The 115,343-nt window shown below is 36.2% G+C and carries 101 protein-coding genes (1 of these 101 running past the window's edge); 61 read left to right on the top strand and 40 right to left on the bottom strand.

Translation table 11 applies throughout. The annotated features are described in order from the left end of the window. A protein-coding gene (locus ACGH47_RS04645; RefSeq protein WP_294826184.1) for a thiamine pyrophosphate-dependent enzyme crosses the window boundary here: on the top strand, positions 1-173 show its end. It extends 1,549 nt beyond the left edge of the window; the window shows 173 of its 1,722 coding nt (coding positions 1,550-1,722); its start codon lies off the left edge, out of view; it ends in the stop codon at positions 171-173. A gap of 93 nt (positions 174-266) precedes the next feature. Here ACGH47_RS04645 and ACGH47_RS04640 read toward each other — a convergent pair whose 3' ends face one another. Further along, positions 267-761: a gluconokinase, GntK/IdnK-type gene (locus ACGH47_RS04640; protein WP_363317348.1), complete on the bottom strand. Its 495-nt coding sequence runs from the start codon at positions 759-761 to the stop codon at positions 267-269. A gap of 317 nt (positions 762-1,078) precedes the next feature. On the opposite strand from ACGH47_RS04640, the gene gatA reads away from it, so the two are divergent. The 7 genes from gatA (at position 1,079) to ACGH47_RS04605 (ending at position 7,217) form a co-directional block, all read left to right on the top strand. Then, entirely contained in the window at positions 1,079-1,528 is a 450-nt protein-coding gene (gatA, locus tag ACGH47_RS04635; protein WP_267358887.1) for a PTS galactitol transporter subunit IIA, read from the top strand. Between the two features lie 20 nt (positions 1,529-1,548). After that, complete coding sequence (gene gatB / locus ACGH47_RS04630) at positions 1,549-1,833, top strand: PTS galactitol transporter subunit IIB (RefSeq protein ID WP_220216354.1); 285 nt, start codon at positions 1,549-1,551, stop codon at positions 1,831-1,833. Between the two features lie 4 nt (positions 1,834-1,837). After that, positions 1,838-3,190, top strand: a complete 1,353-nt coding sequence (locus tag ACGH47_RS04625; protein WP_411622857.1) for a PTS galactitol transporter subunit IIC — start codon at positions 1,838-1,840, stop codon at positions 3,188-3,190. A gap of 122 nt (positions 3,191-3,312) precedes the next feature. Continuing rightward, on the top strand, positions 3,313-4,356 hold the full coding sequence (locus tag ACGH47_RS04620) for an alcohol dehydrogenase catalytic domain-containing protein (protein WP_411596738.1): 1,044 nt from the start codon (positions 3,313-3,315) through the stop codon (positions 4,354-4,356). A 92-nt stretch (positions 4,357-4,448) separates the two neighbouring features. Further along, positions 4,449-5,222 (top strand): DeoR/GlpR family DNA-binding transcription regulator, encoded by a 774-nt coding sequence (locus ACGH47_RS04615; RefSeq protein ID WP_411622856.1) that lies wholly within the window; start codon positions 4,449-4,451, stop codon positions 5,220-5,222. A gap of 174 nt (positions 5,223-5,396) precedes the next feature. Beyond that, positions 5,397-6,335, top strand: a complete 939-nt coding sequence (locus tag ACGH47_RS04610) for a hexose kinase (RefSeq protein WP_411622855.1) — start codon at positions 5,397-5,399, stop codon at positions 6,333-6,335. Between the two features lie 27 nt (positions 6,336-6,362). Next, positions 6,363-7,217 (top strand): tagatose bisphosphate family class II aldolase, encoded by an 855-nt coding sequence (locus ACGH47_RS04605; RefSeq protein WP_220216359.1) that lies wholly within the window; start codon positions 6,363-6,365, stop codon positions 7,215-7,217. Between the two features lie 245 nt (positions 7,218-7,462). Here ACGH47_RS04605 and agp read toward each other — a convergent pair whose 3' ends face one another. From agp to ACGH47_RS04550, 11 genes are all read right to left on the bottom strand, one after another. Then, complete coding sequence (gene agp / locus ACGH47_RS04600) at positions 7,463-8,722, bottom strand: bifunctional glucose-1-phosphatase/inositol phosphatase (RefSeq protein WP_411622854.1); 1,260 nt, start codon at positions 8,720-8,722, stop codon at positions 7,463-7,465. 77 nt (positions 8,723-8,799) lie between these two features. Continuing rightward, entirely contained in the window at positions 8,800-9,975 is a 1,176-nt protein-coding gene (nagA, locus tag ACGH47_RS04595; protein WP_411622853.1) for an N-acetylglucosamine-6-phosphate deacetylase, read from the bottom strand. Further along, positions 9,965-10,402 carry a PTS galactosamine/N-acetylgalactosamine transporter subunit IIA gene (gene agaF, locus ACGH47_RS04590; protein ID WP_220216362.1) on the bottom strand — a complete coding sequence of 146 codons (438 nt, stop codon included), beginning with the start codon at positions 10,400-10,402 and terminating at the stop codon, positions 9,965-9,967. The genes nagA and agaF overlap by 11 nt, the downstream gene beginning before the upstream one ends. A 9-nt stretch (positions 10,403-10,411) precedes the next feature. After that, positions 10,412-11,308, bottom strand: a complete 897-nt coding sequence (locus tag ACGH47_RS04585; protein WP_267350345.1) for a PTS system mannose/fructose/sorbose family transporter subunit IID — start codon at positions 11,306-11,308, stop codon at positions 10,412-10,414. Beyond that, positions 11,298-12,080: a PTS N-acetylgalactosamine transporter subunit IIC gene (gene agaW, locus ACGH47_RS04580; RefSeq protein ID WP_065558605.1), complete on the bottom strand. Its 783-nt coding sequence runs from the start codon at positions 12,078-12,080 to the stop codon at positions 11,298-11,300. Before agaW ends, ACGH47_RS04585 begins: the two co-directional genes overlap by 11 nt. A 15-nt stretch (positions 12,081-12,095) precedes the next feature. After that, positions 12,096-12,587, bottom strand: a complete 492-nt coding sequence (agaV, locus tag ACGH47_RS04575; RefSeq protein ID WP_220216365.1) for a PTS N-acetylgalactosamine transporter subunit IIB — start codon at positions 12,585-12,587, stop codon at positions 12,096-12,098. Positions 12,588-12,630: 43 nt separating this feature from the next. Next, positions 12,631-13,797, bottom strand: coding sequence for an SIS domain-containing protein (locus ACGH47_RS04570; RefSeq protein ID WP_411622852.1), 1,167 nt, complete (start codon positions 13,795-13,797; stop codon positions 12,631-12,633). Positions 13,798-13,845: 48 nt separating this feature from the next. Further along, positions 13,846-14,616 (bottom strand): transcriptional repressor AgaR, encoded by a 771-nt coding sequence (agaR, locus tag ACGH47_RS04565; protein ID WP_363317347.1) that lies wholly within the window; start codon positions 14,614-14,616, stop codon positions 13,846-13,848. Positions 14,617-15,035: 419 nt separating this feature from the next. Then, complete coding sequence (locus tag ACGH47_RS04560) at positions 15,036-16,211, bottom strand: ABC transporter permease (protein ID WP_294826155.1); 1,176 nt, start codon at positions 16,209-16,211, stop codon at positions 15,036-15,038. Further along, the gene (locus ACGH47_RS04555) at positions 16,208-17,320 is read right to left on the bottom strand and encodes an HlyD family secretion protein (protein ID WP_411622851.1); all 1,113 of its coding nucleotides are present in this window, start codon (positions 17,318-17,320) and stop codon (positions 16,208-16,210) included. Before ACGH47_RS04555 ends, ACGH47_RS04560 begins: the two co-directional genes overlap by 4 nt. 78 nt (positions 17,321-17,398) lie before the next feature. Next, on the bottom strand, positions 17,399-17,896 hold the full coding sequence (locus tag ACGH47_RS04550) for a MarR family winged helix-turn-helix transcriptional regulator (RefSeq protein WP_220216370.1): 498 nt from the start codon (positions 17,894-17,896) through the stop codon (positions 17,399-17,401). Positions 17,897-18,183: 287 nt separating this feature from the next. On the opposite strand from ACGH47_RS04550, the gene nirB reads away from it, so the two are divergent. From nirB to cysG, 4 genes are read left to right on the top strand one after another with little or no spacing between them, the layout of a single operon-like run. After that, positions 18,184-20,709, top strand: a complete 2,526-nt coding sequence (gene nirB / locus ACGH47_RS04545; RefSeq protein WP_294826149.1) for a nitrite reductase large subunit NirB — start codon at positions 18,184-18,186, stop codon at positions 20,707-20,709. Position 20,710: 1 nt separating this feature from the next. Next, the gene (nirD, locus tag ACGH47_RS04540) at positions 20,711-21,046 is read left to right on the top strand and encodes a nitrite reductase small subunit NirD (protein WP_267350354.1); all 336 of its coding nucleotides are present in this window, start codon (positions 20,711-20,713) and stop codon (positions 21,044-21,046) included. A gap of 25 nt (positions 21,047-21,071) precedes the next feature. Continuing rightward, a complete protein-coding gene (gene nirC, locus ACGH47_RS04535) occupies positions 21,072-21,839 on the top strand; it encodes a nitrite transporter NirC (protein WP_411622850.1) in 768 nt (255 codons plus the stop codon). 37 nt (positions 21,840-21,876) lie between these two features. Continuing rightward, entirely contained in the window at positions 21,877-23,250 is a 1,374-nt protein-coding gene (gene cysG / locus ACGH47_RS04530; protein WP_411622849.1) for a siroheme synthase CysG, read from the top strand. Positions 23,251-23,398: 148 nt separating this feature from the next. Here the strand turns inward: cysG and narL are convergent, their stop codons facing one another. Then, positions 23,399-24,052: a two-component system response regulator NarL gene (gene narL, locus ACGH47_RS04525; protein ID WP_220216375.1), complete on the bottom strand. Its 654-nt coding sequence runs from the start codon at positions 24,050-24,052 to the stop codon at positions 23,399-23,401. A gap of 3 nt (positions 24,053-24,055) precedes the next feature. Continuing rightward, on the bottom strand, positions 24,056-25,879 hold the full coding sequence (narX, locus tag ACGH47_RS04520) for a nitrate/nitrite two-component system sensor histidine kinase NarX (protein WP_411622848.1): 1,824 nt from the start codon (positions 25,877-25,879) through the stop codon (positions 24,056-24,058). Positions 25,880-26,095: 216 nt separating this feature from the next. On the opposite strand from narX, the gene rplU reads away from it, so the two are divergent. The 4 genes from rplU to cgtA all read left to right on the top strand — a co-directional run bounded on the left by rplU (position 26,096) and on the right by cgtA (position 28,899). Then, the gene (rplU, locus tag ACGH47_RS04515) at positions 26,096-26,404 is read left to right on the top strand and encodes a 50S ribosomal protein L21 (protein ID WP_025314436.1); all 309 of its coding nucleotides are present in this window, start codon (positions 26,096-26,098) and stop codon (positions 26,402-26,404) included. Between the two features lie 15 nt (positions 26,405-26,419). After that, positions 26,420-26,680, top strand: a complete 261-nt coding sequence (gene rpmA, locus ACGH47_RS04510; protein ID WP_025314437.1) for a 50S ribosomal protein L27 — start codon at positions 26,420-26,422, stop codon at positions 26,678-26,680. 84 nt (positions 26,681-26,764) lie between these two features. Next, positions 26,765-27,730 carry a DMT family transporter gene (locus ACGH47_RS04505; RefSeq protein WP_220216377.1) on the top strand — a complete coding sequence of 322 codons (966 nt, stop codon included), beginning with the start codon at positions 26,765-26,767 and terminating at the stop codon, positions 27,728-27,730. Continuing rightward, a complete protein-coding gene (cgtA, locus tag ACGH47_RS04500) occupies positions 27,730-28,899 on the top strand; it encodes an Obg family GTPase CgtA (RefSeq protein ID WP_411599320.1) in 1,170 nt (389 codons plus the stop codon). The genes ACGH47_RS04505 and cgtA overlap by 1 nt, the downstream gene beginning before the upstream one ends. Positions 28,900-29,221: 322 nt before the next feature. On the opposite strand, the gene ACGH47_RS04495 is transcribed toward cgtA, so the two are convergent. The 3 genes from ACGH47_RS04495 to nth are packed head-to-tail and all read right to left on the bottom strand — an operon-like array spanning position 29,222 to position 30,798. After that, positions 29,222-29,590: a hypothetical protein gene (locus ACGH47_RS04495; RefSeq protein ID WP_411599321.1), complete on the bottom strand. Its 369-nt coding sequence runs from the start codon at positions 29,588-29,590 to the stop codon at positions 29,222-29,224. Positions 29,591-29,622: 32 nt separating this feature from the next. Then, positions 29,623-30,153, bottom strand: coding sequence for an endonuclease SmrB (gene smrB, locus ACGH47_RS04490; RefSeq protein WP_411599323.1), 531 nt, complete (start codon positions 30,151-30,153; stop codon positions 29,623-29,625). Positions 30,154-30,159: 6 nt separating this feature from the next. Next, on the bottom strand, positions 30,160-30,798 hold the full coding sequence (nth, locus tag ACGH47_RS04485; RefSeq protein WP_220216381.1) for an endonuclease III: 639 nt from the start codon (positions 30,796-30,798) through the stop codon (positions 30,160-30,162). A 272-nt stretch (positions 30,799-31,070) separates the two neighbouring features. Here nth and putP point away from each other — a divergent pair, with 272 nt between their 5' ends. The 11 genes from putP to adk all read left to right on the top strand — a co-directional run bounded on the left by putP (position 31,071) and on the right by adk (position 42,148). Continuing rightward, complete coding sequence (gene putP / locus ACGH47_RS04480) at positions 31,071-32,558, top strand: sodium/proline symporter PutP (RefSeq protein ID WP_065558621.1); 1,488 nt, start codon at positions 31,071-31,073, stop codon at positions 32,556-32,558. A 68-nt stretch (positions 32,559-32,626) separates the two neighbouring features. Next, on the top strand, positions 32,627-33,898 hold the full coding sequence (gene tyrS / locus ACGH47_RS04475) for a tyrosine--tRNA ligase (RefSeq protein WP_220216382.1): 1,272 nt from the start codon (positions 32,627-32,629) through the stop codon (positions 33,896-33,898). Between the two features lie 3 nt (positions 33,899-33,901). Then, the gene (gene pdxY, locus ACGH47_RS04470) at positions 33,902-34,768 is read left to right on the top strand and encodes a pyridoxal kinase PdxY (protein WP_065558623.1); all 867 of its coding nucleotides are present in this window, start codon (positions 33,902-33,904) and stop codon (positions 34,766-34,768) included. A gap of 64 nt (positions 34,769-34,832) precedes the next feature. After that, positions 34,833-35,279, top strand: a complete 447-nt coding sequence (locus tag ACGH47_RS04465) for a helix-turn-helix domain-containing protein (RefSeq protein WP_081299072.1) — start codon at positions 34,833-34,835, stop codon at positions 35,277-35,279. Positions 35,280-35,365: 86 nt separating this feature from the next. Further along, entirely contained in the window at positions 35,366-36,475 is a 1,110-nt protein-coding gene (gene ispG / locus ACGH47_RS04460) for a flavodoxin-dependent (E)-4-hydroxy-3-methylbut-2-enyl-diphosphate synthase (protein WP_267350370.1), read from the top strand. Positions 36,476-36,499: 24 nt separating this feature from the next. Beyond that, entirely contained in the window at positions 36,500-37,777 is a 1,278-nt protein-coding gene (gene hisS, locus ACGH47_RS04455; RefSeq protein WP_411622847.1) for a histidine--tRNA ligase, read from the top strand. A gap of 24 nt (positions 37,778-37,801) precedes the next feature. Further along, positions 37,802-38,524 carry a YfgM family protein gene (locus ACGH47_RS04450; protein ID WP_267379751.1) on the top strand — a complete coding sequence of 241 codons (723 nt, stop codon included), beginning with the start codon at positions 37,802-37,804 and terminating at the stop codon, positions 38,522-38,524. Positions 38,525-38,550: 26 nt separating this feature from the next. Next, positions 38,551-39,732: an outer membrane protein assembly factor BamB gene (gene bamB, locus ACGH47_RS04445; protein WP_267379753.1), complete on the top strand. Its 1,182-nt coding sequence runs from the start codon at positions 38,551-38,553 to the stop codon at positions 39,730-39,732. A 9-nt stretch (positions 39,733-39,741) separates the two neighbouring features. Continuing rightward, positions 39,742-41,211, top strand: coding sequence for a ribosome biogenesis GTPase Der (gene der / locus ACGH47_RS04440; RefSeq protein ID WP_411599325.1), 1,470 nt, complete (start codon positions 39,742-39,744; stop codon positions 41,209-41,211). A gap of 3 nt (positions 41,212-41,214) precedes the next feature. Further along, positions 41,215-41,466: a zinc-ribbon domain-containing protein gene (locus ACGH47_RS04435; RefSeq protein WP_267350379.1), complete on the top strand. Its 252-nt coding sequence runs from the start codon at positions 41,215-41,217 to the stop codon at positions 41,464-41,466. A 37-nt stretch (positions 41,467-41,503) separates the two neighbouring features. After that, a complete protein-coding gene (adk, locus tag ACGH47_RS04430; RefSeq protein WP_267350381.1) occupies positions 41,504-42,148 on the top strand; it encodes an adenylate kinase in 645 nt (214 codons plus the stop codon). A gap of 57 nt (positions 42,149-42,205) precedes the next feature. On the opposite strand, the gene ACGH47_RS04425 is transcribed toward adk, so the two are convergent. Next, complete coding sequence (locus ACGH47_RS04425) at positions 42,206-43,483, bottom strand: bifunctional O-acetylhomoserine aminocarboxypropyltransferase/cysteine synthase (RefSeq protein WP_411599327.1); 1,278 nt, start codon at positions 43,481-43,483, stop codon at positions 42,206-42,208. A 63-nt stretch (positions 43,484-43,546) separates the two neighbouring features. After that, positions 43,547-43,816 (bottom strand): DUF493 family protein YbeD, encoded by a 270-nt coding sequence (gene ybeD / locus ACGH47_RS04420; protein ID WP_065558632.1) that lies wholly within the window; start codon positions 43,814-43,816, stop codon positions 43,547-43,549. Between the two features lie 198 nt (positions 43,817-44,014). Here ybeD and gss point away from each other — a divergent pair, with 198 nt between their 5' ends. The 13 genes from gss (at position 44,015) to ACGH47_RS04355 (ending at position 63,939) form a co-directional block, all read left to right on the top strand. Continuing rightward, complete coding sequence (gss, locus tag ACGH47_RS04415; RefSeq protein ID WP_411599328.1) at positions 44,015-45,889, top strand: bifunctional glutathionylspermidine amidase/synthase; 1,875 nt, start codon at positions 44,015-44,017, stop codon at positions 45,887-45,889. Between the two features lie 150 nt (positions 45,890-46,039). Further along, positions 46,040-47,512, top strand: coding sequence for an SrfA family protein (locus ACGH47_RS04410; RefSeq protein ID WP_411599330.1), 1,473 nt, complete (start codon positions 46,040-46,042; stop codon positions 47,510-47,512). Positions 47,513-47,520: 8 nt separating this feature from the next. Beyond that, on the top strand, positions 47,521-50,547 hold the full coding sequence (locus tag ACGH47_RS04405) for a virulence factor SrfB (RefSeq protein ID WP_411599332.1): 3,027 nt from the start codon (positions 47,521-47,523) through the stop codon (positions 50,545-50,547). Beyond that, on the top strand, positions 50,544-53,231 hold the full coding sequence (locus tag ACGH47_RS04400; protein ID WP_411596722.1) for a putative virulence factor: 2,688 nt from the start codon (positions 50,544-50,546) through the stop codon (positions 53,229-53,231). The genes ACGH47_RS04405 and ACGH47_RS04400 overlap by 4 nt, the downstream gene beginning before the upstream one ends. 42 nt (positions 53,232-53,273) lie before the next feature. Continuing rightward, positions 53,274-54,314, top strand: a complete 1,041-nt coding sequence (locus ACGH47_RS04395) for a hypothetical protein (protein WP_411599334.1) — start codon at positions 53,274-53,276, stop codon at positions 54,312-54,314. Between the two features lie 12 nt (positions 54,315-54,326). Beyond that, on the top strand, positions 54,327-56,300 hold the full coding sequence (locus ACGH47_RS04390; RefSeq protein ID WP_411599336.1) for a vWA domain-containing protein: 1,974 nt from the start codon (positions 54,327-54,329) through the stop codon (positions 56,298-56,300). A 4-nt stretch (positions 56,301-56,304) separates the two neighbouring features. Further along, entirely contained in the window at positions 56,305-57,021 is a 717-nt protein-coding gene (locus tag ACGH47_RS04385; RefSeq protein ID WP_411599338.1) for an ABC transporter ATP-binding protein, read from the top strand. A 3-nt stretch (positions 57,022-57,024) separates the two neighbouring features. Beyond that, a complete protein-coding gene (locus tag ACGH47_RS04380; RefSeq protein ID WP_411599339.1) occupies positions 57,025-58,248 on the top strand; it encodes an ABC transporter permease in 1,224 nt (407 codons plus the stop codon). Then, positions 58,205-59,812: an SUMF1/EgtB/PvdO family nonheme iron enzyme gene (locus ACGH47_RS04375; RefSeq protein WP_411599341.1), complete on the top strand. Its 1,608-nt coding sequence runs from the start codon at positions 58,205-58,207 to the stop codon at positions 59,810-59,812. Before ACGH47_RS04380 ends, ACGH47_RS04375 begins: the two co-directional genes overlap by 44 nt. Further along, the gene (locus ACGH47_RS04370) at positions 59,812-60,498 is read left to right on the top strand and encodes a hypothetical protein (protein WP_267350403.1); all 687 of its coding nucleotides are present in this window, start codon (positions 59,812-59,814) and stop codon (positions 60,496-60,498) included. The genes ACGH47_RS04375 and ACGH47_RS04370 overlap by 1 nt, the downstream gene beginning before the upstream one ends. Further along, positions 60,498-60,983, top strand: a complete 486-nt coding sequence (locus ACGH47_RS04365; protein WP_411599343.1) for a hypothetical protein — start codon at positions 60,498-60,500, stop codon at positions 60,981-60,983. Before ACGH47_RS04370 ends, ACGH47_RS04365 begins: the two co-directional genes overlap by 1 nt. 65 nt (positions 60,984-61,048) lie before the next feature. Further along, positions 61,049-62,362, top strand: a complete 1,314-nt coding sequence (locus tag ACGH47_RS04360) for a vWA domain-containing protein (RefSeq protein ID WP_411599345.1) — start codon at positions 61,049-61,051, stop codon at positions 62,360-62,362. 104 nt (positions 62,363-62,466) lie between these two features. Continuing rightward, positions 62,467-63,939, top strand: coding sequence for a VWA domain-containing protein (locus tag ACGH47_RS04355; RefSeq protein WP_267379789.1), 1,473 nt, complete (start codon positions 62,467-62,469; stop codon positions 63,937-63,939). 103 nt (positions 63,940-64,042) lie between these two features. On the opposite strand, the gene gyrB is transcribed toward ACGH47_RS04355, so the two are convergent. The 7 genes from gyrB to ACGH47_RS04320 all read right to left on the bottom strand — a co-directional run bounded on the left by gyrB (position 64,043) and on the right by ACGH47_RS04320 (position 73,299). Continuing rightward, positions 64,043-66,454 carry a DNA topoisomerase (ATP-hydrolyzing) subunit B gene (gene gyrB / locus ACGH47_RS04350; protein WP_220216396.1) on the bottom strand — a complete coding sequence of 804 codons (2,412 nt, stop codon included), beginning with the start codon at positions 66,452-66,454 and terminating at the stop codon, positions 64,043-64,045. Positions 66,455-66,497: 43 nt separating this feature from the next. Continuing rightward, entirely contained in the window at positions 66,498-67,571 is a 1,074-nt protein-coding gene (gene recF, locus ACGH47_RS04345; RefSeq protein WP_411622846.1) for a DNA replication/repair protein RecF, read from the bottom strand. 44 nt (positions 67,572-67,615) lie between these two features. After that, positions 67,616-68,719, bottom strand: coding sequence for a DNA polymerase III subunit beta (gene dnaN / locus ACGH47_RS04340; RefSeq protein ID WP_267350413.1), 1,104 nt, complete (start codon positions 68,717-68,719; stop codon positions 67,616-67,618). 16 nt (positions 68,720-68,735) lie between these two features. After that, positions 68,736-70,094, bottom strand: a complete 1,359-nt coding sequence (dnaA, locus tag ACGH47_RS04335) for a chromosomal replication initiator protein DnaA (protein ID WP_267350415.1) — start codon at positions 70,092-70,094, stop codon at positions 68,736-68,738. 152 nt (positions 70,095-70,246) lie between these two features. Continuing rightward, positions 70,247-71,344 (bottom strand): porin OmpA, encoded by a 1,098-nt coding sequence (ompA, locus tag ACGH47_RS04330; RefSeq protein WP_267350416.1) that lies wholly within the window; start codon positions 71,342-71,344, stop codon positions 70,247-70,249. Between the two features lie 191 nt (positions 71,345-71,535). Continuing rightward, positions 71,536-72,444, bottom strand: coding sequence for a recombination-associated protein RdgC (locus ACGH47_RS04325; RefSeq protein ID WP_267350418.1), 909 nt, complete (start codon positions 72,442-72,444; stop codon positions 71,536-71,538). A 105-nt stretch (positions 72,445-72,549) separates the two neighbouring features. Then, entirely contained in the window at positions 72,550-73,299 is a 750-nt protein-coding gene (locus ACGH47_RS04320) for a MipA/OmpV family protein (RefSeq protein ID WP_411596715.1), read from the bottom strand. 171 nt (positions 73,300-73,470) lie between these two features. Here ACGH47_RS04320 and ACGH47_RS04315 point away from each other — a divergent pair, with 171 nt between their 5' ends. The 3 genes from ACGH47_RS04315 to ACGH47_RS04305 are packed head-to-tail and all read left to right on the top strand — an operon-like array spanning position 73,471 to position 76,873. Beyond that, entirely contained in the window at positions 73,471-74,880 is a 1,410-nt protein-coding gene (locus ACGH47_RS04315; protein WP_143425959.1) for an aspartate aminotransferase family protein, read from the top strand. A 47-nt stretch (positions 74,881-74,927) separates the two neighbouring features. After that, complete coding sequence (locus ACGH47_RS04310) at positions 74,928-76,004, top strand: GNAT family N-acetyltransferase (RefSeq protein WP_411596714.1); 1,077 nt, start codon at positions 74,928-74,930, stop codon at positions 76,002-76,004. Beyond that, the gene (locus ACGH47_RS04305) at positions 76,001-76,873 is read left to right on the top strand and encodes an arginase family protein (RefSeq protein ID WP_411622845.1); all 873 of its coding nucleotides are present in this window, start codon (positions 76,001-76,003) and stop codon (positions 76,871-76,873) included. The genes ACGH47_RS04310 and ACGH47_RS04305 overlap by 4 nt, the downstream gene beginning before the upstream one ends. A 60-nt stretch (positions 76,874-76,933) precedes the next feature. On the opposite strand, the gene ACGH47_RS04300 is transcribed toward ACGH47_RS04305, so the two are convergent. The 4 genes from ACGH47_RS04300 to ACGH47_RS04285 are packed head-to-tail and all read right to left on the bottom strand — an operon-like array spanning position 76,934 to position 79,264. Further along, on the bottom strand, positions 76,934-77,332 hold the full coding sequence (locus ACGH47_RS04300) for a DMT family transporter (protein WP_411596712.1): 399 nt from the start codon (positions 77,330-77,332) through the stop codon (positions 76,934-76,936). 1 nt (position 77,333) lies between these two features. Next, entirely contained in the window at positions 77,334-77,690 is a 357-nt protein-coding gene (locus ACGH47_RS04295; protein ID WP_065558652.1) for an EamA family transporter, read from the bottom strand. After that, a complete protein-coding gene (locus tag ACGH47_RS04290; RefSeq protein ID WP_220216405.1) occupies positions 77,690-78,523 on the bottom strand; it encodes an alpha/beta hydrolase in 834 nt (277 codons plus the stop codon). The genes ACGH47_RS04295 and ACGH47_RS04290 overlap by 1 nt, the downstream gene beginning before the upstream one ends. 12 nt (positions 78,524-78,535) lie before the next feature. Next, the gene (locus ACGH47_RS04285) at positions 78,536-79,264 is read right to left on the bottom strand and encodes an MtnX-like HAD-IB family phosphatase (protein ID WP_081299083.1); all 729 of its coding nucleotides are present in this window, start codon (positions 79,262-79,264) and stop codon (positions 78,536-78,538) included. A gap of 159 nt (positions 79,265-79,423) precedes the next feature. Between ACGH47_RS04285 and ACGH47_RS04280 the strand changes: the two genes are divergently transcribed. The 3 genes from ACGH47_RS04280 to glnS all read left to right on the top strand — a co-directional run bounded on the left by ACGH47_RS04280 (position 79,424) and on the right by glnS (position 83,337). Beyond that, positions 79,424-80,152, top strand: coding sequence for a winged helix-turn-helix domain-containing protein (locus tag ACGH47_RS04280; protein WP_411599360.1), 729 nt, complete (start codon positions 79,424-79,426; stop codon positions 80,150-80,152). After that, entirely contained in the window at positions 80,149-81,492 is a 1,344-nt protein-coding gene (locus tag ACGH47_RS04275) for an ATP-binding protein (protein WP_267350429.1), read from the top strand. Before ACGH47_RS04280 ends, ACGH47_RS04275 begins: the two co-directional genes overlap by 4 nt. 168 nt (positions 81,493-81,660) lie before the next feature. Further along, positions 81,661-83,337, top strand: coding sequence for a glutamine--tRNA ligase (gene glnS, locus ACGH47_RS04270; RefSeq protein ID WP_411622844.1), 1,677 nt, complete (start codon positions 81,661-81,663; stop codon positions 83,335-83,337). A gap of 50 nt (positions 83,338-83,387) precedes the next feature. On the opposite strand, the gene ACGH47_RS04265 is transcribed toward glnS, so the two are convergent. Then, on the bottom strand, positions 83,388-83,906 hold the full coding sequence (locus ACGH47_RS04265; protein ID WP_411589682.1) for an endonuclease V: 519 nt from the start codon (positions 83,904-83,906) through the stop codon (positions 83,388-83,390). Between the two features lie 242 nt (positions 83,907-84,148). Further along, entirely contained in the window at positions 84,149-86,830 is a 2,682-nt protein-coding gene (locus tag ACGH47_RS04260; RefSeq protein ID WP_411622843.1) for a DUF2339 domain-containing protein, read from the bottom strand. A gap of 251 nt (positions 86,831-87,081) precedes the next feature. On the opposite strand from ACGH47_RS04260, the gene purL reads away from it, so the two are divergent. After that, positions 87,082-90,984: a phosphoribosylformylglycinamidine synthase gene (gene purL, locus ACGH47_RS04255; protein ID WP_411622842.1), complete on the top strand. Its 3,903-nt coding sequence runs from the start codon at positions 87,082-87,084 to the stop codon at positions 90,982-90,984. Between the two features lie 51 nt (positions 90,985-91,035). Here purL and ACGH47_RS04250 read toward each other — a convergent pair whose 3' ends face one another. Together ACGH47_RS04250 and aroB are read right to left on the bottom strand one after the other, a co-directional pair. Then, on the bottom strand, positions 91,036-92,121 hold the full coding sequence (locus tag ACGH47_RS04250; protein ID WP_220216412.1) for a 3-deoxy-7-phosphoheptulonate synthase: 1,086 nt from the start codon (positions 92,119-92,121) through the stop codon (positions 91,036-91,038). Positions 92,122-92,591: 470 nt separating this feature from the next. Beyond that, a complete protein-coding gene (gene aroB / locus ACGH47_RS04245; protein WP_411622841.1) occupies positions 92,592-93,671 on the bottom strand; it encodes a 3-dehydroquinate synthase in 1,080 nt (359 codons plus the stop codon). Positions 93,672-93,791: 120 nt separating this feature from the next. Between aroB and ACGH47_RS04240 the strand changes: the two genes are divergently transcribed. Both ACGH47_RS04240 and glnB read left to right on the top strand, forming a co-directional pair. After that, a complete protein-coding gene (locus ACGH47_RS04240) occupies positions 93,792-95,393 on the top strand; it encodes an NAD+ synthase (RefSeq protein ID WP_411622840.1) in 1,602 nt (533 codons plus the stop codon). Positions 95,394-95,416: 23 nt separating this feature from the next. Next, complete coding sequence (glnB, locus tag ACGH47_RS04235; protein ID WP_065558663.1) at positions 95,417-95,755, top strand: nitrogen regulatory protein P-II; 339 nt, start codon at positions 95,417-95,419, stop codon at positions 95,753-95,755. A gap of 11 nt (positions 95,756-95,766) precedes the next feature. Here glnB and ACGH47_RS04230 read toward each other — a convergent pair whose 3' ends face one another. Then, positions 95,767-96,390 (bottom strand): hypothetical protein, encoded by a 624-nt coding sequence (locus ACGH47_RS04230; protein ID WP_267350443.1) that lies wholly within the window; start codon positions 96,388-96,390, stop codon positions 95,767-95,769. A 342-nt stretch (positions 96,391-96,732) separates the two neighbouring features. Here ACGH47_RS04230 and ACGH47_RS04225 point away from each other — a divergent pair, with 342 nt between their 5' ends. Next, positions 96,733-97,347 carry a TfoX/Sxy family DNA transformation protein gene (locus tag ACGH47_RS04225; RefSeq protein ID WP_411622839.1) on the top strand — a complete coding sequence of 205 codons (615 nt, stop codon included), beginning with the start codon at positions 96,733-96,735 and terminating at the stop codon, positions 97,345-97,347. Positions 97,348-97,469: 122 nt separating this feature from the next. Here ACGH47_RS04225 and rhlB read toward each other — a convergent pair whose 3' ends face one another. Then, positions 97,470-98,699 carry an ATP-dependent RNA helicase RhlB gene (gene rhlB / locus ACGH47_RS04220; RefSeq protein WP_267350474.1) on the bottom strand — a complete coding sequence of 410 codons (1,230 nt, stop codon included), beginning with the start codon at positions 98,697-98,699 and terminating at the stop codon, positions 97,470-97,472. Between the two features lie 154 nt (positions 98,700-98,853). Between rhlB and trxA the strand changes: the two genes are divergently transcribed. From trxA to nrdG, 5 genes are all read left to right on the top strand, one after another. Beyond that, positions 98,854-99,180 (top strand): thioredoxin TrxA, encoded by a 327-nt coding sequence (gene trxA, locus ACGH47_RS04215; protein WP_267350445.1) that lies wholly within the window; start codon positions 98,854-98,856, stop codon positions 99,178-99,180. A 389-nt stretch (positions 99,181-99,569) separates the two neighbouring features. Next, positions 99,570-100,832 carry a transcription termination factor Rho gene (gene rho, locus ACGH47_RS04210; RefSeq protein ID WP_025314498.1) on the top strand — a complete coding sequence of 421 codons (1,263 nt, stop codon included), beginning with the start codon at positions 99,570-99,572 and terminating at the stop codon, positions 100,830-100,832. A 179-nt stretch (positions 100,833-101,011) separates the two neighbouring features. Beyond that, entirely contained in the window at positions 101,012-102,427 is a 1,416-nt protein-coding gene (gene gndA, locus ACGH47_RS04205; RefSeq protein WP_411622838.1) for an NADP-dependent phosphogluconate dehydrogenase, read from the top strand. A gap of 377 nt (positions 102,428-102,804) precedes the next feature. Beyond that, positions 102,805-104,940, top strand: coding sequence for an anaerobic ribonucleoside-triphosphate reductase (nrdD, locus tag ACGH47_RS04200; RefSeq protein ID WP_411622837.1), 2,136 nt, complete (start codon positions 102,805-102,807; stop codon positions 104,938-104,940). Between the two features lie 17 nt (positions 104,941-104,957). After that, positions 104,958-105,422 carry an anaerobic ribonucleoside-triphosphate reductase-activating protein gene (nrdG, locus tag ACGH47_RS04195; RefSeq protein ID WP_267350452.1) on the top strand — a complete coding sequence of 155 codons (465 nt, stop codon included), beginning with the start codon at positions 104,958-104,960 and terminating at the stop codon, positions 105,420-105,422. Between the two features lie 14 nt (positions 105,423-105,436). Here nrdG and can read toward each other — a convergent pair whose 3' ends face one another. The 4 genes from can to ACGH47_RS04175 form a co-directional block, all read right to left on the bottom strand. Continuing rightward, positions 105,437-106,096 (bottom strand): carbonate dehydratase, encoded by a 660-nt coding sequence (gene can, locus ACGH47_RS04190; RefSeq protein WP_065558670.1) that lies wholly within the window; start codon positions 106,094-106,096, stop codon positions 105,437-105,439. Between the two features lie 80 nt (positions 106,097-106,176). Beyond that, positions 106,177-107,235, bottom strand: a complete 1,059-nt coding sequence (locus ACGH47_RS04185) for an FAD-binding protein (RefSeq protein ID WP_411622836.1) — start codon at positions 107,233-107,235, stop codon at positions 106,177-106,179. Positions 107,236-107,613: 378 nt separating this feature from the next. Next, complete coding sequence (locus tag ACGH47_RS04180) at positions 107,614-108,654, bottom strand: CobW family GTP-binding protein (RefSeq protein ID WP_411622835.1); 1,041 nt, start codon at positions 108,652-108,654, stop codon at positions 107,614-107,616. 16 nt (positions 108,655-108,670) lie between these two features. Continuing rightward, entirely contained in the window at positions 108,671-108,868 is a 198-nt protein-coding gene (locus tag ACGH47_RS04175; RefSeq protein WP_065558673.1) for a YbdD/YjiX family protein, read from the bottom strand. Between the two features lie 297 nt (positions 108,869-109,165). Here ACGH47_RS04175 and murA point away from each other — a divergent pair, with 297 nt between their 5' ends. The 6 genes from murA to ACGH47_RS04145 all read left to right on the top strand — a co-directional run bounded on the left by murA (position 109,166) and on the right by ACGH47_RS04145 (position 114,833). After that, positions 109,166-110,425, top strand: coding sequence for a UDP-N-acetylglucosamine 1-carboxyvinyltransferase (gene murA, locus ACGH47_RS04170; RefSeq protein ID WP_267358790.1), 1,260 nt, complete (start codon positions 109,166-109,168; stop codon positions 110,423-110,425). Between the two features lie 50 nt (positions 110,426-110,475). Further along, positions 110,476-111,051: a DJ-1 family glyoxalase III gene (locus tag ACGH47_RS04165; protein WP_267350457.1), complete on the top strand. Its 576-nt coding sequence runs from the start codon at positions 110,476-110,478 to the stop codon at positions 111,049-111,051. Positions 111,052-111,062: 11 nt separating this feature from the next. Then, positions 111,063-111,968, top strand: a complete 906-nt coding sequence (locus ACGH47_RS04160) for a cation diffusion facilitator family transporter (protein ID WP_267358786.1) — start codon at positions 111,063-111,065, stop codon at positions 111,966-111,968. An 87-nt stretch (positions 111,969-112,055) separates the two neighbouring features. Beyond that, positions 112,056-113,018: a 6-phosphofructokinase gene (pfkA, locus tag ACGH47_RS04155; RefSeq protein ID WP_220216427.1), complete on the top strand. Its 963-nt coding sequence runs from the start codon at positions 112,056-112,058 to the stop codon at positions 113,016-113,018. A gap of 368 nt (positions 113,019-113,386) precedes the next feature. Further along, positions 113,387-113,641: a GNAT family N-acetyltransferase gene (locus ACGH47_RS04150; protein WP_267350462.1), complete on the top strand. Its 255-nt coding sequence runs from the start codon at positions 113,387-113,389 to the stop codon at positions 113,639-113,641. 118 nt (positions 113,642-113,759) lie between these two features. Continuing rightward, positions 113,760-114,833 (top strand): acyltransferase family protein, encoded by a 1,074-nt coding sequence (locus ACGH47_RS04145; protein WP_411622834.1) that lies wholly within the window; start codon positions 113,760-113,762, stop codon positions 114,831-114,833. The last annotated feature ends 510 nt before the right edge of the window (positions 114,834-115,343 follow it).

Here is a 115,343-nt window from a genome sequence, read left to right as displayed (position 1 = left end):
ATTCTGGACCTGCCTTATTAGATGTCAAAACAAGTGCTAATGAGCTGGTTATGCCACCGGAAATTCAAGCGTCTCAAGTGATGGGAATGGCGCTATATAGCGTCAAGGCATCATTGAGTGGCAAAATGGGGGATGTTGTAAATTTATTAGTGGATAATTTTATTAAAAAATAATGTTAAATTATCTCGATTATTCTGCCGATACATCGGCAGAATAGTTGATGATACATTACCAACTGATTAACAATAATTGCAGAAAGTGATTGTTTAGCTGTTACAAATTTTCTGTATGATACATTCGGTATCATTGACTACATCGGCTAAAGGTTGTTCGATATTAACGGTATAAACATCGTTTTCATCTTGTGATGGTTCTTCTAAGGTATCAAATTGGGATTGTAACATTCCCATTTTTTGATAATGACCTTGACGTTCAGCTAAACGGTTTGCAATGACCTCAAACCCACCTTTTAAATAAATAAAATGAATATTTTTATTTTCGCCTCGAATAATATCTCGGTATTGTTTTTTTAACGCTGAGCAGATAATAATTGAAATAGGATTAACATTGCTCATGGCAAATACTGCATCACTAATTAAACGAAGCCACGGCATTCTATCTTCATCATCTAGAGGCATACCACTGCGCATTTTTAAAATATTGGCTTTAGGATGTAAAAAATCACCATCTAAAAAAGCGGCATCAAGATCATAAGCTACATGTTTGGCAACAGCTGATTTACCACTTCCTGATACCCCCATTAATACAAACACCTGTTGAGTTTTTTGTGACACAAAGACCTCTTACCTTTCCGTTTTTTATCAATAATATTCTGAGTATTTTAATGATATTTTCAATATCGAGAACGCGCTTTTGTGATGAAGATCATGAACTATATTATGCCCAATCATAAATTTATCACAATCAATTTCAAATTTTACTTAAAAAATAGATTTCGATCACAAAAATAATAATTGTCATTTGCTTTTAATTTCGAAAGAAAATAATCTTTCATTATAACTTTTGATTTCGAAAGTTTTATTAAAAAAATGAAGAAAGGCAATAAGGGTGATCAAAGATGAACAAATGTCAGCTCTTTATCGAAGATGATCTTCGATTTAACAATGAACAAGAAGCGCTTACTTATATTAGTGAACAACTACAACAAAAAGGGATTGTCAAAAAAAGTCATTTAGAAGCATTGATAGAAAGGGAAAAAACATTTCCAACGGGTATTGCGCTTGATGGTTATGCGGTTGCCATTCCTCATTGTGAAGCAGAGCATGCTATATCGCCGGCTATCTTTATTGTTCGAACACTATCACCTGTTGCGTTTAATCGAGCAGATGAAGACAGTATTGTAGAGGTTTCATTAATCATTTCACTGGTCGTGACTTCACCGGAAGATCAACTCACGCTTTTAAAAGCATTATTTTCAAATTTACAAGATAAAGAGTTCTATCACTTCTTATTAAACGCACAGCAAGATCAGATAGCTGAGCGATTTAATAACGTGATATTTAATTAGAAAGTTGTTTAGGAGGCATTATGAAAAAAAAGATTATTGTTGCGTGTGGTGGTGCAGTTGCAACATCAACTTTGGCTGCAGAAGAGATAAAAGAACTCTGCAAAGAAAATAATATTAAGTTAGATCTTGTTCAGTGTCGTATTAATGAAATTAATACTTTTATTGATGATGTCGATTTGATCTGTACTACAGCCAGAATGGATCAAACTTTTGGTGATATCCCGATTGTACACGGTATGCCTTTTGTTTCGGGGGTAGGGATTGATCAGCTAAAAGATAAAATATTGTCGATTCTAAAAGGATAAGTATATGTTTACCGAAATTATGCAGTACATTTTGGATCTTGGCCCTTCAGTCATGTTGCCGATTGTGATTATTCTCTTTTCATTAGTGTTAAGAATGAAAGTGGGTGATGCCTTAAAAGCTGGTATTCATATAGGCATCGGTTTTGTTGGAATCGGTTTGGTTGTTGGTTTGCTCACAAGTTCAGTTGGACCAGCAGCAAAAGCCATGGCAGAAAGATTTGATATCAGTTTGAATGTTATTGATGTTGGTTGGCCCGGCGCTGCGCCGATGACATGGGCATCACAAATTGCTTTAGTTGCAATTCCTATTGCTATAGCCGTCAATATTGTGATGTTGGTTTCTAAACTCACTCGAGTTGTTAATGTTGATATTTGGAATATTTGGCATATGACCTTTACTGGTGCACTGGTTTATATCGCATCTGGATCCTACTGGTTAGGTATCGCAGGTGTAATTGTCCATGCCATTATTGCTTATAAGCTAGGGGATTGGTTTGCCAAAGATACTAAAGAGTTTTTTGAACTTGAAGGCATTGCTGTTCCGCATGGCACATCTGCTTATTGTGGACCAATTGCGGTATTTGTTGATGCGGTGATTGAGAAAATACCTGTTATTAATAAGATTAACTTTAACGCCGTTGACATGCAAAAAAGATTTGGCGCGTTTGGCGAACCGGTCACTGTTGGATTATTTATGGGGATCTTGTTAGGAATATTAGCCGGATATGGCGTTAAAGAGACATTACAACTTGCTATTCAAACAGCCGCAGTAATGTTATTGATGCCACGCGTAATTAAACCGATTATGGATGGCTTAACACCAATATCTAAACAGGCACGTAAACATTTACAATCTAAATTTGGTGGACAAGATTTTCTTATCGGTTTAGATCCTGCTCTACTATTAGGACATTCAACCGTTGTTTCGGCAAGTTTAATTTTTATTCCTTTAAGTATTTTTATCGCCATTATATTACCGGGTAATGAGGTCTTACCCTTTGGGGATTTAGCAACGATTGGCTTCTTCATTGCGATGGGGGTAGCGATTCACCAAGGTAATCTATTTAGAATTATTCTTTCTGTTTCCATCATCATTGCTATCACACTATGGATTGCTACACAAATGATTCCACTTACGACCCAATTAGCCCTCAATGCAGGTACGATCAATTCCGATACCGGTATTTCAGTCGGTGCTATGGATCAAGGTGGATCGCCTATTACTTATATCATGGTTCAACTAGTCAATTTGAAACAACCTATTGGATTTATCGCTATTGGAATTTTCTATCTTTTCTGCCTATTTTTAACATGGAAACGAGCTCGAAAATATCAAGTTGCAACTGGGCAAAATTAAATAAATAGAGGCGATAAACACAAAGCAATAAGTTATTGAAATGAAGTTGATTTCTATGCTTTCACTGAAATGTCAGTGAAAGCATGCATTAACAAAATTGATTATTTAAAAAGGAACATAAAATGAAAGTGATTCTAGTCAATGAAGGAGGTACGTTATCTATAAAGGATATTCCAGTACCCAAAATAATCTCACCGGATCAGATTTTAGTTAAAGTCGCTTATTCGGGATTGTGTGGCTCGGATATACCTCGAATATTTCATCATGGCGCACATTTTTACCCTATTACACTGGGGCATGAATTTAGTGGTGTTGTGACAGAATTAGGTAGCGGTGTGACCGAATTTGAAATAGGTGATTTAATCTCATGTGCCCCTTTATTGCCATGTTTTGCTTGTGATGAGTGTAAAAAACATTATTACTCACTTTGTAAGCACTATACCTTTGTTGGCTCAAGAATAACGGGGGGATTTGCTGAGTATATTTTATTAAATAAAAAAAATGCCTTTAAATTGCCAAAAGGCGTTACACCACTTCAAGGGGCTTTTTTCGAACCAATGACAGTGGGAATGCATGCCATTTTATTAGCTGGTGGTTGCCAAGATAAAAACGTGGTCATTGTAGGCGGCGGTACAATTGGATTGCTTGCTATGCAATGCGCAAAAGCAATGGGTGCCAACACGGTAACTGTTCTTGATATTAATGACGATCGCCTTCTGCTAGCTAAACGCTTAGGCGCAGATCAGGTCTATAACTCAAAAGACCTTACAGCAGATGAAATTTATCAAGCATTATCAATCAATCGGTTTGATCAGTTGGTATTAGAAACGGCTGGATCACCGATTACCGTTAAACTTGCCATTGAGATTGCTGGCCCACGAGCTCAAATTGGTTTGGTTGGCACTTTACATAATGATCTGACGCTTTCAGAAAAAATATTTAGTTTAATTCTACGAAAAGAACTACAAATTTTAGGTAGTTGGATGAATTATTCTGCGCCATGGCCAGGCAAAGAGTGGCAACTGGTAAGCCAATTTTTTGTAGAAGGTAAAATAAAACTGGATGAACTGGTTGCCGGTATAGGTGATTTTGATTCGTTTATTGAGCAAGTTACCAGTTTAAATGGGCGAGCCATGAATGGAAAAATATTGCTCAACTGCAATTAACTATTGATTAACGTCAATCATTGAAAATGAAAACTTATCTTTTGATTTTGTTTGTTATACACTGCTGAAAAGATTTCGAAAAAGGAAATATTATGAACGCAAGTGAAAGACGCCAACAAATTATAGATATTCTTAATATGAAAGGTACGGTATTGGTCAGTGATCTGTCAGAACAGTATGGTGTTTCTGAAGTGACCATTAGAACAGACCTTAGATTATTAGAAAAACAAGGCGTGCTAAACAGATTTCATGGTGGTGCAACCAAAATTATTGACAATGATGACATCAAATCATTTAAAGAATTGCAGTTAGAAGAACGTTATCAGCGATTTATTGAAGCTAAAAAACGCATTGCAATTGAAGCAGTTAAACATGTTAAAGAAGGCGATATTATTATTTTAGATAGTGGTAGCACCACGATGTTGATAGCTGAAGAACTGGTTAAATTAAAGCATATCACTGTCATTACCAATAGTCTTACTTCTGCTTTTATTCTCTCCGACAATAGTGACATTATGTTATTTATATGTGGTGGAACACTCAGACACAAGACGCGCTCTTTTCATGGAAAAATTGCTGAGCAATCGTTAGACGGCATCTCTGCTGATATTTTATTTGTCGGCGCAGATGGAATCGATGCAAAACGAGGAATAACAACGTTTAATGAAGGTTACACCATTAGTAATATTATGGCAAATGCCGCTAAAAAAGTCGTCGCAGTTTTAGATTCATCTAAATTTGGACGCAATGGAATCAACATCGTGTTACCGCTCAATAAATTAGACACTATCATTACGGATTCGGGTATTGATAATAGGTGTCGACAAGAATTTGAGCAGCAAGGCGTCAATTTAATAGCGGTTTAAGATATTGTTCTGGTCATGGTGTACTTTTTTAAGACAATTGAGTGGATCGAAAAATACTATTTTCATCAATATGGTTTGAATCGTTTTTTTAACCAGTTGAAAATAGGTGTTAGTTTAAAGATTACGGTTGCTCAATGGTTATTTCTCACAAAGCATTAACATGTAGGTGAGAATATGATATTAACGATTACAATGAATCCTTCAGTGGATATCGCATACCCTTTAAATAAATTAATTATTGATGATATTAATCGAGTATCGAATGTAAAAAAGACAGCTGGTGGTAAAGGGCTTAACGTGACCCGAGGTATAAAATTCTCTGGTATACCTGTTTTAGCCTCTGGCATTATTGGAGGAACAACTGGTGAATACATTAAAAAGCAGTTAGACAAAGATAACATTGCTTATTGCTTTTATACAACTAAACAGGAGTCAAGAAACTGCATCGCTATTTTGCATGAAGGCAATCAAACCGAAATTTTAGAGTCAGGCCCAGAGCTGGATAATAATGATGTTGAACAATTTCTGAACCATTATGAAACCATGCTTGAGCAAGCCAAAATCATCACAATATCGGGGTCATTGCCTCAAGGTTTTCCCATCGATTTTTATGTCAAATTGATTGAACAATCTGAAAAACGTCAAATTCCGGTGTTGTTAGATTCATCAGGCAAAATGCTCTATGCAACACTGATTTCAAAACACAAACCTTATTTAATCAAGCCAAATAAAGAAGAATTACAACAAATCATTGAGATGAAGATTGATGCGGATGATACCCATTCATTAATCCAGGCACTCAACCATCCGTTATTAAGTGACATTCCGATTATTGTTATCTCATTAGGGAAAAATGGAGCGTTTGCGCGTTGCCATCATCAATATTATCAAGCCTCAATTCCCCAAATTAAGGTCATTAATCCGGTGGGATCAGGAGATATTACTTTAGCTGGGCTGGCAGTCAGCTTGCATGAAAATGAATCGATTGAAATGATGTTAGCTCGAGCTATGACGATGGGAATGCTCAATGCCATGGAATCACAGACAGGGTTTGTGAATATGCGTCATTACGACCACTATTATCAACAAGTGAAAATTACAAAAATTATCTAAAAATATAAGGTTAATTAGGAGTGACTTATGTATCTTATTTCTAGTCAAGAGATGTTAAAAAAAGCCCAACGTGAAAAATATGCCGTACCTGCGTTTAATATACACAATCTGGAAACCATTCAAGTTGTGGTTGATACAGCTAAAAAAATGGAATCACCGGTTATACTCGCAGCAACACCGTCAACTTATCAATATGCAGGCACACCCTACTTAATTAATATTTGCAAAACTGCAGCACAAATGCTGCGCTTTCCATTTGCGTTACATTTGGATCACCACGAAAACATCAGTGATATTAAAGAAAAAATTGAAGCGGGTATTCGCTCGATTATGATTGATGCGTCACATCATCCCTATGAAGAAAATATTGAAATTGTGAAAAAAATGGTTGAATTTAGTCATCAATATAATGCAAGTGTTGAAGCCGAATTAGGCAGGCTTGGTGGGCAAGAAGATGATTTAATTGTTGAAGATAAAGAGAGTGCATTTACAGATCCGGATGCCGCCAAAGCGTATGTCGAGCGCACAGGTATCGATTCGCTAGCTGTTGCCATTGGTTCAGCTCATGGGCTCTATAAAGGTGAACCTAAACTTGATTTTGAACGATTAGCCAAAATACGCGATAAAGTTGATATTCCACTGGTATTACATGGCGCATCGGGTATTCCTGAAGTGATGGTAAAAAAATCGATTTCCTTAGGCATTTGTAAAGTGAATGTGGCAACGGAATTAAAAATTGCTTTTTCAGATGCGTTAAAGCTAGATTTTAATCATCACCCTGATGCTAACGATCCAAGACATTATATGCAACCAGCTAAATTAGCTATGGCGAAAATTGTGGAAGAAAAAATTCGCATTTGTGGAAGTGCAGGAAAATTATAATAGAAAAGTATGGGTAATTAACTTGAAATGAGCGTTAATTTATTACACTGGCAGTCACTTACTGTCAGTTAATAATGGGGGTATGTATTGTCACTAAAAAGTGATTTTATAGTTATAATGGTGAACTCATTTTATTTTTACGAAATGAGTGAGTCACGGCTAACATCAAAATACCTCGTTAGGTTTTAGGATTTGATAGAGTGTGCTTAAGTGACTTTTTAAGCACACGATCGACAAAATTAATGCTATTGGATGAGATGATTCAGCACTTGTTTAAACGTTGAAAATGAACAAAATCCATTAGCATTAATAGGACAATTTTCCATTTCTAATACGACTTTATGCGGTGGGTTTTGACGGTTTAATTGTACTAAGTCACGGATCTGGTCGGTGGATTGATAAAAATATTCAATTTTCATCAGTGCTTCGCCATTGTGATTATTACGCCATTTTTGAAAGACAATTTTCCCACCAATAGGGGTGGTTTCAAACTGCTCTGGTAACGTGTAATGCTTAATTTTAATTGTTGAAAGTAGGGAGGCTACATTGGAATCATGTCCCACTAACAGCGTAAATTTAGGATGTACTTCATTTTCTGAAAAAGCGTGATTAATATAATTAACTAATTTTGCTGACACTTGTTTTGCCACAACGGGCGATCCAAATAAAACGCTATTGTAGTGCTCTTTGATCGCAACTAACTGTTCGAATTGTTGTTTATCCTTTATCTGCCCCCAAGCAATATCATGTAAAGGCGATCCTTCATAATATTGTAATATAAAAGCATCAGCAATGGATGTTCCCGTGCGAAGTGCGCCTGTTATACCAGGTTCCTTGCCTTTTTCAATAATAAGCTCGGTGGGTAAATGTGCAAAATCACACTGTTTATGTGTAATACAATTGGTTGAATTAGGGTAATTTAGGATAGTCGACATGTCTTGATACGCTTTACCCAGTTTTTCATTCAGCCCTTCAATGCCTTTGGTATCGGCAGTTTGGTTAATTGAATTGATTGCGGCCTGTTTAAAGGCTGAACTATTATCATCAATGACAGGGAAAAATAGCGGATCCATGCTGCCAAGTTTTTCTTTATGGATAATCGGCACAAGACAACCCGGAAAAGCACCAACTGCAAAAAACTGTCCGGTGGCAATTGTGCGTTGCAAACTATTGGTATAAATATAAACATCTTGGTCGTTTGGACAACGATCTCGATTTAATAATTTGTTATCGACTAACCATTCACTGAAATAGTGACCAAAATAGCTTTCTAATGCTCCACCACGAGTCGTTAAATAACTCGCTGGGGTATCCCATTGCGGCCATTGATTGGGCGTGACTTTACCCAACGTACTATTAGGGCTAGCTAATGGTGCTCGCAAACCATGGCGACTAAAAACAACAACTTGTTCTAATGTAAAATCGTTCACTGTTTCGATAGCTGGTACATTGAAAGATAAAACAGTTGTTAATGCTATGATTCCCTTTAATATTATCTTTTTCATCTGATCTCCTAATTTGCTTAAATCAAAACTCAACTGCTATTAATGATGAGTTATTATTCAGGCATTTTCCATATTTATTAAACTTGTTTGGGGTGAGTGATATATTGTTCGTTGAATTGATTAGATTGATAAACGATATTGCCTTTAACTAAAGTTGCAATCAATTGATTTTGTTCGTTAAGAACAACCAAATTAGCGATTTTATCTGGCGCAATGCTACCCAATGTGTTGTCTATGCCTAATGCTTTGGCTGGGTAATAACTACCATGTAGCCAAGCCTTATCAAAAGAAGTATTAGTAAAGTTTGCCAAATTATTAACTGCACAATCAAGAGTTAATGTGCTACCTGCCAAGTTTCCATCATCGGTGCGAACAACATTATCTTTCATATGCACTCGCAACTGACCTAAATAATAGTCACCATTAGGCATACCCGTTGCACGCATAGCATCGGTGATTAAAAGTAAATTTTCTCCACAACACTTATGGGCAATTGCAACTGCGGCAGGGTGTACATGGTGACCATCAACAATGATTTCGGTTTGGCAATGATCTATGCTGAGAGCTGCACCAACAACACCTGGGTTACGATGATGTAATCCTGACATGCCATTATAGCAATGCACTACACCACTTGCGCCTGCTAAAAGTGCGGCTTTTGTTGTTTGATAATCTGCATTAGTATGCCCAATCATGACCCGAATATTTTGATGACGTAACCATTTGATAATGGCTAAAGCATTGGGATACTCGGGCGCTAAAGCGATACACTTTAATGTTCCTTCGGCTAAGGTTAGCCATTTTTCAATTGTAGCGCGATCGGGGGCTTGCAGTAATGCTTCTGGGTGGGCACCTTTATGAATAGCATTAAAAAAAGGGCCTTCCAGATAAGAACCTAACAAGGTTGCGCCTGTTACGCCTTGCTGAATGCTGTTTTTAACTTGTCGTAATGCGGCTTCGATTTTGTCATGGCTTTCTGTCACCGTCGTTGCTAAAAAAGCACCTACCCCATGTTGGGCTAAAAAATTGCTCATGGTATTGAGTGATTCATGGGTCGCATCCATGGTATCGGCGCCCATGACACCATGAATATGCGTATCAATCAGTGCTGGTAATAGTTTGATTTGATTAGGACACTGTTTATCACTCGGTGTGATATCCGTGATGATTCCGTTTTGAATGGTGACAATGACATTATCAAGCCAGCCAACCGGTGTTAACACTTGTTTGGCGTGGATTTGCTTAAATTCCATCAGAACACTCCTCATTTTTAGGTGATTTTTTTTGGTGCTCGTGCCATAAGCTCGTTATCGCTCTTTGCCCATTTTCAATGGTTTCTTGACGAATTGTTGCTAAGTCCAGATCCTCTCGCTGTAATAATATTTCAAGTAATAATGGCAGATTAGTCCCACTTATCACTTCAATATTATTATATTGATAACTCAACATGGCGGCTAGTCGAAAAGGCGAACCACCAACAATATCTGTCAAACATATCACACCTTGACCACGATCACACTGTTTTAATGCCGTATTTAACTGTTCTGCTAATTGTTCGCTACTCATGCCATCAGGAAAATTAACGGCATTAAATTGTGTTTGTTCACCAATGATTTGTGTTGCTGCTTCAAAAAGTCCGGTAGCAAAGCTACCATGACCTGTTAATATTACGCCTAACATAAATTTCCTCTATAAAATTCCCACTAATTTGCCGACCACACCAATAATCACCGTTAACCCAATTAATTTAACGGGTGAAAAATTACGTTTCATCAAGTAATAAATAGTTAATGTAAATCCAAGCGGTAACAAATTCGGCATGAGTTTATCGAGCACATCCGCTTGTAACGCAATATGCGCTTGACCCGCATTAATTTCTAACGGCGTTGAAAAATGCACGTAAGAGGCAACCAGTGCACCAATAACGGTCATACCGACAATGGAGGCTGCGTGTGAAATACGCTTAGTATGGGATTTTAATAAAGGTAACGCACTGGTTCCTGCATGATAACCGTAATGAGCAAGTCCAAAACGTAGACCGAAATGGACTAAATTGAACATTAACAAAAAAATGATCGGACCAAACAGACTTCCTTCTAAAGCTAATGAGGCGCCAATCCCTGCACAGATTGGTAATAAGGTGAGCCAAAATAGCGCATCACCGATTCCGCCTAATGGCCCCATTAAGGCAACTTTTACCGCCCGAATAGTCGATATGTTTTCTTTTCCTTTTTCCATGGCTAAGACTAATCCAGATAAAAAGGTCGCATCGAAAGGATGAACATTGATAAATTCCATATGCATGTGCATAGAATTTTTTAGATCATCCTTATTTTTATGAATTTTACGCAATGCAGGTAATACGGTAAAAAGCCAACCGCCAGCTTGCATCCGTTCGTAATTAAATGATGCTTGCAACGCCAATGAGCGAAACGCCATTCGGTTTATATCACCTTTAGTTAGTGTGACATCTTGGCTTTGGTCGGTAAACGTATCTGCCGAAACTTTACTTGTGGCGAGTGCTTGTGCCATACGTTTTTCTTCTTTATCTGCCATTTTTTGGTCATGATCATCATTAAATTCCATCTTCTACCTCCACTGAAGTTGCGCTTACAGACTTGTTACTGTCATTGTTATCACGGCTATAATTATAGAAATCAATCATTGCAATGGCTAAAGCACCTAATGCAATGGCTAAAATAGGTAAATTAAGATAGGTCACCCCCAGAAAACCTAAGATAAAGTAAGCAACATACGTTTTCTTCATCATAATCTTCATTAGCATTGCAAAACCAATTGCTGGCATCATTCCGCCCGCGACACTAAGCCCATCTAATAACCATTTAGGTGATTTTTCAACTAACGCGGTTGCTGCATCAGCACCAAAATAGATAGGTAAAAATGCGACAATGAAATAGAAACAAAATAGAATTATCATCCCCAGATAGTTCACCCACTCAATACCTTTAAAATTGAGCTGATCAACATAGCGATCACATTTGTGCATCATTGGCGAATAGAATGTAAATAAAAGGGTAATACAACCTTGTACCGCTATGGCAAAGGGAACCGCTATCCCAATGGCAACTTTAGGCTCGGTGTGCGTTAAAATTGCAAAACTGGTACCAATCACGCCGCCTATAACAACATTTGGAGGTTGTGCGCCAGCGAGTGGAACCATGCCCATCCAGACCAGTTCTAATGAACCACCCACATATAAACCTGTTTTTACATCACCCAAAATCAATCCAACTAACGGTCCAATTACGATTGGTCTGTGTAAATGCGTAAGTCCGTCAAATAAGTCTACCCCAGCAATACCGGCTAGTAGTCCTATCAATAAAGCATCCATTAACATAATTTGCCCCTCTTGCTATGATGATAGATTGAGTAAATCTGCTATTTTTTCGCCAGATTCGTCCGGTACACGGCGAACTTCGCAAGTGACGCCTAACTTTTCCAGCTCTTTAAAAGCAGCGATATCATTGTCATCAACGGATACCGTTTTATGGATCTGTTTTTTCCCTTCAGAAAAGTGCATATTACCAACATTGACAAATTTAATGGGTACGCCACCCTTAACTAGAGTTAGAACATCTTGTGGTGTTTTACAAACAATAAAGATTTTTTGACGTTCAGCTGCTTTGCCAATAATGTCGATAGTTTTTTGCAAGGTGAAATAACGCGTTTGAATTCCTTCTGCAATAACCATATCCATCAGATTTTGTTGTACCGGATCTTGCGCAGCGCTGTCATTGGCAACTAATAAAAGATTAGCGCCAAGCGCATTCACCCAAGTCACACCGACTTGACCATGAACTAAGCGGTTATCAATACGTGTCATAAGAATATTGGGAGTACTCATATTTTTATATCCTTTTATTTAAAGGTTTAATCGGATTGATGACTTAAATTTGATGAAATGGATAAATGGTCACACCTTTTACAACTCGATTCACTTCACCGGTAGGACAAGGATTGTCAGGGGTTAATCCAACACTCAGTGATTTTTCAAACGCTAACATTTGAGCAAAAACTAAGTAAGGAAAAATCAACCAACAATCGGAAAGATGACAATCAACCGACAATATTTGTTTATGCGTGCTCTGCTGACCGCTCAAAGCAAGTACATCTGTTGCGATACGATCGTATTCTAACTCATTAAATAAATCGATATCGTATTGGTGGATATAAGCATCGTTAGAAAAGAAACATACCACTAAACTTTTTTCATTAATCATAAATTTAGGGCCATGGCGTAAACCTAATATTGAATCAAATCGGGTTGCAATTTTACCGGCAGTGAGTTCTAAAATTTTTAATGCGGCTTCTTGAGCGGTGCCAGTGAAACAACTACTACCAACATAAATTACTCGTTCATGATTTTTTTGGGCTAATTGTTTTGTGATGGTTTGCCAATTTAAAAGTTGTTGCTCACAAATAGTGGCAATTTTCATGACTGCATCATTTGCATCATGAGTATCGATACCGCCTAAAAGCAGCAGTGTGGCTAATATCATGCTACTAATACTCGATGTCATCGCAAACCCAAGATCATGCGTTCCTTCTGGCAGGACTAATTGAAATATACGCTGAGCATTATTTTTTTGGTTAGCATAATCGGTTAATGCACAATTGGGATTACAGGTTAACAATAGGTGATAGCAATCTGAAACGATTTGATCGGCTAATTTTACGGTTGCAACGCTTTCAGGGCTGTTGCCAGAACGAGCAAACGAAACAATTAATGTTTTTTTATGGGCAGATAAATATTGTAATGGATCAGCAACAATTTCAGTAGTGCCATAAGCATAAACATTGCGTTTAGTCTGTTCTCTTAGCCATGGTGCAAGGGCGACACCGCCGAAAGCAGAAGATCCCGCACCGGTAAGGATAATAACTAAATTCGGATCAGCCAGTAAAGGGGTTAGAAAGGCTTCTATTTGAGGTTGTCTTTGGGAAAGTAATTGAAGCAAATCACGCCAAATTTTAGGTTGTTGACAAATTTCTTTAGCTGTATGAATTGCGCCGTGTTGTTCTAACCACTCTTTCGAATAATTTAAGTATTGTTGCATAATTGTGATCCTGTTTGTTAAGTCATAAAAATAAAAAAAGAGAAAAGTTTATAGATTGGCAATAACCACATTAATGCCTAATGTGTGTAATTGCGTTAAATATTCTTTTGGAATGTTTGAATCTGTAATCAGCGTTTCAATAGGATTGATTTTTTCAATCATACAAAAGCTTTTACGTCCAAATTTACTTGAATCCGTTATCGCAATGATTTGACCTGAAACTTGACACATGACTCGATTAACCGATGCTTCGCCAAAATTGGGTGTTGTGATACCTGCGCTAAGGTCAAAGCCATCAACACCTAAAAAAAGTTTATTAAAATGATACATTTTAAGTTGTTGTTCTACGGTTGGTCCCGAAATAGAAAAGGCTTTTTTTCGAATATTACCGCCAGCAATGATGACTTCAATGTCAGTATTGATTGATAAATCATAGGCAATATTAATTGCATTGGTAAAAACAATGAGATTTTGTTTTTCACGCAGGTAAGGCACCATGGCTGCAGTTGTTGACCCTGAATCGAGAATAATGCGATCACCATCTTTAACCATTTCTGCCGCTTTTTGGGCAATCTTATTTTTAATGGTAGAGTTAATACGACTTTTATCTTGTAAAGGTCTATCAAAAGCGAAAGCTTTATTTAGCATAGCACCGCCATAGGAACGCAATACACAACCTTTTTGTTCTAAATGGCGAAGATCATTACGAATGGTGACAGTTGAAACTTTAAAAAGTTTACTTAATTTATTGACTGAAACGGTATTTTCTTTACCGAGTAAATAAATAATTTTTTCTCGACGTTGCAATGTATTCATTATTAAATCATTCATAACATAATTACTTGTTTTGCTTTCATTCTGTTATTCAATTTAAACATATGCAAAGGATCGAAAAATGATAGGTGAGTCACAAAACCAATTTTGGTTGTAAAAACGTGAAAACCTTTTCATTTGAAAGGAAGTGAAAGAAAGGGTAAGGGGAGTAATAATAACTTAAAAAAATATTGTATTGTTATTCAGTTAATTAGCAAACTTGAATGGATAATGAAAAATACTTAAATCATCAAAAAAATAACGTGTATTTCGTTTAATGAAGTGATGAAGATCACAAATTGGATAATTTGACCAAGATATTTAGAAATTTTATCAATAAAAAGAAATAACGTTGAGTCCAAAGTTTAATACAGTGAAAGTCGTTATTGAAACCCAATGAGAGTTTCAATAACTTTATTAATGATTTAGCTTACGTCGGTTTTGGGTTGTGCAATGGATTTTTGCGTTCGTTCAAAAACGATCATCACCACAAACGCAATGACAGTTAAATAAATAATGAAAATGCCATAGGTAGATAGCATATCAATCAGTGAACGTCCTCGCATGGCGATATCTCGGAAGAATCGAAATAGCCAGACTAAAGGAAATGCATGACTAACATAGTAAGTCCAAAGTGGCATAATCCCGACCGCCATGGTTGATCCACCCATAATAAATCCTGGTGGCACTAAGAAAATCATTTTGCTTGCACCTTCACCTGGATTATTGGTTTTCCAGGAAAGTAAAAAACCTAACCAACCAAATGCAAGTCCGGTCATGAAAATGCTTGGTATAAAAATAAAATAGTTACCATCAAAACGTAATTGTCCAAAGATCACTAATACGGCGGTTATTAATGTTAATCCGGTCGTATAAAATAATGCATAAGGGACTGTTCTTGCTAATAGTGCAACAAAGCCTCTTTCTAAAACTGTATTCCACATGCCCGTGACTTTTAAACGGCCGACAATCATTAAAGAAGTTAATCCATACGTCAGTGACGAAAAGAAGTAAACAAAATAGATAATTGTCGATATAGTGGAAGAGCTAGCTGGATTGAACATATATCGCGTTTTAAGTTGCATTGGCGATAAGGTGGCTTCTGTCCCTTCATGTCCTAAACCTAATGCAGACACTTTACCAACGCTAAGCTCAGCCCCTAACTCAGGAATATATTCATTTAAGCTTTGTAACACTTTGGCATTTTGTGCATCATTGGTATCATCGGCAAAATACCCTAAACGAACAGTTTGGTCACCTTTTTTAAGACTTTTCTCTAATCCTTTAGGAATATAAAGTACCCCTAAATTGCGATCGTGCGAAACTAAAGTGATAGGATTCACCGGTGATCGGATGACTTCGGATACTTCGATATAAGGCGAAGTATTGACTTTACTGATTAATTCCGTTGAATAATGTGAACCATCAAGATCAATAACCGCAATCTTACCTTCAAAAACGGCACCATGACTTAACACAATGGAAAAGATTAGCGCAACAATGGCTGCTAATCCTATTGCAACTTTATAATATGGAATGAAGTGACCTGACAACATTGCGTCAAGTTCTTCAAGCATAGATTTAATGATGTTTTGCATCATTGATCAACCTCGATTGTCATACCGGTTAAAAGTTTTGGAATAGATTCCATATATATTCTGACCTGATAAGAGGTTAAATCAGCTTGACCACGTTCACGTGTCATACGTAAGTCCGCAAAAGAAGGTGCTGCGGTTGCAAAACGAACTTTCCCTTTTATCTCTTTATCAAGCGCGATGACATTGGCTTTAACCGTTGTGCCCGGTTGGTAGTCATTAACCATTTTTTCGTTTACATAAATATCAATGTATTTACGATCGGTCTCTAATAACACTGCTGGTGCGCCTGTCGGAGCTAATTCACCATCTTCGAACATGATTTTTAATACTTTGCCATCTTCAGGTGCCGTTAATGTTAATCGTTGATAATTGATATGTAGTTGTTTTAAGTCTGCTTCAGCTTGTGCAAGTTGTGCTTGGAGCTGAGCTAACTGATTTTGTCGGTTTTGAAGTTTTTGTCGGGCAATAGCAACAGATTGTATTGTCATACCTGTTGCATTTCGAGTTTGCTCAAATTGATTAATTTGTTCGGTTGTTGCACCAATCATTAAGGTGGATAATTGGCTTTGAATCTGAACAACTTGCATTTTCGCAACCGTAAAGGCATTACGGGCGGTATCAAGTTGCGATTGCGAGTTTCCCCCTGTTTTACGTAATTGGGTTTGACGATCAAACTCCATTTGAGCTAAATTTTGAGCTGATTTAGCGGCTTCTAAATTTGCTTTCACTTCTTCAATTTTACGCCAAGTGGATAATTCGGTTAAATTTGTTTCGTTTTCGGTGATCGCAATGGCAGCTTGTTCTTGAGCAACTGCCGCTTTTTGGCTGTCAACCTGCGCTTGTAGACGATCGATAGCTAACTTAGTATCGACATCTTCTAATTGCATTAACGGATCCCCTTTTTTTACAAATTGTGATTCTTCGACAAATCGTTTGATGACTTTTCCGCTCACATTTTGAAAGGCAATATTAATCTCATCTGCGGTTAATACGCCAGATTTAATGCTTTTAGCCACGGTGACGGCATCATTTCGAGAACCTAAAAAGATTAAAAAAGAGGCAACTGTTAGGATAACCAAAAATATAACAGGGATTTTGATATTTTTTTTCATATATAGCTTATTTTCCATTTAATTAGTCAGCTAAGTATTTAGATAAATAAAATAGACTTTAAGTAAGCTTAAAGTCAGTTATTTTCGTAAAAGTTTACGTAACATCAATATTAAAGACTCTTGTTCTTGCGAGTTTAAAACTTCGGCAAAAGCACGAATCGATTTTAGGTGATTGGGTAATGCTTCTTGAATTAATTTTTCGCCAACTTCAGTCAATGAGATAAGTCGAGAGCGGCCATCTTCACCACTTTTAGACATGGTGATTAATGGTGGAGTTGCAGCTAGCATTCGCTTAACCATAACTGACACGGTAGCAGGGGTAACACCTATGCGTAATGCCAAATCACTGGCACAGGTTTCACCTTCCGAAAAGAGTGACATTAATAATGCGAACTTACCTTCTGAAACATCATAATCTTTAGTCAGTTGTGCGTAAATGTTTGAACGGATTAAGTCAGCCGTGGTGATCAAGCTTAAGACCAGATCAACGCCTGAAACATCAACAATATCATCATTAAATCTTTGTGCTCGTGCTAACGTTTCACGAGACGGAAGCTTTCTTGACTTGTAATTCAATTATCATTACTCAATTTATTTAGTCGGCTAATTATACTATTTAAATTTTGATTAGCAACATTATTTAACCAAGGGTGATTGGATATTAAAGGTTAAAGCCAATCAGGGTAAGGATCCTAAATTTAATTGACGTTAAATATTTTATAATGCTTTGTTTTAAAAATAGTTATCCTTATTACTACTAAAGTGGTAATCCTTGAGGATAATTATAATCTGAGCAAAGTAACATAAAATGGAGCACAGCTATAAATTAAATAATTGAATTAAAATAAAATTGGAGCTTTATTATGAGTAAAACCAATCTCGTTATCATCGGTAATGGGATGGTTGGACATCGTTTTATTGAAGAAGTTATCGATAAAATGCAGTCTGATCTGTTCAATATTACCATCTTTTGTGAAGAACCTCGCCTTGCATATGACCGTGTTCACCTTTCTTCCTATTTTTCTGACCACACTGCTGAAGCGCTTTCTTTAGTTCGTGAAGGGCTATATGAAGAAAATAACATTCAAGTATTACTGAATGAGCGAGCAATATTGATTAATCGTCAACGTAAAGAAGTTCACTCACACACAGGGCGAATTGTTCACTATGATAAATTGATTATTGCTACCGGATCTTATGCGTGGGTACCACCTATTAAAGGTTCAGATGGTGCAGATTGTTTTGTTTACCGAACCATTGAAGATCTTGATGCCATTCGTGAATGCGCAAAACAGTGTAAATCAGGTGCTGTTGTCGGTGGGGGGTTGTTAGGGCTTGAAGCTGCCGGTGCGCTGAAAAACTTAGGAATACAAACGCATGTCGTCGAATTTGCGCCAGTATTGATGGCTGAACAACTTGATGCCATGGGGGGTGATCAGTTACGCCGAAAAATTGAAGAGATGGGCGTTGGAGTTCATACCAGTAAAAATACCCAAGAAATTATTCATACGCCGTTAGGTAAGAAGATGCAATTTGCTGATGGTTCGTCGCTGGAAGTTGATTTTATCGTATTTTCAACAGGTATTCGCCCGAATGATCAACTTGCTAAAGCATGTCAACTTGAGATTGGTCAACGAGGTGGCATTGTGGTGAATAACCATTGTCAGACATCTGATCCTGATATTTACGCTATTGGTGAGTGTGCGTGTTGGCAAGGTAAAGTATTTGGTTTGGTTGCTCCGGGCTATAAGATGGCACAAGTTGCCTTAGCGCACTTAATGGGTGAGCCAATGCAATTTGAAGGCGCTGATATGAGCGCTAAATTAAAGTTAATGGGCGTTGATGTCGGTAGTATAGGGGATGCCAAAGGAAAAACACCCGCTAGCCGTAGCTATGTCTATTTAGATGAAAATGTACCGGTTTATAAAAAATTGGTCGTTTCGTCAGATAATAAAAAATTATTAGGCGCTGTATTGGTGGGTGATACGGCTGATTACAGTAATTTATTACAATTGATGTTAAATGAGATGGATCTTCCTGAGCATCCGGACACCTTAATTTTACCAGCTCATGCTGGGGCTAAACCCACAATGGGCGTCGAAGCTTTACCGGATACTGCACAAATTTGCTCATGTTTCGATGTGACAAAAGCAAAAATCATTAATGCAATTCACGCAGGTTGTCATACTGTAGCGGCAATTAAGGCAGAAACCAAAGCCGGTACAGGTTGTGGTGGTTGTATTCCATTGGTGACTCAGCTCTTAAACTCAGAATTAGCTAAACAAGGTATCGAAGTCAGCCATGCTTTATGTGAACATTTTAAATATTCACGCCAAGAATTATATCATTTAATTCGTGTTGAAGGATTAACTTCCTTTAATGAAGTGATCAAAAAACATGGTACGGGTTATGGATGTGAGGTATGTAAACCGACGATCGCCTCTTTATTGGCTTCATGTTGGAACGATTATATTCTCAAACAAGATTTAGTTCCGTTGCAAGATAGTAACGATATCTTTCTTGGTAATATCCAAAAAAATGGAACATATTCGGTTATTCCGCGTAGTGCCGGAGGTGAAATTACACCAGAAGGCTTGATTGCGGTGGGGCAAATTGCTAAAAAATATCAACTTTATTCAAAAATTACCGGCTCTCAACGTATCGGTCTTTTCGGTGCGCAAAAAGATGATCTACCCGCTATTTGGAAAGAGTTAATTGATGCCGGCTTTGAGAGTGGTTATGCGTATGCAAAAGCCTTACGAATGGCTAAAACCTGTGTGGGGAGTACGTGGTGTCGTTTTGGTGTTGGGGATAGTGTCGGTCTGGGGGTTGAACTGGAAAATCGTTATAAAGGGATTCGGGCTCCACATAAATTCAAATTAGGTGTATCGGGTTGTACACGTGAATGTGCGGAAGCACAAGGTAAAGATATTGGCGTTATTGCAACTGAAAAAGGTTGGAATCTTTACGTATGTGGTAATGGCGGGATGAAACCACGTCATGCTGATTTGCTTGCTGCTGATCTCGATAGACAGACATTAATTCAATATCTTGATCGCTTTATTATGTTTTATATCCGTACCGCTGATAAATTACAACGCACTTCGGTATGGCTTGAAAATCTGGAAGGCGGGATTGACTATTTGCGTAGTGTAATTATCGACAATAAGTTAGGTATTAATGATGAGCTGGAAAGTGAAATGACTCGTCTACGTAAATTGGTGGTGTGTGAGTGGAAAGAAACGGTTGAACATCCTGAAAACCAACAACGATTTACTCACTTTATTAACAGTAATTTGCGTGATGAAAATGTCAAATTTATTCCTGAACGTGATCAGCATCGACCTGCGACAGCCGAAGAACGTCAAGCAATGTTAGGAGAGCAATAATATGAGTCAATGGATAACAGTTTGTCAACTCGATGACATTTTACCGGAAACAGGCGTGTGTGCACTTGTCGGTCATGAACATGTTGCAGTATTTCGTCCTTATGATTCCGATGAAATTTATGCAATCAGTAATATCGATCCATTTGCACAAGCCAGTGTCTTATCTCGAGGTATTATTGGACAGCATGAAAATGACTTGTATGTTGCAAGCCCATTAAAAAAACAGCGTTTTCGTTTAAAAGATGGTTATTGCATTGATGATGCCGACTATTCAATTGCGCATTATGAAGTAAGAGTCAATACAGATGGTTTTGTTGAAGTTAAATCATCGAGTTAAAACAATTTTAAAGGTTTAGATAGTTATGTATACCGATACAATTAATAAATGTGCTGCCAATGCAGCACGTATTGTACGTTTAGCCAAAACTAACCCGATAGGGTTTTGGTTAAGTTCTGCTATGGCCGGCGCTTATGTTGGTCTTGGTATTATTTTGATCTTCACTTTAGGTAATTTACTTGATCCATCCTTAAGACCTTTAGTCATGGGGGCGACATTTGGTATTGCCTTAACGTTAGTGGTGATTGCAGGATCTGAGCTTTTTACCGGTCACACAATGTTTTTAACGTTTGGCGTAAAATGTAAGAAAATTACGCATACACAGATGTGGCTAGTATTACCTCAAACGTGGTTAGCCAATTTATTGGGGTCTATTTTTGTCGCTGCTTTATATTTTTATGCTGCTACCCCATTATTATCAACCGATACCAGTTTAGTGCATAGTGCAGCATTAGCCAAAACTACCGCATCGGATAGTGCGCTGTTTTTTCGTGGTATTTTATGTAACTGGCTAGTTTGTTTAGCTATTTGGATGGCAAATCGTGTTGAAGGTTCAGCTAAATTTATTGCGATTTGGTGGTGTTTGCTAGCATTTATTGCCTGTGGTTATGAGCATTCGGTGGCGAATATGACGTTATTTTCACTTTCATGGTTTGGTCATCATAGTGATGCTTATACCCTATGTGGAATTGGTCATAATTTACTTTGGGTATCGTTAGGTAACCTTGTTTCTGGCGTTGTTTTTATGGGTTTGGGATACTGGTATTCGACACCAAAAACTGAACGACCATAATCTTGGCTGAATTAAAAAGGATATATATTGAGGTTTTATGGATTATTTTCCACTATTTTGTAAGTTAGAAAATCGGGATTGTCTGTTAGTCGGGGGTGGTGAAATCGCTGAGCGAAAAGCTCGGCTATTACTCGAAGCAGGTGCAAAGTTAACGGTTAACGCACTTGAATTTAATGAGCAATTTTTATGTTGGCAAGCGCAAAACCAGTTGATATTACAGCAAGGGGAATTTAATGCACAACTGCTTGATAATAAATGGTTAGTCATTGCAGCGACCGATTGTCCTAAAACCAATCAAACCGTCAGTCTCGAGGCTGAAAATCGCCGTATCTTTTGCAATGTTGTCGATTCGCCGAAAGATGCTAGTTTTATTATGCCTTCGATTATTGATCGTTCACCAATTATGGTTGCTGTGTCATCAGCAGGGCATGCGCCGGTTTTAGCTCGTCTATTACGAGAAAAACTAGAATCAATATTGCCTCAGCACTTAGGTAAATTAGCGCAATATGCGGGTTATTTACGAAATAAAGCTAAGCAAACCTATAAAACGCTCACAGAACGCCGTCTATTTTGGGAAAAGCTTTTTACTCATGATAGATTGGCACAAGCCATTGCCAATAATGATTCTGAACAAGTTGAAACACTAACCAATGAGTTATTTAATTTATCACTGGATCATCGTGGTGAAGTGGTTTTAGTGGGCGCCGGTCCCGGTGATGCAGGCTTACTGACTTTGAAAGGATTACAGCAAATCCAACAAGCCGATATTATTGTGTATGATCGATTGGTTTCGGATGAAATTATGAATCTTGTCAGGCGGGATGCTCAGCGTATATTTGTTGGCAAACGGGCAGGGTATCACTGCGTGCCACAGGAACAGATTAATCAAATTTTGTTAGAACAAGCGCAAAAAGGGTTACGAGTTGTCCGTCTAAAAGGGGGCGATCCGTTTATTTTTGGGCGAGGGGGCGAAGAGCTGGAAACGTTATATAATGCTGATATTCCATTTTCAGTTGTACCGGGAATCACTGCTGCATCGGGGTGTTCTGCATACAGTGGTATCCCATTAACACATCGAGATTATGCGCATAGTATTCGTTTAATTACTGGGCATTTGAAAGATGGTAGTCATCTTGATTGGCAAAGTTTAGCGGCTGAAAAGCAGACCTTAGTGTTCTATATGGGGCTGTCTCAAGCTGAAAACATTAGTCAACAATTAATCAAACACGGAATGAATGCTAATACGCCCGTCGCCATTGTTGAGGAAGGTACCAGTACCAAACAAAAAGTGGTAACAGGTTTGCTTGGTGAGTTAGCTAAAATCGCTTTGCAAGCATGTAGTCCAAGTTTGATTATCATCGGGCCTGTTGTTGCATTACGAGAAAAACTCAATTGGTTTTCAAATCATTAATTTAAACAGGCAAGTCTATTACTTTACAGCATAATGGTCTTGCCTGTTATCTAAACGTAAACCGCCTTACATCATCATAATTTAAGGGATGACAGCTTTTAAACTTTTCGATTGAGTTAAGTATAATCAATTATCTTCAATTAATGCATTACTCTTTGCTCTGTAAATACCATACGGTCATTTCCATGCGTGATTTAAAATTTAATTTTTTAAAGATACTTTTTACATGCACTTTTACGGTACTTTCAACAATATCCAGATCTTTGGCAATGCGTTTATTCGAAAGTCCTTGCACTAGCAGATTAAATATTTCATGTTCTCGAGGCGTTAATAAGTTTATATCGTGAATTTGTTTGGTTGTTGGTTCGCCGCTGTGTCGCATATAGTGAAGAATAATATGCGAAATTGCTTCATCCATAATGATTTTACCTTCCGCAATATCTTTTAGCGCTTTAATAAAATCTTCTGGCTCCATATCCTTTAACAGGTAACCATCCGCTCCACTTTTGAGTGCGGTAATGATATCTTCTTTGGCATCCGATACCGTGAACATAATGATGCGACTGGAGATATTTTTTTCCCGTAAATAGCGTAGTATTTCTAACCCACTAACATTTTGAATATTGATATCCAGTAAGATCATATCGGGATCGAGCTTTTCAGCGAGTTTTATCCCTTCCGTTCCAGACCCCGTTTCACCAATCACTTCAAAATGGCTAACGGTATTGATTAATTGTTTTACACCATTTCTAAGCATAGGGTGATCGTCAATAAGTAGTATCGAACTTTTTATCTGGTCCATGGGTTACTCTTCTATTATCGTAAATGGAATGGTCTTATTGGCTTTAAATATTACCATAACTTGCGTGCCTTTTTGTGGCTCAGTATTAATTGTTAGATTACCATTTAGGATTTCTGCTCTGTCTCGCATAATCACCATACCATAATGATTATCCTGCTTAACATCAGTTTGAAAGCCAATACCATTATCGCTAACACTGACTGTGATAATCTGGTTATCATCAATGGTTAACGCAATGATAACGTGTGATGCTTGTGCGTGTTTGTACACATTGTTTAGCGCTTCTCGAATAAATTGTAATAAATGAAAAGCATGTTTGCTTTTGATGATATTGAGCGGTAATTGATATTCAAGTTGAATGTTAAATTTTAGTTTTTGATTAAACTCTTCAATCATCTCCATTAAGCTAGCATAAAAACCTGTTTGATTGAGCCGCAAACGAAAAGAGGTAATTAATTCACGTAACTGGGAATAGGTGATATTGACCTCTTTTCGCATTGTTGCTAATAGATCAATACTACTTTGTGATGTCAAATCAGATTGCATTTGTAGACAGCTAAGATGTATTTTTAAACAGGATAATGATTGCGCAATTGAATCATGCAACTCTCTTGCCATTGCTGATCGCTCTTTCATTAATAAATACTGCTTTTGTTGCTCTATTTGTCGATCGAGCATCATTGCCGTGGACATCTGCTCGATAAGTCCTGTTATTAAGTTTTCCTGCTCGTCGCTAAGGGTAACATCTGTCGGTTGAATGGCAAATAAAATGCCATATTTTTCGCCATTGTCTTGAAGATACCAATAACGTTGAAATCCATGTTGTTGAGAATGCTTTGATTCGGTTAAACAAGCACAGCAATGCGGATTTTGGCAGAAAGGTAATTTCTGCTCATTGTCATAACTAATTTGTTGGTAATGTTCAGGGTTTTCCGATTCATAAAATCGGATTTGAAATTGAGTGAGTGGTACAAGTTCTTCTAATTGACGTAAAATCATTAAAAAACGTTCACATAATGGCTTTGATGTATGGAGCTGTTTGGTGGCGTGATATTGAAATGAGATGATGTTATTAGTTTGTTGCAATTCAGCCGTTTTTTCAGCCACCCGTTCTTCAAGGATTAAATATTGAGATTCGATTTGATCAGACATGTTATTTAACGCTAACCCTAACAAATCGAATTCATTTTTTCTGGAACGTAGCGGAAAACGTTCACTAAAATTGTGTTTTGAAATAGCCTGAGCCATATTAATCAGTTTGCGCCAAGGGGCGAGAAGATAACGACGCAAATAGTAAATCTGAGCAATAAGAAAGACCACAATAATGATAATAAATAATTGTTGCAGACGAGAAATATAATGAATCTGGTTTTCGGTCTTCTGATCGATCTTATGTACTAAATAATTGGTTTTGATAACAAATTGATCGATATCCGTTTTTATCTCATCGATGTTTTTGGCTTGTGCAATTTTTATCGCAATTTCAGTACGCCATTTATTATGTAACTCATTGAATTCATCTATTAAATCATAACGTTCAAAAAGGGCTAATTGTTGCTTTGACGACGTTATTTCACTAAAAATATTTAAACGGTCATTATCATGTTTATTAAGGGGAACCATTGATAAAAGTTGATAACTTTTCATACGAATTAGCCCTAATTGATTAATCATATAAGCGCTACCTTTGGTATCATTAGCGACTTGAATAGATAGCGATAACGCAATTAACGCAATGGTGCCTAAAAAACACATTAATAGCGACAAACGATTAATAATTGAAGCATGATAGCGAGTTTTATTATTGGTTGTTTTAGTACTCAGCATAGAATTACAATAAATTAACTAAGAAATAATGATTTATCCGTATTGTAACGCTAAAACGATATCTTGCTGATCTTTTTTGTAACTTTTTGCGATCTTTTAGTAAAGACTGCTTGCAACAAGGATAAATTTTGCGTAAAATTCACGCCCTATAAGATTAATCAATGCAGACATATATGCTAAATCAGGAATAGTCTGCTTTTTATTGCGGAGTTAAGTATGTACGCAGTTTTCCAAAGTGGTGGTAAACAACACCGAGTCAGCGAAGGACAAGTCGTTCGCTTGGAAAAAATTGAAGTCGAAACAGGTGCAGAAGTTGTTTTCGATAAAGTTTTAATGGTAGCAAATGGTGAAGACATCAAAGTTGGTGCTCCGTTTGTTGAAGGTGCAACAATTAAAGCAGAAATTGTTGAGCACGGTCGTGGCGATAAAGTGAAAATTGTTAAATTCCGTCGTCGTAAACACTATCGTAAACAACAAGGTCACCGTCAGTGGTTCACTGATGTGAAGATCACTGCAATCGCTTAATAGGAGTATCGAACAATGGCACATAAGAAGGCTGGTGGTTCATCACGTAATGGTCGTGATTCCCAGAGTAAACGTTTAGGTGTTAAACGTTATGGTTCTCAAGAAGTTCTTGCTGGTAATATTTTAGTACGTCAACGTGGAACTCAATTCCACCCAGGCACTAATGTAGGTTGTGGTCGTGACCATACCTTATTTGCTTTAATTGACGGACAAGTAAAATTTGAAGTTAAAGGACCTAAAAACCGTCGTTATGTTAGTGTAATTGCTAACAGCTAATAAAAAGCGGTTTAACGTTTATGGAAGCCTCACAGCTATTGTGGGGCTTTTTTCATTTCTTGAATTCATATAATATTAGTTAATATGATAAAACAGCAAAATGTTAAATTAGGTTTTGCCTTAGCCATGTTAACAGCGGTTATGTGGGGGCTAGTGCCGATTGCAATGAAATATGCATTGGTGGTTATTGACCCATTAACGTTAGCGTGGTCTCGATTGGCAATTTCTGCCGTCGGTATTACGATATGGTTAGCTTATAAAAAACAATTTCCTAATTTAGCGATGTTTAAAAAACGTCGACGTTTTATCTTATTAATGATTGCCGGATTTGGATTACTTGGTAATTTTGCGTTATTTGCAAGTTCTGTTCAGTATCTTTCTGCGACAACGGCTCAAGTTGTAGGTCAAATGGGTATTGTAATTTTTATGATTTCAAGTGCGTTTGTTTTTAAAGAGCGATTAAGACCAACGCAAATAATGGGTATTTCGGTATTGCTAATTGGATTAGGACTATTTTTTAATAAAAATATTACCGTTCTATTTGCTAATATATCGACTTATGGCATTGGTGTTTGGCTTGCTTTACTTGCTTCAATTTCATGGGCAGCTTATGCATTGGCACAAAAAGTGTTATTACGTAAATTACGTGCAGAACAGTTACTTTGGCTAATTTATCTTATTTGTACGGTATTTTTATGGCCATTGGCATCGCCAACAAAAATCGCTCATGCCGATGCAACGCAGTTATTTGCCATTATCTTTTGTGGTTTAAATACCATTATTGCTTATGGCGCATTAGTTATGGCAATGGAACGTTGGCAAGCTGCACAAGTTAGTGCAATTACCACATTATCACCGTTGTTTGCATTAATTTTTTCAGATTTATTTGCCGTAATTTGGCCAGAAAAATTTGCTATGCAGTATTTAAATATTTTAGGTTATATTGGCGCAGTATCAGTCGTTGCTGGTGCGATGTTTGCCACAATTGGGCACTATTTATGGCATCCAAGAAAAGGCTGGCTAATTAACCAGAAGAAAGAGGAAGAATAATGAAATTTGTAGATGAAGCTTCAATCCGAGTCGAAGCCGGTGATGGTGGCAATGGTTGCGTAGGTTTTCGTCGAGAAAAATACATTCCCAAAGGTGGCCCTGACGGTGGTGACGGTGGTGACGGTGGTGATGTCTATTTTATTGCCGATGAAAATCTCAATACTTTGGTTGATTTCCAATTTGAAAAAAATTATCGGGCAGAGCGTGGGCAAAATGGACAAGGTTCAGATTGTACCGGTAAAAGAGGCAAAGATATTACCGTAAAAGTGCCCGTTGGAACTCGAATCACAGACAAATATACGGGTGAAATTATCGGCGATTTAACGCATCATCAACAAAAAGTGTTAGTCGCAAAAGGTGGGTTTCATGGCTTGGGTAATGCACGATTTAAATCTTCAGTGAATCGGGCTCCAAGGCAAAAAACCGATGGTACGCCCGGTGAAAAACGTGATGTACTGTTAGAATTATTGCTACTTGCTGACGTCGGTATGCTTGGTTTACCTAATGCCGGTAAATCCACATTTATTCGATCAATTTCAGCAGCTAAACCGAAAGTCGCTGATTATCCGTTTACGACTTTAGTGCCAAGTTTAGGCGTGGTAAGAATGGATAATGAGCAAAGTTTTGTTGTTGCGGATATTCCGGGATTAATTGAAGGTGCTGCGGACGGTGCTGGTCTGGGTATTCGTTTTTTAAAACATCTTGAACGTTGTCGAGTTTTAGTGCATTTAATTGATATTGCACCAATTGATGAATCTGATCCTATTGAAAATGCGAAAGTCATTATTCAAGAACTTCATCAATATAGTGAAAAACTTGCCAATAAACCTCGTTGGTTGGTATTCAACAAAATGGATGTTTTAGGTGAAGAAGAAAGTGCTAAACGTGCTGCCGAAATCGCTAAAGCATTGGATTGGGATGACAAATATTATGTTATTTCAGCGGTCAATCATGAAGGGGTAAAAGCTTTATGTTGGGATCTGATGGATTATATGAATGCTCATCCACGTGAAGAAGAGCAAGAAGAAACATCACCAGAAAAAGTTGAATTTATGTGGGATGATTATCACCAACAAGCTATGGATGAGGCTTTTGATGACGACGACGATGATTTTGATGATTGGGATGAGAGTGACGAAGAAGGGGTTGAATTCATCTATCAAAAATAGTAATAACCTAAAATAAGTTAAACTTATCACTTCAAATTATCAACTAAAAAATCAGCATTGCTAAAATACAGGGTGACATAGCCCTGTATTCCTCTCTATTATTCTCACGCTAACACAATGATTTCATATTAAAAAACTTTTATTTTAAATTTTTTCTGTTTTTTTGAAAAAAGTCAAAAAAAACGCTTGCTTTTAATAATGAGAATTATTATCATTAAGATGTACTTGATTAGAGCGTCGCAAGACTTCTGAAAAAGTATGACATTGCTCACATTGCTTCCAATGTTTGCCAGCCTAGCGCAACTATGCTGGCTTTTTTATTTTAAAGTGATTTTAAATCCGATGTTTTGATAACTAATTGATCGTCAATAACCATTTTCCATTGACCGTCCTCAAAATAAGGAGGCGTACTTACTTTAAATAAAGAATTTAAACCTAAAATCCCTACTTTAAAATCATCACCAATAAATTCTTGTATCGGTCCTTTAATGGTTGTCGTCACCCCATCTTTTTTATAATTGTAATTAACTCTGGCGTCTTTAGCTATACTTATCACCATATATTCACCTTGCCATGTGCCAATATAGTTACTTTTTTCGGGTGGAATTGCATCAAGTTCGTTACATGCAGTAATAAAGATGGCAAGTATTAGAAGTAGATAAACATGTTTTATTTTCTTTAATAATTTCAAGTTGTTATTCCCTATGTGTTTAACATTTATTTTTAGTTATTAATTGTATCAAATAAAATAAGTAATGCTGCACTGCCGCCAAATTCTTTCGGTGCTTGATGAAAACAAATGATATTAGGATGCTGGGCTAACCACATTGGCGTCTGTTTTTTTAAGATGTTTTTACCATGTCCATACATGATACAAGCACAATGTGCGTTTTCGCTTAAGCAAGCAGTAATAAGCGATGCTATTTCTTTTTTCGCTTCTTGCTGTGTTAATCCATGTAGATCTAAAAAAAATTCAGGTTCATAAAATCCACGACGTAATTTTTTAATCTCATAAGGATCGGCGTTGTCATGACTATAACGAATGGGATCGTCTTGTAAGAGTGGTTGATAATCATCCGAAAAATAAAACTCAGCATGATTTTTTTCGTGTTGTCGTTTTTCAATCGCAATGGCTTTTTGAGACCGTTTTAAGGGTTTATGAACAACGGTATCTTGTGCAAGTTTTTGGGTATTGCCAATGCTACTTTTGAATAAGTTTATCTCTTCTTGAGTTAATTTAAATTTTTCAGTCATTGATAATTACTCTGGGTAAACTTTTTGTTTGAATTCACATAAATCTTCAATCACACAAGCCCCGCATCGAGGTTTTCTGGCGATACAAGTATAACGTCCATGCAAAATTAACCAGTGGTGACAATTTATTTTGTACTCTTTGGGTACCACTTTCAATAATTTTTCTTCCACTGCCTCAACGGTTTTTCCGGGTGCAAAGCCTGTGCGATTGCTGACACGAAAAATATGAGTATCAACCGCAATCGTTGGCCAACCAAAAGCCGTATTTAGCACTACATTCGCTGTTTTTCTGCCTACACCGGGTAATGCGATTAATGCATCAAAATTTTCTGGCACTTGACCTTGATATTTCTCAACTAAAATCTGACAGGTTTTGATAATATTATCTGCTTTACTATTGTATAAGCCAATGGTACGGATATAACTTTTGAGCTTATCAACCCCAAGCGCTAAGATTTGTTCCGCTGTATTAGCAATTGCAAATAAAGGTTTGGTTGCTTTGTTTACACTCACATCGGTTGCTTGTGCAGAAAGAACAACAGCAATGAGCAATTCGAAAGGGGTTTGATAAACAAGTTCAGTTGTTGGATCTTTAATGTGATCTTTTAATCTTTCTAAAATTTGAATACGAGTTGATTGTTTCACAGAGTATGATAAATATAAATAACATGCCTGATATTATATACTTTATTTGTATAAATATTGTAGGTTAAATTTAATTTTTAGCTAAAAGTCACTTTATGCGACAATAATTAAAATTACGGCAAAATAACAATCTCAATGACCTATCTGAAAAATTTTAGCGTGACGGATTGTCAGCTTAGTTATATTCATTCATCGCCTGCTTTTTAGCATGTGGTTTTTATGATAAGCTACTCCACTATTTTTTAATTTCATCAACAAGGTTTTTTAGAAATATGTCCTTACCAATGATTGTCACCTTTGCTATATACATTTTAGGAATGATTGCGATCGGTTTTTTTGCCTTTCGATCAACGCAAAACTTTGGTGATTATATTTTGGGGGGGCGCCGTATTGGTAGTGTTGTCACTGCGCTTTCGGCTGGCGCTTCGGACATGAGTGGTTGGCTATTAATGGGGCTGCCAGGGGCTGTTTTTTTATTCGGTATTTCGCAAAGTTGGATTGCAATTGGTTTGATAATTGGGGCTTACTTAAACTGGTTACTGATTGCCGGTCGGTTACGTGTTTTTACTGAAATTAATCATAATTCCTTGACCTTACCCGACTATTTTGCTCGCCGATTTGATGATAAAAGCGCTTTGCTGCGTATTATTTCAGCGGTAATCATTCTTATCTTTTTTACGATTTATTGTGCATCAGGCGTTGTTGCGGGTGCAAAACTTTTTGAAAGTACCTTTGGAATGAGTTATGGTTGGGCAATGTTAGCTGGTGCTGGCGCAACAATCGCTTATACTTTTATAGGTGGTTTTTTAGCGGTCAGTTGGACGGATACTATTCAAGCGAGTTTGATGATGTTTGCACTTATCTTAACTCCCGTTATGGTTATGGTGAACGCAGGTGGTTTTACCGATGCCTTAGCAAATATTGAATCGCTCAATCCTGATTATACCAACATCTTTGCTCACATGGATTTTATCGCTATTATTTCATTGCTTGGCTGGGGGCTTGGCTATTTTGGGCAACCGCATATTTTAGCTCGCTTTATGGCGGCTGACTCACATGATGTGATGAAAAATGCCCGTCGAATTAGTATGACTTGGATGATTTTATGTTTAGGTGGTGCAATAACGGTAGGATTTTTTGGTATTGCTTTCTTTGCTAATCATCCAGAGTTTTCAGATCTCATTAATAACGGTAAACATGAACGTATTTTTATCGAGTTATCCAAATTACTGTTTAATCCATGGGTTGCTGGTGTTTTATTAGCGGCGATTTTGGCTGCGGTGATGAGCACGTTAAGTTGTCAGTTACTCGTCTGTTCAAGCGCATTAACGGAAGATTTTTATCGAGCCTTTTTTAGACCGAAAGCAAAACAACGTGAACTTGTTTGGGTTGGACGAATTATGGTTTTACTGGTATCGGTCATTGCCATTTTGTTAGCAATTAACCCTAATAATAGTGTCTTAGATTTAGTTAGTCATGCATGGGCAGGATTTGGTGCTGCCTTTGGCCCCATTATTGTGTTTTCAGTATTTTGGTCACGCATGACACGCAATGGCGCTCTAGCAGGTATGATTACAGGAGCGGCAACAGTATTGCTTTGGATTAATTTTAATTGGTTTAATCTTTATTCACTTATTCCGGGTTTCTTATTTGCGTCTTTAGCGATAGTAATCTTTAGTTTATGTGATAAAAAACCGAATGAAATAGTGGAAGATCATTTTAAACAAGCGTATAAACGTTATCATAATAAAGTAGAATAGATTTCAATAAAAATAGAGTTATCCAAAGTCAAATTTCAACGTAATAAAATTTTTATAGGTAAAATAACATGACAAAAAATGTGATCAAACAACTGCAAGAGCGAGGATTGATTGCTCAACTGACAGATGAAAAAGCACTCATGGAACTAATTGAACAAAATCCCATAGCGCTTTATTGTGGTTTTGATCCCACGGCTGATAGTTTGCATCTAGGTCATTTGGTACCATTACTTTGTTTAAAACGCTTTCAGTTAGCCGGTCATAAACCGATTGCGCTTGTTGGCGGCGCAACAGGTTTAATTGGTGACCCGAGTTTTAAAGCCGTTGAACGTAAATTAAATACTCAAGAGACTGTTGTTGAGTGGAGCGAAAAAATTAAACAACAAGTTTCTCCATTCTTAGATTTTAATTGTGGTGCAAATGCAGCGATTGTCGCTAATAACTATGATTGGTTTGGTGGCATGAATGTATTAACTTTTTTACGTGACATTGGTAAATATTTTTCAGTTAACGCCATGATTAACAAAGAATCAGTCAAACAACGTATTGATCGTGATGAAGCTGGGATTTCATTTACTGAGTTTTCTTACAGTTTATTACAATCTTATGATTTTGCTTGTTTAAATAAAGATCATAATGTGGTGTTACAAATTGGGGGATCAGATCAATGGGGTAATATTACTGCCGGTATTGATTTAACTCGTCGATTACATCAAAAACAAGTTTATGGTTTAACGGTTCCTTTAATTACCAAATCTGACGGTACAAAATTTGGTAAAACGGAAAGCGGTGCGGTTTGGCTTGACCCTAAAAAGACCAGTCCATATAAATTCTATCAATTCTGGATTAATACCGCTGATGCTGATGTTTATCGTTTCTTAAAATTCTTTACTTTCATGTCATTAAATGAAATTGATGCACTTGAAGAAGAAGATAAAAATAGCGGTGTGGCACCAAGAGCACAATATGTTCTTGCTGAAGAGGTCACACGCTTAGTCCATGGTGAAGAAGGCTTAATGGCAGCCAAACGGATCACTGAAAGTTTATTCTCAGGAAAATTAGCCGATCTATCTCAAGCCGATTTTGAACAATTGGCGCAAGACGGTATGCCAACGATTACGGTTGAGGGCGATATTGATTTGCAACAAGCGATCGTTAATGCACAGTTTGCACCGTCAAGAGGCCAAGCCAGAACAATGATTGAATCTAATGCGATTTCAGTTAATGGTGAACGTAACGCGACAACAGATTATCATTTTTCACAAGAAGATAAGCTTTTTGGACGTTATACATTACTTCGTCGAGGTAAGAAATATTACTGCTTACTAATTTGGAGTTAATTTATGAAAAATATACTATCTATTCAGTCACATGTTGTATTTGGTCATGCAGGTAATAGTGCTGCTGTATTCCCTATGCGTCGTGTGGGAGTAAATGTATGGCCTTTAAATACTGTGCAATTTTCAAATCATACGCAATATCGTCAATGGACAGGCACGGTAATGCCAGCATCACATTTAACTGATATCGCCGATGGCATTAATGCCATCGGTGAACTTAAACGATGTGACGCAGTATTAAGTGGTTATATGGGATCCCCTGAACAAGGTAGTGCCATAACCGAAATAGTAAAAAAAGTAAAAGCTGTAAATCCCAATGCAATTTATCTTTGTGATCCTGTTATGGGGCATCCTGAAAAAGGTTGTTTTGTTGCGCCTGGCGTATCTGAATTTTTGTGTAATACTGCATTACCGATAGCAGATATGATGGCGCCTAATATTTTGGAGCTAGAAGAGTTAAATGGAAAACAGCCAATTAATAACGTTGAAGAAGCGGTATTTGCATGTAAAGCACTTTGTAAAAAAGGGCCTAAAGCGATTTTAGTTAAACATTTAAGTCGTGCGGGATATCGTAAAGATCGTTTTGAAATGTTACTCGTCACAGAACATGAAGCATGGCACATTGAGCGCCCTTTAGTTGACTTTGGCGTGAGACAGCCTGTTGGTGTAGGCGATATGACGAGTGGATTGTTTTTAGCGAATATTTTGCTTGGTAAATCGCTGGTTGAGGCGTTAGAACATACCACTTCTGCGGTTTATGCTGTTATGCTTGAAACCTTGAAACTCAATGAATATGAGCTTCAATTAGTTGCCGCTCAAGATGAAATAGCAAAACCTTCACAATGGTTTAATGCGAAAAGAATTGATTAATTTTAAAAATATGTAAAAATGGATCCAATTTAATTTATTTTTAATTCTTAACAAAAATGAGGGGATGATGGAAGACAATATTTCTTTGGGTAAGATGCTTTCCAATTTACGTAATAATATGGGATTAACTCAAGAAGATATTGCCAATAAGATCCATGTTCGAAAGGCAGTGGTCGAAGAAATTGAAAACGATCAGCGAGTTCATGCCCCTCTTGTCTTTGTTAAAGGTTATATTCGTTCTTATGCTGAAATTGTTGGTTTATCTGAGGACGAGTATCAACCTTATCTAGAAAAAATGTCAAAGCAAAATGCATCCGAAACAAAAATAAAGCAACTCATTCCTGCCCTTGAACCTAGAAAAAGAGGAAAGCGGATTTTATTTTTTAGCTTATTTGTAGTGGTTTGTATAGTTGGTGTAACTATTTATTATTTTAATAAAGAAAGTAAAAATAATTATGTAGAAGTGAGTCATTACATTTCGCCATCATCATCGAATCACGTTAACAGTTAGCAAATTTTCTTACTCGTATACAGACATTTGATGCAAATCTTGTTAAGATCACAAGCTAGTTATTTTGTTATATCATTAGGCGTGTTATGAGTCATCAGGATTCACCGATAATCAGACGAGAATCTACCCGAATTTATGTCGGCAGTGTACCTATTGGTGGTGGTGCGCCCATTGCCGTTCAATCCATGACGAATACCCGTACGACGGATGTTGAAAAAACTGTTGCTCAGATTCAAGCACTTGAGCGAGTAGGTGTCGACATTGTTCGTGTGTCGATTCCAACAATGGATGCGGCAGAAGCGTTTAAATTGATTAAACAACAAGCGAAAGTGCCACTTATTGCAGATATTCACTTTGATTATCGTATTGCTTTGAAAGTAGCAGAATATGGCGTGGATTGTTTAAGAATTAATCCGGGAAATATCGGTAATGAATCAAGAATTCGAGCAGTTGTTGATTGTGCTAAAGATAAAAATATTCCAATAAGAATTGGGGTTAATTCCGGATCACTTGAAAAAGATATTCAAGAAAAATATGGCGAACCTACGCCACAAGCAATTGTAGAATCAGCGATGCGTCATGTTGACATTTTGGATAGGCTTAATTTCGACCAATTTAAAGTGAGTGTGAAAGCGTCAGATGTATTTACGGCGGTGGATGCCTATCGACTTTTAGCTAAACAGATAAAACAACCTCTACATTTGGGGATTACTGAAGCTGGTGGCGTTCGCAGTGGTGCAATTAAGTCGGCAATAGGTTTAGGTTTGTTATTATCTGAAGGTATTGGTGATACATTGCGTGTCTCTTTAGCCGCTGATCCCACTGAAGAAGTTAAAGTCGGTTTTGATATATTAAAATCATTGAGAATTCGATCTCGTGGTATCAACTTTATTGCTTGTCCGACCTGTTCAAGACAAGAGTTTGATGTCATTAATACAGTCAATACGTTAGAACAACGTTTAGAAGATATCATTACACCAATGGATGTATCGATTATTGGTTGTGTTGTTAATGGGCCAGGTGAAGCTTTGGCTTCAACGATGGGTGTTGCTGGCGGTCATAATAAAAGTGGCTTTTATGAAGATGGTGTACGTATTGGTCGTATTGATAACGAACAGATGATCGATGAACTGGAAGCAAAAATTCGAGCTAAAGCATCAATACTAAAAAACAGAATTGCAGCAACTGAACTATAATTTTATTAGATAGCGAATACATAAATGACAGAGAAAAAAATCCAATCTATACGGGGAATGAATGACTTACTCCCAACAGATAGTGCGAGTTGGCAACAAATTGAAAAAATTGTTAAAGGTGTTCTAAATAGCTATGGCTATAATGAGATAAGAACCCCCATTGTTGAAGATACTGCGCTATTTAAAAGAGCCGTCGGTGAAGTGACGGATATTGTCGAAAAAGAGATGTATACTTTTAATGACCGTAATGATGAAAGTATCACTTTACGTCCCGAAATTACTGCGGGTTGTGTTCGTGCGGGCATTGAGCATGGGCTTTTTTATAATCAAGAACAACGTCTATGGTATTTAGGGCCTGCATTTCGTTACGAAAAACCGCAAAAAGGTCGCTATCGCCAATTTCATCAATTTGGGGTTGAAGTTTTTGGGCTTGAAGGACCTAATATTGATGCTGAACTGATTTTATTAACCGCAAGATTCTGGAAAGCACTTGGTATACAGGATCACACTTCGTTAGAATTAAATTCAATTGGCTCTCTTGAAGCTAGAGCGAACTATCGTCAAGCACTCGTTGATTTTCTTGAACAACATAAAGATAAATTGGATGAAGACTGCTTACGTAGAATGTATACTAATCCATTACGTGTACTCGATTCGAAAAATCCAGTCATACAAGAATTACTTAATCAAGCGCCAAAACTATTTGATTATTTGGATGCGGAATCGAAAGAACATTTTGAAGGCCTGTGTCGTTTACTGGATAAAGCAGGAATAAAATACAATATTAATCAAAGATTAGTAAGAGGATTAGACTATTACAATCGTACAGTATTTGAATGGGTAACAAGTAGCTTAGGTGCTCAAGGTACTGTTTGTGGTGGGGGGCGTTATGATGGATTAGTGAGCCAGTTAGGTGGTCAATCAACGCCAGCTGTTGGTTTTGCAATGGGACTTGAACGATTAGTTTTACTTGTTCAAGCTGTCAATCCTTCATTAAATCGAGATAATTCGATTGATATTTATATGATCTCCTCGGGAGATGAAAACACGATTTCAGTAGCACAATGTGTTGCTGAATTATTACGTGACGGTTTACCTGATAAACGAATTGTGACTAATTATGGAACGTCTAATTTTAAGAAACAATTTGCCAAAGCAGATAAATTAGGTGCTAAAATAGCGGTTATTGTTGGTGAAAACGAGTTAGCGAACCAAACGGTAACTATCAAAAATTTACAAACAGGTGAACAAACTGAAGTCGCGCAAAGCGATATTGTTCAAACTTGTTTGGCAATGATATAAATCTAAAGGAAATAGGAGATAAGCGTGAGTTATCAATCGTCAAGTGAAGAACAAATGTGGGCTTTAAAAGAGTTTCTTGCGAAAACGTGGAAAATTATTGTTGCCGTTATTGTCATCGGATTATTGGCTTATTATGGTTGGAATTACTATCAATCAAATCAAGTTAAAAAATTGGAACAAATGTCAGATCGTTATGAGCAACTTGTAAAACAGTTAGATCAGACAAAACCGGAATCCGTAAATGATTTAGTTGCTTTTGCAAAAGAGGGGGATAGCGTTTATAACGTTTTTGCTGATCTTTTTGCGGCTAAATTTTATATCGAAGTAACAAAAGATTATGCAGGTGCTCAAGCATTATTGACTGATGCTTTATCTAAAACAAAAGCGGAACCGGTAAAATCCGTTATTAATATTCGTATTGCACGTGTGCAGTATCAACAAAACCAATACCAAGAAAGTTTAGCAACGTTAGATAAAGTTAACAATGAAGCTTGGGAACCAGTGATTAACGAAATACGGGGCGATATATTAACCAAAATGTCTCGTTATGCTGAGGCGATAGATGCCTATAAAATTGCGCTAAAATCAGCGGCAATGATAAGTTCAGAGCCAAATATTAAAATTAAACTAAATCAAGCTGAATATTTACAAGCTAAACAAACAGTTGAACAAGATAAACAAACTGCTGAAGAAAAAGCAGAGCAAGAGGATCAGTCAAAGACTGAAACGGAAGAAAATAAAAATTAATTTATCCTGCTATAAGGGTCTATACAATGAAGTTATCTAAATGTTTTTTAACCAGTGTTTTTATGTTTTCACTTGCTGGATGCTCGATATTTGGAGGAGAAGAAGAAGTTATTCAAGTTTCACCTTCTCCTATAGTCAGTAACCAATTTACTATTCACCAATTATGGCGTAACAGTACTGCAGGAAATACTCGTATTTATTCATTATTAGGTCCTGCTAGTTATGATAATGTTATTTATGCAGCGAGCCGAAGTGGAGAGGTAAAAGCAGTTGATTTAACGACGGGTAACACATTGTGGAATGTCGATTTATCTAAAAGTACACTTTTCAGTAGTAAAACAGCGCTCTTTTCTGGTGGTGTAAGTGCCGATGAAAATTATGTTTATGTTGGCAGTGAACGTGCTGTTGTTTATGCTTTAGATCGTCAAAACGGAAAAGTCGTCTGGGAAAAATCAGTTAAAGGAGAAGTCCTTGCTCGCCCGGTATCATCTGATGATAAATTAGTGGTTCATACCGCTAATGGTATATTACAAGGGCTTAATCGTGAAACTGGTGACGAACTTTGGGAAGTGACTTTTGAAGTTCCGGCATTATCATTAAGAGGTAACTCAACACCAGTCATTGCCCATGGTGCAGCTATCTTTGGTGATGATAATGGTCGAGTAAATGCTTACTACATTAATGATGGTCAATTAATTTGGCAACAACGTATTTCACAACCGACTGGTTCAACAGAAATTGCAAAATTAAATGATGTTGATTCAACCCCTGTAGTTGAAGGAAATACTGTCTATTCTGTTGGATTTAATGGTTATGTTGCTGCACTGGATTTAAGTAATGGTGAAGTCATATGGCGTAAAAAAATAGGTTCAACACACAGTTTTGCGGTTGATAAAAATCGATTATACGTAGTAGATCAAGATGATAATATTCAATCATTATCAAAAACGGAAGGTGGCGTACTTTGGACGCAATCAAGTTTTACACACCGCCAATTGACTGATCCAGTCATTTATCAAGATTATGTCGTATTTGGTGATTTTGAAGGTTACCTGTATTGGTTAAATGCTGAAACAGGTGAACTTGTAAATAAAATAGAAGTAAGTAGTAGCGGAATAATCGCTAAACCATTGGTGGTTGACAATAAACTGATTGTTCAAGTCAAAAATGGTGATATTTACGCTTTCACAAAAAATTTAAGTAATTAGAGAATAAACATGGTACCTGTTGTAGCACTAGTTGGTCGTCCAAATGTTGGAAAATCAACTTTATTTAATCGGTTAACAAGAACACGTGATGCGTTAGTCGCAGATTTTCCTGGATTAACCCGTGATCGTAAGTATGGACGAGCTGAAATCAAGGGCCATGAATATATTGTAATTGATACGGGTGGAATTGATGGCACTGAAGAAGGGGTTGAAAGCTTTATGGCTGACCAATCCTTACAAGCTATCGAAGAAGCCGATATCGTTCTGTTTTTAGTCGATGCAAGAGCGGGTGCTATGCCGGCAGATCATGCGATCGCTAAACACTTGCGTTCTCGTCAAAAGGCCACTTTTTTAGTTGCCAATAAAATTGATGGTATTGATGCTGATACGGCTATCTCAGATTTTTACTCATTAGGTTTAGGCGATATCCACCCCATAGCGGCAAGTCATGGGCGTGGTGTCAGTTCTTTGATTGAAACGGCGTTGGAACCTATTTTTCAATTTAAAGATCACGATGAAGATGACTTTAATGAAGACCAATTGCCACCAGATTTATCAGAATCTTATGACGATGTTGACGAAGATGATGTTGAATCACTGATTAATCAACCGATTAAAGTGGCTATTGTCGGGCGTCCAAATGTAGGTAAGTCAACACTAACTAACCGAATTTTAGGTGAAGAACGGGTTGTGGTTTATGATATGCCAGGTACAACTCGAGATAGTATCTATATACCAATGACTCGTGACGAACGAGAATATGTTTTAATTGATACGGCAGGGGTGCGTAAACGTGGTAAGGTAACGCAAACTGTCGAAAAGTTTTCAGTGATTAAAACATTACAAGCGATTGAAGATGCAAATGTTGTCATATTGGTGATTGATGCCAGAGAAGGTATCTCAGATCAGGATTTATCATTACTCGGCTTTATCATCAATAGTGGGCGTTCACTTGTTATTGCTGTCAATAAATGGGATGGGTTATCACAAGACATCAAAGAGCAAGTTAAAGCAACACTAGATGACCGACTTGATTTTATTGATTTTGCCCGTTTGCATTTTATTTCGGCTTTACATGGTAGTGGTGTGGGTAATTTATTTGATTCAATTCAAGAAGCTTATGAATGTGCAACCCGTCGGGTAAATACTGCATTATTAACCAAAATTATGCAAATGGCACAAGACGATCACCAACCACCTCTCGTTCGTGGACGTCGAGTAAAACTCAAATATGCCCATGCCGGAGGCTACAATCCACCTATTGTGGTTGTTCACGGAAATCAAGTTGAAGATCTTCCTGATTCTTATAAACGATATTTAATGAACTATTTTAGACGCTCATTAAAAATTATGGGAACGCCGATTCGAATTCAATTTAAAGAAGGGGAGAATCCTTTTGAAGGTCGAAAAAATAGTTTAACGGCATCACAACAACGTAAACGACGTCGATTGATGAAACACGTTAGAGGTCGTAAATAGTTTATGTCAAAAAAAAATATAGCAGGGCAAAGTCAAGAAGGCTTGTGCCCTAAATGTCATCATAAAATGGATGTTATGTCTGCCCAGCATTACGTTTGTGCTCACTGTAAACAACATTTTGTCGAACACTATATATGCCCCACTTGTCATCAACCTGCTCAAATGATCAAAGGCTGTGGTGCCATAAATTATATTTGTCCAACTGATGGATTAATCTCCAGCAGTAAAGTGATATTTCAATATTTACCAGAATAGAAAATCTATCTATATAAAAACCATAAGAGGTTATTTCATGCGTATTATTTTATTAGGTGCACCAGGTGCGGGAAAAGGAACTCAAGCACAATTCATTATGAAAAAATATGGTATTCCTCAAATTTCAACTGGCGATATGTTACGTGCAGCAGTGAAAGCTGGTACGCCACTTGGTCAACAGGCTAAAGAATTAATGGATGCCGGTAAACTTGTTACTGATGAACTCGTGATTGCATTAGTGAAAGAACGTATTGCACAAGATGATTGTGCAAATGGGTTTTTATTAGACGGATTCCCTCGAACTGTACCCCAAGCTGATGCTATGAAATCAGCAGGTATTAATGTTGACTATATACTTGAATTTGATGTGCCTGATTCTGTTATCATTGATCGAATGAGTGGACGCCGAATTCATGCGCCATCGGGACGAGTTTATCATGTCCGTCATAATCCACCAAAAGTAGAAAATGTTGACGATATTACGGGTGAACCTTTAACAACTCGCAAAGATGATGATGAAGAGATTGTCCGTAAACGCCTTGTTGAATATCATCAATTAACTAAACCTTTAATTGATTACTACCAACATGAAGCGAAAGAAGGTCGTGCAAAATACTACCGCATTGATGGTACCCAATCTGTATCTGATGTGACAAACGAACTTGTTAAAATCTTAGATTAATTAATCGATTGCTAAAAAAGCCAGTTATACATTTGTTATCTGGCTTTTTAATTTTGATTATAGTGTCGCTTTTAATGCCTGTGCTAAATCAGAAATAATATCATCAATATGTTCTATCCCAATAGACAAACGAATCATTTCTTGACTTACTCCTGCCTTTTTCAGTTCTTCATTATTAAGTTGTCTATGCGTAGTTGATGCAGGATGACAAGCTAATGAGCGTGTATCGCCTATATTGACCAGACGAATAATTAATTTTAGTGCATCAATAAATTTAGCGCCTGCAGGTTTTCCACCTTTAATACCAAACGATAAAATGCCAGCAGGTAAATGATTATCCATCTGTTTTACCACTAAATCATGTTCAGGATGATTGCTAAGACCAGCATAGTTAACCCATTCAACTTGTGGGTGTGAGATTAGATATTTTGCAACGTTGAGTGCATTTTGACAGTGGCGTTCCATGCGCAAAGAAAGGGTTTCAAGCCCTTGTAGTATCAAAAAAGTATTAAATGGCGATAGTGCAGCGCCCATATTGCGTAAAGGGATTACTCGACAACGTGCAATGTAAGCCGCATCACCAAAGGTATCCGTATAAGAGACACCATGATAAGATGGATCTGGTTGATTAAGCATTGGATATCTATCCGCATATTTTTTCCATGGAAACCGTCCTGAATCAACGATGATTCCTCCAAGACTATTACCATGCCCACCAATATATTTAGTTAATGAATGCACGACAATATCAGCACCAAATTCAAATGGTCGACAAAGTGCAGGACTGGCAACGGTATTGTCGACGATTAACGGAATACCATGCCGATGTGCGATGTCGGCAAGTTGGCTTAAATCAACAATATTACCTGCAGGATTGCCAATACTTTCGCAATATATGGCCTTGGTTTTGTCATCAATTTGCTGTTCAATAGCCACTAAATCATTATGAGGTGCAAATTTGGTTGTAATACCAAAATTAGGTAAAGTATGGGCAAACAAATTATAAGTGCCGCCATATAATTGCGAAACAGAAACAATATTTTCGCCAGCAAAGGTAATTGCTTGAATAGCATAAGTGATAGCCGCCATGCCTGATGCAACAGCTAAAGCACCAATACCACCTTCAAGCGCAGCGACTCGAGCTTCGAGTACGGCGTTAGTTGGGTTGGTAATACGGGTATAAATATTGCCAGCGACTTTTAAATCAAATAAATCTGCGCCATGCTGTGTATCATCAAAAGCATAAGAGGTTGTTTGATAAATGGGAACAGCAACAGCATGAGTAGTGGGTTCAGGGGTATAACCTGTGTGAAGTGCAATGGTTTCTGGTTTCATGATCGAGCCTCGTCGGAATAACAAGGCTCTATTTTGTACAAAAATTGATGAAAAAGTAAAGTGTTATAAAACCATTCTTACAATATCTATTTCACCTAATTCTTTATATAAATTTTCAATCTGATCAATGTGTGTTGCATTAATAGTAATCGACACAGAATGATAATTCCCTTTACTGCTAGGTTTGATTGACGGACTGTAATCACCCGGTGCGTGACGTTGGATAACGGACACGACTTTATCAACCAGTTCTGGTTTAGCTTCTCCCATGACTTTATAAGTAAAAGAACAAGGAAAATCTAATAATTCTTTTAAATTTGTTTTCTGTTGCATAATTTTATGTTTCTCACGTAATCGGTATGTTTGGGGTATTACTACCAGGAATAACAGTCATATATAGGCGCTTTGATGTTCTTCAAGTGATCAAGCATAAACTTCGCTTCTTAAAGTATTCAAATTGATCTATGATAGATTAATTTTATCACAGCTTAGTTAGCATTATCCTATAAATTATAAAAAAGGTTGAAAAATATGTTAGCACACTCCGATGATAGAGAACCTTTTGGTACATTGTTAGGTTATGCCCCAGGTGGCGTTGCCATTTACTCTTCTGATTATGAAACATTAGACCCAACTCAATACCCTGATGATGCCTCTTTTCGAAGTTATTCCGGGCATGAATATATGGGATATAAATGGCAATGCGTTGAATTTGCAAGGCGTTTTTTATTTCTTAATTATGGTATTGTGTTTACTGATGTCGGCATGGCTCATGAAATTTTTTCACTTCGTGTCTTAAGACAAGTCATCAATGAAGCGATATTGCCTTTACAAGCTTTTGCTAATGGTGGTAAGAAAAACCCCGAAGCTGGCGCATTACTTATTTGGGATGATGGTGGTGTTTTCGATAGAACGGGTCATGTTGCTATTATTACCGAAGTCTTTGAAGATAAAGTTCGGATAGCTGAACAAAATGTTATTCATACCCGATTACCAATTGGTCAACATTGGACTCGTGAATTAAGGATGACGGTCACCGACAATGGTTATTTGTTACATGATACGTTTGACGATACCACCATATTAGGTTGGATGATACAAACCGAAAATACACAATATAGTCTACCACAACCAACCGTACCGGCGCCTTTACTGGCTATTCATAGTCAACATATTGAAAATCAAGGTCAATTTGATATTAACTGGCTTAATGAGCAAGATAGTTTAGAAAATGCTTATATCCAAGCGGCAGGGCATGCAATTAGTCATGATGATCACTACCGATATTTCACTATTTCTGAAAGTGCCGAGCAAGAACTTATTCGAGCGACCAATGAGTTACATCTTATGTATTTACATGCAACCGATAGAGTACTAAAAGATGATAACTTGCTGATGAATTTTAATATCCCCGAAATTTTATGGCCTCGTTTGCGACTGTCATGGCAACAACGACGTTATCAAATGATAACCGGTCGGCTAGACTTTTGCATGGATGAACGAGGCTTTAAAGTTTATGAATATAATGCTGATTCGGCATCGTGTCATACTGAAGCTGGACAGATACTACAAAATTGGGCAATACAAGCTGGGCTAAATGTTGGCGTAAACCCTAGTGCTGGGTTGCTTAACGCATTAGCGAGTTGTTGGAAGCATAGCGATGCACAAGCTTTTATCCATATTATGCAAGATAATGATAATGAAGAAAATTATCATGCTTTATTTATGCAAAAAGCCCTGACACAAGCAGGATTTAAGAGCAAAATTTTACGAGGTTTGAGCGGCTTAAAATGGGATAAACGCGGTCGGTTAGTTGATGATGAAGATCGTCAAGTAACCTGTGTCTGGAAAACATGGGCATGGGAAACCGTATTAGAACAACTTCGTCAAGAAAGTGAAGCCCAAATAGCCGGATTACCAATACGGACTTGGCATCCAGAAAATGCGGTAAGGTTGATAGACGTTCTTTTACGTCCCGAAGTCACTGTATTTGAACCTTTATGGACAGTTATTCCAAGCAATAAAGCGATTTTACCGGTGCTGTGGTCTTTATTTCCTAATCATCGTTATTTATTAGAGTCTACATTCGAACTTAATAAAAGTTTAGAGAAAAAGGGGTATGCCGTTAAGCCGATTGCAGGGCGTCGGGGGAGTGATATTCAATTAGTCAGCAGCAAAGAAACCATTTTGGGGAAAACTGTCGGTAAATTTGCTAAACAAGAAAACATCTATCAAGAATTGTGGTGTTTACCGAAAGTCGATGATCGTTATTTGCAAATCTGTACTTTCACTGTCGGCGGACATTATGGGGGAACGTGTTTACGTTCTGATCCATCCTTAGTCATTCGGGGAGATAGTGATATGCAACCATTACGAGTATTGACTGATGATATGTTTTTAAAATGACTATTATGGTAAGGTAATTTTGCAGTATGTAAAAAATAAAGTAAAAAAATCTTAACTTATCCTATAGATACCAATTACAACAGCTGGATTTTTCTGTTAGAATTAAAAGATTACAAAAATATCATATGATAATGGAATGGAAAGGTCAGTATGGCAAATACACTACTTAGAACTGGTGATATTAAAGATTTTAAAATGCTTGGGCATGACGGTAAAGCTGCTTACCTAGTGGCAACCCAAATTCGTGAAATGTTCAGAGTAAAAATAGGTAAACAATATGCCGACTATTTAGCCATTCCACAACGTAATGATCAAGGAAATAGGGTTGATTGGTATATTCCTTTTGATTCGGCTCAATATGATATTGTGCCTTGGTCATCTGCCAGCGAATCAGAACAGCAATCAGCGCTTCAATTGTTGGCAGCATTTGAACAAAAGGTAGTTGAGCTAGGCAAACAATTAGCTAATAATCCAAACCTTGAAGGCGATCAATTGCTATTTAGCCGCCTAATTTATGATCCTAATCACCGTGAGGACAGCCAAGAACCAAATCTTATGGCGATTCGGTTTCCAAGCAATGAATATATTTATATCGTTAATGGCAAGCCTGTTATTACTTTTTGGGGATTTATTAATCCACAAACTCAACTAACCCAATCACCTTTCAAATGTTTAGAACAATCAGAAAGCACAGCACCTTATGTTACTGAACAAATTGACCCCCCGATAACGTCTAAACGTCCTTGGTGGAAACGTTGGTGGATGTGGTTATTAATGCTGTTGCCACTATTATTGTTATTATTACTACTGTTTTTATTACGAGGGTGCTTTTATCACCCTGAATCATCAATTACACCGCCATTGTCAGTCGATAATGCGGTGAATGTACCGGTTGAGACTGATCGGGACAAAAAACCAGAAGATAAAAAAGGTGAGAATCCTATCCGTGATGTGAATGTTATTCATAGACCGGTGGGTACTAACATAAATCATGATTCGGTGTTAAATACTGACAATCGTAATGACGTAGTTGGTACAACTGTTACAGAAGGTAACATTGATGTGACTGATACGCTCAACACGCCTACCACATTACCTGTCGATAGTCATGGTGCAGGTGATGATAATCCGCCAATTCATGACATAACGCCTGATAATGCAGGTACGACTTCTGATGTTGATAACACTAATCAAAATGAAAACCAGAATCAAAACACAGCAGCTATGGATACCAATAACGCTACACAATCCCAAAATTTAAGTGTACCACCAGATGCAATTAAGCAAGGTTCTATGGATTTTCTTAATGGACAATGGACAGTAGGTGGTGGAATCCAAGATAAATCAACGGGTAAACCATTACGTTTAAACTACAGTTTTGATCAAGGAAATGGTGAAGTTACGGTAATACGTAGTGATGGTGTGAAATGTGTTGGTAAAGTTGGTAGTGGTTTTCAAAACTCAAATTTAAGTATAAAGAGTAATACTGAAGCGCTTTGTAGCGATAATACAAAATATCAATTACCGAAAATAGAGTGCTCAACAAACAGTAACAATCAAACTGATTGTAAGGGAAATTATAATAATGGTACATCGTTCCCGTTAACGATGAAAAAACAATAGGGTAGTATATGCTTCCAGAATTACGCAATTATGGTCAAGAAGTGACTCTTATCATGAACAGTGGTATTCAGTTTCTTGATTTTGCACTTAAAATAGATTGGAAAGACAGCCAATGGCGCAATAAAGCGAATGGGTGCTTTATTGATCCGTCCGAAAGTGGTGCATTGATTCGATTACTAGAAGATGTCGAAAATGGTCAATTTTTTAGTCCTGACAACCCCACTTTTGCGGTTACCCCCACACAAGAAATTAGTGTCGATCAATCCCTAAAATTGTATGACGGTGTTTGGTTACCGATTCCTGTTTTACGGTCGATTCCTCCAGAACGATTTGATAAAGGTCCTCATAACTGGAGCAGAGTAAGAATTGTCAGTATTCCTCAAGGTGAAGATCCCGATGGTAATACGCATCGTATAACATTTGCGTTTGACACTAAAATCTTTGCTAATTTGGATGATGTTGCTTATCTTGCTCCAACTGAAAATGACGTAATGACAGGTGCGATTTTTAGTCTGGCGCACCGCTCTGATCATGTGTCATGGTTTTTAGAACTCAAATGGATTTCTAGTTGGTTAATCGATCTGTTTGAAGAATTAGCGCAGCAACCTGAACGCTTAAAGATGCATAAGGATGATATCCAGCAAGAAATGAATAATAAGGCTTATTATGGGCACTATCTTAATATCATTAATTTGCTCGGTGAAACATTAAATCTACCAACCATTAAAATTGTTTCTAACAATAAAAATGATATTGTGAAATCGATTCCTGTCGATATGATTTTAGATGTGGGTAATTCACGAACTTGTGGCATTTTGATTGAAGATCATGTTCAAGATAAAGACAGTCTTAATCATCGCTATGAATTGGAGATACGCGATCTAACCAGACCGGAATATATCTATAACGAACCATTTGAAAGTCGAGTTGAATTTGCACAAACCTTTTTTGGTAAAGAACACTTTTCGCTACAGAGTGGTCGACGAGATACCTTCCGTTGGCCTAGTATTGTTCGTGTCGGTAAAGAAGCAAGCCGCTTAGCTAGTCGCCGTGAAGGCAACGAAGGTGCAACCGGGCTTTCAAGTCCAAAACGTTATTTATGGGATCAAGATAAGTACGAACAAGGTTGGCGTTTTAACTCTTATTATGTAAAAAGCGATCATGAACCTTTTGCAACGGCAGAGCCCTTTTCAAATTTAATTAATGAATATGGTGAAGCCCTACATATTCTTAATAACAATATTCAAGAAGAATATGATCGTAAAATACCGGTATTCCACCCTAAATATTCACGTAGTTCGCTCATGACGTTTATGTTATGCGAAGTATTGATGCATGCTTTAATGCAGATTAATAGCGTTGCGCAACGTAATAAACTTGAACATGCTAAAACGCCACGTAATTTACGTTCAATTATCTTAACGATTCCGCCCGCTATGCCAAAACCCGAACAAGCGATATTTAAAAGTTGTGTGTATCAAGCTATTGGACTTGTTTGGAAAAGTTTAGGTTGGGATAATTCGGATGATAATATTGATTTTACTCATCCGGAAGAACTTAAACATATTTGGCCAAACATACCGGAAGTTTATATTCAATGGGATGAAGCAACCTGTGGTCAAGTAGTTTATCTTTTCAATGAAACACAAAATAATTTTAACGGACGTAGTGAAGAATTTATTGCTTCAATTGTTCGACCTGACAAAACCAATAAGCAAAAAGTTACCATTGCGACGGTGGATATCGGTGGGGGTACAACCGATTTAGTCATCAACGATTACCATTTAGATTATGGTGCAAACGGGCAACAAAACAGTAGTAATGCCTATATTGTTCCAAGTCAGCGTTTTCGTGATGGTTTTAAAGTAGCGGGTGATGATATTTTACTTGATATTATTCAAGATATTGTTTTAACCTCGTTAACCAACGGCTTAAAGCAGGCAGGACTTGCTGATCCAAGCCCAATCTTGTCAACGATTATTGGTTCACAACAACTTTCTATTCAAGATGCGGTTTTACGTCAACAACTGACATTACAACTGTTTACGCCGATAGGTTTGCGAATCTTGAAAGAGTATGAAATTTACGATCCTTTACATAGTGAACAGCAGGTATTTAGCGCAAGTTTTAAAGAATTATTAGAGCATCATGTTATGACTGATAGTGTGCTGAATTTTATTAATGAGCCAATCAAGCGTGCATTAAATAATCCTGACTTTTCAGTGCTTAATTTGAATATTGAGATTAATCTCAAACGAATTCATTACCTGTTTATACGTGGTGATTATTACAATATTTGTAAAACGTTTGACGCATTGTCCGAAATCATCAGTTGTTATCAATGTGATGTGCTGTTATTAACTGGACGCCCTTCACGCTTACCGGGTATTCAAAGTTATTTTCGATCTCGTTTGTCTATCCCTGCAGGGCGAATCTTGCCACTCCATGGTTATTATACGGGCGGATGGTATCCATTCCATAAACAAGAACGCATTGATGATCCTAAAACCACCGCTGCTGTAGGCGCTATGCTTTGCTTCTTAAGTAAGAATTTAAGGCTACCTAATTTCTATTTTAGATCAACAAATATGGATCTTTATTCAACAGTCAAATACATTGGATTGTTGGATAATTTAAACATGATTAAAAATGAAAATGTCTATTACCGAGATATAAATTTAGATGATCCTGATTATGATTTTCCTGATCTATCTTTTGAAATACGAGGTACAACACGGCTAGGTTTTAAACAACTTGAAGTTGATCGCTGGCCGGCTTCTCCGATCTATATTTTGACCATTGAAAACGGCGATGTTGCTCGGCGTTTAAGTGCTCAAGGCGTGGTACTTGAAGTGACCTTAGGTATTAAAAATAGGCAAAAAATGGTCGAGAATTTTTATATTAAAGACATAAAAGCATCTGATGGACGAGCTTGCAATAAAAACCAAGATGTTAAACTGAGTTTAAATACAATGGTTAACTCCGGTTTAATCAGTACCCAATATTGGCTTGATAGTGGAATGATAAAACGATGAATAACATAAATGAACAACTGCCTAAATCTTGGGAACACGTTTACCATGCATCAGCAGAAGCAATTGAATGGGTTAATCAAACACGTCATTCATCCAAACGTTTAAATAGTGAAGCAGATAATTTAATTCTTGATTTACGCCGTTTGCGTAATAGCGCTAAACGATTAGGTGAGGTCTCTACCAAATCGGTTGCGGTCGGTTTTTTTGGACTTTCTCAAGCAGGAAAATCATACCTGATTTCGGCACTTGCCGCAGGGGATAATGGCAAACTTGAAACGGTTGTCGATAACCAAATTTTAGATTTTATCGATCATGTCAATCCGGTAGGAAGTGGTAAAGAAGCGACAGGTTTAGTCACGCGTTTTAGTCGAACCGCTAAAGGTGGAATTGCCAACTATCCGTTAGAGTTAAAATTGTTTAGAGAGATAGAAATTGTCAAAATATTAATTAATGCTTTTTTTAAAGATTTTGACCAGCAAAAAGTCTCTAATAAAATTGAATTTTCACAATTAAATCAGTTAATCCAACGGTTGGAAAATAAAAAACAAACCAGTTATGTCGGCGGTATATCGGAAGATGATATCGTTGAACTTTACGATTATTTGTCTGAAAATTTCGGCAACGCTTTAGAAGGTTTAAAAGGGGGATATTGGGAAAAAGCAGTACATTTACTTCCTTATCTATCTGTTTCTGAACGAGGCGAGCTGTTTGCGGTATTATGGGGTGGAATTGCAGAGCTAACAACAATCTATATTCAGCTTGCTAATACGTTATCTCGTTTACATCATGCTGAAACTGTGTATGCGCCGTTAACTGTTTTGATTAAAGAGCAAAATGGTACTAAATCGCAAATTGACAGTATTATGAATGTAGACATCTTAGAGCGATTAAACACCGATAAAGATTCATCGGTTACGATAACGCCTATTAACGGTAAACCAACGGATTTATCTTTGGCGCAACTGGCTTTTTTAACAGCGGAATTAATCTTTCCATTAGTAAACAAAACGCGAGTTTCAACATTTGAAAAAGTTGATTTGCTTGATTTTCCGGGATATCGAGGACGCTTGAATTTAATCTCGATTTCAGATGTTAAAGAAGGTAATCCCATTTCTCAACTATTATTACGGGGTAAAGTTGCCTACTTATTTGAAAAGTATACCGATAGCCAAGAGATGAATGTATTAGTGGTTTGTACACCTTCTGATAAGCAATCTGATGTGAATGATGTTGGGCCGGTGCTTGAACGGTGGATCGGTAAAACACAAGGTGAAACACCTGAAAAGCGAGCAACCAAAGAAGTTGGCTTGTTGTGGGCGATTACCATGTTTGATAAACGGATATGTACATCGTTGACCTTGTCGGAAGATAATCTTAAAAATAGTTGGGGTAAAGGTGGATTATTACAACAAACTATTTTAGAACGTTTTGGAAGTTATGATTGGCTAATGAATTGGTCAAATAATCAGAAATTCAACAATGTTTATTTGGTTCGTAAACCTGGTTTTGATGTACCGTTTTTAAATGTCGATCCTTCTTCACGCCAAGAACTGTCTCATAATGAGAATTATCAGACTAAAATGGACGTATTAAAAAAGACTTTTATCGACAATGTTGATGTTCAAGAATATGTATCTCAACCAAAAGAAGCGTGGGATGCCATGCTTAAACTTAACGATGGCGGTATAGGTCGAATTAGTCAATATTTAGAAAAAGTAGCGATTACTGAAGTAAAACAACAACGTATTGTTGAGCAATTAAATGAAAAAATTGATTACATCACAAATATGCGTTTTGATACGTGGTACCAAGCTGGTAGTGATGAAGAACTTGGTAAGAAAAAACACGTTATCGCAGATGTGGTGAAAGAGTTGCAGGGTAAAGCATTGTTATTAGGTGAATTACTCAAAACTTTAGAATTGCCGGATCAAACAATTCGAGCTTTGTATCATTCCAACCATGTAGAAAACCAGATAGCTAAAGATAATGATGATAATTTAGTCGGCAATTTATCCAATGATTTTGGCTTTAATACTGAATTTGACCTTTTTTCGGACATGAATAGCAATTTAACCAGTAAGCCAGCAGTGACTTTGCCGACTGAATCTAAATTTGCTAAGAGTGTTTTTACAACTTGGTTAGAGCACTTAAGAAATATCGTGCTGGATCAGCATATTTTACAGTTTTTTGGTTTAAGCCAAAAATCATTATCTTTTATTGTTGAAGAGCTTATTACAGGAGCCAATCGTTTGAAGATTGAACAAAATTTAACTGAAAAAATCTTAAATAACGAAAATACTGGCAGTAAACGTGATGATCTTGAATCAAGACAGATAAGTACAATTCATACTCAATTATCTGATTATATTGCGTGGTTAGGTTTTATTGAAGGTCAGGTGGATAACATTCCAATGAGTCGTGTTAATCATGGCAAGCGTATATTTGCATCACCGTTAAATGAGTTTGTTATGCAATCATCTCACCAGTTGCCAAAATTGGATAATAATACTAAAAATTATTCTCAATTTGCGATATTTGATTGGTTTATAGCTTTTGCTACGCTTGCACAAGAAAATGTCGGACATCATGCCGGACGGGAAATAAGTCAGGAACAAAATAGTCGTCTGGGTGAGATTTTGGCATGTTTTAAACAATCACAAATTAAATTGGATGATTTCTTGTAAATTAATGCAATAACAAAGTGAAGTGACAGGATAGAGGACATTATGGCATTAAGAATCGAATTAAATGGTTATAAACCGGGTATAGCTAAATTTTTGGCATATAAATGGAATGGTAGTGCTGATATTGAAATATTGATTCAACGTAATCAGGATAGTTATTATTTGTCTGGATTAAATCAATGGAGTCCAGAAAAAAGTTGGCATACGTTGGCTGATATGACTGTCGAACATGAACAATTAACCGGGCTTGTTGGTGAATGGCTGGTTGATTCGTTATTAACTCAAGAAAGTACTGCACGATTTTTGGTACAGATTCGTGATAAGCAAAACGAAAATTACAGTGACCGAGGCGTCATTAACATAGCTGATGGTGTGATGACGTCAGCTGCATTAAACACGGTTACTACTATGTCTGATACGCATCTTGAACCTGAGGAGTGTGTAGATGTAATCCCCGATGACGAAAAAATGGATGGCGAAACACAAACCATTTACGAGCCTGAAATCGAAGAACAAATTATCGAAGAACCTGTTGAACCCGTCGTTGAGGAAGTCGTTACATCCGTACCCACATCTGAAACTGTAACGGATGAGACGTTGACACAACCGATTAAACAAAAAAGAAAATCAGGTTTAATATTCGGCTTGATCATTGCTATTTTACTGTTAATTGTTATGGGTATCGCAATTTGGTATTTTCTATTCTTCCAAAATCAACAAGCTAAAGACGCTGAACCGGCTATGTTAGGTCAATGTAGTTTAAGTCAAGTAGGTGATGATGATCTCACTTTTATTCAAAAATGTTTGCAAACTAAACCACTAACTCCAATGATTATTCAGTTGATCAATGATGCTAAAAAAGCAAAAAAATGTAATATTGCTCAGCGGTTGTATGCTAATCAATCACAAGTAAATTCAACCATTGCCATTTTGTATGCCAAAGAATATGACGAAAAGTATTATCAAGCTAATAGCTGTTTTGAAGCTGATAAAGAAACGGCTATTTATTGGTACGAAACCGCATTGAATAATGATCCCGATAATAAAGACGTAAAAGCACGGTTAGCTGAGCTACAAAAGTAGGTAGGAACAAAAATGGAAAATTTAGCTATCTCAAAAATTATGTTTGTATTGAGCTTAACTTGTTTACCCTTGATAAGTTTTGCCAATGAACCGCTTAAACAGCAAGGTAAAACAACACTGTATCAACGCGTACTAAGTACGCCAACGTGTGAGTTAAAAAAAGATATTAGCGAGGTTACAGGACAGCAAGTTCCTGCATTTTCTCGCTATTATGTTTATGAACGAAAAAATCAAAATAACCAAGAATGGTTAAGTGTTGGGCCTGATTCCTATGGAAAAACGGTAGGTTGGATTAATGGCTCATGCGCAATTGAATGGAATATGCAAATGACCTTGGTTTTTACTAATCCGGTTGAACGTGATCCTTTGCTATTTTTTAAAGATAAAGATTCACTCACGGCAATTGTTGATTCTGAACATCCAGAAACATTATTAAAACCCATTCGTGAGGCATTAAACGTTAACCAAACTTCGCCAAAAGTTATCGCTCAAGAGCCGGCGGAATTTGTTGATTTTAAAAATAACTTCTATTTATTACCTATTTTACAAGGTGAAGAGGTCATGAATGGACAAGGGTTTTATGAGCGTATATTAGAAGTCGCCTCTGTCAGTAAACAAGATAAATTAGTGGCAACAACTCAGAACGTTAAGTCATCCACTACCACTCAAAAAACAGATGATAATACTAATCAAGTCGCTCCTTTTAAAGCTGCAATTGTGTTTGTGATAGACTCAACGATTTCCATGGATCCGTATATTTCAAGAACCAAAGAGGCCGTTGAACGCGTTTATCAGCATATTGAAAAAGAGAAGTTACAAGATCAAGTTAAATTTGGCTTGGTGTCATTTCGATCAAGTTTAACCGCATCCGATAAACTTGAATTTGTCACAAAAGTTTTTGCCGATCCAAACCAAGTAAAAAATCGTGAAGATTTTAAAAAACTCAGTGCATCACTTAAACAAGCCTCGGTATCAACGGCTTATTTTGCCGAAGATTCATTTGCGGGGGTTGCACAAGCGTTGAATGATATTAATTGGAACAGTTTTGGTGCGCGTTATATGATTCTTATTACGGATGCAAGTGCAATTCCGGGGGATGATAAACTTTCAAGCACCGGTATGGATGCTGCGCAATTAAGGCTTGAAGCACAGCATAAAGGGGTTGCGATTTATGCATTACATTTAAAAACGTCAAGTGGCGAAAAAGATCACCAAATTGCTGCGACGCAGTATTCTGATTTAACGTACAATGATTTTATTCATAAATCACTTTACTACCCTGTTAATGCCGGTAATGTGAATGAGTTTGGTCAAAAAGTTGACTCTTTAGCCAAAGCCTTAGCCGAGCAAGTGAAACTTGCTTATAAAGGTGAAGCGTCAATAGGTAATGCGATTAATGCTAAAGATAGTAATGCCGATATGTTAAATGATGCATTATTACTGGGTAAAGCTATGCAGTTGGCTTATTTAGGTGAAACTAATGGGTCTAAAGCGCCTTCGGTCTTCAAAGCGTGGATTGCTGATAAAGATTTTATTAAACCCACTATTCCAACAGCTGAACCTCGAATCTTATTAACTAAATCTCAATTAAGTGATTTAAGCGATATTGTTAGTAAAATCGCCAATGCAGCAAATGATGGATTAATTTCTGCCGATGATATGTTTTCGCAGCTACGATCGGTTGCTGCTGCTATGGGGCAAGACCCAAGTAAATTAAAATCGAACGCAGTCACAAAAATTGCCGATTTGGGGTTACTTGGGGAATATTTGGATAATATCCCTTATAAAAGCGATGTAACTGGGTTGGATCAAGAGACGTGGAAAAGTATGAGTGGTCTTGAGCAAGAAAAATTTATTCGTAATTTAAATAGTAAAATTCGTTATTATCAGAAATGTAATGCGGATGTTGATCGTTGGATTTCATTAGCGGAAGGTAGTGATCCTCGTGAAAATGTTTATCCTATTCCTTTAGAGATGTTACCGTAAACAGATGCTAACGATAAAAAAACTTGCAATCACGCGCTCAACTGGTAAATCTTTTTTTAGTGTTAACCTTTCTGCGCTGACCGTTAAAGCGGGTGAGGTGGTTATTATTCGAGGTGATAGCGGTTCGGGTAAAAGCACATTACTTGAAATGATAGGTATGATTCTAAAGCCTGACCATATTGGTTGCTACAATCTTACTATGGATAATGGTGACGTTGATATTGCTCAACTAATCCAACACGATAAACTGGATAAGTTAGCGGATATGCGCGCAAATTATTTGGGCTTTATGTTGCAAACAGGCGGATTACTCCCTTTTTTAACGGTGCATGATAATATTTTGCTTTCAGTAAATGTGTTACAAAAAAAGGTGGATAAACAACGATTTGATTATTTAGTACAAAAGTTGAGTATTTCACACTTGTTAAGTAAATATCCTAAACAACTCTCGATTGGTGAAAGACAGCGAGCTTCTTTTATTCGTTCAATTATCCATAAACCTGCACTATTACTGGCTGATGAACCGACTTCAGCGCTTGATCCTTATAATGCCAATTTATTATTTGATTTAATAATTGAGCAAGCTCAACAGGATAATATTGCTGCCTTGATTGTGACCCATGATTGGCAACGTATTGCTGATAAAGGATTATTTACTTTAACGTCTCAAATTACCTCTTCCCATTCATCCGAATTTTTACCCTTACAAGATGAGGTATAAGCGATGATCACATTATTATCGAAATGGCGGCTTATTACTTGGTTATCTTTGTCGGATTTATGGTACGACAAGAAGGTTTCATTTTGTATTATTGCATCGGTGATCTCGGTAATTACCCCACTGTTGCTACTCTTTAGCTTAAAATATGGTGTTGTTTCACAGCTTCGCCAGCAGTTACTTAATGATCCGCAAAATATAGAAGTTAAAATTGTGGGTAATTTACAGTTAGATCATTCAATGTTTGAATGGATTGCCCAACAACCTGAAACAGCGTTTGTGGTTCCGTTGACACGTTCTCTTAATACTCAAGCTGATTTAATGAAAGATAATCGTCATTTTGTTAATAATGCTGAAATTATTCCGACAGCTAAAGGTGATCCTATAACCCAAAGTTTACCGCTCTTGCATCATGAACAACAGATTTTAATATCCGCTTTAGCCGCAGAAAAAATGCAGGCAAAGGTTGGTGATAAAGTAAAAATGGTTGTGACAAGGCAACTCGATGGCAAACTGGAAAAAGGTATAGTCGAGTTAGAGATCATCGGAGTGATTCCCGAAATTTATTATAGTCGGGCTGCCGCATTTGTGTCTTTAGCGCTTTTAATTGATATGGAACATTTTTATGATGGTTATCAAATAAATATTTTTCAATCAACCACAGGGCTTGTTAATCCGCCAGAACATAACTCATTTGCCAGAGCACGTATTTATGCAAGGTCACTTGATGATGTAGCGCCTTTGTCTTATAAACTACGTCAACAAAATATTGAAACACGTACTCAAGCTAATGCGATAGAAAATATGCAAGCGATAGATCGGGTTCTCAATTTTATATTTAGTGTCATTGCAATAACGGCTGTATTAGGGTGTATTTTATCTTTTACAGGATCATTTCTATCTAATATTGAACGTAAACGCAAAGATATCGCTTTGATGCGATTACTTGGATTTAAATCAAAAGGGATTATGCTTTATTTAATGACTCAAGCCATGATGCTAAGTTGTTTGGCATTTATCATTTCTTGCCTACTTTTTTTATTTGGCAACTATGCCTTTAATTTTGTGTTAGGTAAAAATTTAGTTTCACATCCAGTAGTTAGCCAATTACAATTTTATCATTTTATTATCGCATTTTTACTTACTTTATTGATATCAGCTATTGTAGTAACGGTAGGAGGTCGACGTGCTGTTAAGATTCAGCCAGCAGAAAGCTTGCGCGAAGTATAATCATAAAAAATGGCATTATTGGGGACTAATCTTAAGTTTTATCCCTTTATGCAGTTATGCTGAGCCTTGGGAGAGTAAGTTTTATAATCCTAAACCTGCCAGTGATGATGTGATTTTGCCGATGCCTTGTGATGGGCGTTTGGTGATGAAAAGGGTATTTACGCCTACCAATAAACCACTTGATGATGTAAAAGTAATTTTAGGCAGTAATCAAAAAGAGTTAGGTTTTGCTGAATACGCAACACCTAATTATATTTCTGGTAGCTTTTCTAATGAAAACGAAGAAAGGTATTATTTAATCGGTAAATATGAAATTACAGCACTACAATATCAAGCGGTGATGAATGATACTTGTCCAACGGCTAAAGTGAGTTTGATTTTCCCTATGACTAATATTAGTTGGTTTGATGCTATTGCATTTAGTAATAAATATAACCAATGGTTACTGGAAAACCAATCTCAATTAAAAGCGTTGCCAAAAGGCTATGTACGTTTGCCAACGAATACCGAATGGGAGTACGCTGCACGGGGTGGCATGAAAGTCACTGAATCTGAATTTCGCGAGACAGTTTTTCCTATTACGAGTGGTTTGGAAAACTATGCATGGTTTTCAGGGGCAAAGTCAGCCAATGGAAAATTACAACTTATTGGTCGGTTAGCTCCTAATCCACTGGATCTTTATGATATTTTAGGTAATGCCAGTGAAATGATGTTTGATTCATTTAGAATGAATAAATTAGATCGTTATCATGGACAACCAGGAGGCATGATTATTCGGGGCGGTAGTTATTTGACTCCTGAATCTTCAATAACAACTGCCTTTCGTAGTGAAAAGCCTTACTATGATAATAAAGGTGCTTATCAAAGCAAAGATGTTGGATTTCGTTTAGTGTATACCACTGAAGTTATGCACTCTAAAGTTTCGATTAAAGAATTAGAAAAACAGTGGAACGAACTTGGTAATGAAGTCGAATCGTCAAATGATAACAATGTGGTGAATGAACTGGAAAAAATTACTAAACAAGTTGAAGATGAAAAAACTAAAAAAGAGTTAAATCAACTTAATCTACTTTTACGAAGTGCGAACCAGTCACGGGATGAGCAGCGAGATCGTTCCATTCAATCTGCCTTACAATTGGGGGCTTTTTTATGTGCGAATGTCTCTGATCTTAATGATAAATATGAATATAATAATAATTTATATAATACAATGATTAATGAAATTTGTGATGCAAGTGACTCAAGTGAGCTAGAGAGTACAGATATGTGTTCTAAAACAAAGTTAAATAATTTAAATCAAGTTGTCATTGATTCAAGAAATGCACGCAATTTTATATTAAAATATTATGCTGATACTATTGTTAGCACTGCATCAAATTACGAAAAAAACACAATTAATGAACAAGCTAAAGCAACACAATTTATTTTACAAAGTAGTGGAAAGGCAAATATGAGCGATTATTTAAAGCTCTATTTAAAACATATCAATCAATACATTGTATCGGGTAAAATAGAACAATCAGTTTGGTTACAAACCTGCAATGAAATTAAAGGAAGGAAATAATGAAAAAAATAGTTGTCATAATAACATTATGTTTATCTGTTGTCTTAACTGGATGTCAATCATCAGGGTGGAGAACTAAAGACGTTGATCCTGCATTAACCAATAGTAATACATCTCAATTTTTTAGTAAATCAGCCTGGCAATCGTGTGTCGTTGGTGCAGGATTTTCTGGTCTTAGCTGTATTTTAGTTGGCGGAAAACCGGGTGTTTGTCTGGCTACAGCAGCGGTAGGGTGTGGTGTATTAATGGGCGCTAATTATTATCTTGATTCTAAGCGTGCTGAGTATGCAGATGAAGAAATGCGCATTGATGCTTATATTTATGACATTCAGCAAAATAATATGGAAGTACAAGCTGTTACTCAAAATGCACAAGCCGTATTGGATAAAAATTTAGCAACTTTGAAAGTGTTAAATAGTCAGATTGAAAATAAAACGTTGAGTAAAAGACAGATTAAAAATGAGTTGAAGCAAATCGATGCAAATATTGCTTACTTAACTGACAAATTAGATCGTATGAAAGGCATTGAAAGTGATTGGGTTATGCTTTCAGCAAGGGAAAAACAATCAGGGATTAATATGTCAAAATTAGATAAACAAATTAATCAGCTTCATAAACAGATAGCATTACTTGAAAAACAAATTAATGTGGTAAGTCAACAACGTTCAGCAGTACAGGTGAGCTAATGATGAAAAAAAGATACCTTATATTATTCAGCCCTATTTTGTTGTTAATGGGCTGTTCAACCACAACCGAACAGTGTGATCCAACGAATACGAATATCGGTTTTTTTGATAAGATAAGTTGTCATTATTCTGGCAACTATCAAGCCCGAATTGATAAAAAACAGCAAATTTTAGAAGATGAAAAAAAGGCAAATCAACAATTTAAAGCGATCTATGCCAATATCGAACGACAGAAAAATGACACTGCCTTAAGTATTAAGCAAAAGCAAGCACAACAACAAAAATTGAAAGATGATTTAACGAGTTTAACCAACGAAATTAAAGAAAAAGCGAAAGATCGCGCAGACTTGCAAGCACAAGTCGATGATATTGAAAAACAACTTAAGCAAGTGAATAATTCAAATTCTTCAGAAATTGAAAAGAAAGTTGAGTTAGATAAATTAAATAAAAAACTTCAACAATTACAGAAAGCTTTGAATATCTAAATTTGCGTATTCATTATACCAATAGTTAGTAAAAGCGATGTTTAACATAAGGAAACAAATTAGCAATGCAACGTATAACCAGAATGTTATTTGATCCAAATGATTTAGATAAAATCACGTTATTTGATCAATATAATTCAGTTTTACAATTGTTAAAGCCTAATGTTAGCGAACGTAGTTTTTCGATTTTAGCAATACCGAGATTGATTGAAGGCGATCATTATCTCGGTTGGTATACGCATCTTGAAGGTCAACCCGTTGCCATTGAAGATATTATTAATGAAGCAGATAAAAAGCAGATTGAAAAAACACTTCAAACACGTTTAAATGATATTGAAAATACTATTAAAATCAAATCATTAACGGAAGATCAACAAACGCTGATTTCGGCTTGGTTACCGAGAATGAGAAGTTTAGGTAATGTGATTTATGTCATTAATAATGAACCTGTGATTGTTCATCATTTTGATGAGCCAATCCTGACTAATGAAGTGGCTCCAGCCTTTCCTGTCAAGACAACAAAATCATTTTGGCGTAGGTGGTGGTTTTTGACCTTAGCACTTGCTTTTGTCGGGTTACTTGGATATCTATATTATTTATATATAAAAGATAAAGCACCCGTACCTATTGCTGAACTATTACCACCAACGACCTCAAACAATCCCACTTCTGAAGTAATTAGCTGTATTTCACAGGAAGAAATCCAAAAAAACGAGCAAACCTCTAAAATGGTGATGATATTTGATAACTCCGCTTCGATGTATTTAACGCTTACTGAACCTCAAGCAGAAATTGAAAAATATTTGTCAAATGGGATTGATCATCTTACTTTCGAAGAAGCCAAACAATACGAAGAAAGAATGACCCGATTACCGAATCGACTATCGAGTAGTAAGCAAGTTGCGTTATCCAGTATTGATAAAATACAACCTAATATCAATATTGCTCTTGTCACGTTAAATAGTTGTCCTGTCGCAAAGGCATCGGCATTTTATCATTTTGAAAATAGAGAAAAATTGAAGAATGAAATTAATCGTTTAACGCCATTAGAATACGATAGTGCTACTCCGTTATATAGTGGTGTAAAGCAAGCCAGTTCAATGCTTGATGGCGTAAATCATGATGATTATATTTTAATTATCAGTGATGGTGACGATAATTGTTCGGAAGATAATATTTGTACCTTAGCCAATGTAATTGCCAACCAACAACCACGTTTAAAAATAAATATAGTGGACATTGTGGGACAGCATAAGATTGATTGTTTAGCGGATAAAACGGGTGGAAAGGTTTATATAGCTAACAATGTCCCCGAGCTTGTTGAACAGATGAATAATGCGGTTTCTGATATGAATATCAGTAAACCTTTGTGTGAATAAGTAGCATTCGAATAGGATATTATTCAGTGATGATCTTTAATATTTGGATGTTCATGTTGAAGCTGAGGTAAAATTAGAATGATCTGTAAGGAAGTTAATTTATCATGCAGCGAATAACACGGCATTGTTTTGATAGCAGTGATTCACAAAAAATCAATTTATTAGAACAATATAATTCATTACTATCGTTATTAAAATCACATCTGACTGAGCGGACTTTTTCTGTCTTCGCCATTCCAAAATTGATAGAAGATGATCATTACATTGCATGGTCTACCAATCTGGAAGGACAACCCATATTATTAAGCGATATTAATAATGAACTATATCGACAAACGGTAACGACAACGTTACAAACACGTATTATAGATATTGAAAATACCGTTAAATTGATGTCGTTAACCCCTGAACAACAAACACTGATTTCATCTTGGATACCAAGAATTAAAAGTTTAGGTAATTCGATTTTTGTCATTAATGATGAACCTGTTATTGTTCATACGTTTGAAGATCCTGTTTTACCGCCTAAAGTATCCGAACCCAAGCTTCCAACCAAATCGGCTTGGCGTTGGTGGTCTATATTCCTTTTAGCATTGCTAATATTGGCATTAATTGGTGGGCTTTGGTATGTCTTTTATCCATTTAATAAAGATAGTGTGGCTGAAACGAGTCATGTTTCAGCACCAGTAATAATACCTGCTGATGAAGAGAAAAAACCTCAATTAGAGCCAGTTGATGTTCCTATCCAACCTGATCCAGAAGTTAAGCCGGATCCCCAACCTGTTGAGCACACAGAAACAGTGGTTGAAGAGAAAAAACCGGAACCTGAAGAAAAGCCTAAACCAAAAGTTAAAAATCCTGCTAATTGTATTACCAAAGAAGAATTGGTCAGTAATCCCAATCCTTCTAAAATGGTGATGGTATTTGATAATTCGTTGTCGATGATAGTGACATTAGCAGAGTCACCCGCTGAGGTTGAACAGTATTTTCAGTATTTGGGTTATGGTTTTCCACGCTATATGTCGGAACAAGACAAGCTAAACTACGAAAAACGTATGACTCGATTACCAAGCCGTTTATCAAGTAGCAAAAAGGTTGCTTTAACTAGCATTGATAAAATACAACAAAATATCAATATTTCACTAGTGACCCTAACGGGCTGTCCATCGGCCGAGGTTTCACCTTTTTATAGTTATAAAAATCGTGGAACATTGAAAAATAAAATTAATAAACTGACGCCAACCGCTGCTGGTGGTGGGGGAACACCACTTTATAATGGATTAGAAAAAGCCAGTAATATGCTTGATGGGGTAAAACGAGATGATTATATTTTAATTATCAGTGACGGTGAAGATACCTGTACTCATAAAAATATCTGTACATTAGCTCATCATATTTCAGTCTCAAAACCTCGTTTAAAAATCAATATTGTCGATATTGCTGGTGAACATAAGATTGATTGTGTTGCAAATGCGACAGGGGGCAAGGTATATATAGCTCAGACACCAAAAGATATGATTAAACAGATGAATAAAGCCGTTTCAGATATGAAAATTAATCGCCCTGTATGCCAATAAAGAATATGACAGATGAATATTCATCGTAGGCTATTTTAGCGGTGAGTATTAATAAAAAAACCAGACTATTTTGAGTCTGGTTTTTGATTCCAATTTGAGCTAATTAAAAATCTAAGTTAGCTGCTTTAAGAGCATTTTCTTCGATAAATAATCGACGAGGTTCAACTTCATCCCCCATTAGTGTGGTAAATAGTTGATCCGCTTCAATAGCATCTTTAATGGTCACTTGTAACATTCGACGACTGGTTGGATCCATTGTGGTTTCCCATAATTGTTCTGGATTCATTTCACCCAACCCTTTATAACGTTGGATAGTCAGACCACGGCGTGATTCTTTAATTAACCAATCAACGGCTTCTTCAAAAGAACTAACCGGTTGTTTTCGTTCTCCTCTTTGGATATAAGCACTCTCTTCTAAGAGTTCTCTTAACTGTTTACCCAAATGACAAATGTTACGATACTCATTACTGTGAATAAATACCTGATCTAATGCATAGTTATTATCTACTCCATGCGTTCTCACTTTGATGACAGGTACATAAAGTTGTGTTTTTTCATTATATTCAGCTGAATAACGGTAACTACTACCATGTTGTTCTTTATTCGATAAATTGTCGACAATGGTTTTTGCCCAATTTTCGACTAATTGCTTATCTTTAAGTATATTTTCATCTAATACATCATGGTAAACCAGCTCAGACAGTAATGCTTTAGGATAACGGCGTTCCATTTTCGCGATGAGCTTTTCAACTTTTTGATACTCAGCAATCAATCTTTCTAAGGCTTCGCCAGCCAGTGCAGGCGCATGATCGTTAACATGCAATGAAGCATCTTCAAGCGCTAATGCTATTTGGAATTGCGTCATCGCTTCATCATCTTTGATGTATTGTTCTTGTTTCCCTTTTTTCACTTTATAGAGTGGTGGTTGCGCAATATAAACATAACCACGTTCGATAATTTCGGGCATTTGACGATAGAAAAAGGTTAATAGCAATGTTCGAATATGTGAGCCGTCGACGTCAGCATCGGTCATGATAATAATGCTGTGATATCGCATTTTATCTGGGTTGTATTCATCACGACCAATTCCACAACCCAATGCTGTAATCAATGTAGCAACTTCTTGTGAAGAAAGCATTTTATCAAAGCGAGCTTTTTCGACATTCAAGATTTTACCTTTGAGCGGTAAAATGGCTTGGTTTTTGCGGTTTCGTCCCTGTTTTGCAGAACCGCCCGCAGAGTCCCCTTCCACTAAGTAAAGTTCAGATAGAGCAGGGTCTTTTTCTTGGCAATCAGCCAGTTTACCCGGCAAGCCACCTAAATCTAATGCACCTTTACGCCGTGTCATTTCACGCGCTTTACGAGCGGCTTCACGTGCTCTTGCTGCATCAATAATTTTACCTACCACGATTTTTGCATCAGATGGGTTTTCAAGCAGATATTCCGCTAATTTTTCACCCATTACCGATTCAACAGCCGATTTTACTTCTGACGAAACTAGCTTATCTTTAGTTTGAGATGAGAATTTTGGATCAGGTACTTTGACCGATACAACCGCGATGAGTCCTTCACGAGCATCATCACCGGTCGCACTAATTTTCGCTTTTTTGCTGTATCCTTCCGCTTCCATATAATTGTTTAGGGTGCGGGTCATTGCTCCACGAAAACCGGCTAAATGGGTACCGCCGTCTCGTTGAGGAATATTATTGGTGAAACAATAAATATTTTCTTGGTAACCGTCATTCCACTGTAAAGCGATTTCAACACCTATACCGTCTTTTTCCGTACTGAAGTAAAAGATTTTTGGATGAATCGGGTTTTTATTTTTATTCAAGTATTCAACAAAAGCTTGTATCCCACCTTCGTAGTGGTAATGTTCGCTTTTACCGGTACGTTCATCAAGCAATCTGATTGAAACACCTGAATTTAAGAATGATAGCTCACGTAAGCGTTTAGCTAAAACTTCATAAACAAATTCAATATTAGTAAAAGTTTCTGGGCTTGGCCAAAAACGCACATAAGTACCCGACTCACTAGTCTCGCCAATGATTTTTAACGGCTCTTGAGGGACACCTAAATGGTAAACTTGTTGGTGAATTTTTCCTTCACGATAAATGACCAATTCTAATTTATCAGATAGGGCATTAACGACGGAAACACCCACACCATGTAAACCACCAGATACTTTATATGAATTATCATCAAATTTTCCGCCAGCATGTAATACCGTCATAATGACTTCAGCTGCTGAAACTCCTTCTTCTTCATGGATACCGGTTGGAATACCACGACCATCATCTCGTACTGAGACTGAATTATCAGGGTGAATGGTCACTTCAATGTGATGACAATAGCCAGCTAATGCTTCGTCAATGGCATTATCAACAACTTCAAAAACCATATGGTGAAGTCCTGTTCCATCATCAGTGTCACCAATATACATACCTGGACGTTTTCGGACAGCATCAAGTCCTTTAAGTACTTTAATGCTAGAAGAATCATAAGAATTTGACATGGATCTCTCGACTTGTTTGATTTATTTATATCATTCTGTATATTTAGGAAATTATACCAGATTTTATGTGAAAAATCTTATCATTTTCGTCAATCATATGGGTTACTTGGTCTTGGCTAACCGCTGTGATAAACACTTGTGAATTCGCCATTTTTAAGCGTTTAGCTAATAACGCTCGTTTATGATGATCTAATTCTGACGCGAAATCATCAATTAAATAGACACAAGGTTGTGCGCTTTGTTTTGAATAATATTCACCTTGCGCAAGGCGTAGTGCACACATCAATAATTTTAATTGTCCCCGTGATAAGAAATCTTCAACAGGTATATTGTTAATACGCAAACGGATATCGGCTTTATGTGGGCCTAATGAAGTATAGTTGAGTAATCTATCTCGTTCATACTGTTTGTGTAATATGTCGCTATAATTAATGTTTTGTTCCCACCCTTGATAATATTGACAATTAAGCAGATATTCTGGCAAAAAGTCATGGCAGGTTTGTATGATTTCGGGAAAAATATACTGAGAATACTCCGAGCGAATTTGACTTATTTTTTCAGCAATGGGAGCCAGCTCTTTATCCCAAGGTAACAGTTGATTATAACTCGTGGATTGTTTTAATAAGGCATTACGTTGCTTAAATAACCGCTTTAAATTGTTCCATAAATGGATAAATTCAGGATAATGATGAAAACACCCCCAATCAATAAAAGCTCGTCGATATTTAGGCCCACCAATAAGTAAATCAAATCCTTCTGGTGTAATTAATTGAATGGGTAAGAGTTTAGCAAGATCGGTTAATCGAAATCCCTCATCACCATCAATTTTAATTCTATTATCATTATTACGTGCTTTGACTAACCCAATGGTTCGGGTTTGTTGATTAGATGATTCAATTTGGCTAAATAACGTTAATTCAGATTGTTCATGCTGAATAATACGATTGGATTGTATATGTCTAAATGCTCGTCCATGACCAAGCATATAGATAGCTTCAAGTAAGCTAGTTTTACCACTACCATTATCGCCAACAATAAAGTTGAAATGGGGGGATAAACACAGCTCGGTATAAGATATATTACGAAAATGATGGATTTTGATCTGTGAAAGAATCATATAAGCTAAGTTATTCCGGCCTAAGCCGGAAAGGTTAAATTTGATTATAAGCGCATTGGCATCACAACATAAATGGCTGACTGATCATTAATGTCTTCAATTTGTACACTTGATGTGGCATCAGTTAAAAGTAGTTGTACGCTATCGCACTTCAACGTATTTAATATATCTAATAAATAGGTCACATTAAAGCCAATTTCAAGTTCTGCTGAAGAGTATTTTACATCAACCACTTCTTCTGCCTCTTCTTGTTCTGGGTTATTTGCTGTAATTTTTAATTGGTTGTTGTGAACATGAAGTCGGATACCGCGAAATTTTTCATTGGATAAAATGGCGACACGTGATAGCGAATTTCTAAACTCTTCGCACGAAACTTCTAACGGTTTATCGGGATTACGTGGCAATACTCGTTTGTAGTCAGGGAATCTGCCGTCAATCAGTTTTGAGGTGAAGGTAAAATCACCGAGATTAACTCGTAAATTATTATTACCAATTTGGATATTGATAATATCGTCATTATCACTCACCAATTTTGCCAGTTCAATAACGCCTTTTCTTGGTAAAATTACAGAACAAGACGTTGCAATATTTTGACCAATCGGTTGCGAACAAAGAGCAAGTCGATGTCCATCGGTTGCAACAGATTTTAAAAGTCCATCTTCGATTTCAAATAACATACCATTAAGGTAGTATCTTACATCTTGGTTAGCCATCGAAAACTGGACGGCATCGATAAGACGTTTGATTGTTTTTTGTGGTACAGAAAGTTCGACATCGCTTTGCCAATTTTCTAAGTTAGGAAAATCACTGGCAGGTAGTGTAGATAAGGAAAATTTACTTCGACCAGATTGAATCATCAATCGATTGTCATCAACAGTTATTGAAATCTGAGCATTGTTGGGTAAATTTCGACAAATATCAAGAAACTTTCTCGCTGGGACTGTGGTTGCACCGGGTTCGTTTGCTTCCGTAAGCGGGATATGAGCAATCATCTCTATTTCAAGATCGGTTCCCGTCATGGATAGTGTACTATCACTTACTTGTAACAATAAATTGCCTAAAATTGGTAGCGTCGGGCGACTGCTTAAAGGCGCACTAACAAGTTGCAATGGTTTGATAAGTTTTTCTCGATCAATAATAAATTTCATAATGTTGATTCTTTTATTAAGTTGATAATGTTCGAATTAAATTGGAATAATCCTCTTTAATATCATTGCTTTCTTCTTTTAATTCAGCGATCTTTCTGCATGCATGTAATACAGTCGTATGATCTCTTCCGCCAAAGCCATCACCAATTTCAGGAAGACTTTTATTTGTTAATTCTTTTGCTAATGCCATGGCAACTTGCCGCGGTCTTGCAACAGAACGGGAACGACGTTTGGAAAGTAGATCTGATACTTTAATTTTATAATACTCTGCAACCGTTTTTTGGATATTATCAATAGTAATTAATTTTTCTTGTAAGGCAAGTAAATCTTTCAGAGCATCTTTAACAAAATCAATCGTAATGGATTTGCCCGTAAAATTTGCATTGGCAATTACCCGATTTAATGCGCCTTCTAGTTCTCGCACATTAGAACGTAATCGTTTAGCAATAAAAAAAGCGACCTCTTCAGGTAATTTTATATTATTTTCTTCGGCTTTTTTCATCAAAATTGCGACTCGTGTTTCAAGTTCTGGTGGTTCAATCGCAATCGTTAAGCCCCAGCCAAAACGTGATTTTAAGCGATCTTCAACGCCATCAATTTCTTTGGGATAACGGTCTGAAGTTAAAATAATTTGTTGGTTACCTTCTAATAATGAATTAAAGGTATGGAAGAATTCTTCTTGCGATCGCTCTTTATTGGCAAAGAATTGGATATCATCAATCAGTAATGCATCAACAGAACGATAGTAAATTTTGAACTCTTCTATCGCATTATTTTGTAGTGCCTTTACCATATCTTGAACAAATCGTTCCGAATGCATATAGACCACTTTGGCATTACTTTTGACTTCCATGATTTGATTGCCTACAGCATGTAATAAATGGGTCTTACCTAAACCTGTTGAACCGTATAAAAATAGTGGGTTATAAGCTTTTCCTGGATTTTGAGCAACCTGTTTGGCAGCAGCTACTGCGAGTTGGTTGGATTTACCTTCAACAAAGCTATTGAATGTATGTTTATGGTTTATTCCCGAGTGATAGGTATGATTATTATTACTTTCTTTGGTTGTTTTCCAAGCCGGCATTACGTCCGTTTTAGGCTGATTATTTTTAGTTTTTTTTTCCATTGACAATGTTGATCCCACCTCAAGGTATAGCTTTAGGGAATCGTCATTGAAAAGTGTATTGATCAATTGAGATATGTTGTTAAGGTATTTATTTTTTACCCAATCTAATACAAATCTGTTTGGTGCATAAATATAGAGTTTGTTATCAATCATTTCCGCTTGCAATGGGCGAATCCATAAATTGAATTCCGTTGTAGGAAGTTCTTCTTGTAGTTGAGAAAGACATTCTTGCCAGATAGCGGTAGGCACAAATCACTCCTTTAATTTTTATTATTAACAGCACATCGTTAATTATAAACTTTTTTGTGGATAATTTATAGAGTTTTAATGTTTATTCACTAACTTATTAGCAATAAAAAACCCGGATTAACCGGGTTTTTTATTGTTTTGGAAATCGAAAATTAGTGAGTTGTTTCTCTAACTTGTTGAAGGTTAGTTGCTTTCACTTCGATTTGTACACGACGATCTGGTGCTAAACATGCTTTTAATGTAGCGCCACGTTTGCCATTACATTCGCTGCCAGTTACTGGTTGAGATTTACCTACACCACGAGCACTGATGATCTCAGATGGAACACCTTTAGATACTAAGTATTTCATCACAGATTGAGCGCGTTGTTCTGAAAGTTTTTGGTTATAGTTTTCTGAACCGATACGGTCAGTATGACCAATTACAACGATCGCAGTTTGAGTAGGGCTAAGTTTGATAAGATCTTGTAATAATCTATCTAACTCTTCACGACCTTTTTCTTTTAAGTCAGCTTTTGCATAGGCAAATAGAACGTCAGCGTTTAAATCGTAAACTCGTTCAGAAGTTTTAACAACAACTGGAGCTTCAACAGCTGGAGAACCTAAACGGTAAGTGATACCTAAGCTTAAAGTTCCTGCATCTGGAGATGCGTCAGTTTTAGTATGGATATGGTTAACATATTGATACTCTAAACGAGTAGAGAAGTCTTCTGCAAAACGGTAGTCTAAACCTAATGCATAAACTGGAGAAACGTCAGTTTTTGTTCCGCCTTTGCCATAACTTTCTTTAACGTATCCACCGTTTTTCCATTTAGCGATAGTGATCATTGCACCTGCACGACCATAAACATCTAAATCATCAGAGATGAAAGATAATGGATAGCTTAATTTACCAGTTAAAGAAACACCTTGAGCAGAAACTTTACTATGACCTACGTCATAAGTTTTACCTGCATTGTGGTAAGATCTTTTATATTTAGCAGAACCTAACCAATCATAACCTAATTCGAATGCTAAATATGGGTTAGCTTGGAAGCCAAGGAATGCACCACCAGCAACATTACTTTTGTCAGTTGTGCTGATTTTAACATCACGACTAAATGCACGTACTTTACTTTGATCTAAACTATAAAGTTCTGACCAGCCTAATTTACCACCAACGTAAAAAGTGTTGTCTTCATATGCTGCATTTGCCGCAGTAGCTGTTAAGCTCGCAACTGCGATTGCTAGAGCTAATGTTGTTTTTTTCATTTTGTTGCCTCAACTTGAATGTTGTTATAGACGTTGTTTGCTTTCCTTTTAATTAAATTTTACTTTAAATAAAGGATCGATTACTTATTGTTTTTAATTATGATGCACATAATTTGATTTCAATTATAGCATATATTATACGCAGATCTATAATTAATGACACTTTATGTAAAAAAAGTTTACACAATCTTTTAAGTAATTTTATTGATGACGATATAAAAGTCATTGATTGTTGTTGATAATAAGTTCGCCATGATGAAAAAATCGGCTTCTAATTTTTTATCAAATTCATCAGCGCCAATATCCTCATTCTCATCTAAAACACTCGAATCAAATTTTATTCGCTTCAATGTTAAATCATTATTGACAATAAAATTCACACCTCTTTCGTCGATAATTTTCACTTTTGTTATCCATTTTCCCGAATCAAAATGTATCATCATTTCATCACTGGTGATATCTTGATTTTTGCAGCTAATAATCCCGTTTCCTTCAAGTGGATCTTTTAATTCGGCTTGATCACCTAATATAAAAGGTGCAAAGTTCAGTTTTTCTTTGACCCAAGTTGTCATGATTTGCTCAACTGGTTTTTCAATGGAGAGCGGTGTTAATGCAAGAACTCCCAATTCCTTACGTAGAATAGCCAAAATATCTTCTGCTTGCTTAAAACTGCTGGTATCAAGAATAATACGTTTATTTATGGTGTCTATCCATAACCAGTAATGATTGTATTTACTAAATGCTCTAGGCATAAGGTCGATCATGACTTCATCTTTTAACGTTGCCTTTTCATTTTTAGTTAACTTTCTACTCAGTGCTTGTTCTTGTTTATCAATTTTTTCAAGTAGAGCTTGTTTGATAACAGGAGCCGGTAAAAGTTTTGTTTCTTTTTTTATACGTAATAAAAGGTGACCTTGCATATCAACAATAAAATCATCGTGATAATTATCATTATAAGGTGAAACCCAACCCATTTTCATGGTATCTATATTTCCACATGGGGTAAAAGGTACCGATTTGATAGCTTTTTCAATAGCGTTTTTGTCAAGTAAAGTGTCATTATTAAGTTGGTAAATAATGGCATTTTTAAACCAAAGCATAATTTTGATTTCCTAAATTTATTTTAATGATATCCAAACTGTATCAGGATTAATTTGATTAAATCGTTTATCTATATTGTATGGGGTAAATAAAAAGTATTGAAATTAAAATTTATAAGAGACTCCCATATAAAATGAGGTTACAGTGCTTTTGTTAACCATTGGGCTATTAGCTGCATCACCGGTTAATTTGTCGACATGCATGCCACCGAACAGATTAAGATGTTCGGTTAATGCATATTGTGCACCTATTTCGATATAGGGTGTGAAAGATCCGTTAGCATGATAATAGCGTAAACCAGAACGAGAAGATTCTTTATGTGATATCCCATAGTAATAATTATTGTGTTTGTTATTTGCCCAGTTGATACCTATTGTTGGAACAATAATTAAATTACCTAGCATAAATGGTACGCTGTAATCGGCATTGACTAAGATGCTATTACTTTTATTTAGCATGTCTGCTCCAATGCTGCTTGAAAAACTGCCCCAATTGGTATCAATAGAGTACTCAAATTCTGCTAATAATGTTGCATGACGGCTATCAAGCCGTTTTAATTGGCGATTATTTGAGTCGTGTGGTTTGAATTCATTATCAAGATAACGAGCACCGATAGATAAACTTTGATTATCGTTATTAAAAACATACACACCAGCCGATAGATCATCGATAAAAAATGTATCATTATCGTAATCGATATGGGGAACTGGATAATAACTGGAACTATAACCTTTGTAAGGTGAATTTGACCAACCGCCACCAACACCGATAAAAGTAGGATCTGCTAATGCGGTTTCACCAAATCCTAATGCAGATAACGCTAAAATAGGAATTATGCAGTGTGATTTTTTCATAGGGTTTATATCCATTTGGGTAACAATGCTATTCTCTAGCAGAAAATTATTTCGCTGAGTTTGATACTATCGTCACACAATCTATACAGTAATTGTACATTGTAACAAACAATTTTCTTGAATAATAATGCCACATTTTATCGTGTTTGAATATGGATTAGTGAGATAATTATGAGTAAACCAACTTTAGAAATGATTAATAGTCGTCCTGACGATGCAACATTATTAGCTGATGAAGCTAAATATTGCTCTTTTGGTGATACTGTTCATTATGTTGAACCACCAAAGATTTTTGATGGTTGCGAAGGTAGCTACATGTATGATAAAGAAGGTAAAGCTTTCCTTGATTTACAAATGTGGTATTCAGCATGTAATTTTGGCTATGCTAATGAGCGATTAAACAACGTACTTAAAAAGCAAATTGATACTTTACCACAATGTGCTAGCCAATATTTGCATCCAACCAAAATTGAATTAGCTAAAACCATTGCACAAGGTATGGAACAGCGTTTTGGTTACCAAGGACGAGTTCATTTTAACGTTGGTGGATCACAATGTATTGAAGATTCTTTAAAAGTAGTACGTAATGCTACTGGTGGTAAATCATTAATGTTTGCGTTCCAAGGTGGTTATCATGGTCGTACACTTGGCGCATCTTCAATTACTTCTAGTTATCGTTACCGTCGTCGTTATGGTCATTTCGGTGATCGTGCTATGTTTGTTCCTTTCCCATATCCGTTCCGTCGTCCAAAAGGCATGACCGCAGAAGAGTATGGTGAACACTTAGTTGCTGAGTTTGCACGTCTATTTGAAACAGAATACCACGGTGTATGGGATCCAAAAGTAGGACAAGCTGAATATGCTGCATTTTATGCAGAACCATTACAAGCTACAGGTGGTTATATTGTTCCACCTCGTAACTACTTTAAAGGTTTGAAAAAAGTATTAGATCAATATGGAATTTTATTGGTTGTTGATGAAATCCAAATGGGCTTTTATCGTACTGGTAAACTTTGGTCAATTGAGCATTTTGATGTTAAACCTGATGTGGTTGTTTTTGCCAAAGCGTTAACCAATGGTCTTAATCCACTAGGTGGTTTATGGGCACGTGAAGAGTTGATTAACCCTGAGGTGTTCCCTGTCGGCTCAACGCATTCAACGTTTGCTTCTAATCCATTAGGTACAGCAGTTGGTCTTGAAGTGTTAAAAATGACGTCAGAAACTGATTACGAAACCATGGTTATGGAAAGTGGTGCTTACTTCCTTGAAGGTTTAAAAACACTTGAGAAGAAACATAAAGAGATTGGTGAAGTTGATGGTTTAGGTCTTGCGCTTCGTGCCGAAATCTGTACCGAAGATGGTTTTACCGCTAACAAAGCGTTAGTAGATAAAATGGTGGATATCGGTATGTCAGGTGATCTTGATTGGAAAGGTAATAAAATGGGCTTGGTGCTTGATATCGGTGGTTATTATAAAAACGTGATCACTTTTGCTCCATCGCTACATATTACTCGTCAAGAGATTGATCAAGGTATCGAATTACTTGATCAGTTAATTACCCGAGCGAAAAAAGAACTTTAATTGTTAATTTCTAACCTTCCCGTCAACTCATGTTGGCGGGACTGCACATGATAGCCAATCGTTTAAATATATTTATGAAATACATCAATCAGCTAGAACCTAATGAATTAGTCGACAATTTTTTGACTTATCCACCGCAAGATTTTACGGCGTGGTTGAGTGAAAATGGTGTGCCTGCTTTTGCTGCAAAGTTTGATTTATTAACTACTGCTGATGATGATTTTAAGCATAAGATCCAAAAACTCCCTTTTTTTAAAAAATGGCGACATTGGTTACAGCCGAAAACTTGTTTTATAGGAACAACCGTTTCTGAATATGCTCTATTGACCGATCAGGTAGAAGCAGAACAGTTAGCGGATAACATTAAAACCGCATATACAAAAAAGTCTCCTTTTGTTATTGTCAAAGATTTGCCTTTATCCTCGCCTTTACTTAGCGAACAAGACAATCATTATTCAAACCAGCTTATTTCGGCATTAAAAACAAGAGGATTTATTGAAGTTGAAGGACAAGCATTAGCTTGGTTACCGATTGATTTTAGTGATTTAAATGATGTGTTTTCACGATTTTCGTCCAGCCGTCGTAAGAATTTTAGACGTAAATTAAAAGCTCGCGAAAAATTAGAGATTAAGGTTTTGCATAGTGGTGATGAGTGCTTTTTTGATGATGAGGTGTTAGATCATTATTATCAACTTTACCTCAATGTTTATCAACAGAGTGAGGTTCATTTTGATCTACTGACCAAACCGTTTTTTATTCAATTGCTGCAAAGTAAATCTATCCAAGCACGCATTTTTACCTATTATCACGATAATGAACTTATTGGCTACAATATCTGTTTTGTCGTAAATAATATGTTGGTCGATAAATATATTGGCCTGGTTTATCCTCAAGCTCGTGACTTTAATCTTTATTTTGTTAGTTGGTTTTTTAATCTGGAATATGCTATTGAGCAAGGATTTAGTCACTATATTGCGGGTTGGACAGATCCTGAGGTTAAACGATCGTTAGGTGCGCAATTTACTTTAACCAAACATTTGGTTTACATCCGTAATCCATTATTAAGATTTATTTTAAGCAAATTGATTGGTCATTTTGAAAGTGACAAGGAGAAAGTAGCATGACATATCCTATTATACTCAATTTCGATCAGAGTGTAGGCGAGATTAATAATGCTAAAATAATTGATGTAACTCAGTGGCAAGATACGATTCGCTTTGGTTGCTCTGAAAAAAAATTCTGCCAATTTAAAGCTGAATTACAGCAATCCTTACCTGAACATTATGGTACAGTCTTTATGGGAAGTGGTGATTATCACCATATTTCATTGCTGCTTATTGAACGGTTGGCTAAACACTATTCCGCCGATAATTCAATCCAAGTAATTGTGTTTGATAATCATCCTGATAATATGCGCTATTTATTTGGTATTCATTGTGGTTCATGGGTTAGCTATGTGGCAAGTTTACCTTTTGTCAGTCATGTTCATGTGTTAGGTATCACATCTCATGATATTGGACTTTCCCATTTTTGGGAAAATAGATGGAAACCCCTTTTTCAGAAAAAACTGACGTATTGGAGTTTGGATGTCAATGTATCGTGGGCAAAAAAAATAGGTTTGGGGCAAGCTTTTCGCCATTTTTCTACTCCAGATGATCTGATTGCTAGTTTCTTATCCGAACAATACCATAGCGCTGAACCTGTGTATTTATCGATAGATAAAGATGTATTAAGTGAAAAGGTCATTCACACTAACTGGGATCAAGGTCAATTACAAACTTATCATCTGCTTGATACCATTACTTCGTTAAAGCAACGTATTGTGGCAAGTGATATCACTGGTGAATTGTCAATATGGCAACCCTCTAATTGGTTCAAACGGTTGCTGAGTTCATTAGATAAACAACCCACTATTGATGCAGATAACTTACACAATTGGCAACAAGCACAACATCAGCTTAATTTAACATTATTAAAAGCTTTATCAGTATAACGACAAGTTTAGAAGCTGTAGCTGGTTATTTTAGAAATCAACTACAGTTTGAATTAACTTTTATTGATGATTATCAGCGTTTTGCTTAGCCAATTGGCTTTCCGCTAAAGCTAAAAACAAGATACCTGATACAATAAGAATGGTGCCAATTAACTTATATAATGTGATTGGTTCATGAAACAGCCATATCGAAGCTATCATGACCGTGACAACTTCAAAGTGAGAGGCAGCAAAAGCCGGCCCAACAGGAGCTTTTTTTAATAAAGTCATCCAAGTAAAAAAAGTTAAAACATAACCAGCGATAGAGATATATATCCATGGATTAGTAAATACCCTGACTAACCAATCAACACTCATTGCTAGTGGTTCGGCATGGATGGCAGTTAATTTAAAGCTACATTGTGCAATAGTATCGAAAAAAAGCAATATCGTAAAACCGATTAAATAGAATCTAGCCATATTAAGACATCCCTACAAAGATTACGCCAGCAGTAATGAGTAACATACCAATGAGTCGGTAAACAGTTAATAGTTCTTTGAAAAGCACTCGACCAACTAACATAATGGTGATGATATTAAATGATGCCAGCAACACCCCTTGAGAAAGTGGAACCAATGTTAAAAATGCTAACCATAATAAAAATTCTGCAACGTAAGAAATTATACCAATCCAGATCCAATGATTTTTAGCCAAATCAACCCAGTAATACCAGCCATCTCGATTATTAGGGGCGGTTGCTGCATATTTAAAAGCAACTTGCCCTAATGTATCAAAACAGATATTACTAACCCAAAGTATAATCACTAATAGCGACATTATGAATTGGTTCCTTCTGCTATTTCATTGAAGAATGATGCGCACTCTTTAATGACTTCACGACGTTGGCTATCAATTGTAATTAAATGATAACTATCATTAAGTACCACTAATTTTTTTGATCCTGAAACATGTTTCTCAACTAATTTAGCGTTGGTTTCAATATCAGCTATGTCATCATGACCGGAATGCATAATCAAACACGGTGAAGTCACCTTAGGTAGTGCTTGGCGAACGTTTTTAGCTAACAATTGCATTTCGGCCAGTGCAGGAAAAGGATTTCCAGCAAGTCCGGCAGATGCCGCATCACCACTCAGCATACTTTCCGATACAACGGCTCGGATCCGCTCATCTTTAAGCCCATAAGGTGGCTTTTCGATGAAAGAAACCTTTTGGAAAAGCCCCAGTTTTTTCAAATACACCAGCAAGAAAAAGAATTTTTTAGCCCAAAATGGCATGCTCCAACCATCATAATAAAAAGTTGGTGCTAAAACACCCACACCTTTAATTTGCTCTGGTCTATCTGATGCAAGTTTAAGCGCAAGGAGTGCGCCCATGGATAAACCGGCAACAAAAACATTATCAACATGTTTTGCTAAAAAATCAGCACCATCTTTTACACTTTGATACCAATCTTGCCAAGTGGTTTTACAAAGATCCTCTTCAGTACCACAGTGACCCGCTAATTGTATAGCATACACGGTAAATCCGGCTTTATGTAAACCATTAGCTAAAATACGCATTTCGTTGGGTGTACCTGTTAAGCCATGTATCAAAAGTACACCATTTTTGTTACCCGGTAAAAAATAAGATAAATCTTCAATTGTACTCATTATTATTCCTAATTATTTTACCATCATGACAGGGATAAGAGCATCTTGAGTCTTTTTCAGTGCTGTCGTGACATCGGCAAAACGTTGAATAGCACAGTGTTCAATCTTGTTGGTTTCACAATATTGAATCAATTTGTCTTTTGCAAATACAAAATCCACATTATGAGATACACAATAATCGGATGTGCCATCACCTACATACAGTATTTGTGGAAAGAATTGTTGTTTTTTAACATGATTACATTTGCAATTTCCACTTTGTTTAATACAGTTTTTATTCGCATAAGGAAATTCAAGACGCCAACTACGCCCATTATCATGCATTAATTTATTGGCATATATCGGGATATGTGTTATACCGTGTCGTTTTAAAACAAATTGAATTGCGTAATCTAACCCATCACTCACAATATGAACTGGGATATTATTCTGTTCAGTATAATCAATGAATGATTTAAACGTTGAATCAATTTCGATTTGTGATAAAACGTGATTGAGTTCATCTAAACTGGCATCCATTAAGGCAATTTGTTTACTCATGCACTCTTGGGAGCCAATTTTACCGTTAACCCATAACTCTTCAAGCTCATCACAACCATCTTGACCAAAATGACTCAGCAATGTATCTGTCACATCTTTGACACTTATGGTGCCATCGAAGTCACACAAAACAATAGGAGTTTGATGTTGTGTATAAGATGGTGTATATAGATGACTAGTAATTGATGAAAAAGTATTCATATTTGAAATAAAAATAGTCTATTTATATATATTGGCGCAAATTTTCTCACAGAGTCGCTTTGAACATTGTAGGCTCTTTGTATATATTTTGTAACGAAGTTAAAATTGTCTGTATAATAAGGATTCTTTTAGCACAATTTACGGTAATGAGAACCTAAGATGAGTGAACGTATTTTAATCATTGAAGATGATCAAAGGTTAGCTAATTTAATAAAAGTTTATCTGGTTCGCCAAGGATATCTTGTTGATTGGCATAATAGTGGTGAAGGTGCAGAAGAAAAAATTCAAGAAATAAATCCCGATTTGGTTATTTTAGATGTGATGCTTCCCGAAAAATCTGGTTTTGATATCTGTCGAGATATACGAACATGGTTTACAAACTATATTCTTATCATGACGGCGAGTGAAGATAATATTGACGAAATTGTCGGTTTGGAATTAGGAGCAGATGACTATCTGGCAAAACCAGTCGAGCCAAGGTTATTATTGGCACGCATTCGAGCTTTATTAAGACGAAAGCAAATTGAATTCGATAAAGAAGTAAATAAAGATCCCGTCACGGCAACGAATAATAAAACGTTGATTTTTGATAATCTGATTATCGATGATGAAAATCGAAAAGTATTACTCGAAGGTCAAGAAATCGATCTCACCACAGCAGAGTTCGATCTGCTTTGGTTGTTGGCAAATAATGCAGGTAAAATTTTATCTCGAGATGATATTTTTTCTCAAGTTCGTGGTATAGATTTTGATGGAACGGATCGTTCTATCGATGCTCGTATTTCTCGATTACGACGCAAGTTACTTGATGATCCTGATAACCCTTCACGTATTAAAACGGTTCGTGGGAAAGGTTATCTATTTATGAGAGAAGGGGATAATCATTGAGACAATTATTAGCAAAACCGCTGTTTTTTAATCGTCGGATTGTTTTTTATCTGGTTATCTTACTTTCACTACAATGTATTATTGCCTATGGTGCACTACTCGTTTTTGATTCGTTGCCTTCTTCATTAACGGATATTCCTGATGACCACATTGTCTTTCGTGAATCACAACGAGGTACGGTCAATCTGATTCGAATGCAAATTAATGAGAATAAAGATCGTCCTCTGCAAGAAGTGGTAGATGAACTGCAACCCTATTTTGGGTATCCGATTGAAGTTTTACCGAGTCATACTTCGTTACCCCATTCCATCAATAAAGAGCTAGCAGAACTTGGATTTGCCTATGATGGTGACAAAGAAGTGGTCTATATTGATTTAAAAGAGGGGCATCTTCTTCAGCTAGGCCCTATTATGATGCGGGATATTCTAGAATCAAACACGATGTCTTTAAGTGTTTTTCTCGTTATTTGGGCGCTTTTTAGTGCAATTGTCTTTTTTATTTTAATCTATTTTGCGTTTAGTGCTGTTTGGAAGGATTTGGTTAGCATTAGACAGACAGCCGAACAGCTTGGTCAAGGAAACCTTAAAGCGCGCACTGAAAATGTTAAAGGCTGGTTATTTAAACCGTTAGCAAATGTGTTAAATAATATGGGAACACACATTGAGCATTTAGTTAGCACTAATCAAACCATTTCGCATGCAATGGCGCATGAACTTCGTACGCCACTGGCTCGTATGCGATTTGAGCTCAGTATGCTCGAAGAATGTGATGATGTACAAGAAAAGTTATTGCTGCAAAAAGGAATGAGCGATGATATTAATGAACTTGAAACGCTCATTAATGCCAGTTTAAGTTACTTTAAAATGCAGCAAAGTAATATTGAGTTAAATTTAACGTCGGTATCACTCAAGCAGTGGGCGGAAAAAGTTTGTCAATCTCTCGAATTATTCAAACCTAAAGGATTTGAGTTAGTTTGTCACAGTCAAGACGTAAAAGCGCTTATTGATACTAATCTGGTTGAAACCATAGTTAAGAATTTATTACTTAATGCGTTCAAATATGCAACGCATAAAGCGGTTTTAAATATTACAAAACAGAACAATCGAGTTATTATAGAGATTGATGACGATGGTCCCGGTATCCCGTTTGATGCACGTGAAAAAATTTTTATGCCTTTTGCAAGGCTTGATACCAGTCGAACTCGTTCAACAGGTGGATATGGTCTTGGATTAGCTTATGTAAAATTAATGGCAGAATTTCATAATGGGAAAGCATTTGTTGTCACTAGCCCTTTAGGCGGTGCAAGATTTGTTGTTTCAATAAAGTCTGGTGAAGAATAATTTTATTGGGAATTCGTTTTTAGAAAACAGAAAAGCATATCAATTCAAATCATGCTGTTTTTTCATTTCAGAAAAACAAAAAATTTGTTATATTCTCAAGTCAAATGAGATAAGTAACCAAACTAATAGTTAAAATTTTGTATTAGTTAACAACAATCAGAGGTTTTTATGAGCGGTTCACTACCGACCGAGACAGAGACACGTCCAACTAACTTTATACGTCAAATTATCGATGCAGATCTTGCAGCAGGAAAATATAAAACGACGCATACACGTTTTCCTCCAGAACCAAATGGTTATTTGCATATTGGTCATGCCAAATCAATTTGCTTAAATTTTGGGATTGCTCAGGATTATCAAGGTAAATGTAATTTACGTTTTGATGATACTAATCCTGTTAAAGAAGATGTCGAATATGTTGAATCGATAAAAGAAGATGTTCGTTGGTTAGGGTTTGAGTGGGATGGTGAAATTTGTTACTCATCTGATTATTTTGACCGATTATATGAATATGCGATTGAGTTAATTAATAAAGGATTAGCCTATGTTGATGAGCTTTCGCCTGATGAAATTCGTGAATATCGTGGTACGTTGAAAGAACCGGGTAAAAATAGTCCTTATCGTGATCGTAGCATTGATGAAAATTTAGCATTATTTATTCAAATGAAAGAAGGTAAATTTGCTGAAGGTAAAGCATGTCTAAGAGCAAAAATTGATATGGCTTCACCTTTCATTGTTATGCGTGATCCGGTGTTATATCGTATTAAATTTGCAGAACATCACCAAACAGGCAATAAATGGTGTATTTATCCAATGTACGATTTTACCCACTGTATATCTGATGCGATTGAAAATATTACTCACTCACTCTGTACGCTTGAATTTCAAGACAATCGTCGTTTATATGACTGGGTATTAGATAACATAACGATTGAAGCTCGCCCACATCAATATGAGTTTTCTCGATTAAATTTAGAGTATGCTATTACCTCTAAACGGAAATTAAATTTACTCGTATCAGAAAAAATTGTTGATGGTTGGAATGATCCTCGTATGCCAACTATTTCGGGTCTCCGTCGTCGAGGTTATACGCCTGCTTCAATTCGAGAATTTTGCCGTCGAATTGGTGTGACGAAACAAGAAAACACGGTAGAGATGAGTACGCTTGAATTTTGTATCCGTGAAGATCTTAACGAAAACGCGCCGCGAGCGATGGCTGTTCTTGATCCTGTTAAAGTGGTAATTGAAAACTATTCTGAAACAATTGATGAAGTTCTCAACGTGCCTAATCACCCAAATCGTCCTGAACTTGGTCATCGTGAAGTGCCATTCACTCGTGAGCTCTATATCGATCGTGCTGATTTTAGAGAAGAAGCTAACAAAAATTACAAACGTTTAGTATTGGGTAAAGAAGTGCGCTTACGAAATGCTTATGTCATTCGTGCTGATCGGGTTGAAAAGGATTCACAAGGCAATATTCAAACGATTTATTGTAGTTATGACCCTGCCACTTTAAATAAAAATCCGGAAGATGGACGCAAAATTAAAGGCGTTATTCATTGGGTTTCAGCCAAATTTGCTAAACCAGCAGAAATTCGTCTTTATGATCGTTTATTTAATACGCCTAATCCTGGGGCAGCAGACGATTTTTTATCAACCATTAACCCAAGCTCTTTAATCGTTAAACAGGGTTTTGTTGAGCCAAGTTTACAAAATGCTGAAGTTGGACATGCTTATCAATTTGAACGTGAAGGATACTTCTGTTTAGATAGTAAATATGCAACCAATGACAATTTAGTATTCAACCGAACGGTTGGGTTAAGAGATAGTTGGAACGAAGCTTAAATTAACCAGATTTGCCGACATCATGTCGGCAAATCACTTTTTAAATGTGATTACTCACCGATTTTAAACAATTTTGTTTGTTGATCTAAATAGCTGAGAATATCTGGCATTCGGTATTTACCGGCCATTGATTGTATGTTTTTAGCTGCACTCGTTAGTGCTACACCAACTGAGGTTACATAAAGCGGGTGTTTACTATGACCTCGGACAACTTCCATTAAATAGTCACTATTGCCTGCAAAAGGTTTTTTAGCAACGCCGATAATAGGTACTTTTTTATTTAAAGCATTATATAAATGCCCACCCAAACCTATTTTACCTTCATTTAAATGCACATAACCATCAATGATAATTGTTGAAATTTTATTAAGATCAACTTTATTGAGCAGGGATAAAATGCAAGGTAATTCACGTTGATAAAATTGACCAGATTGATAAGGAGCAACATTATCTTGATAGTCAGTAATTATACTTTGAATGTCAGATTTTGAATCGCACCAATGATTAAATAACACCCCCACTGTTTTTGCTCGAGTATCGATATAATAAACATCAATTGCAAGTATCATATTAAATTCCGTTTCGATAAAACTTATTGATCATTAAATCAATATACTGAGATTAATTTAGTAAAACAAGTCAGTATTTTTAATAATTGGAGTGATTAATTTGATTAAATTTTGTTTTTTTTAACATTATAAATAACTTAATTTTTATACTTTATTTTATATTCATAATAAGAAATAGCCATAAATAAAAATAATAATCTAACACATAGGGTTAGTTAACCCTATGTGAAATATGTAATTTACTATTTATTAGCCTCATTATTTTCAACCTTTATTTTTGGCGGTAATGGTGCTAAATAACCGATGATTAGCATCAGTATTGCTATAGCAATAAATGCAAATGCTTTCAATAATCCCTCAAGTTCAATGCTATCAATCAAAATTAACTTGATTACGACAATAGTTTGGAGTGTTACTCCTGTAAACCATGTAATACGTTGTTGATAACGATGACCAATAGTGACTAAGACAACGGCAACAAGCGTCCATATAAGTGAAATTGTTGCTTGAATGATTTTGGAATTCCATAATTGATAAAACGACCAAGGTATATCAAGCCATTGACTTAAGCATCTCAAAATCATACTGTTGGTCCATAAACAAGCCATGACAATTAATAGTATGGTAGCAAAATTAGGCAATTTTTGATTAATGTTAGACAGACTAATTTTCTGATCATCAAATTGTATGAAATAAGCGCTGAATTTTATCCAAATTCGAATCATGAGTAAGGCAAAAATTGCACTCAATTCAAGCGGATTAAATATTGGTATATAAGGCCAATTGATTATTTGACCACTATAAAAGATAAATATGAATAATTTCACAAATAAATAAATTATGATAGGGGCTAAACCTATTAACCAATAAGTTTTACTAATCGCAAAATGAGTTAATAATCTTTTTTTAACAAGAAGATAAAATAATAATACAATACCGCTATCCAGGAAGAATAATGTACAGTATTGAATAGTCTCTAAGCTTAGTGGTAATAAACTTAAACTATTCTTAATTTCAAAGAATAACCAATCTAAAGTCATCAAAAACAAACTAATATGCAGGATTAAATAAAAATAATTTTGAGCCTTAATTAATCTGTCTTTGATAATATACAAATAAAAATAGCAACTCAAAAAGGCGATTGCCCAAACCATGTTCCAGTTAGTCGTCAATAAATTAGTATCAAATAAGAATTTTTCATTGATTAATCGTAAAAATAACATGATCGGCCAGAGCAGTAAAACAGCAAATTTGAGCATAGTCCATTTTAGTTTTTGACCGATGTAATACCAGACCCATGTAGCAATTAGGAAAGCTAAAAGTAAAATTGGTAGTTTATGTGCTATTTGGTCAATTCTTATAATGCTATATAGAATCCAGATTACCCAAGCGTGGCTAGCCAATACAAAAAATACGATTTTGAAAATGTTACCCCAATTATTTTGATTACAGTAATAGTGCCAAATAAGAGCATTAATCAGTAAAATCAGGCTAATCAATCCTAAAAAGAGTATATTTTCTGTGACGGTAAAGACTAAATTAGGCAAATTATAACATAAGTATAGCAAACTAAATGTATTAATGAATGCCCCTAGCATGGCAAATTTGAACTGTCTGTTATTGAGCATTACCCAACTTAATGCAGTGCCTTCAAACAACCAAATTAATACTGTCCATTCAAGATTAAACCAAAGAGCAATCGCTAATGTAATAAAAGAGAGTCCTATTGCAATACCAAACAATGAACTTGTTCTTGATGTAAATCGATTGTAATGTAACGTGATAAAAAATATTGTTAAATAAAATATTCCAAATCCCAATGAAGAAAATGTCGGTCCAAGCGGCCATTGTCGCGTAATAGCATATTGCAACATGAAGGCAGTTATAGGGGTGCCAAAAAATAAAATAATATCAATAATATGTGGATGGTTTTTTTTATTAGTTTTAGGACCAGCTAATGAGGTAGCTAAAATGCCATAGGTTATCATGTTAACGATGATAAAAAACTGGCATTCAGTATAAAATTCTGGGCGAAAATTAATTATTCCCCATGATGAGGTAATTACAAAAGTAAATACAAATCCTATTAAGTTAAGTATTCGCCATGATTGCCAAATACTAATTACTAAAATTGCACTCGAAATGACGGAATAATAACTGAATAATGTAATGTGATTATCTGAATTTGTTGATAACAATATCGGGGCTAAATAGCCACCAATACTGGCAATAATTGCCAAACTCATTGCGCGTTGTAAAACAGCGAATAAAACGCTCACTGAACAAAGGGTGATTAATAAAATAATAGCAACTAAGAATGGAATAAGTGCATAAAGTTTACAGGCTGCAAATATAGTTAAATATAAAATACCTACAGAACCGCCTTGTAATATTAGGGCATATATCCGTTTTTTTGTGCGTAAATACCAACCAAACACAAATAATACTAAACCTAAGATCAGTGCACCAAAAATACGAACATTAGGTAAGATTAATTGATTTTCAATACTATGCTTAAATAAATATGAAAGACCAAAAAATAGGATAATAATGCCAACCTTAGCTATCAAATTGCCTTGAAAAAGCCAGGTAAAAAACGAATTGAAAACACTGGGGTTTTTGCCTTGTTTGGTTGATTGATTTCTTGATGGCGAGCTTTCCCATGGTTGATGTTGTGATGTTTGTGTTGACGTTACCGGTTGAATATTGGTTAGTTGTTGTAAATCATTGGTGTTTTCTGATTGCTCAACATATTCAGGTTTTTTTTCAGCGATTTTTACATCCTGTTCAATAGTGGCTTTGAGGTTGGAATGAACAAGATCAGATTCTACCGACTTAGTATTGTTTTCTGTTAATTCATAACGTTGAATTTTTTTTGTTAGCTCATTAATTTGAGATTGTAAATTGTCTAAACTTGAATTCAAACATAAACTGATTATTATCACTATTGAAATCAGTAGAACGAAAATCAATAGTATTGTAAATGTGCTTATCATATTTCTTATATTTCTGAGATATTTTTTTATTAGTTACGGTATATTATATGTAATCGATAACAAATAACAAGGTGAATTACAACACAATAAATGTTTTAAAGATAGCCACATTGTTTACTTTCTTTTATACTATTAGTCTATTTTTTTTACCTGTTTTTGGCTTAAAAAGAGTAATTAGCATGAAAATTTTAGCTGGTTCTTCTGCTGTATCTGCATTTCGTATTCATAAACTTCTCTCTGCTTGTTCTGAACAATCTATCCCTATTATGAGTGTTGAAGCACAATATTTGCATTTTATTGATTTGAAAGGTGAATTAACTTTTGCCCAGCAGCTAACCCTTGAGAAATTATTACAATACGGGCCTAAATCGGCTCAAATCACTGTTTCGAACAAATCAAACAAAACGCTTTTTTTAGTTATACCAAGAATAGGGACAATTTCACCATGGTCATCAAAAGCCACCGATATAGCGCATAATTGTGGTTTACGACAAATTCAACGCATTGAGCGAGGCATTGCTTATTATATTCAAACGAGTTCACCGTTGACTGATATACAAAAAAACGATTTTTTGGCATTCATTCATGATCGAATGATGGAAACAGTTTTGACTTGTCTGGAACAAGCAGAACAGTTATTTAAAGTCGAACAACCTGTTCCTGTGACTACTATTGATTTGTTAGGTCAGGGGCGTAAGGCATTAGAAGCGGCAAATATTAAATTAGGCTTAGCGTTAGCGTCAGATGAAATGGATTATTTAGTTGAAAACTTCCAAAAACTCAATCGTAATCCAACGGATGTCGAGCTTTATATGTTTGCGCAAGCAAATTCAGAACATTGTCGACACAAAATTTTTAATGCCGATTGGGTTATAGATGGTGAAAAACAGCCTAAATCGCTGTTTAAAATGATTAAAAATACTTATGAAAAGACACCCGATTATGTTTCTTCTGCATATAAAGATAATGCGGCGGTGATGGATGGCTCTCAAGTTGGACGTTTTTTTGCTGATAGCGATAATCAAACTTACGGTTATCATCAGGAATATGCCGATATTTTGATGAAGGTTGAAACACATAATCATCCCACAGCGATATCACCTTGGCCAGGCGCAGCAACGGGTAGTGGGGGGGAAATTCGTGATGAAGGCGCAACCGGACGAGGCGCAAAACCGAAAGCGGGTTTAGTCGGATTTTCGGTTTCCAATTTGCGTATCCCCCATTTTGAGCAACCGTGGGAACACGATTTTGGTAAACCTGACCGAATTGTCAGTGCGTTAGATATTATGCTCGATGGCCCATTAGGTGGTGCTGCATTTAATAATGAATTTGGTCGCCCTGCGCTATTGGGGTATTTTCGTACCTATGAAGAATACGTTAATAGCCACAATGGTTATGAGCTTCGTGGTTATCATAAACCAATAATGCTTGCCGGAGGCATGGGCAATATTCGTCGAGAACATATTCAAAAAGGTGAGTTTCCTGCTGGTTCTAAGTTAATTGTGTTAGGTGGGCCGGCAATGAATATTGGTTTAGGAGGAGGTGCGGCATCATCAATGGCATCGGGACAATCTGATGCAGATTTAGATTTTGCGTCAGTGCAGCGTGATAATCCCGAAATGGAACGTCGTTGTCAGGAAGTCATCGATCGGTGTTGGCAACTTGGCAAAAATAATCCTATTTTATTTATTCACGATGTAGGGGCTGGTGGTCTCTCAAATGCGATGCCAGAGCTGGTCAGTGATGGTGGCTGTGGTGGTCAATTTGAATTACGGAAAATTTTAAGCGATGAACCCGGAATGTCACCGCTAGAGATTTGGTGTAATGAATCACAAGAACGTTATGTTCTCGCCATTCACCCAGATAGTCTTGATGTATTTGATGAACTTTGTCAACGTGAACGCGCACCGTATGCGGTAATTGGTGAAGCTACGTTTGATAAAACGGTGGCACTACATGATGAGTATTTTAATAATAATCCGATCGATTTACCTTTAGATGTTTTATTGGGTAAAACACCTAAAATGTTAAGAGAAGTCAAAACACAACAAGCACATGGCGATAATTTTTCAACGGCTGATATCAATTTATATGATGCGGTTAAACGGGTTTTACATTTACCGACCGTTGCTGAAAAAACGTTTTTAATTACTATCGGTGATCGCACTGTTACCGGTATGGTTGCACGAGACCAAATGATTGGGCCATGGCAAGTACCGGTCGCTGATTGTGCTGTGACAACGGCGAGTTTAGATAGTTATTATGGTGAAACCATGTCAATGGGGGAACGGGCACCGGTTGCTTTACTTAACTTTGCTGCCTCGGCAAGACTTGCCGTGGGTGAAGCCATTACCAATATAGCGGCAACTAACATTGGCGATATCAAGCGAATTAAGCTTTCAGCTAACTGGATGGCTGCAGCAGGCCACCCAGGTGAAGATGCTGGACTTTATCATGCCGTAAAAGCGATTGGTGAAGAATTATGCCCAATATTAGGGTTGGCCATTCCAGTTGGTAAAGACTCCATGTCGATGAAAACCACATGGCAACAAAATGGTGAACAACAATCGGTAACCTCACCATTATCGTTAGTCATTTCGGCTTTTGCTCGTGTTGAAGATGTCCGTAAAACAGTAACTCCCCAATTACGAGTTGATGTTGATAATACTTTATTACTTGTTGATCTTTCCAAAGGTCATCAAGCACTGGGTGCGACTGCATTGGCACAGGTTTATCGTCACTTAGGGCAAAAAACAGCTGATGTACATGATGCTAAAGAGCTTTTAGCTTTTTATCAGGCTATCCAAACGCTTATCAATCAAGATGCGTTACTTGCTTACCATGATCGCTCAGATGGCGGATTAATTATCACATTAGCTGAAATGGCTTTTGCCAGTCATTGTGGGATTGATGTTGATATTGCAGCATTAGGTCACGATATGATTGCCACCCTGTTTAATGAAGAACTGGGTGCTGTCATTCAGGTGGCAAACGAGCATCTGGAAAGTGTCATGGCATGTTTTAATCAATATGGATTGTCACATACCGTTCATGTGCTTGGTGAAGCAAAGACGGGGCAACAATTTATTATTCGCAACAACTCAGCTGTAGTTTACAGTGAATCACGTACCACGTTACGAACATGGTGGGCTGAAACCACCTGGCAGATGCAACGTCTACGTGATAATCCACAATGTGCAGATCAAGAACATCAAGCGAAACAAAACGAAAGTGATCCTGGTTTAAGTGTAAAACTTACCTTTGATCCTCAGAATGATATTGCTGCTCCTTATATAGTTAAAGGCGTTAAACCCAAAGTCGCCATTTTACGTGAACAGGGCGTTAATTCCCATGTTGAGATGGCTGCTGCATTTGACAGAGCGGGGTTTGATGCCATTGATGTGCATATGACGGATTTATTAAAAGGTCGTGTATCATTGAGTCAATTTAGTACATTGGTTGCTTGTGGTGGTTTTTCTTATGGTGATGTTTTAGGTGCAGGTGAAGGTTGGGCAAAATCAATATTGTTTAACGAAAAAGTTCGACAAGAGTTTGAAACATTCTTTCAACGTGATAACACTTTATCATTAGGCGTCTGTAATGGTTGTCAAATGATGTCAAATTTGAAGGATTTGATCCCTGGTGCAGAATTATGGCCTCGTTTTGTTCGTAATGTATCGGAACGTTTTGAAGCTCGCTTTAGCTTGGTACAAATTCAACAAAGCCCTTCTTTACTATTAAGTGATATGGCAGGTTCGCATATGCCAATCGCAGTTTCACATGGTGAAGGACAAGTCGAAACGCGTGATCAAGCGCATCTAAATGCGTTAGAAGCATCAGGTTTAATTGCTGTTCGTTATATCGATCATTTTGGACAAGTGACCGAGCAATATCCAGCTAATCCTAACGGTTCACCAAATGGAATAACTGCTGTCACATCACAAGATGGTCGAGCAACGATTATGATGCCGCACCCTGAACGAGTGTTTCGAACGGTAACAAATTCATGGCATCCTGAAAATTGGGGAGAAGATAGTCCTTGGATGCGTATTTTCCGTAATGCACGTAAGCAACTAGGCTAAAAAAATCGCCGGCAAATTGTCGGCGATAGCATTTTATCTAAACTAACATATTTATGATTGTAGTGACTGTTTTTGTCGATTAAGTAATGGTTTTCCTAAAAGAGTATTCATTTTTCGTAACAGCTGATCGGTTGTTTCCCAATTAATACAAGCATCCGTCACCGATACACCATATTTAAAGTTTTCTTTCGGTTGTTCGGAAGATTGATTGCCTTCGTTTAAATTACTTTCAATCATCACGCCAATAATAGCATTATTACCTTGTTCAATTTGGTCAATGATTGAGTTAGCAACAATGGGTTGATTTCGATAATCTTTATTAGAATTAGCATGGCTGCAATCAATCATAAGATTAGGTAGTAAGCCTGCTTTTTGCATTTGGATCTCACAGAGTGCAACATTTTCAGCATCAAAATTAGGTGCTTTACCACCTCGTAAAATGACATGTCCATTTGGATTGCCCAGTGTTTGAAGTACGGTAACTTGTCCTTGCTGATTAATTCCGACAAAACGGTGTGCCATTGAAGCCGATTTCATCGCATTTATAGCGACATCTAAGCTACCATCAGTCCCATTTTTAAAACCAACAGGCATTGAAAGACCCGATGCCATTTCACGATGAGTTTGTGATTCTGTTGTTCTTGCCCCAATTGCAGCCCAACTAATTAAATCACCAATATATTGCGGTGTGTTGGGATCGAGAGCTTCGGTCGCGATTGGTAACCCAATTTTGACAATATCAAGTAATAATTTACGTGCTTTTTTTAGACCAAATTCAATATCAAACGAACTATCCATATGCGGATCATTGATCATACCTTTCCAACCAACAGTGGTTCGTGGTTTTTCAAAATAGACACGCATAACAATAAATAGATTATCTTTAACTTCGTCAGCTAGTTTTTTTAACTTATGTGCATATTCAATGGCAGCATCAGTATCATGAATAGAGCAAGGGCCGCATACAATTAATAAGCGGTGATCTCGGCGTTCTAAAATATCAACTATGGTTTGACGTGATGATGCAATTTGCGTTTCTAATTCATGTGATAAAGGGTAAAGCGCTTTTATTTCTTCAGGGGTAATTAACATGTGCTCATCTCGAATTCGGACATTATTGAGTGTATCTTTTAACATTTTGCATTCCTTATGAGAGTCATTTAAATATTTTATATGTAAAATATTTATTACATAAACGGACAATATGTAAACACAAAAATACAATGTAGTAAACCAAATTTTTTAAATCTTAAATAATAAAGATTGTTTTATGTGTTGTATCTATAAATTATCTGTTTTTTATAGATTACAATGAATAGATCGATAATATTATTTTAACTGTAATTATTTTTTTACAATCTATATAGATTAATCGATATACGTGTAATGACACAGGCTTTAAAACCTGCTGTTAATGGTTTGAATAATTGCAGGAGGGGAGTGATATTTCATTTATATTAATAAATTTTAAGAGGGAACATATTTGGTAATAAATCTCATTTTTATAAATAGACGCTAATAAAACCTGATAGTGACTTAATCGTTCAATATTATCCGTGCTTGGATTGATAACGATAAAAACGTCACTATTAGTTAATTAGTTCAATTTAAGTTCGCGCTATCGATTGTATGACTACATTTTTATCAATTCCATCAATCACTTCAGCATGACCAATCTGGGTTGGAATCACTAATCTCAGTTTGCCTGATAAGACTTTTTTGTCACGGAGCATGTGTGGTATATAAGATTCAATCGACATTTGTGTTGGTCTAACAACGGGTAGATTGGCTTTTATGAGTAAATTTTTAATGCGATCGACTTCTGTCAATGAAAGTTTACCCAGTATGGATGCAGTATGCGCAGCCATGACCATTCCTACACTGACAGCTTCTCCATGTAACCAATTGCCATAGCCGAGTTCGGCTTCGATCGCATGTCCATATGTATGACCAAGGTTTAGTATTGCTCGCATATCTTGCTCGGTTTCATCTGCGGCTACCACTTGGGCTTTAAGCTCACAGCATCGATAAATACAGTAACTTAGTGCATTTACATCTAAATTGAGTAAATCATTAATATGCAGCTCTAACCAATTAAAAAAATCACTATCTAAAATAATGCCATACTTAATCACTTCTGCTAAACCTGCCGAAAGTTCACGCTGTGGTAGCGTTTTTAGACAATGAAGATCAATGACAACTGCTTGCGGCTGATAAAATGCGCCGATCATATTTTTGCCCAATGGGTGATTAATCGCGGTTTTACCGCCTACCGATGAATCAACTTGGGAAAGTAACGTCGTGGGTACTTGGATGAATTTAATACCACGTTGATAAGCTGAAGCTGCAAATCCTGCTACATCACCAATTACGCCACCACCTAATGCAATCAGGATTGAATTACGGGTATGGTTATAGGCAAGTAACGCCGTTAACATCTTGTTCCATGTTTCCATCGTTTTGTATTGTTCACCGTCAGGAACAATAACACAATCCGTTTCAATGCCATGCGTCTCAAGCATGTCGGTTAGATTTTGCAAATAAAGTGGTGCAATGGTTTCATTTGTTGCAATCATTACCCGTTGACCTGCTTGAAGTTTAAAATGTTCAAATTCATTAAGAAGGTTTTCACCAATAGTGATGGGATAGCTACGTTTTGCTAGTGCCACATTTAGAATTTTTTGCATAATTATTTCCAAACAAGTTCAAGTCGAGTTAATGTTGCATGTTAGCGATAAAAATGTGGCAGTGCAACATAGAATCATTTAAACTTATCGGCAATTTTGTTTTATGAAATTAAATTTTATATGGCTATATCTATTGTTTTAGCACAAAAAAATTGGCGTGTGGGTGATATAGAAGGCAATACTGAGCAGATTATTGAACTGATCAAGCGCCATTCATGCCACGACCTGATTATATTCTCTGAACTGGCTTTATGTGGTTATCCACCAGAGGATCTTATTTTCCGCTCCGATTTTAAAGCTCGTTGCCAAAAAGCGTTATTGTCTATTCAAGATGTAAGCAAGCAGTGTGCTGTTATAGTCGGTCATCCATCCTGGCAAAATGGAGAAATTTATAATTCACTTTCATTTTTTTCGGAAGGAAAACAGTTGGCTTGTTATCATAAGCAGCTGTTGCCAAACTATGATGTCTTTGATGAAAAGCGTTATTTTACAGCCGGTAATCAGAGCGGTATTGTAAATTTTAAAGGAAAAAAATTAGGTTTATTGATTTGCGAAGATCTTTGGCAAAATGCCCCTATCGATCAGCTTAGTGAACAAAAAGTTGATTTGGTGATCACAATAAACGCTTCTCCCTATGATTATCAAAAACAGAAAAATCGTCAAACATTGATCCAAGATCATGCTACACGAACACAACTACCGATTGTTTATGTTAATCAAATTGGAGGGCAAGATGAGTTAATCTTTGACGGCGGTTCGTTTGTTTGCAATGAAAAAGGAGAGATTGTTTGTCAACTTAATCATTTTGAAGAACAAATTACTCATTTTGAATTTGGTCTCGATCATCCAGCATTGGAAATTCGTCAGAATCATGATTTAGCTTCTGTTTATGATGCGTTAGTGCTTGCGACACGTGATTATATTACGAAAAATGGTTTTCAAGGCGCAGTATTAGGGCTTTCAGGAGGGATTGATTCTGCTTTAACACTCGCCATTGCGGTTGATGCGCTAGGTAAAGATAAAGTACAAGCGGTAATGATGCCGTTTCGATATACCGCTGATATCAGTATCGCTGATGCTAAAGAAGAAGCCGAAATTTTAGGTGTAGAATTTGATATTGTATCAATAGAACCAATGTTTGATGCATTTATGTCGTCTTTAAGTCCAATGTTTGCCGGTACACAAAAAGATACTACTGAAGAGAATTTACAAGCCCGTTGTCGGGGTGTCATTTTAATGGCACTTTCTAATAAATGTCGCAGACTGGTGTTAACAACGGGTAATAAAAGTGAAATGTCGGTCGGTTATGCCACGCTTTATGGGGACATGGCAGGCGGATTTGATGTACTTAAAGATGTTCCTAAAACCTTGGTTTTTGCATTATCCAAATATCGAAATACACGATCTTATGTTATTCCAGAACGTGTCATTACTCGTCCGCCTTCTGCCGAACTTGCACCTGATCAGAAAGATGAAGATAGTTTACCTCCTTATGATATTTTAGACGGTATTTTAAAAGGCTATGTTGAGCAGGATCTTTCCGTTGCAGAACTGGTTGAGCAAGGCTATGATGAATCAACAGTAAGACGAGTCATAAAATTAGTTGATATTAATGAATATAAACGACGCCAATCAGCAGTAGGGCCTAAAATTACGGCACGTAACTTTGGTAAAGGCAGACGCTATCCGATTACTTCTGCTTTTGGATTTAAGAATTGGTAATATCGAATAAAAGGCAAATAGAGATGAAAAAAATTGAAGCGATTATCAAACCCTTTAAATTAGATGACATTCGAGAGGCGCTTGCTGATCAAGGTATTACTGGTATGACGGTGACCGAAGTTAAAGGTTTTGGTCGACAAAAAGGACATACCGAGCTTTATCGTGGTGCTGAATATATGGTGGATTTTTTACCCAAAGTAAAAATTGAACTGATAGTTCCTGATGATATTTTGGAAATGTGTATTGAAACAATTATGAAAACAGCACAGACAGGAAAAATTGGGGACGGTAAGATTTTTGTGTATAACGTAGAACAAGTAATACGTATTCGAACGGGTGAAATGGACGAGTTAGCAATTTAATTCATCAAATGTTACTGGATATCAGGGCGTTCTCGCCTAAGCAGTTCAGATGTGACGGCGCCTTGAATCGAACACATAAGTAAAGTCATACTGCCGTTTTTCTCAAGTAATAGCAATTTTTCAATCGTATTTGGTGCAGGAATCGTTTTCACACCAACAACAGTACCTGTATTAGTATGCCAAACTTGATTATCATCATTGAGGCTCCGAATTTTAGGATTGGCAATATAAAGCTGGTTATCTTCCATGTTTTTCCAGTTTAGATAATTTAATGTATTTTTGATCTGATTAATATCATTATCAATGATGAATCCCCAAAAATAATATTTGCCAATTTTACCTAAATCCATTGCACTGTCATAGTAACCTTTTATGGTTAAATTTTTGTATTTGATAGGCAGCGAAAAATACATAAAATTTTTACCCGTATCAAATCGATTAGTGACAGGAATATAAGCCAGATTACCGTCAAAAATTTGGACATTGGTAAAACGTTTTAACTCATCTTTATTGCTATAAACAGTATTGAAAAAATTTGGATTACACAGGACGAACGAATCTATTAGTGGTTGTCGATCAGCAGATGCCACAAACGAAAAAAATAGAGAAAATAAACCAAAAATTTTTTTAATCATGATAATGGATAAAGACAAAATGAATTTAATAAAATCTACTGGAACAGATTGTATAATTATTAAGTCAGAATAACAATCTTTAAGCTACTTTTCTTTTGGAATTCTGGGGCGAAATACACCTAAAATTTACAATTGCAACACTTTTTTTGATATTTGTCAGTAATAACAATAAATCTTTCGATAATTAATAACTTTTGTCTAATTATGGAAGACAGATCGCAATAATGATTAATGGATACGAAAATTAGTTGGAGTATTGAGTAAAATACGATAGTTTTGATTTGATTATTAAGTTGGTTAAGTGATTTAGTACAGAATTAAGTAAAAAAATGGAAATAAAATATGAGTTCAACCTTTGCAAATCAAATATTAACAAAATTCTCTGGCTTTAGTGGCATTTCAATTAAAACCTTTTTTGGTGGGTTCAGCATTAGTAGCGATACAACAATGTTTGGATGGATAAGTCAAACGGATTTTTATTTAAGAGGACATACATCATACCGTTCATTCTTTATTGAACAAGGTATGCAACCGCTAACGTTATCATCAGGTGTTTTAACCAAATTACTTGATTATTATAAAGTTAAGGATGAGTGGCTCAATGATCTGCCAAAACTACATTCATTGGCTAAAATGGCAATTGAATATGCTAAACAAGAAAAACATGAAAAAAACGAAATAAAAACGAATCGAATAAAAGAGCTACCCAATATGACATTGTCATTAGAACGATTATTGTGTAGTGTTGGAATTAAAGATGTCGAGACTTATCGTAAAATAGGTTATTTAGAAACCTATCATAAAATTAAGTCTAAAAAAACTGAAATCTCTAAAAATATTCTTTTTGTCTTATATGGTTCATTGCATCGATGCCATGTTGCATCATTATCAAAAACGACTAAAAATGCAATAGAGACTGCATATCAAGCTTTTTTAAAGCAACGAAAAAAAGACTAACATTTCAATCGTCATTTTTGGGTGTTAATTGCACAAATAAAATAATCACTATAGTTATCTAAAAAGCATTCCTGTTTAATGATAATTTTAGATAACTATATTTATGATGATCAAAAGATCAGTTATGAAGATGATCTTCTTCTAGGTGGACGTCTAAACGCTTTTGGCGCTGGTAAGTCAGTCAACAAGGCCGAAGGATCATATTGACTAACAGGGATTGCATGCGCAATGGCTTTTTCAATGGCTGGCAAATTTTGTGAGTATCGTTCACAAGCTAAAGAAATTGAATTACCTTCAGCACCTGCTCGTCCAGTACGACCAATACGGTGACGGTAATCATCGCAATCATCAGGGAGATCATAGTTAAAAACATGTGTTACATTCGGAATATGTAATCCCCGTGCTGCAACATCTGTTGCAACGAGAATATCAATATCACCTCGCGTGAATTGTTCCAAAATAGATAAACGTTTTTTCTGAGCAATATCACCCGTTAATAACCCAACTCGATGACCATCAGCAACTAAATGACGCCAGATTTTTTCACATGCAATTTTAGTATTCGCAAATATGATACAACGCTCAGGCCATTCTTCTTCAATAAGTGTTTGCAATAAAGCTAATTTATCTTCATTGGAAGGGAAAAATAGTTCTTCTTTAATACGATGCCCGATTTTCTGTTCTGGTTCCACTTCAACATATTGAGGATTATTCATATGCTCAAAAGCAAGTTCACGCACATTATGTGTCAACGTTGCAGAAAATAACATCGTTAAGCGTTTTTCGGGTGGTGTCATATGTTTAAAAATCCAACGTACATCTCGAATAAAACCGAGATCAAACATACGATCTGCTTCGTCTAGAACCACAACTTGAATTGATTCTAAATTGATATATTTTTGTTTAGCATAATCAATTAAGCGACCTGTTGTTGCAATTAAAATATCTACACCTGCGGATAACATTTTTAATTGTTTATCATAGCCATCGCCACCATAGGCTAATCCTAATTTTAGTCCGGTTTCTTTAGATAATAACTCTGCATCATGATAAATTTGCACAACTAATTCACGCGTTGGGGCAATAATGATAGCCCTAGGTTGATTCGCTTTATGATCTGGCAAGGGTTGATGATTCAACAAGTAGTTAAATGTTGATGCCAAAAACGCCATTGTTTTGCCTGTTCCAGTTTGTCCTTGACCGGCGATATCAATTCCTTTTGTTGTAAAGGGTAAAGCTTGTTCTTGAATTGGAGTACAATAAACAAACCCTTTTTTCTCAAGTGCTTTAATCACTAATGGATGAAGCGGAAATTGATTAAATGTTGTTTTTGTTAGATAAGATTGAATCATTGTGGTTTTAAGTTTAATTATCGGAATAGTGGGATTATAACATATTAAACTTACGGTCATCACTAATAATTATACCCTATTATAATAATTACTAGCGAAGAAAACGAAAATATCCTAATATAAAACCATGTAATTCTATATTTGGAGAAAATAAATGAGCAATAATATTGTTTCTCTTTCTGAAACTACTTTTGATAATACAATCAAAGAAGCAACAAAACCTGTATTGGTTGATTTTTGGGCTGAATGGTGTGGGCCGTGTAAAATGTTAGCCCCAATTTTAGAAGAAGTTGCCCAAGAATATAGTGATAAAATTGTGATTGCAAAATTAGATGTGCAAGAAAACCCAAATATTGCACCGAAATTTGGTATTAGAGGCATCCCAACACTATTGATTTTTAAAAATGGTCAAGTGGTTGCAACTCAAGTTGGTGTATTGTCTAAAGCTCAACTTAAAAGTTTCATTGATGAACAACTTTAATGTTGTTTTAGATTTTTCGAATAAATTAATTTTAGTACCTAAAGCATAAAAAGAGTAATTAAATTGCGTATTACTCTTTTACTCATTCACTTATTGTAATAATAATATTTACAAATTTATTAAAACAAACTGAATTTATTATAGACATATTACTGTTTTTAGTGTAAATTGCTAGCTCTTACGAAGACCCCTTTCTACAATTCATTGTTTTTCTTGATAAAGTGGTGAAAATTCTATATTCAGATATTAAATTATCATTAAAAGCTTCATAACAGATTGAATTTGTGTATTGTCAGAGAGAGAATTTTTTTATAAGTAAATGAAACGAATATACAAAAATAACATTAATTGCAAACATATCAATTTTATCCTCAAGAATTTTTAAAATTATGAATTTAACTGAATTAAAAAACACATCTGTTTCCGAGCTAGTAGCGCTTGGTGAAAAAACAATGGGGCTAGAAAATCTTGCCCGTCTTAGAAAACAAGACATTATCTTTGCAATCCTTAAACAACATGCCAAAAGCGGTGAAGATATTTTTGGTGATGGTGTGCTTGAAATTTTGCAAGATGGATTCGGATTTTTACGCTCAGCTGATAGCTCTTATTTAGCGGGGCCGGATGATATTTATGTCTCACCAAGTCAAATTAGACGATTCAATTTAAGGACTGGTGATACCATAGCAGGTAAAATCAGACCGCCTAAGGAAGGCGAGCGTTATTTTGCTTTGTTAAAAGTGAATGAAGTCAATCACGACAAGCCTGAAGATGCCCGCAATAAAATTCTTTTCGAAAACTTAACTCCACTTCATCCTAATTCTCGTTTACGTATGGAACGTGGGAATGGATCAACTGAAGATATCACCGCCAGAGTACTTGATTTAGCTTCGCCAATTGGTAAAGGTCAACGTGGTTTAATCGTTGCTCCACCGAAAGCGGGTAAAACAATGTTGTTGCAAAATATTGCTCAAAGTTTAGCGGTTAATCATCCTGAATGTGAACTGGTCGTATTGATGATTGATGAACGTCCAGAAGAAGTTACCGAAATGCAACGTTTAGTTAAAGGTGAAGTGGTAGCATCAACCTTTGACGAACCAGCAGCAAGACATGTTCAAGTTGCTGAAATGGTTATTGAGCGAGCAAAACGCTTAGTTGAACATAAAAAAGATGTCATTATTTTGTTAGACTCTATTACGCGTTTAGCTCGAGCTTATAACACAGTGGTTCCGTCATCGGGTAAAGTATTAACCGGTGGTGTAGATGCCAATGCGTTACATCGTCCAAAACGCTTTTTTGGTGCTGCTCGTAATGTCGAAGAGGGTGGGAGTTTAACGATTATTGCTACTGCGTTGATTGACACAGGTTCAAAAATGGACGAAGTCATTTACGAAGAGTTTAAAGGTACGGGTAATATGGAAGTGCATTTATCTCGTAAAATTGCTGAGCGTCGTGTCTTCCCAGCTATTGATTTTAACCGTTCAGGTACGCGTAAAGAAGATTTAATGACTTCACCAGATGAACTACAAAAAATGTGGATCTTACGCAAGATTCTTAACCCTATGGGTGAAATCGATGCAATGGAGTTTTTAATTGATAAACTTGCCATGACTAAAACGAATGACGAGTTTTTTGAAATGATGAAACGCTCATGATTTTTATGGTAGAAATGTTAAACCAGTAAAGTTATAAAAATGCCGTATTCTATGCTGATACGGCTTTTTTTGTGGCAAATATAGCATAATTTTATTTTATAAAACTTATTTAAAGTTTTGGATGTTGTTAAAAAACCTTATTAGAAAGGTTATATAAGATTAAATAAAGGAGCCAAATCATGTCTAAACAACAAATCGGTGTTATTGGAATGGCGGTCATGGGGCGTAACCTTGCGCTCAATATTGAAAGTCGTGGGTTTTCTGTTGCTATTTACAACCGTTCTAAAGATAAAACAGAGCAAGTTGTCGCTGAGCATTCCGATAAACAATTGGTTCCTTACTTTACGATTGAAGATTTTGTTAATTCTTTGGAAAAACCACGTCGTATATTAATTATGGTTCAAGCTGGTAAAGGGACTGATGCGGTGATTGATGAGTTACGTCCTTTACTCGATAAAGGCGATATAATCATTGATGGTGGTAATGCTTATTTTGAAGATACGATTCGCCGTAATAAAACACTCTCTGAAGAAGGATTTAACTTTATTGGTGCAGGTGTTTCAGGTGGTGAAGAAGGTGCACTAAAAGGCCCTTCGATTATGCCAGGCGGTCAAAAAGAAGCATACGAATTAGTTGCCCCAATCTTGGAAAAAATTGCCGCTAAAGTAAATGGCGAGCCTTGTGTCACCTATATCGGACCAGATGGGGCAGGTCATTACGTCAAAATGGCTCATAACGGTATTGAATATGGCGACATGCAATTAATTGCTGAAAGTTATTCTTTATTAAAACACGCAGTAGGTTTAAATAATGATGAGCTTGCTCAAGTTTTTACTGAATGGAACAAAGGTGAATTAGATAGTTATCTCATCGAAATTACGGCTGATATCTTTAAACATAAAGATAAAGACGGTAATTATTTAGTGGATGTGATTCTTGATGCAGCGGGTAATAAAGGAACGGGTAAATGGACTAGTCAAAGTGCTTTAGATTTAGGTGAACCCTTATCATTAATTACTGAGTCAGTATTTGCACGCTACCTTTCAGCAATTAAAGAGCAACGTGTTGTGGCATCTAAAGTTTTAAGCGGACCGAAGCAGGTTGCTTATTCGGGAGATAAACAAGCGTTAATTGAAAAAATCCGTAAAGCACTTTATATGGGTAAAATTATCTCTTATGCTCAAGGTTTCGCTCAATTAAAAGCCGCTTCTCATCAATATCAATGGAACTTGAATTATGGTGAAATTGCGAAAATCTTTAGAGCAGGTTGTATTATTCGTGCTCAGTTCTTACAAAAAATCACTGATGCCTATGTGGCGAATAACGAGATTGATAATTTATTACTCGCTCCATACTTTACGCAAACCGTTGAAGCTTATCAACAATCACTGCGTGATGTTGTGTCTTTAGCTGTACAACAAGGGATTGCTGTGCCGACATTATCAGCCGCTATTGCATATTATGATAGCTATCGTTCAGCAGTATTACCAGCTAATCTCATTCAAGCACAACGAGATTATTTTGGTGCTCATACTTATAAACGTACCGACAAAGAAGGTGTTTTCCACACTGATTGGTTGAATAATGAGTCATAGAATATAAAAACTCACTCCTGTTTAAAAAATAAAGTGCAAGTGAGTCTTGCACTTTTTCTTTGTGCTTGATGTTTCTTTGCAAAACAACCTTTCTTATCTTTAGGATTTACATATCAAAAGACTTGTCGTACTTGGCTTGAAGCGTGTCAAGTAATTTAATTTAGTAAATTATCTAGAAAAACACAATATATGGTGTATAATCTCAATATATCTACTATATATAGTATTATTTAAGCTATGTGAAAATCTCTGTCTATCTCAAAAAACACTTAATATTCTTACGAGAAACGAATAATTCTTAATAATTACAATGAATATTAATATGTGAACTAAACCTTGCCCCAGCGCTAATTATTAATGAATATTGAGGAGTATATATGCCTGTAGTTATCAAACGCGATGGTTGTCAAACTGCATTCAATGAGACTCGAATTAAAGATGCTATAGTTAAAGCTGCGGTTGCAGCGAATGTTAATGACCCGGATTATTGTGCTGACGTTGCTCGTATGGTGACCAACCAGATGAGCGAACGCGAAAGCGTTGATATCAACGAAATTCAAAATGCTGTTGAAAATCAATTAATGTCAGGTCCTTATAAAAAATTAGCGAGAACTTATATCGAATATCGTCACGACCGTGATCGTGCTCGGGAAGAACGTAGTCGTTTAAATCAAGATATTCGTGGGCTAATTGAACAAAGTAATGTGGCTATTTTGAACGAAAATGCCAATAAAGATAGTAAAGTGATTCCAACTCAGCGTGATTTACTGGCAGGCATTGTGGCAAAGCATTATGCCAAACAGTATTTGTTACCAAAAGATGTTTCTCGTGCTCATGATATTGGTGAAATCCATTATCATGATTTAGATTATGCGCCTTTCTTTCCAATGTTTAACTGCATGTTAATTGATTTAGATGGAATGTTAACCAATGGTTTTAAAATGGGAAACGCTGAAATTGAACCACCAAAATCTATTGCAACTGCCACTGCGGTCACCGCACAAATAATTGCTCAAGTTGCAAGTCATATCTATGGTGGAACAACAATCAATCGCATTGATGAAATATTAGCGAAATTTGTAACCATCAGTTATCAAAAACATAAACAGATTGCTGAAGAATGGCATATTCCTAATCCTGAAGCTTATGCAGAAAGTCGAACACAAAAAGAGTGTTATGATGCGTTTCAATCGCTTGAATATGAAGTCAACACCTTACACACTGCTAATGGTCAAACCCCTTTTGTAACGTTTGGCTTTGGTTTAGGTACCAGTTGGGAATCACGTTTAATTCAAGAATCCATTTTAAAAGTACGAATTAAAGGTTTAGGTAAAAATCACAAAACCGCTGTTTTCCCTAAACTTGTTTTTGCTATTAAAGATGGCATTAATCGTCAGCCTGATGACAAAAATTACGATATTAAACAACTTGCATTAGAGTGTGCAAGTAAACGCATGTACCCTGATATTTTAAACTACGATAAAGTTGTTGAAGTGACTGGTTCATTCAAAACACCTATGGGATGTCGAAGCTTCTTAGGTGTTTATGAAGAAGACGGTGAACAACTTCATGACGGTCGTAATAATTTAGGTGTGATTAGTTTAAACTTGCCACGTATTGCCATTGAAGCAAAAGGTAATGAAGCAAGCTTTTGGGAACTTTTAGATAAACGTTTAACGCTTTGCAAAAAAGCCCTGATGACACGTATTGCCCGTCTGGATGGCGTTAAAGCACGTGTTGCACCAATTTTATATATGGAAGGGGCATGTGGCGTAAGACTAAAAGAAGATGATAGTGTATCTGAAATTTTCAAAAATGGTCGAGCTTCAATTTCGCTTGGTTATATTGGACTTCATGAAACTTTAAATGCGTTATATGGCAATCAAACACATCCTTTTGATAGCGAAATTTTACGAGAAAAAGGCGTAGCTATTGTCGAACATTTACGTAAAGCGGTTGAGCAATGGAAAGAGGAAACCGGTTATGGATTTAGTCTATACAGTACACCAAGTGAAAACTTATGTGACCGTTTTTGCCGTCTTGATACAGCTGAATTTGGTGTTATACCAGGAGTGACAGATAAAGGTTACTATACCAATAGTTTCCATTTAGACGTTGAGAAAAAGGTCAATCCGTACGAAAAGATTGAGTTTGAAAAAGCATATCCTCCGGTGGCAAATGGTGGGTTTATCTGTTACGGTGAATATCCAAATATGATTAACAATGTTAAAGCGTTAGAAGATGTTTGGGATTATAGCTATTCTCGAGTACCTTACTATGGTACTAATACGCCAATTGATGAATGCTATGAATGTGGTTATACCGGTGAATTTTCATGTACCAGCAAAGGGTTTGTTTGCCCAAGTTGTGGTAATCATGATTCGGCTAAAGTCTCAGTAACTCGCCGTGTTTGTGGGTATTTAGGTAGTCCCGATGCACGTCCATTTAATGCAGGTAAACAAGAAGAAGTTAAACGTCGTGTTAAACATTTGGATAATGGGCAAATTGGTTAAAAAATTATTACCTATTTATGAACTATCATCGTTACTATCCTGTTGATGTTGTAAATGGTGAAGGTACTCGATGTACGCTTTTTGTTGCTGGCTGCGTTCATCAATGTCGTGGCTGCTACAATAAAAGTACATGGTCATTAGATTCGGGTTTACCATTTACACAGTCAATAGAAGATCAAATCATCAAAGATTTACAAGATACAGAAATAAAACGTCAAGGATTATCGCTTTCTGGCGGTGATCCTTTGCATCCTCAAAATGTGCCAACAATTTTAAAATTGGTCAAACGTGTAAAAACAGAATGTGATAACAAAGATATTTGGCTTTGGACAGGCTATAAACTTGATGAGTTAACACCCGAACAACAGGCTGTTATCCCGTATATTGATGTCTTAATTGATGGCAAATTTGTTCAAGAACAAGCCGATCCAAAGTTATTATGGCGAGGAAGCAGTAATCAAATTATCTACCGCTTCAAATAAATTTTAGCCAATAATTATTGATCTTTGTGTAAATTTAAAAGATAAGAAATCGCTTCCCGATAATTAATTTCAAGATTTTCGCTACTTGATGAAGTAATATGCAAATCGGTAATCTTACCATTATCAATGCCATACACCCAACCATGCAAATTGACTTTTTGACCGCGTTGCCATGCTGACTGAATAATGGTTGAATGACCTAAATTATAAACCTGTTCAATAACATTTAATTCGCATAATATATCCATGCGAAGTTCTGGCGCAAATTTACCAAGTAGTGAACTATTTCGAAACCATAGGTCACGAATATGTAACAACCAATTATTGATTAAACCGAGATCTGGATTTTCGACTGCAGCTCGAATGCCCCCACAGTCTAAATGACCACAAACGATAATATCTTCAATTTTTAGCACATCAACAGCATATTGCACGACCGATAAACAGTTAAGATCTGTGTGAATTACTTGATTACCGACATTTCTATGGACAAACATCTCTCCTGGTTTGAGTTTGATCAGTTTTTCTGCTGGAACACGGCTATCCGAACAGCCGATCCATAAAAATTTAGGGTTTTGTTTAACTGCAAGTTGTTTAAAAAATTCAGGGTCTTCCTGCTCAATCTTTTCTGACCATTCGTGATTAAAACGAATTAAATCGTTTACGTCAAACATAATAATTATTTCCTAATTTATTTCATCGATATGATTAAACTAATTTATTATTTAATTAACAGTATGCAGTCTTATATAATTTATTCCATATTTATATGCTGAATTTTACTTTTCATGATTAATTTACGCCAAAAAGGGGTAGTTAATATTTTGGCTTTGACTATTTTACTGTATAGCTTTAATCGTAACGGCAAAGTTTTAAAATAATATCGTTTATTTGGATCGGGATCAGTGCTATTTAAGATCTTACTTAAAATCTCGGCGCTATCAAGCGCATAACTAATGCCCTCTAAAGAACTGGCACTAATAAATCCTGCTGCTTCACCGATTAAAAAAATGTTCTCGTTTCCTGTATAAAAATCACGAAAGCGGTTTGGATAAATCACTAAGCATTTTTCTGTCTTATGAGGTTCTCCGAAAATAAATCCTTGCTGAGTTAATTTTTTTTTCAGATTTTCAAAATGTTGATTGGCTGTTTTTTTAGGAAATGCGCCACCAAAAATAAATGACCCGTCTTTTGAAATGCTCCAAGCATAACAATTGGTTGATTGATTATCAAAAATACAAGAATAAAAAGGATGGGGATGCTTTTCTGCAAACCATTGTTGTATAGCAACATACTGTCTTATTGAATGGGAAGGATAGCGCATTCGTCTGACTAGTGAATTTGCGCCATCTGCGCCAACAACATAACGAGTTGTGATTTTATGCTCTATGTTATTTTCATCAAGATAAGTAATTTGATAACCTTCTATAATACGCATTACTTCTTTACATAATGCATTGTGATGCACTTCAACAGAGGGTGGAATCAGTGATTTCAACCATAAATCGAATTTATGCCGATCGAAACTAACATAAGTACGTTGATAATTACGAATAAGATTAGTCTGTAGATCATAAGTTTTTACGCTGAAAATTTGCGGATCAGACAAAATATCAGTAGGCAAATTCAGTTTTTGCCGAATAAATGATTTTTGTGCATCATTAGCAAGTAATCCACCACAAGGCTTATGAAAACCTGCATCACCGGATTGATGTTTTTTATCAAATGCAATAATTTTAAATGATGGGCTAAGTAAACGTGCTAAGGTACTGCCTGCGGGTCCAAGACCTACAATTGCGATATCATAATCCATACTATTAAGTCAGTTATCCTATAAATAATAAATTGGGTCTATGTTATCATATTTGGATTTAATATTACTATTATGTATGCGGTTTAGGATATGTGATTTGTCTTCAAATGATCGGTAAATAGACCTTTTTGTAAAAAAGCTAGTTCAGTTCAGCTAATCTAAAAATTTATGTTGAAAGCAAGTTATATTTTTTTGCTTTGATTAGAGGGAACAAATGAATTAAAAAAGTACCCGATTAATTGAAAAAATGGATTTTTATTACAAAAAAGTCAATAAAATTTAACCGTTATTAAATGGCAATAAAGAAGAGTGAATACCATATAATTTTTTAATAACGGAATAAATTGATGTAATAACCTATTGAATGCAAGTTAACGATTATATTTCCATGGTTTTTAAAAATGCCTGATTCAACTCGTCAAAAGGTAAGGGGCGACTGATAACGATTAACTTCGACACTTTCTCTTGTTCATTTTGCCAAGGCGAACCATAATCAAATCCGACTACTTTATGAACGCCTTGCACTATTAAACGTTGAGCATTCCCTTTGATAGCCAGTACACCTTTATAACGCAACATGTCATTACCATATTGCTCAACAAGTTGTTCCATAAATGAACCTATCTTTTTTAAATTAAGTTGTTTTGCTTCGAAAAGATAGGAACAGATTTCATCATTTTTAAGTGAATGAGATTTTTTTAACGGAATGAGTTTAAAGCCTGATTGGTGTTTTGAGCTTGTGTCAATGACAAACAAGCCTCGATTAATGGTGAGTTCATCACTCAAATCGAATGCGTGAATATCTAGCCATGCTGATTTTGGAAGTTGACCATTAACCGCTTCAATTATCATTGCCTTATGATTAATATGGTGAAGTCGGTTTATAACGTGATTTTTTTGTTCTTCATCAACACAATCTGTTTTTGTTAAAATAACGCGATCTGCAAAACCGATCTGTGAAAGGGCGACTCGATGCTCACCAAGATGTGTTAGTATGTGTTTAGCATCGACTAAAGTGACTATTGCATCTAATTGAATCGTTTCCCGAATCAATTCATCAATAAAAAATGTTTGTATGATTGGCGCAGGATCAGCAAGGCCTGTTGTTTCAATAATAATACGATCGAACTGTAATTCACCTGCGATGCGTTTAGCGTGCAGTTGATGTAGTGCCTCAGTTAGTTCGCCTTGAATGGTACAACAAATACAACCATTAGTAATTTCGACAATTTGAATATCCGTGCTGACATTAAGCAAATTACTGTCAATATTTACCGGTCCGTATTCATTTTCGATAATAATTGTTTTTTCGTTGCGGTTATTTTCTAATAAATAATTAATTAGTGTTGTTTTTCCTGCACCAAGAAAACCTGTTAATATCGTGACAGGAAGTAAAGAAGAATTAATTTGCTCAGTCATGACATATTCTTAATTGTTAACAACATTTAAACCCACCTTTGCCTGAATAACGTGCTTCTTGGCGTTCTTTAAAAAACTCTTCATAAGTCATTGGCGTTTGTTCTGGATGGGTCAACTTCATATGTTGAACATAAGTATCATAATCGGGAATACCAACCATTAACTTAGCGGCTTGTCCAAGGTACTTACCAGCTTTTGCGAGTGAATCAAACATGTGTTTTCTCTTAAATAAAATTGTTTTTTGTTAAGTAATAATATCACGCTAAACATGACAAATTTAATGGTGATTACTCTAAATAACAGTACTTAACTATAAGGTGCTTGTTTATTTGAGTCAATCATTGTTTAGCTGGGATTTTATCAATTCATAAACAATATGGGAAAGTTTTTAACAAATCCCTTTTGAAAATAATGATAAGGTTGGTTTTTTTGGATATCTTATAAAATTCATTTATCTATTAGCAAATAACTTTTATAATATTTGCCAATTTATCAAACATAAGAGTTAACAATGGAAAAGTTTCACGTTACAGGTCCAACCTCACTTAATGGCGAAGTCGTTATTTCTGGCGCTAAAAATGCAGCGCTTCCAATTTTATTTGCAGCGATTTTAGCTGAAAAACCAGTTGAACTTCAAAATGTGCCTAAATTGAAAGATATTGATACGACTTTAGAATTATTAAGTCAGTTAGGTGTCAAATGTCAACGTAATGGTTCGATTCATCTTGATGCGCGTCATCTCGATAACTATTGTGCTCCTTATGAACTTGTTAAAACAATGCGTGCATCAATTTGGGCTTTAGGGCCGTTGGTTGCGCGCTTTGGACAAGGGCAAGTTTCGTTACCGGGTGGTTGTGCTATTGGCGCCAGACCTGTTGATTTACATATCACTGGCCTACAACAATTAGGCGCAACAATTACCTTAGATGAGGGCTACGTTAAGGCTTCGGTTGAAGGACGATTAAAAGGTGCTCATATTGTAATGGATAAAGTAAGTGTTGGCGCTACCGTCACTATTATGTCTGCTGCCACCTTAGCAGAGGGTAAAACGATTATTGAAAATGCAGCTTGTGAACCAGAAATAGTTGATACAGCCAAATTTTTAAATATGTTAGGGGCAAAAATTACTGGTGCAGGAACTGTTCGTATCGAGATTGAAGGTGTTGAGCGTTTAGGTGGTGGCGTGCATGAGATTGTTTCAGATCGTATTGAAACTGGCACTTTCCTTGTTGCAGCGGCAATATCCAAAGGTAAAATTACATGTCGTAAAACCGATCCAACGCTACTTGATGCCGTCATTGCTAAATTGAAAGAAGCTGGTGCAAAAATTGAAACCGGCGAAGATTGGATATGTTTGGATATGGAAGGTAAACGTGCTAAGGCGGTCAATATACATACCGCACCACATCCTGGCTTTCCAACAGATATGCAAGCTCAATTTTCTCTATTAAATATGGTTGCACAAGGAACGGGAATTATTAAAGAAACGATTTTCGAAAATCGATTTATGCATGTACCTGAGCTTGTGCGTATGGGTGCCAGAGCTGAAATTGAAGGTAATACATTAATTACGCACGGTGTTGAAAAACTAAGTGGAACGCAAGTCATGGCAACTGATTTACGCGCTTCAGCAAGTTTAGTTCTTGCGGGCTGTATCGCTGAAGGTTCAACTATTGTTGATCGTATTTACCATATCGACCGTGGTTATGATAATATAGAAGATAAATTGAGAAAATTAGGCGCTAAAATTGAAAGGATTAAAGTAAATTAATCCTATCAAGTCTTTGTGATAACGGTTGATATGTTAAAAGGAGAACAATAATGACTAAACAAGCATTAGTATTCTTATCTGAAGGTTGTGAAGAAACTGAGGCCGTTACCACTATTGACTTATTGACCCGTGCAGGTATAAAAGTTATCACTGCAAGTATTTCTCATTCACGTGAAGTTGCGTGTTCTCGTGGGGTAACTATCCTTGCACAAAAAGTATTTTCCGAAATTAAACACACTGATTTTGATGTGGTTATCTTGCCGGGTGGTTTAAAAGGTGCGGAAAATTTTCGTGATTGTCCTGAGTTAATCGAAAAATTAAAACAAACACATCAATCAGGTAATATTGTTGCGGCCATTTGTGCATCACCTGCAATGGTTTTACAATATCATCATTTATTCCCTCATGCTTATATGACTGGTTATCCAACAACTAAAGATGCATTTAAACATTGGAAAGCCGAAAGAGTATACTTTGACGAACAATATAAAATCATTACTAGCCAAGGTCCTGCGACTTCAATTGATTTTGCTTTAAAAATTATAGATGCTTTATTAGGTAAAAATAAAGCGGCTGAAGTTGCTGAACAGTTAGTACTACCATCAGGAATTGAATCCTATCAATAAATAGGTATCAAATGTCAAATTCACATTTGTACGAAAAATTAGTTAAAAAAGCGACATTAAGTGCCGTCTTAATTTCTATTTTCTTAATTACTATCAAATTAATTACGTGTTGGTTCACAGGTTCAATTAGTTTATTTGCTTCACTGCTTGATTCAAGTATAGATTTAATCGCATCCGGTCTAAATTTCTTTCTTGTGAGATATGCACTAAAACCTGCTGATGATGATCATACTTTTGGTCATGGTAAAGCAGAATCACTTGCTGCTTTAGCACAAAGTACGTTTATTATTGGATCAGCGACAATTTTGCTTCTTTCCAGCATTAAATCAATCGTTCATCCTACAGCACTTGAGGTTCCATTATTTGGTATCATCGTGTCTGTCATTTCGACAGTCATTACTTGTGTCTTAGTGTTATATCAACGATATGTGATAAAAATTACGCAAAGCAAAGCAGTGAAAGCAGACATGCTACATTACTCTTCGGATATGTTTATGAATGTCGCAGTAGTAATCGCACTCTGTTTAAGTTGGTATGGCATTACTTATGCAGATGCTGTATTTGCTTTTTTTATCGCTTTATTCATTTGCTATAATGCTTACCATATTGCTTACAACGCTATTCAAGATCTGCTTGATCGCGCATTGCCTGATAGTGACAACCAAAAAATAGCAGAAATTGTGGCATCATTTCCACAAGTACATGGTTTTCATGATTTAAAAACCAGACAAGCAGGGCCTGTAAAATTTATTCAATTACACATTGAACTTGATGATAACATGCCATTAGTAAAAGCGCATGCCATAACCGATGCGGTTGAAAAACATCTTTCTAATGAATTTGCGCCTGCCACAGTCATTATTCATCAAGATCCTATATCGGTTGTTCCTGCTGAAAAAATGAGTGATAAATTATAACCAAAAATAGCTTTTATATTCTATTGTTAGATATCTGTTAAAACTCTATAATAGTTAAAAGTTAATTATTATTTGGAGTTATGTTGTATGATAAAAAAAATTGGTATCTTAACCAGTGGTGGTGATGCGCCAGGGATGAATGCTGCGATTCGTGGTGTGGTTAGAACGGCATTAACGGAAGGATTGGATGTTTTTGGTATTCATGATGGTTATTTAGGGCTTTGTGAAGATCGAATTACTCAATTAGATCGTGCTAGTGTGTCAGATATTATTACACGAGGCGGTACATTTTTAGGTTCAGCGAGATTTCCTGAATTTAAAGATAAAGAGGTGAGAAAAAAAGCAATAGCGAATCTGCAAAAACACCAAATCGATGCATTAGTAGTCATTGGCGGTGACGGTTCTTATATGGGAGCAATGCGATTAACTGAAGAAGGATTCCCTTGTATTGGTTTACCCGGCACAATTGATAATGACATTCGTGGCACGGATTATACAATTGGCTATTTTACTGCACTTAGCACCGCCGTCGAAGCTATCGATAGATTGCGTGATACTTGTTCTTCTCATCATCGTATTTCAGTGATTGAAATTATGGGACGTGATTGTGGTGATTTAACGTTAAATGCAGCTGTGGCTGGCGGTTGTGAATTCATGATTATCCCTGAAGTTTCTTATACTAAAGAAGACTTAATTGAAGAAATTAAACTCGGTTTTGCTAAGGGTAAAAAACATGCTATTGTAACTGTTACTGAGCATATGTGTGATGTTAATCAGCTTGCAGCTGATATTGAAGCTGCTGTACATCATGAAACTCGAGCTACTGTGCTTGGTCATGTTCAACGAGGTGGTTCACCGGTTCCTTACGATCGTATTTTAGGTTCTCGTATGGGGGCTTTCGCTGTCGAGCTGTTGCTACAAGGTCATGCTGGACGCTGTGTAGGTGTACAAAATGGTAAACTAGTTCATCACGACATCATAGAAGCAATTAATACAATGAAACGTCCGTTTGATATGGAATTATATAATGTTGCTAAACGTCTATTTTAGAATGTACAGTAATCTTTAAAAATATCAACAAATGGTAAATCAAATGAAGGTGAATAATTGAATATAATGGGAATATTACGTTTATATCAAAAGTTCACCTATGAAATATAAAATGATGTGTTAATGGATCAAGTTAATTACCGTTCTACTTTTTAAATTTATATGATTTAAAAAATTTCAATATAAATTCAACAAAGTTAATATTATCCATAAATAATCGATAAAAATCATGTTAACGAAGGGGCGTTAACTCCGAAAAGAATAACTGCAAAATCTAAATAAAATTCCTTAATATAAATAAGTTGGTAACATCATAAACAAATAATTTTACACTCTATACTTATTATCCCAAATGTAAGGAGAAGCGTATGTCACTTATCTATAAAGAAGACCCAGAAAGATTTTATATTCTTGATAATGATAAAGAAATAGCAGAAATGACATTTTCTCGTATTGGTCAAGACAAAGCGACAATTAATCACACTTTTGTGGATTCAAGTTATCGTGGTCATGGTTTGGCTGATAAATTACTCGATCTTACTGTCAAAAAATTAACTGAAGAACATCGAGAAATCATTCCTATCTGTTCGTTTGCTGCAAAGAAATTAAATAGAGAACATTAATACAATCTAACATTTCTTTGATAACTGTTTATCTTCGTTTTTATAAATACTTATTATTGTCGTTTAATTATATGATACAGTATAGAGAATTATATATTTTCTATCCTTACTATTAAAAATGACAACTGTAAAAGCTCAAAAAATTCACTCCATCCACGTATTACGTGGCGTTGCAATTATGATGATTGTCTTCAGTCATTGCTTAGGTGTATTTATCAATAATAAAACCTTAATTGAAAATAGTTATCTTTACTCGTTTTTAAATTTATTTGCGTTTAATTTCACAACTTTTTTTGTGTTAATTGCAGGATTTCTGTTTCAACATTTAACTTACAAATATAATACAAAAACATATTATTTATCCAAATTTAAAACGGTTGTCTGTCCCTATATCTCTATATCTATATTTTGTTTTCTTTTTTTTCATTATCAACAATTATCACAATTGCCGTTTTTTTCTGTTACGCAAACGAGTGTTATGAGTCAGATTACTATCATGATGCTAACCGGTTCGCAGTTATTACCGCTCTGGTTCATCCCAATGATTATCATTATTTATATCATGGCGCCTCTGTTTTATAAGTTATCACAAAAGAATTTGATTGTTGCCGGTCTGATATGTATGTTTTGGGTTGTTATGTTCACAAAACCTGACTTTACTAAACCCCTACTAAATTTATTACATTATGGTCCTGTCTATTTAATCGGAATGATGACTAGACAACATTATGAAACAATCATCAAAGCAATTAAAAATAACTTATATCTGATTATGGCTTTTTTAGGGTTGTGCTTTTTTGTCACTTTTGTTGGGCGTTATGTTGATAATCTTGGTGTCGAAAAACTTTGGCTTGATACGTTGCAAAAAGTTATCCTATTTATGCTAGCACTCTATTTTTTAGATAGATTGAATCATAAAACGAATGACGGGATGGTTTATAAATTTTTCTCATTTATGGCTAATATAAGTTTTCCAATTTATTTTATTCATCAAATAATCATTATAGAGCTTTTAAAATTAATTCAAGTTTCACAACTGGGCAGTATTCTTAAAACAGAAAATGGTGAATTAGCTGCAATTGTTGCAGTTTGTTTATTAATATTCACATTGGCGTTCAGTGTGCTGGTTGCTTGTATAATAAAATTTATATTAAAAGATAAATCAGTTTATGTCATAGGTAGTATTCGCTAACGTTAACTTTAATTAAGCTTGCATACAAAAATTATGGGTATAAAAAAATAAAAATGATTACCACAACAGTTTTTTTAAATAAGAAGGATTAAGTAAAGTAATTATTGTTGCTATGGTAAGATGAATGAATAGAAATGTAATGATAATTATCTAGCAAATTGTTTTTGCAAGACCTTATCAGTTTGGTTTGTTTTATGTCAAAAATTTATCGTAAATAGCTTTGAATAAATATGAAACAAACGCACAAAAATTTGAAATAATTGCTTGCATGATTTTTTTAAGGCTCTATAATGCGCATCCACTGACACGGCGTCAGCGAAAGCAGGCGGAACAAGAGGTTAGTGAGCAGGATCAAAAAAATTGAAAAAAGATCTTGACGAATAAAAAGGTGTAGCGTAGTATACGCAGCCCTTGAGACAGTAAAAGCGAAAGCAAAAAAACTGTCAGCTCTTTAAAAAGAAGAAACAGACAATCTGTGTGGGCACTTGCGAGACGAAAGATAAAAAGTCT

The sequence above is a fragment of the Gilliamella sp. CG16 genome, from assembly GCF_046635785.1.
In the GTDB taxonomy this organism is placed as follows: Bacteria; Pseudomonadota; Gammaproteobacteria; order Enterobacterales; family Orbaceae; genus Gilliamella; species Gilliamella apicola_I.
This window is presented reverse-complemented; position numbering and strand designations above follow the sequence as displayed.

Excerpts from the sequence above, each read along its gene's own strand:
- ACGH47_RS04640 (WP_363317348.1), bottom strand. The coding sequence starts at position 761 with ATGGGGGTATCAGGAAGTGGTAAATCAGCTGTTGCCAAACATGTAGCT.
- gatA (WP_267358887.1), top strand. The coding sequence starts at position 1,079 with ATGAACAAATGTCAGCTCTTTATCGAAGATGATCTTCGATTTAACAAT.
- gatB (WP_220216354.1), top strand. The coding sequence starts at position 1,549 with ATGAAAAAAAAGATTATTGTTGCGTGTGGTGGTGCAGTTGCAACATCA.
- ACGH47_RS04625 (WP_411622857.1), top strand. The coding sequence starts at position 1,838 with ATGTTTACCGAAATTATGCAGTACATTTTGGATCTTGGCCCTTCAGTC.
- ACGH47_RS04620 (WP_411596738.1), top strand. The coding sequence starts at position 3,313 with ATGAAAGTGATTCTAGTCAATGAAGGAGGTACGTTATCTATAAAGGAT.
- ACGH47_RS04615 (WP_411622856.1), top strand. The coding sequence starts at position 4,449 with ATGAACGCAAGTGAAAGACGCCAACAAATTATAGATATTCTTAATATG.
- ACGH47_RS04610 (WP_411622855.1), top strand. The coding sequence starts at position 5,397 with ATGATATTAACGATTACAATGAATCCTTCAGTGGATATCGCATACCCT.
- ACGH47_RS04605 (WP_220216359.1), top strand. The coding sequence starts at position 6,363 with ATGTATCTTATTTCTAGTCAAGAGATGTTAAAAAAAGCCCAACGTGAA.
- agp (WP_411622854.1), bottom strand. The coding sequence starts at position 8,722 with ATGAAAAAGATAATATTAAAGGGAATCATAGCATTAACAACTGTTTTA.
- nagA (WP_411622853.1), bottom strand. The coding sequence starts at position 9,975 with ATGGAATTTAAGCAAATCCACGCCAAACAAGTGTTAACACCGGTTGGC.
- agaF (WP_220216362.1), bottom strand. The coding sequence starts at position 10,402 with ATGTTAGGCGTAATATTAACAGGTCATGGTAGCTTTGCTACCGGACTT.
- ACGH47_RS04585 (WP_267350345.1), bottom strand. The coding sequence starts at position 11,308 with ATGGAATTTAATGATGATCATGACCAAAAAATGGCAGATAAAGAAGAA.
- agaW (WP_065558605.1), bottom strand. The coding sequence starts at position 12,080 with ATGTTAATGGATGCTTTATTGATAGGACTACTAGCCGGTATTGCTGGG.
- agaV (WP_220216365.1), bottom strand. The coding sequence starts at position 12,587 with ATGAGTACTCCCAATATTCTTATGACACGTATTGATAACCGCTTAGTT.
- ACGH47_RS04570 (WP_411622852.1), bottom strand. The coding sequence starts at position 13,797 with ATGCAACAATACTTAAATTATTCGAAAGAGTGGTTAGAACAACACGGC.
- ACGH47_RS04560 (WP_294826155.1), bottom strand. The coding sequence starts at position 16,211 with ATGATGCAAAACATCATTAAATCTATGCTTGAAGAACTTGACGCAATG.
- ACGH47_RS04555 (WP_411622851.1), bottom strand. The coding sequence starts at position 17,320 with ATGAAAAAAAATATCAAAATCCCTGTTATATTTTTGGTTATCCTAACA.
- nirB (WP_294826149.1), top strand. The coding sequence starts at position 18,184 with ATGAGTAAAACCAATCTCGTTATCATCGGTAATGGGATGGTTGGACAT.
- nirD (WP_267350354.1), top strand. The coding sequence starts at position 20,711 with ATGAGTCAATGGATAACAGTTTGTCAACTCGATGACATTTTACCGGAA.
- nirC (WP_411622850.1), top strand. The coding sequence starts at position 21,072 with ATGTATACCGATACAATTAATAAATGTGCTGCCAATGCAGCACGTATT.
- cysG (WP_411622849.1), top strand. The coding sequence starts at position 21,877 with ATGGATTATTTTCCACTATTTTGTAAGTTAGAAAATCGGGATTGTCTG.
- narL (WP_220216375.1), bottom strand. The coding sequence starts at position 24,052 with ATGGACCAGATAAAAAGTTCGATACTACTTATTGACGATCACCCTATG.
- narX (WP_411622848.1), bottom strand. The coding sequence starts at position 25,879 with ATGCTGAGTACTAAAACAACCAATAATAAAACTCGCTATCATGCTTCA.
- rplU (WP_025314436.1), top strand. The coding sequence starts at position 26,096 with ATGTACGCAGTTTTCCAAAGTGGTGGTAAACAACACCGAGTCAGCGAA.
- rpmA (WP_025314437.1), top strand. The coding sequence starts at position 26,420 with ATGGCACATAAGAAGGCTGGTGGTTCATCACGTAATGGTCGTGATTCC.
- ACGH47_RS04505 (WP_220216377.1), top strand. The coding sequence starts at position 26,765 with ATGATAAAACAGCAAAATGTTAAATTAGGTTTTGCCTTAGCCATGTTA.
- cgtA (WP_411599320.1), top strand. The coding sequence starts at position 27,730 with ATGAAATTTGTAGATGAAGCTTCAATCCGAGTCGAAGCCGGTGATGGT.
- smrB (WP_411599323.1), bottom strand. The coding sequence starts at position 30,153 with ATGACTGAAAAATTTAAATTAACTCAAGAAGAGATAAACTTATTCAAA.
- putP (WP_065558621.1), top strand. The coding sequence starts at position 31,071 with ATGTCCTTACCAATGATTGTCACCTTTGCTATATACATTTTAGGAATG.
- tyrS (WP_220216382.1), top strand. The coding sequence starts at position 32,627 with ATGACAAAAAATGTGATCAAACAACTGCAAGAGCGAGGATTGATTGCT.
- pdxY (WP_065558623.1), top strand. The coding sequence starts at position 33,902 with ATGAAAAATATACTATCTATTCAGTCACATGTTGTATTTGGTCATGCA.
- ACGH47_RS04465 (WP_081299072.1), top strand. The coding sequence starts at position 34,833 with ATGATGGAAGACAATATTTCTTTGGGTAAGATGCTTTCCAATTTACGT.
- ispG (WP_267350370.1), top strand. The coding sequence starts at position 35,366 with ATGAGTCATCAGGATTCACCGATAATCAGACGAGAATCTACCCGAATT.
- hisS (WP_411622847.1), top strand. The coding sequence starts at position 36,500 with ATGACAGAGAAAAAAATCCAATCTATACGGGGAATGAATGACTTACTC.
- bamB (WP_267379753.1), top strand. The coding sequence starts at position 38,551 with ATGAAGTTATCTAAATGTTTTTTAACCAGTGTTTTTATGTTTTCACTT.
- der (WP_411599325.1), top strand. The coding sequence starts at position 39,742 with ATGGTACCTGTTGTAGCACTAGTTGGTCGTCCAAATGTTGGAAAATCA.
- ACGH47_RS04435 (WP_267350379.1), top strand. The coding sequence starts at position 41,215 with ATGTCAAAAAAAAATATAGCAGGGCAAAGTCAAGAAGGCTTGTGCCCT.
- adk (WP_267350381.1), top strand. The coding sequence starts at position 41,504 with ATGCGTATTATTTTATTAGGTGCACCAGGTGCGGGAAAAGGAACTCAA.
- ACGH47_RS04425 (WP_411599327.1), bottom strand. The coding sequence starts at position 43,483 with ATGAAACCAGAAACCATTGCACTTCACACAGGTTATACCCCTGAACCC.
- ybeD (WP_065558632.1), bottom strand. The coding sequence starts at position 43,816 with ATGCAACAGAAAACAAATTTAAAAGAATTATTAGATTTTCCTTGTTCT.
- gss (WP_411599328.1), top strand. The coding sequence starts at position 44,015 with ATGTTAGCACACTCCGATGATAGAGAACCTTTTGGTACATTGTTAGGT.
- ACGH47_RS04410 (WP_411599330.1), top strand. The coding sequence starts at position 46,040 with ATGGCAAATACACTACTTAGAACTGGTGATATTAAAGATTTTAAAATG.
- ACGH47_RS04405 (WP_411599332.1), top strand. The coding sequence starts at position 47,521 with ATGCTTCCAGAATTACGCAATTATGGTCAAGAAGTGACTCTTATCATG.
- ACGH47_RS04400 (WP_411596722.1), top strand. The coding sequence starts at position 50,544 with ATGAATAACATAAATGAACAACTGCCTAAATCTTGGGAACACGTTTAC.
- ACGH47_RS04395 (WP_411599334.1), top strand. The coding sequence starts at position 53,274 with ATGGCATTAAGAATCGAATTAAATGGTTATAAACCGGGTATAGCTAAA.
- ACGH47_RS04390 (WP_411599336.1), top strand. The coding sequence starts at position 54,327 with ATGGAAAATTTAGCTATCTCAAAAATTATGTTTGTATTGAGCTTAACT.
- ACGH47_RS04385 (WP_411599338.1), top strand. The coding sequence starts at position 56,305 with ATGCTAACGATAAAAAAACTTGCAATCACGCGCTCAACTGGTAAATCT.
- ACGH47_RS04380 (WP_411599339.1), top strand. The coding sequence starts at position 57,025 with ATGATCACATTATTATCGAAATGGCGGCTTATTACTTGGTTATCTTTG.
- ACGH47_RS04370 (WP_267350403.1), top strand. The coding sequence starts at position 59,812 with ATGAAAAAAATAGTTGTCATAATAACATTATGTTTATCTGTTGTCTTA.
- ACGH47_RS04365 (WP_411599343.1), top strand. The coding sequence starts at position 60,498 with ATGATGAAAAAAAGATACCTTATATTATTCAGCCCTATTTTGTTGTTA.
- ACGH47_RS04360 (WP_411599345.1), top strand. The coding sequence starts at position 61,049 with ATGCAACGTATAACCAGAATGTTATTTGATCCAAATGATTTAGATAAA.
- ACGH47_RS04355 (WP_267379789.1), top strand. The coding sequence starts at position 62,467 with ATGCAGCGAATAACACGGCATTGTTTTGATAGCAGTGATTCACAAAAA.
- gyrB (WP_220216396.1), bottom strand. The coding sequence starts at position 66,454 with ATGTCAAATTCTTATGATTCTTCTAGCATTAAAGTACTTAAAGGACTT.
- recF (WP_411622846.1), bottom strand. The coding sequence starts at position 67,571 with ATGATTCTTTCACAGATCAAAATCCATCATTTTCGTAATATATCTTAT.
- dnaN (WP_267350413.1), bottom strand. The coding sequence starts at position 68,719 with ATGAAATTTATTATTGATCGAGAAAAACTTATCAAACCATTGCAACTT.
- ompA (WP_267350416.1), bottom strand. The coding sequence starts at position 71,344 with ATGAAAAAAACAACATTAGCTCTAGCAATCGCAGTTGCGAGCTTAACA.
- ACGH47_RS04325 (WP_267350418.1), bottom strand. The coding sequence starts at position 72,444 with ATGCTTTGGTTTAAAAATGCCATTATTTACCAACTTAATAATGACACT.
- ACGH47_RS04320 (WP_411596715.1), bottom strand. The coding sequence starts at position 73,299 with ATGAAAAAATCACACTGCATAATTCCTATTTTAGCGTTATCTGCATTA.
- ACGH47_RS04315 (WP_143425959.1), top strand. The coding sequence starts at position 73,471 with ATGAGTAAACCAACTTTAGAAATGATTAATAGTCGTCCTGACGATGCA.
- ACGH47_RS04310 (WP_411596714.1), top strand. The coding sequence starts at position 74,928 with ATGATAGCCAATCGTTTAAATATATTTATGAAATACATCAATCAGCTA.
- ACGH47_RS04305 (WP_411622845.1), top strand. The coding sequence starts at position 76,001 with ATGACATATCCTATTATACTCAATTTCGATCAGAGTGTAGGCGAGATT.
- ACGH47_RS04300 (WP_411596712.1), bottom strand. The coding sequence starts at position 77,332 with ATGGCTAGATTCTATTTAATCGGTTTTACGATATTGCTTTTTTTCGAT.
- ACGH47_RS04295 (WP_065558652.1), bottom strand. The coding sequence starts at position 77,690 with ATGTCGCTATTAGTGATTATACTTTGGGTTAGTAATATCTGTTTTGAT.
- ACGH47_RS04290 (WP_220216405.1), bottom strand. The coding sequence starts at position 78,523 with ATGAGTACAATTGAAGATTTATCTTATTTTTTACCGGGTAACAAAAAT.
- ACGH47_RS04285 (WP_081299083.1), bottom strand. The coding sequence starts at position 79,264 with ATGAATACTTTTTCATCAATTACTAGTCATCTATATACACCATCTTAT.
- ACGH47_RS04280 (WP_411599360.1), top strand. The coding sequence starts at position 79,424 with ATGAGTGAACGTATTTTAATCATTGAAGATGATCAAAGGTTAGCTAAT.
- glnS (WP_411622844.1), top strand. The coding sequence starts at position 81,661 with ATGAGCGGTTCACTACCGACCGAGACAGAGACACGTCCAACTAACTTT.
- ACGH47_RS04265 (WP_411589682.1), bottom strand. The coding sequence starts at position 83,906 with ATGATACTTGCAATTGATGTTTATTATATCGATACTCGAGCAAAAACA.
- purL (WP_411622842.1), top strand. The coding sequence starts at position 87,082 with ATGAAAATTTTAGCTGGTTCTTCTGCTGTATCTGCATTTCGTATTCAT.
- ACGH47_RS04250 (WP_220216412.1), bottom strand. The coding sequence starts at position 92,121 with ATGTTAAAAGATACACTCAATAATGTCCGAATTCGAGATGAGCACATG.
- aroB (WP_411622841.1), bottom strand. The coding sequence starts at position 93,671 with ATGCAAAAAATTCTAAATGTGGCACTAGCAAAACGTAGCTATCCCATC.
- ACGH47_RS04240 (WP_411622840.1), top strand. The coding sequence starts at position 93,792 with ATGGCTATATCTATTGTTTTAGCACAAAAAAATTGGCGTGTGGGTGAT.
- glnB (WP_065558663.1), top strand. The coding sequence starts at position 95,417 with ATGAAAAAAATTGAAGCGATTATCAAACCCTTTAAATTAGATGACATT.
- ACGH47_RS04230 (WP_267350443.1), bottom strand. The coding sequence starts at position 96,390 with ATGATTAAAAAAATTTTTGGTTTATTTTCTCTATTTTTTTCGTTTGTG.
- ACGH47_RS04225 (WP_411622839.1), top strand. The coding sequence starts at position 96,733 with ATGAGTTCAACCTTTGCAAATCAAATATTAACAAAATTCTCTGGCTTT.
- rhlB (WP_267350474.1), bottom strand. The coding sequence starts at position 98,699 with ATGATTCAATCTTATCTAACAAAAACAACATTTAATCAATTTCCGCTT.
- trxA (WP_267350445.1), top strand. The coding sequence starts at position 98,854 with ATGAGCAATAATATTGTTTCTCTTTCTGAAACTACTTTTGATAATACA.
- rho (WP_025314498.1), top strand. The coding sequence starts at position 99,570 with ATGAATTTAACTGAATTAAAAAACACATCTGTTTCCGAGCTAGTAGCG.
- gndA (WP_411622838.1), top strand. The coding sequence starts at position 101,012 with ATGTCTAAACAACAAATCGGTGTTATTGGAATGGCGGTCATGGGGCGT.
- nrdD (WP_411622837.1), top strand. The coding sequence starts at position 102,805 with ATGCCTGTAGTTATCAAACGCGATGGTTGTCAAACTGCATTCAATGAG.
- nrdG (WP_267350452.1), top strand. The coding sequence starts at position 104,958 with ATGAACTATCATCGTTACTATCCTGTTGATGTTGTAAATGGTGAAGGT.
- can (WP_065558670.1), bottom strand. The coding sequence starts at position 106,096 with ATGTTTGACGTAAACGATTTAATTCGTTTTAATCACGAATGGTCAGAA.
- ACGH47_RS04185 (WP_411622836.1), bottom strand. The coding sequence starts at position 107,235 with ATGGATTATGATATCGCAATTGTAGGTCTTGGACCCGCAGGCAGTACC.
- ACGH47_RS04180 (WP_411622835.1), bottom strand. The coding sequence starts at position 108,654 with ATGACTGAGCAAATTAATTCTTCTTTACTTCCTGTCACGATATTAACA.
- ACGH47_RS04175 (WP_065558673.1), bottom strand. The coding sequence starts at position 108,868 with ATGTTTGATTCACTCGCAAAAGCTGGTAAGTACCTTGGACAAGCCGCT.
- murA (WP_267358790.1), top strand. The coding sequence starts at position 109,166 with ATGGAAAAGTTTCACGTTACAGGTCCAACCTCACTTAATGGCGAAGTC.
- ACGH47_RS04165 (WP_267350457.1), top strand. The coding sequence starts at position 110,476 with ATGACTAAACAAGCATTAGTATTCTTATCTGAAGGTTGTGAAGAAACT.
- ACGH47_RS04160 (WP_267358786.1), top strand. The coding sequence starts at position 111,063 with ATGTCAAATTCACATTTGTACGAAAAATTAGTTAAAAAAGCGACATTA.
- pfkA (WP_220216427.1), top strand. The coding sequence starts at position 112,056 with ATGATAAAAAAAATTGGTATCTTAACCAGTGGTGGTGATGCGCCAGGG.
- ACGH47_RS04150 (WP_267350462.1), top strand. The coding sequence starts at position 113,387 with ATGTCACTTATCTATAAAGAAGACCCAGAAAGATTTTATATTCTTGAT.
- ACGH47_RS04145 (WP_411622834.1), top strand. The coding sequence starts at position 113,760 with ATGACAACTGTAAAAGCTCAAAAAATTCACTCCATCCACGTATTACGT.